We start from the raw sequence: 93,442 nt of genomic DNA, 5'->3' as shown, positions 1-93,442 counted from the left end.
AAACCACTTCGCTGCGCCCCTGCCGTCTCTCCAGGCGTCCAAAGCCTAATAACGCAACAGGCCCACAAGGGGAGAAGGCAAGAGAGGTGGCGCTCGCAAAAATTCGATCACCATCGCCGCCGTCCAGGTGAAGCGGCCGCCGCCGAGCGGTTCGCCGGTGAGCGGATCGTAGTACTCGGCAAAGCCGCTCTCGCCGATCAGGTCGAGGCTGGACCGGGTGATGCGCCGGGCGGCTTCGGCGTGGCCGGCAACAGCGAGGCCGTCAGCGATCATGTAGTTGACCACCAGCCAGACCGGGCCGCGCCAGTAGCGCTTGGCGTCGAGCCGCGGATCATCGGGATCGTGTGACGGCACGACGTAGCGCGCTCTGCCGGCAAGACGCTCGACGCGTGCCGCGAGCGCCGCCGCGCGAGGTTCTGGAATTGCCGCAAAGGCGGCCAAAATGCCGCCAACCGAGGCGCTGTCGATCAGCTTGCCGGTGACGCGGTCGAGACAGAGATATTGGCCGTGCGCCTCGCTCCACAGCCGCTCCATTGCCGCCAGACCCTTTTTGGCGCGCGCGCGGTTGGCTTCCGCTATCTTCGATTCGCCGACCGCCTCGGCGAGATCGGCAAGATCGGCGCAGGCACGGATCAGGATGGCGTTGAAGCCAGGGTCGACGACCTGGAACGGCGAGGCGTCATGCAGCCTGGCATTGTCCCAGCCGAGTGCGCGAAAATGCTGTAGCAGCCAGAGATAGCGGTCGTACTGATCTTTCGTCGGGCGATGCGCCGGATCGGCGTGCAGCGTGTCACGGCGTGTATAGGGCTCGACGCCTTCGGTCGGCACGCGCTCGAAGGCATCGTCCCAGTCGATCGAATTGTCGCGGCCGGACTCCCAGGGATGGATGATGGCGACCAGTCCTTCGCCCTTGGGGTCGCGGTTTGCGTAGAACCAGCGGTGCCAGGCATCGATCTTCGGCAGCAACGCGCGGGCCCGCTCAGCCGCCAGCTTCCCGTCCCTGGCGCGGTCGAACAGGCGGCGCACGGCAAAGCCGGCGACGGCGGGCTGGGTGATGCCGGAGGTGGCGGTCGGGCGGTTGGTTTGCCAGACATCGGGCCCGGGAAAATAGCCGTCGTTCCAGACATGGAAGATGATGTGCGGCACCATGCCGTCCGGCCATTGATGGGCGAACAAAGTGTCGATCTCGGTCCAGGCGCGCGCCTCGTCGTAATGAGCGAGACCAAGCGCGGTCAGGCAGGAATCCCAGTTCCACTGGAAGGGATAGAGGCCCTTGGTCGGGATGGTGTAGGCGCCTTGGTCGTTTTCCCTGAGCACCTCGACGGCGCGGGCGATGGTTTCGTCGACGACTAGTGAAGTCATGCCAGCAAGTGAAGTCATGGAAGGCATTGGTCTTTCTGGTTCAAACGGCGTTGGTGGTTTCGGGATCGAACCAGCGGATGCGGTCGGGTTTGGGCGCCAGGCGCAGTTGCTCGCCGACCTTGACGCTGGCATTCGATTCCAGGATGGCGCGGAACAGGCCGCCCTCGACATCGCAAGTGACCAGCGTGTGCGGCCCAAGCGGCTCGATGACGCGCACGGTGGCGAGCAGGCCCTCGCTGCCGGCGTCGACGTCTTCGGGGCGGATGGCGAATTCGATTTTCTGCCTGTCCGATTTCGGACCGGGCAATGTCAGCCCGGCGACGATCCAGCTGCCGTTTGCGGCCTTGGTCGCCGGGATGAAGTTCATCGGCGGGTTGCCGATGAAGGAGCCGACAAAGCGGGCGGCCGGGTTGCGGTAAACCTCGACCGGTGAAGCCGCCTGGACGATACGGCCCTGATGCATGACGGCGATGCGGTCGGCGAGGCTCATCGCCTCGACCTGGTCGTGGGTGACATAGATGGTCGTGGTCTTCGACGCCGCCAGCACGCCCTTGAGCTCGGCGCGCATTTCGAGCCTGAGCAGCGCGTCGAGGTTCGACAGCGGCTCATCCATCAGGATGACGTCGGGCTCCATGGCGAGCGCGCGGGCGACCGCGACGCGCTGGCGCTGGCCGCCGGACAGTTGGCCTGAGTAACGCTTCAACAGTTGGTCGATATGCATGAGCTCGGCGGTGCGGTTGACGCGGCGCTCGACATCGGCCTGCTGCAGCTTCTTCATTCGCAGGCCGAAGGCGATGTTTTCGAACACGGTCAGATGCGGGAACACGGCGTAATTCTGGAACACCATGGCGATGCCGCGCTCGCGCGGCGGCAGGTGGTCGACGCGGCGGCCACCGATCCAGACCTCGCCCTGGCTCGGTGTCTCCAGTCCGGCGACGATGCGCAGCAGCGTGGTCTTGCCGCAGCCGGAGGCGCCGAGCAGCACCATGAATTCCTGGTCGGCGATGCTGAGATCGACCTGATGCAAAGCGGTGAAGCCACCGAAGCGCTTGGCCACGCCCTTGATCGCGATTTCAGCCATGAGCCTTCTCCGTGTCGCATGTCATCGGTTGGCGATCCCCCACATGGCGAACAGATATTTGCGGACGGCGAAGATGAAGATCAGCGCCGGCACGACCAGAGCCGCGCCACCGGCGAATTTGAGATAGAGCGGCGACTCGCCGAGGCTCTGCAAAAGGAACGCGGTCAGCGTGCGGTTCTCGATGGTGAGCACGGCGGCCGCGAACACCTCGTTCCAGGAGATGGTGAAGGCGAATACGGCCGACGCCGCGATGCCGGGCAAGGCCAGCGGCAGGATCACTTTGCGAAAGGCCTGCAGCCTGGTGCAGCCGAGCGTCCAGGCGGCCTCCTCCAGTTCGACCGGAATGCCGGAAAACAGCGAGAAGGTGATCAGCACGGCGAAAGGCAGCGCCAGCGTGGTGTGGACCAGCGCCAGGCCGATCGCGGTGTCGTCGAGGCCGGTGCGGATGAACATCACCGCCAGCGGCAATGCCAGCAGCGGCAGCGGGAAAGCCCGCGTCATCAGCACCAGGAAACGGAACGTGCCCTTGCCCGGAAAGTCGAAGCGCGACAGCGCGTAGCCGGCCGGCGCGCCGAAGCCGATCGACAGGATCATCGTCAGCGTGGCGACGAGAACCGAGTTCCACAACGCTTTGGCGACACCGGCGAAATTGACGAAGAAGGACAGACTGCCGAGATCGAAGGCGGGGAAGAAACGCTTGGGGAAAGCGGTCACCTGATCCGGCGACGACAGAGCGTTGACGATCAGGAGATAGATCGGCAGCAGCACCCAGACGCTAAGCAGAATGGCCGTGGCGACAAGCAGCCAGTCGCCGGCTTTGCGGGCATCGGTGTTCGCGGCTGTTGGGGTTTGCGTGACCGCACTCATATGCGCGCCTCTTTGGGCACACGCAGCACCCTGAGGAAGAACAGCGTGAAGCCGATCGAGATGGCGAGGATGAGCAGCGCCGAGGCTGCGGCGACATTGCGATCCTGCAAGGTGAATTGCCAGTTGTAGGTCTCGCCCATCAGCACCGGCAGGTTGGTGCCGCCAAGGGCTGCGACAACGGCGAAGACCTCGAAGGCGAGGATGACGCGCAGGATGATCGCCGTCTGCAGGCTGGGGCGCAGCAGCGGCAGCGTGATGCGCACGAAGCGCTTCCATGGGCCGGCGCCGAACACTTCCGCCGCCTCGTAATACTCCTTCGGGATCAGCCCCATACCGGCGACGAGGATGACCATCATGATGGCCGTGGCGCGCCAGATCTCGGCCAGCGCCACGGCAATGAAGATGGTGAGCTTGCTCTGGTAGCCGAGGAACATGATGGGACGGTCGACGACGCCGAGATGGGAGAGCAAAGTGTTGAGGAAGCCGGACTGGTCGAAGATGGCAAGCCAGATCAGGCCGGCGGCGAGATCGGAAATGCCGAGCGGAATGGCAAAGATATAAAGCGCTGCACTGCGCCCGGTCTCCAGCCGCGACACCACTGACGCCATCAGCAGCGCCATGACGAGCTGGATCGGCACGACGATGGATGCCAGCAGCAGTGTGTTGCGTACAGTGACCGGGAACTTCCAACTGCCGGCCATGGTGCGAAAATTGTCGAGGGTGAAGGTGCCGTCGCGAGTTATCGCCTCGAAGGCGACCAGCACGAACGGGTAGAGGAAGAAGACGCACAGGAACAGGGTCGCCGGCATCAGCAGCAGATAGGGCAGAGCCTTCCCATGCATGGTGTTGTCCTTACGATGCTGCGGTCAGGGCGCCCGGAGTGCAACAAACTCCGGACGCCCCCTTGGGAGGATTCTAGTCGACAGGGCAGGCGCCCGTGGATGGCTTGTCCGGCGCCCAGCAGGGCGCCTTGGCCTGGTCGATGATCGCCTTGAGTGCCGCCGCCTGCTCTTCGAGCACGCCATGCACGTCCTCGCCGCCGAGCACGATGCGCTCGAAGGAGTCAGTGTAGACCTGGTTGAACTTGCCGCCGAGATCGCCAAGCCCCATCGGCAGCAGCGCCGGCAGCGCGTCGGGCGCGCCGGTCATGGTGGCGATCGCCGGGCCGAAAGCCTTGACCGAGGCCGGCATGTCGTCGGGCAGCTTGACCTCGATGACCGGGAAGAAATTGGTCGCTTTCAGCGTCGCGATCTGCGTCTCCGGCTTCAGCATATAGGCTACCAGCGCCTTGGCCTTATCGACGTCAGGCGAGGTTTTTGGAATGGCGACACCGGCGACCACCGGCATGAAGCCGCGGCCGGCCGGACCCGCAGGCGCCGGGAAGGCGACGAACTCGTCCGGCTTCTGGTTGAAGGCATCGGCGAGCCGCGCGACATGGTCGAACGCCACCCAGACTTCACCCGACAGCAGTGGCTCCTGCATGAAGGCATAGTTGGTCGAATTCGGGTTGGTGTACTGCCATAGCTCCTTGAACTTGTTCCAGGCGGTCTCGGCCTCCGGCGAGCGGAACTTGGTCACCATCGAACCGGTGTAGGACGGGTAGAGAAACCCTTCGAAGAAGCGGTGCTTCAGCCCTTTCGGACCAGCGGGAAAACCGAATTTCGGCGAACCGGTTTTCTCGGCAATGTTCTTGGACCATTCGATCAGCTGATCATAAGTGATGGTGTTGAGGTCGGTGCCGGCGGGCAAATATTGCAGCGCCTGCTTGTTGGCGGCCATCAGATAGGTGGCCTGCATCCAGGGCAAGTATTTCTGCTCGCCGGTGCCGAGCATGCCGAGCTTCTTGTAGGCCTCGTTGACCTTGATCCCGCCGACATCGACAGCTGAGAGATCGACAAGGTTGGCGCCGACGGTGGAGAAGTCGCCGTGCAAGCCGCCAAGCAGGCCGATGGTGCCGGTGCCGGCCTGCAGTTCGGCCTGCAGGCGGGTGAGCCAGGGACCGTCCTCGGCGACCTGGTAGTCGACGGCGCCATCAAAGCCTTTCAGCACCTCGTCGCGCATCTTCTGGGTTTCTTCGACCGGACGCGCCTGCGTCGACCAGAACAGTACCTGCTGCGCCCGCGCGCCGCCCGCGGCGAGCGACAGCGCCAGCGCGGCGCCCGCCAATGTCCTCAACATCTTCATCATCTTCCTCCCTGGATGTGCGCCGTCGTTGCGGCGTCAGCTTCTTGTCTTTGTTTCGTGCATGTCGTCGTCCCAAAACCGAGGTCACTTTTGGGCGACATGCACTGGTGCAGGTCCGTGGCTCGCCCGCGGCACCAGCGTCGGCCGGATCAGCCGCGTCAGCGGCGCGGCCGGCTTTTCGGCGATAACGGTGAGCAGCATGTCGGCGATCTCGCGTGCGCACTGGCGGATCGAGGCGTCGAAAGTGGTGAGGCCTGGCGGCGCATAGGCCGAGGCGACGACATTGTCGAAGCCGATGACCGAGAGATCGCGCGGCACGCTGAGGCCGGCGCGCGCCGCCTCCTCCATCACTGTCAGCGCCAGTTCGTCGAACAAGGCGATGATAGCGGTTGGCCGCTCGGGCTGCTGCAGCATGCGATTGACCGCCTGGATGCGGGCGCCGCGGTCGAAGCGCGGCGCCGTCGCCACGTCAAGGCGCACGGATGGGTCGCCGCGCCGGCCGATGGCGGCAGCAAGGCCGTCCTGCCGCAGATGCCGGAAGGTCATCGGCTCGGAAATCGTCACCAAGCCGAAATGGCGGTGGCCGAGTTCGTAGAGCATGTCGAAGGCCTCGCCGAAGGCATGCGCGCCATCGGTGTCGAGCCAGTTGTAGGCAAAATCGCCATCGAGCAGCCGGCCATGGGCGACGAAGGGAAAGCCACGCTCGCGCAGATAGGCAAGCCGCTCGTCGACCTCGGCGATGCGGGTGACGACGACGCCGTCGGCGCGTCCGGACTCGACGACATGCCGCAACACCGACAGTTCCGAATGGCCAAGCGCGGCGGTAGCAAGGATGAGGTCGGCGCCATGCGACACCAGCCCTTCGCCAAGCCCGGTGACGAACTCGCCGAGGAAGGAATCGACCAGGTTCGGGCCTCTGACCGGCAGCACCAGACCGACAAAGCCGCTGCGGCCGGAGACAAGCGTTCGCGCCGCGGTGTTGGGGACGTAGCCGGCCTGGCGCGCGGCGTGCGCGACACGCTCGCGTGTCTTCAGCGCGATCTGCTCATGCCCCGCAAGCGCCCGCGACACCGTCGTGATCGACAGGTCGAGGCTCGCCGCAAGCTCCTTCAGCGTGGTGACGCGCGTTGACAATCGTTCCTCCCGGACGAGCAGTTGAAACGTTTGTAATACCCTCCGAGAAAATTGCAAACGTTTTAAATCATGCCTGAGACGGAACGACGGCTATCTCGTGAATCGGCGGAACCCTTGGATAAAGAAAGGCCGGGCGCGAAAGCGGCCCGGCCAAAAAAGAAGGTCAAGAACCTTCAGAGGGGAACACCGTCCAGCGGAATGGGAGGAAACCGCCGAACGATATTTGTTATATGGGCGTCTCAATTGCGGTTTGCGACGAACGGCGTTCTAAAAAGAGCCCTGAATCCAGAAATTCCGTTCCTCCCTTCGACAGACTTAAGCCGACGCGCCGGTCTCCAACAGATCGGCATAGTGCCGGCGCGCCACGTCGGGATGAGAGCGCAGCCGGCTTTTCAGCACATTGGTGCCGACATTGCGAAACAGCGGATTGTCAGGATCGCTGGCTGGCCCGCGCGCCTCGGCCGCCAGCTCCTCGGGCAGGTCGAGCAACGGTATCGTGGCGTCGAGGCGGGCGCTGAAGAAGAACGGCACCGAAATCCGCTCGACACCGGCCGGCGGTGTCAGCACGCGGTGGACGGTTGCCCTGAGATACCCGTTTGACGCCAGTTCGAGCAGTTCGCCGATGTTGACCACCAGCGTGTCTGGCAACGGATCGACATTGACCCAGCTGCCATCATATTCGACCTGCAGCCCCTTGTTTTCGTCCTGCAGCAAAAGGGTCAGGAAGCCGCCATCCTTGTGCGCGCCGACGCCCTGGTCGTCGCCGGTGGCATCGCGGCCGGGGTAGCGCACGATCTTCATGCGATGGTTGGGCTCGGTCCGGTAGATCGGATCGAAGGCGTCCTCGGCCTGGTCCAACGACAAGGCGAAAGCCCTGAGCAGCCGGATCGCCACGGCGGTTGCCTTGGTCTGCCAGGCCAGCAGCGCCGGCTTCAGCTCGGGCAGTGCTGCCGGCCACTGGTTCGGCCCTTGCAGCCGCGTCCAGGCGGGCACGCCGGGGCCTTGCGCGATGGCGGGGCGTTCGACGCCGATGTCGAGCTGCTCGCGCCAGTCGGCCTTGCCTTTGGTCAGTTCGCCGCCGGCGCGCGTATAGCCACGGAACTGCGAGGATTTGACCATTTCGATGGCCAGCTTGTCGGCTTCCGGCAGGGCAAAGAACCGGCGCGAGGCGTCGAGCACCTCCGCCGTATCGGCGGCCGATATGCCGTGGCCGGTCAAATAGAAGAAGCCGACGTCGCGCGCGGCCGTGCGCAGGTCGAACAGAAACGTTCGTCGCTCGGAAGCGCCCTGTTCGAGGCGGCTGAGATCGAGCACGGGTACGATTCTGGGCATGGTCAAGCTCCTTGTTTGCCGGCCCCGCTGTCACGGTGGCACGCAGACTGGTCCAATCAAAGCAATGCGCAATCCAATCTCGAGGCGAATGAAGAACGCCGGCGCTGATTTTTGCAGCCTGCAGGCAAATAATGTTCGGGGATGCTCATGCGCGGCGGTCCAGCCTGGCAACCAGACGGTCGCCGACCCACTGGATGCCGCAGACGAGGATGATCAGCACGATGACCACGGCGACCATGACGCTGGTCTCAAAACGCTGGTAGCCATAGCGGATAGCGAGATCGCCAAGCCCGCCGGCACCGATGGCGCCGGCCATGGCCGAGGCGCCGATCAGCGTCACCAGCGTCACGGTGAAACCGGCAACGATGCCGGGCAGCGCTTCCGGCACCAGCACCTCGCGGATGATCGTCCAGCGGTTGCCGCCCATGGCGCGCGCCGCCTCGATCAGCCCGCGATCGACTTCGCGCAGCGACACTTCGGCGATGCGGGCATAGTAGGGCGTGGCAGCGATCGACAGCGGCACGATGGCCGCCCAGGTGCCGATCGAAGTGCCGACGATCAGCCGCGTTACCGGGATCAGCGCCACCAGCAAGATGATGAAGGGCACCGAGCGGAAGCCGTTGATGACCGCGCCGAGCGCGCGGTTCACCCACAGGCTTTCGGCGATGCCGCCGCGTTCGGTGGCAATCAGTGCCAGGCCGAGCGGCAGGCCGAAGACCAGCGAGATGAGGCCCGACGCCGCCGTCATCAGGATCGTTTCCCAGATCGAACGCAGCAGAAGCTCAAACAGAACAGGCGACATGGCCAAGCACCTCCACCCGCGCGTCACGGGACTTCAGGAATGCGAGCACTTTGCTCAGATGATTTTCATCGCTGCCCGCCACCGCCACAAACAGCGTGCCGACAGGCTGCTGCTGGACATGGTCGATGCCGCCATGCACCAGACGGAACGGACCCGGCACCGCAACCGCGAGGTCAGAGAGCAGCGGTGCCCGTGCGGCCTCGCCGGCGACGTCGATCCTGAGAATAAGTTCGGCACCGGAGCCCGGGACAAGCCGGCCGGCAATCTCGGCCGGCAGTTGCGGGCGGATGGCGCCGAGCAGGCTTATGGTGATTTCGGAGCGCGGCTCGGCAAAGACCGACCACACAGGCCCCTGTTCGACAATGCGTCCGGCATCGATCACCGCGACGCGGTCGGCGATCGAGCGGATCACCTCCATCTCGTGGGTGATGAGCAGGATGGTCAGGCCGAGCTGCCGGTTGATGTCTTTCAGCAGAGCCAGGATCGAGCGCGTCGTCTCGGGGTCGAGTGCCGAGGTCGCTTCGTCGGACAGCAAGAGCGCCGGGCGCGCCGCCAGTGCCCGGGCAATGCCGACACGCTGCTTCTGACCGCCCGACAGGGAGGACGGGTAGGCCTTCGCTTTCTCCGAGAGGCCGACGAGGTCGAGCAGTTCGGCGGCGCGAGCCAGCCGCTCGGCCCTGGGGCGGCCCTCGATCTTCAGCGGCAGCGCGACATTGTCCTCGACGGTCTTGGCCGACAGCAGATTGAAGTGCTGGAAGATCATGCCGATGCGCCGTCGCAACGGTTGCAATTCACGCTCGCCGAGCCGGCCGATCTCGCGGCCCTCGATGAAGACCTCGCCGGAATCGGGCCGCTCCAGCCCGTTGAGGCAGCGGATCAGCGTCGACTTGCCGGCGCCGCTGCGGCCGATGATGCCGAGGATCTCGCCCTTGCGCACCGTCAGCGACACGCCGTCGAGCGCAGGCGTCACGCCGAAGCGGCGCCTGAGATCGACAAGGCGGACCACATCATCCTGCCCGGCCGATATGTCGACCGGATGGTGTAGTTCGGCCGTGACGTGCTGGTTCATTTCACTGTCCGTTTTCGAGCGTTTCGCCGTTTTCATGAAAACGGCGAAGCGCTCTATCTCTTTGTTTTTACGCAATTCCGTACGGAAAACCGCGCACACTTTTCCTGGAATTGCTCTAGCGGTGCACAAATGCGACGGCGGCCCGCTCAAAAGCGGACCGCCTGCTCCCGATAGCCAGGCGCCGATCAATAGGCGCTGATCCCGGTGCCTTTGTAGACCTTGTCGAACTCGGCCTTGACCGCCTCGTTCTGGTAGGAGGCGACCAGCGTCTTCACCCAGGCCTCGTTCTCACTGCCGGATTTGACGGCGATGAAGTTGCGGTAGGGATTGTCGGCCACCGGCTCCTGCGCGATGCGGTTGTCGGGACCGAGACCGCTCTTCAGAGCCCAGTCGGTGTTGACGACGGCCGCATCGAGATCCTCGACCGAGCGCCCGACAATGCCGGCGTCGAGCTCCTTGATGACGACCTTCTTCGGGTTCTCGGCAATGTCGGCGGTCGTCGCCAGGATACCGGTGCCGTCCTTCAGCTTGATCACGCCTTCATTCTGCAGCACGCGCAGCGCGCGGCCTTCATTGGAGGGGTCGTTGGGCAGGCCGATGACGGCGCCTTCAGGTAGGTCGGCAACCTTGGTGTATTTCTTGGAGTAGAGGCCGATCGGCCAGACGCCGGTGTAGCCGACGCGCACGATATGATACCCTTGAGTCTTGATCTGGTTATCGAGATAGGGCTGGTGCTGGAAGGCGTTGGCGTCGATCTCGCCGCGCTCGAGTGCCTCGTTGGGCTGGGTGTAGTCGTTGAACACGACTGTCTCGACGGTCAGGCCTTTTTCAGCGGCTTGGGCGACGACGACGCGCCAGACATCCTCATCCTCGCCGCTGATGATGCCGACCTTGATCGCCTTCTTGTCTTCGGCGAAAGACGGCGTCGGCCCCGCTAAGCCGACAAGCGTGACAGCCGATGCGAAAAGTGCCGCAAGGGCAGCTCGCCGGCTGAGTGCTGATAAAAGAACAGATTTGGAAGCGTTTTCGCGTTCGGACATTGTCGATCCCTCGTAATCCTGAAGTCATTGCGGCCTAGTGGAATACCAAGCCTTGACTACATCATCGGCAATGCTGCCTGCCGGATCAAAGAACCGCATTTCTTCTCAAACACGAAGCCGGGAATATTCTCTCAAAGATTTCGCACTTGCGAGAACGGCCCTGCCTAACCGATCAGAATGTCTCCACAAAGGGCCGTAGCTCGACCTCGAAGCTCCAGGCGCTGCGATGCTGGCGGTGGACCGCGAAATAGGTCTCGGCGATCGCATCGGGCGACAGCTGGCTATCGGGCCGTTCCGGCTTCTTCCCAACCGGCTCGATCTGGCCGTCGATGATGAAATGCGCGACATGGATGTTCTTCGGACCAAGTTCGCGCGCCATCGACTGCGCCAGGCCGCGCAGGCCGAATTTCGGCATGGCAAAGCCGGCGGAGCCGGGAAAACCCTTGATGCTGGCGGACGCGCCGGTGAACAGGATCGAGCCGGAGCCGCGCGCAAGCAGCCGCCGCGCCGCCTGCTGGCCGACCAGGAAGCCGCCATAGGCGCCGACCAGCAGCGCCTGCTTGACGGCATCGGGGTCGACCTCGGCGATCGGGCCGCGCGTGCGGCCGCTGGCGTTGAACACCGCCAGCGCGAGCGGCCCTTGTTTGTCGGCCGCCTCGAACAGGCTTGCGACGGAAGCGGGATCGGCAACGTCGGTTTCGACGGCCAGCGCACCGGTCTCCTCGACCAGCGCCGCCAACTTGGCCGTGTTGCGGGCGGCCAGCACGACGCGATAGCCCTCTTTGGTAAGTAGACGCGCCAACGAGGCGCTCAGGCCTGCGCCCGCGCCGGCGATCACTGCAACTTCGGATGCCATCTCATTCTCCCTGACGATTCTGCGTATAGACGTTCGGCCCGATGCCGGTGTCGCTTGTCACATAGCTGGCGTCTTGAGCGGCAAGAGACAAGAACAGCGTTGCTCGATTTTCGCCGTTCGGTGAAAAACGCTGCCGGCAAGTTCGAAGCATCGGCGTCGGCCAAGGTCTTGCCTGGCGGGCCAATCCGTCCGACACGTGATTCCTGTTGGAATCGCAAACGGTGTCGCAAGGGAATCGACCATGGAACCAATCTGGGCCGTCGGCCTGATGACCGGCACCGTGCTTGACGGCAATATCGACGTCGCGCTGATCAAGACCGATGGCGAGCGCATAGCCGATTTCGGCACCTATACGCTGGCCCCCTACCCCGCAGCGATCCGCGCCTTGCTGGAGGAGACGCTGCACCAGGCCCGGGTGTGGAATTTCGACGGGCCGGAGCCGGCGATCTTTGCCGAAGCCGAGGCGGCGCTGACGCGAGCGCAGTCGGCTGCGGTGAAAGATCTCGTCGAAAGCTACGGGCTGACCATGGCCGATATCGGCGTCGTCGGCTTCCACGGCCAGACGGTGCTGCATCGCGCCCCGCAGCCAGGACGGCGCGGCGATACACGCCAGCTGGGCGACGGCGAGCTGATGCATGCCATCCTGGGCGCAAAGGTCGCCTACGACTTCCGCTCGGCCGATGTACGCGCCGGCGGCCAAGGTGCGCCGCTGGCGGCCGCCTATCACGCCGCGCTGTTGAAGGAGGCCGATGCCAGTGGCGATACCGCCGTGCTCAATCTCGGCGGTGTCGGCAACATCACCTGGTGGGACGGCAAGGACACCATCATCGCCTTCGATACTGGCCCGGCCAACGCGCCGCTCAATGATTTCATCAAGGCGAAGGGTCTCGGTGAGATGGACCGTGACGGCGCGCTGGGTGCGGCCGGGACGGTCGATGAGGCGAGATTGGCCAGATTGCTTGAGCACCCTTATCTGACCAAGCCCTACCCGAAATCGCTCGACCGTTTCGACTTCACCGCTGATATGGCTGAAGGGCTTGGCGTCGAGGATGGCGCGGCGACGCTGACGGCCTTCACCGTCTCGGCGGTCGGCAAGGCGCTGGACCTGTTGCCGCGCCGGCCGAAGCGGCTGGCGGTCAGCGGCGGCGGCCGGCACAATCCGACGATGATGGCGATGCTTGGCCGCCGCGCCGGCGTCGAGGTGGTGCAAGCCGAAACGCTGGGCTGGAAGGGCGATGCGGTCGAAGCCGAGTGCTTTGCCTTCCTCGCGGTGCGCGTTTTGCGCGGCTTGCCGATCAGCTTTCCCAGCACCACCGGCGCGCCGCGGCCGCTGCAAGGCGGAAGGCTCGCCGGCTAGACGACCAACGTCTTCTGCAGGAAGACGCGGCTGCGTCCCATCGGAAAATCCGGCAGCGTGCCGAAGGGCCGATAACCCTGCCGCTCATAGACCTTGGCCGCGATGGGATTGAATGTGTCGATCCAGGCGTTCCGGCACCCGCGCGCCACTGCCTCGCGCTCGGCCGCGCCCAGCATGTCGCTGGCTATATGCCGGCCGCGCAGGCGTTCATCGACCCAAAGCCACTGCACATAGAGCCAGCCCCAGGCGGTGTAGCCCGAAATGCCGGCGACGACGGCGCCCTCCTCGTCGCGCACGAAGACGGCGAGCTGCTTGCGGCCGGACGCGCCGACATCGCTGTCATTGAACGCCGCCAGCCGTTCGGCCAGGAAGGCGAGGTCCTCGGCCAAGGGCTCGGCGGTGGTCTCAAGGGTCGTTTTCACTGCTTTGTCCATCTTGATGCCAGTCCACGTATCCTTTTCCCGTCGCCATACGTCTTGGATGTTGGCCGGCAATAGTGCCGGCCGGCAAACAGCGGAGAACGCGGGCAATGCTGAAAACCTATGCTGGAAGCTGCCATTGCGGCAAAGTCCGTTTCGAGGCGGATATCGACGTTAGCCAGGGAACCGTCAAATGCAATTGCTCTATATGCACCAAGACGCGTTCCTGGGTGGGTTTCGTCGGCCCCCAGCACTATCGCCTGATGTCGGGAGCGGATGCGCAGACAGAATATCAGTGGACGCCACCAGGCAGGGAGCGGCCCAGCGTCGAGTATCATTTCTGCGCGACCTGCGGCACGCGCCTGCCGGCACGAGGCGATATTCCAGAGCTTGGCGGCATCGTCTTCGCCATTCCGATGGCCGCTCTCGACGGCATCGATCCGCAGGAGCTTGCGGCAGCGCCGGTGATGTATGTCGACGGCAGGCACGATCGCTTCGACCGGCCTCCCGATGACATCAGGCTGATGTAAGATGGCCAGATCTCTCAACGCCTGCTTCGGCGACGCAGCTGACCGGGACGGCATGACGATGACGCCAAGACTTGACCCCGCAGGGCTCTTCGACATGCGCTATGCCGCATTCCTGGAAACGGTGGTGCATCTGCGTGAACGGCTGCATCGCTATTGCGCGCGCATGACGGGATCCGTGATCGATGCCGAAGACGTCATGCAGGAAGCGCTGTTCGAGGCCTATCGCAAGATCGAGACACTCGACGACCACGCTGCGCTTCGGCCATGGCTGTTTCGCATCGCGCACAACCGCTGTATCGATTTTCTGCGCAGCCGGCAGGCGCGCAGGCGCGCTGAAGCCGGTTTCGCGGAAGACGAGATCATCCTGCCGGCCGAGCCGGCAGGCCACGGCGCCGGTCGCGCGATCGAACGGCTGGTGATCCACCTGCCGCCAAAGGAACGCGCCTGCGTCCTGCTGAAGGATGTCTTTGACCATTCGCTGGAAGAGATTGCCGATCTCGTCGGTTCGACGGTGGGCGGCGTCAAAGCGGCGTTGAGCCGTGGCCGTGCCAAGCTGGCCGTGTTGCCGACGGAGCCGGCTGTCCGTTCAGAACCCCGGCCAGATCCGCAGCTTGCAAGATTGCTGAGCCGCTATGTCGAACTCTTCAACCGCCGTGACTGGGATGGCGTGCGGGCATTGACCAGCGCCGACGCGCAGCTGCAGGTTTCGGATTGCTTCAGGGGCAGATTGTCGCAATCGCCCTATTTCATCGAATATGAGAAGGGCCGGATGAACTGGACGATGGCGATCGGCGCGGTTGATGTCGAGACCGTGCTACTCGTGCTCCATCGAGGCGAAAGCGGCTGGCAACCGGCCTATCCGGTTCGGGTAGAAGCGACCGACGGGGTCATCAACCACATCAGCGACTACTATGCCTGTCCTTGGCTGATCCCGATGGCGGACACGGTTGTCGTGCTGCCCCAATCTACCTGAGCAACGCCGTCAACCCGGCGAACGCCAGTTCCCCGCTGCTGCAGCGATCAGCATCAGCAAGGCGGCGACGATGGCGCAGGCGGCAAAGCCGAATGTCGAATAAAGCGGCCCGAAGCTGGTGGTGCCGATAAAGACGGCGAGATAGGTCACCGAGCTGTTCAGGCCCATGATGGTGCCACGGCGCGACGGATCGAGCGCGGTGAGGCGCATCACCAGCACGTTCAGGCCGAAGTGATTGGCAAGGCCCCATATGGCGATCATGGCCAGAATCAACGCGAAATTGCTGCTTGCCAGCGCAATCGCAACATAGACGACGGCGACCAGCAGATAGGCGAAAGGCATGACGCGCCGGGCGCCGATGCGGTCGATGACGCCATCGAGAAAGGCTGCCGTGCCGAAGCCGGCGCCATAGGCGAGCGCGGCGAGCGCGTTGGCGCTGACAGGCTCACCGAGATCCTGATGCAGATGATCGCCGAGATAGCCGTAGACGCCGTAAAAAGCAGTCATGAAGGCGGTGCAGGCGATGAGCAGCGGCACGATGCCGGGAATGGCCAGCGCACCGAACGGCGTCGGCGCCGGGCCGCTCTTCCTGACGTCACTGAGCGAGGTCATCGACAAGGCAGCGAGCGCAATGCCTGAAAGCACCGCGACGGCGGCGAAGACGGCGCGCCAGTGCACAAGGTCGGCAAGCACGGCCGACAGCGAGACGCCGGCCACCATGGACACTGTCCAGCCGGTCAGCACGACGCCGATCGTGCCGCTTTCGCGGCCGGGCGGCGCGATCGCCGCCGCACTGGCATAGATTGCCGGCATGGCAACGCCGGCGGCGATGCCGGCGATCGCCTGCGCCACGACCAGCGCCATCACCGTCGGCGCCAGGGCGCTGGCGAGAAGCGCCGCCGCCAGCAACAGCAGCGCGCCCTGCAGCATGCGGCGGGCGCCGACGCCGTCGATGTAGCGGGCAAGAAACAGCGCGCTGGCCGAGGTGCCGAGACCAAAGGCAGCCGACGCGGCCATCACCGCCGGCACGCTGGTGCCGAAGGAAGCCGCCACCGCCGGGGCGATCGGACCCAGGACCAGCGAGTTCGAGCCGATGACGGCAATGCAGCCGGTCAGGAGATAGGCCAGCGCGGGGATCGGCTGGTGAAGGGATGCTGCTTGATGCGTGTTCGTCATCAAGGCATAATGACCGAACTAAGTTCCGCGACAATAAGGAATTCCAGTATGGATGAAGAAACAGATGGCATTCCGCTGAACAAGCCTGCGGCCCGGGAGCTGGATGCTACCGACCGAAAAATATTAGGCGTTCTGGTCGACGACGCCACGATCAGCTACGCCGAACTCGGCGAGCGGGTCTGCCTGTCGCCGCCGGCGGCGCATGAGCGGGTGAAGCGGCTGCGGCGCAGCGGCGCCATCCGCGGCACGGCTGTCATCATCGACCCCAACGCGGTCAAGAAGCCGCTGCTCGCCTTCGTTCATGTCGACACCACGGGCTGGGGCAAGACGCCGGAGCTGATGGCGGTTTCTCAATATCCGGAAGTCGAGGAGATCCATTCGGTGGCCGGCGACACCTGCATGCTTCTCAAGGTCCGCACCGAGGACACAAGGGCGCTCGAAGGGCTGCTGGCGCGGCTCTACGAGACGCCCGGCGTCACCTCGACGCGGAGCTATGTGGTGCTGTCGACCTATCTCGAACGGCCGGTGCAACCCGAGATCACCACGCAATGGCCGACGCCCCGGCACATGGCCAGACCGCTGTACTGAGCGACGCTTTTGAACTCTTGCCGGGGCCGCAACAATCCTTCACAAACGGCATCCTATACTGATGCCAGGCATGATTGGGGTACGAGAGGCGCGGCTTGGAATTCGACCTGAAAACCATCGAGGCGCTGGCCCCCGATCAGGCGTCGCTGAGCGCCGCCTCCAAGCTGACCAAGCGCTCGAACTGGCCGCGGCTGGAAAAGAACGAGCAGCAGGCGCTGATCTGGGGGGAATGCCAGGGTTCCGGCTCCAACCCTTATCGCACCGTGGTCGACACTGGCGACCACGGCTACAAATGCACCTGCCCGTCGCGAAAATTTCCGTGCAAGCACACGCTGGCGCTGATGTGGATCGCCGCCACCGCGCCGGCCAGTTTTACATCAGCCGAATCGACGCCGGACTGGGTGAATGACTGGCTTGGCCGGCGTCGAAAGACGACGCCACAGTCGGCTGGCGCAAAGCCGGGCGCCGCAGCCGGCGCGTCCGGCAAGAGCATCGGCGAGGCCTCGCAGCCCGACGAAGACACTGTAATCGAGGACGCTGCCGCAGCGGAGCGCCGCGAGGCGGCGCAGCGCAAGCGGGCGGAAGACACGCGGACGGCGGTGGCGGGAGCGCTGGACGAACTCGACCAGTGGATCGCCGATCAGTTGCGGCTCGGCCTCTCCGCCTTTGCCGATGCCAGCAGCGAGCGCTGCCGCCGGATCGCCGCGCGGCTGGTCGACATGAAGGCAACAGCGCTTGCCGGACGCATCGACGAAATCCCGGCGCGGTTGTTGGCATTACGCAGCGAGGAACGGCCCGATGCGGCGATCCGCGAATTCGGCAAGCTGGTGCTGCTGGCCAAGGCCTGGCGCTCGGCGCCCGACGATCCCGAAATGAAGCGACTGGTGTCGGCATCCGAGACCCGCGACCAGGTGCTGGCCAATCCCGATGCAAAACAGGTCGACAGCCAGTGGGAAGTCATCGGCGAGAAGATCGAGACCCGCCGCGACGGCCTTGTCAGCCATTCGACATGGTTGCTCGATCTGAAAAGCCCAACGCCGCAGTTTGCGCTGCTGCTCGATTTCTTTCCGGCCTCGGCCGGCCGCCGCTCCGCCGCGTTCACGCCCGGCGACCGGTTCGATGCAAGGCTGGTGTTCTATCCGGCGCGCCAGCCGCTGCGCGCGCTGGTGGCGGAGCGCAAGGGCGATGTCATGTCCGGGGCCTGGCCGGATTTCGGCCTACGCGCCATGAAAGATCCGCTGGCGGCGCATGCGTCGCAGCAGGACGTCGCGCCATGGTCCACCGACTTCCCGCTGCTGCTGCCGGCAGGCGCAATCCTGCTCGATGAGCGCGGCGCTGCCTGGTGGCAAGCGGCGCACGATCCGCAAGGGATCGCCCTGCCGGTCGCCGGAACCGTCGATCAGACGGTGCTTGGTCTCGATCTTGCGGCCACGGCAGCACTATGGAACGGCGCGCGGCTCGATCTGCTGGCGGCGCAAAGCGATTTCGGGAGGCTCGATCTGTCATGAACGAGCTCGAACTGACCGGCCTGGCGACGATGCGCGATTGCTGGATCACCGGCGGAACGACATTCGATCTGGCGCCAGCCGCGTGGAAGGAAATCGCCGGCGGCGCAAGCCCGGACGAGCGGGAGCGGCGGCTGTTGGTGATCGCCGCGCAGGCGCTCGATGTCGGCCTGCGGCCGGCCGCGCCGAAGACGCTCAAGCGCCGTCCGCCGCTGCCGAGGCTTGGCCTGCCGCTGCTGCCGGAGCGGCTGCGGCCACTGTTGCGGGCTGCCCTGAAGAACGCCGCCGATGCGCGGCGCAAGTCGCGCGTCGCGACACTTGTCGCCAGCCGAGGCTACGTGCTCCACCCGATGGACTGGATGCCTTCGGCATCAGACCAGAACAGCCCCGACATCTATGCGCCCTGGATCGATTGGCAGGCCAGCTTGGAGGGGCTGAAGATTGCGCCGCAGGAGCAGCTGACGGTGCGGAACTGGGATGACTTTTACCCCGCCGCGCGTCGTAGCGCACTGGCCGAGATGCGCCGCCGCGACCCGGCTGCGGCCCGCGACCTGATCGAAGCCAAGGCGCCGGGCGAACCGGCGGAAGTTCGGCTTGCGCTGATCGAACTCATGCATTTCGGCCTTTCGTCCGAGGACGCGCCCTTCCTGAAAAGCCTGGCCACCGACCGATCCGGCAAGGTGCAGGAGCTGGCGGGCCGGCTGCTGGCAAGGCTGGGCGAGCACACCGGCGATGGCGGAGCCGACGATCCCGTTGCCGAACTCGCCGCCTTCATCGCAGAAGGCAAATCCGGCTTCATCCGCCGCCGCACCACCTACACGCCGGCAAAGTTGAAGTCGCCGGCGCAAGAAAACCGTCGCGTCGAGCTTTTTGCAAGCTGTTACCTGGTCGATCTTGCCGCGCGCTTCGGCAGGACGGAGGCCGATTTCATCGAGGCATGGCAATTCGGTGTCGACGACAAAGCGGATTTGTCTCTCGTCCGGATGGTTGCGGTGTCCGGCAGCGATGCCACGGTGGCGCAGATGGCAGATGCGCTGGCCGACGAGGGCGGCAAGCCGGCGCTTTTCCTCTGCCACCTCATGTTGCGTCTGGACAGCGGCAGGAAGCGCACCCTGGTCAGGCAGATCCTGAAGGACGCGCAAAACCTTGAAGCGCTCAACCTGGTCGAAGCAGCCGAAGCAAGCTGGGTGGAGTGGGGCGATCTGACGAATGGCAAGGCGCTGTCGGTACTGCGTGCCAAGGTCGCGGGGAATGACGAACCCGCGAAGCGAAGCGCGGACCATGCCCTGGAAACGATAGGCTTCCTTGCCACAGCGGCGACGGCGGAACGATTGATCGGCGACATTGTCGCGGCCGGCATGCCGCCGGCGGCGGCTTCACTCGCTTTGCTGCGCCTCAACGCGGCCCTCACCAACACATGACAATCCGGAGTACAGCACAATGAACGCAGTCATCCGTCTCCCCGTCGAGCAGGCTTATTCGTCCGAACTGCAAGCGCTGGCACGCAATGATGATCGGCAAAAACCTGCAGGCTGGACCCTATCGCCAAAGGCCGTGCTGACCTATCTCTTGGGTGGCAAGGCAAGCGACGGCACCGTGATATCGCCGAAATATGTCGGCCGCCGCCGACTGATAGAAACGGCAGTGGCAACACTCGCCACCGATCGCGCACTGCTTTTGCTCGGCGTTCCCGGCACCGCGAAATCCTGGGTGTCGGAACATCTCGCCGCCGCCATCATGGGCAATTCGACGCTGATCGTGCAGTGCACGGCCGGCACCGACGAAAACCAGATCCGCTATGGGTGGAACTATGCGCAGCTGTTGGCCAAGGGGCCGAGCCAGGAAGCCCTGGTGCCGACGCCGCTTTACCGCGCAATGGAGAGCGGCAAGCTGTGCCGACTTGAGGAACTGACACGCATGGGCTCCGACGTGCAGGACACGCTGATCACCGTGCTGTCGGAAAAGATGATGCCGATCCCCGAACTCAACACCTCGATCTACGCCCAGCGCGGCTTCAACATCATCGCCACGGCAAACAACCGCGACAAGGGCGTCAACGAACTGTCCTCGGCGCTGAAGCGCCGCTTCAATGTGGTGGTGCTGCCGCTGCCCGAGGACATGGCCGAAGAGGTGGCGATCGTTGCCAAGCGGGTCGACGAGATGGCCGGCGGGCTCGACCTGCCGGTGCCGAAGAATGTCGGCGAGGAGATCGCCCGCGTGCTGACCATCTTCCGCGAGCTGCGCTCGGGCGCTACATCAGACGGCAAGGTGACGCTGAAGACGCCTTCAGGTTCGCTGTCGACCGCCGAGGCGATCGCCACCATGGTCGGCGGCCTCAGCCAGGCGGCGTGGTTTGACAATGGCAAACTTGGCGCCGAAGGCCTGGCGGCCAGCCTTGTCGGCGCCATCGTCAAGGACCCGGTGCAGGACAAGGTGGTGCTGGAGGAATATCTCGAAACGGTGCTCAAGAAGCGGCCCGACTATGCCGGCTATTACGCGGCGTTGAACGCGGCGATCTGACACCATGGGCGACGTCGCCTTTTTCGGCATCCGCCATCACGGGCCGGGCTCCGCCGACAGCCTGGTGCAGGCGCTGCGGGATTTGCGGCCGGTCGCGGTGCTGATCGAAGGGCCGAGCGACGCGTCCGCCCTGCTGCCGCTGCTGGCGCGTCCGGAAATGCAGCCGCCGGTGGCGCTGCTCTGCTATCCCGAAGACGATCCGGCCGCGACAAGCTTCTGGCCGTTCGCCGAATTCTCGCCGGAATACCAGGCGGCGGTGTGGGCGGTGGAGAACAAGGCGGCGCTCAGGTTCATCGACCTGCCATCGTCGGCGCGGTTCGCGACGGCGACGGATAGCGCCGACAGGACCGATGAGGCCGAAAATACTGAGCCAAAGGATGAAACCGGTGAGGATGGCGAGACCGCATCGCACCGCGATCCGATCGGCACGCTGGCTGCGGCCGCCGGCTATGAGGACGGTGAAAGCTGGTGGGCCGACATCATCGAGCAGAACCCACAGCCGGGGCCTATCTTCGCGGCCATCGCCGATGCGATGACGACACTGCGCGACGGTGAAGGCACAATCGCGCCGTTCGAAGCCAAGCGTGAGGCGCATATGCGGCTGGAAATCGCTGCGGCGCGCAAGGAGTTCGACGGACCGATCGCCGTCGTCTGCGGCGCATGGCACGTGCCGGCTTTGCAGGCCGCACACACACAGAAGAACGACCAGGCGCTCATCAAGGGAATTGCCCGGCGCAAGAGCATCATGACATGGGCGCCATGGACGGGACCGCGCCTGGCGCTGGGCTATGGCTATGGCGCCGGCGTCGTCGCGCCTGGCTGGTGCAAACATCTGTGGCGCACGCGCGATCGGCGCGATGCCGCGACGCTATGGCTGGCGATGATTGCGGCGGTGCTGCGGGCGAAGGGCCATCTGGTCTCGACGGCGTCGCTGATCGAGGCCGAGCGGCTTGCCCGCACACTGGCCGCCATTCGCGAGCGGCCGAAACCCGGCTTCGAGGAATTGCGCGACGCGGCAATCGCGGCGCTGTTCAACGGCGAAGCGGTGCTGTGGGCGCTGGTCGAGGCCGAGCTGCTGCTGGGTGCCGATGTCGGCGAGATTCCGCCCGACACGCCGCTGGCGCCGCTGATCGAGGATTTGCAGCGCAACCAGAAGGCGGCGCGGCTGAAGCCGGAGGCGCTGGAGCGCGAACTGTCCGTCGATTTGCGCAGCGAAAGTGGGCTGTTTCGCTCGACCTTGCTGCACCGGCTGAACGTGCTCGGTGTGCAGTGGGGCAGGCTGGCTGATGCCGGCCGCAGCCGTGGCACGTTTCGCGAAAAATGGACGCTGGCCTGGGAGCCGGAATATGCCGTGCGCCTGGTCGAAAATCTGATCTATGGCCCGACCATCGAAAAGGCCGCCAATAGCCGCCTGATCCAGATGCTCGGCGCGGCCGCCAGCCTCGACACGCTGGCAGCACTTGTCCAGAGCGCCATCACGGCGGATTTGTCGGAAGCCTCGAGCGCCGGCCTTGCGGCGCTCGAGGCGCGCGCGGCGCACAGCAGCGAATGCCTGGAGATGCTGGCCTCGGTGCCGCCGCTTGCCGACATCATCCGCTATGGCGAAGCGCGCAAGACCGAAACCAACCGGCTGTCCGGTTTGTTGGAACGGCTGATCGTCGAGGGCGCGATCGCGCTGCCCTATGCGGTGCGCGACCTGGACGAGCAGGCCGCCACGACGCTGGTCGGCGCGGTGCGCAAGGCCGACGCGGCGATCCGCCTGGTCGAGCCTGGCGAAGGTGTGCTCGACGCCTGGCGCAACGGGCTGACGGGCGTGCTGGAGGGGCAGCGTTCGACAGCGCTGCTCGCCGGCTGCGCCGCGCATCTACTCTACGAAGCCGGCCAGCTGTCGGCGGAGGATGCCGCCGGACTACTTGGGCGCCGGCTGTCGCCGGGGACTCCGGTGGCACAGGCGGCGGGTTTCTTCGAAGGTTTCTTCAGCACCGCTGGCCAGCGGCTAATCTATGATGAGGGCCTGCGCGGCGCTGTCGATGCGTGGCTGAAATCCCTCGACGAGGATGCCTTCATCGCGCATCTGCCGCTGCTGCGCCGCGTCTTCTCCAATTTGGACAGCATGGAGCGTCGCCGGCTGATCGAAGCCGTGCTCGGCCGCACCGCCAGGCTGCCGGCCGGGCTGATGCCGGCGCCGGATGGTGGCGAGGCCTGGCGCCGGCACCTGGAGAAGCTTGGGCCCTTGCTGGCGGGCGGAGTATGACGATGGACGACGATGAAAACGTGGAAGGCTCGGCCACTGTATCGGCCGATGGCGAACGCGAGCGCCGCTGGCGGCTGGCGATCGGCGCCGATGACGAGGCCTCGTCAGCCCTGTCCAGCGACGACAAAAAACTGTCGTCGGCGCTCGATGCGCTTTACGGCGACGGCGCGAGTGCCGATGCCGACCCGCGCAAGCGGCGCGGCGGGCTCGGCCGCTCGGCGCCGCGCGTCGCGCAATGGATGGGCGATATCCGTTCGTTCTTTCCGGCGCAGGTCGTCCAGATCGTGCAGAAGGATGCCTTCGAACGGCTGAACCTGAAGCAGATGCTGATGGAGCCGGAATTCCTCAAGGCGATCGAGGCGGACGTTAATCTCGTCGCCGACCTGATTTCGCTGCGCTCGGTGATGCCGGCCAAGACCAAGGACATTGCCCGCAGCATCATCGCCGATATCGTCGCCAAGCTGATGCAGCGGCTGGAGCAGAAGACCGCCGAAGCGATCCGTGGCGCGCTCGACCGCTCGCGGCGCACCAACCGCCCGCGTCAGCGCGACATAGACTGGCCGCGCACCATCTCGGCCAATCTTCGCCATTACCAGCCCGAGCACAAAACCATCGTGCCGGAAAAACTCGTCGGCTTCATGCGCAAGCAGCGCCGGCTGGTCGATCTCGACGAGGTGGTTCTGTGCGTCGACCAGTCCGGATCGATGGCGAGTTCGGTGATCTATGCCTCGATCTTCGCCGCCGTGATGGCCTCGCTGCCGGTGGTGCGCACCAAGCTCGTCTGTTTCGACACCGCCATCGTCGACCTGACCGACGAGCTCAGCGACCCCGTTGAAGTGCTCTTCGGCGTGCAGCTTGGCGGCGGCACCGACATCAACCAGGCGGTTGCCTATTGCGCAGACCGGATCGAGCGGCCGACCAAGTCCCACTTCGTGCTGATCACCGACCTCTATGAGGGCGGGAACGGCCAGGAATTGCTGCGGCGGCTGGCGGCGCTGGTGCGGTCCGGCGTCAATGTCGTCGTGTTGCTGGCGCTGACCGATCAGGGCCGGCCGGGCTACGATCCGGCGATGTCGGCCTCGGTCGCGGCGCTTGGCATTCCGGTCTTCGCCTGCACGCCGGACCTGTTCCCGGACATGATGGCGGCGGCGTTGCGGCGCGAGGATATCGGCGCATGGGCGGCGGGCGCCGACATCAAGCTGATCCGAGCCGAGACGGAGACGCCGCAATAAGACCGGTCGCGCCTTTTAAAGCCGGTTACTCGAACGAATAGGCAAAGCCGTCGGCGGAAGCGCTGACCGTCACCTTGGTCATCTTTTCGCCGTCGAGCGATCGGTTCAGCACGCCGCGGCTGAGTTCCGGCAGCAGCGTGTTGGTGAGGATGGCGTCGATCATGCGGCCGCCGGACTCGATTTCGGTGCAGCGCGCCTTGACCAGATCCATGACGCCGTCGCCGATCACCAGTTCGGCATCGTGGCTGGCGCGCAGCCGCCGGGCGATTTTGCCGAACTGATGGCGGGTGATGGCCTCGATCATCGAATCCGACAGCGGATAGTAAGGGATGGTCACCACGCGGCCGAGGAAGGCTGCCGGAAAGACCTTCAGCAGCGGGGCGCGCAGGGCTGCGTCGAGGCCGTCGAGCCCTGCCCTGACCGTGCCGTTGCCGGTCCGCTCCATGATCACTTCCGAACCGACATTGGACGTCAGCAGGATCAGCGTGTTCTTGAAGTCGATGCGCCGGCCTTCGCTGTCGTCCATCATGCCCTTGTCGAAGACCTGGAAGAAGATTTCGTGCACGTCCGGATGCGCCTTCTCGACCTCGTCGAGCAGGATCACCGAATAGGGTTTTCTGCGCACCGCCTCGGTCAAGATGCCGCCCTTGCCGTAGCCGACATAGCCGGGCGGTGCGCCCTTCAGCGTCGAGACCGTGTGCGCCTCCTGGAATTCGGACATGTTGATCGAGATCAGGTTCTGCTCGCCGCCATAAAGCGTCTCGGCTAGCGCCAGCGCCGTCTCGGTCTTGCCGACGCCGGAGGGGCCGCAGAGCAGGAACACCCCGACCGGCTTTTCCGGCGCGCCGAGCCCGGCGCGGCTGGTCTGCACGCGCTTGGCGATCATCTCCATCGCGTGGTCCTGGCCGACGACGCGTTCGGACAACGTTTCGGCGAGCTTGAGCGCCTTTTCGGTCTGGCTGGACAGCATCCGTCCCGTCGGAATGCCGGTCCAGTCCTGGACCACGGCTGCGACCGCATTGCGGTCGACGGACGGCAGGATCAGCGGCGTCTCGCCTTGTGCGGTGGCAAGCTCGGCCATGAGCTCGCGCAGCCTTGCGAGATCGGCGGCCGGATCCATGGCTGCCGCTTCAGCGCCCGCGGTCGCCCCAGCCTTGGCTTTGGCCGCCTTGGCTTTGGGCTTTTCCGTCCTCGCCGTTTCAGCCTTGGGCGGCTCGGTCTTCGGCCCCTTGGTCTTTTCCGCGTCCGGCGCTGCCGTTTCGGCGTCGTCCTCAGTGGTCGCTACCTCATCGAGCGGCACGCCGCCGCCGCGCAACCTGGCGCGCAATTCGAGGATTTCGGCAACCAGCGCCTTTTCGCGCTCCCAGCGCTCCTCGGCGGCGGCGAGCGTCGTCTCGGTCTCCGCTAGTCCGGCATCGACCCGCGCCTGGCGCTCGGCCACTTCGATGCCGATCGCGGCCTCGCGGCCGATGATGCCGCTTTCGACCTCCAGTGCCTGGCGGCGGCGCAATATGTCCTCGACCTCGGCCGGCGTCGCATGCTGCGAGACCGCGACCCTGGCGCAAGCGGTGTCGAGCAGGCTCACAGCCTTGTCGGGCAATTGGCGCGCCGGGATGTAGCGATGCGAGAGGCCGACCGCGGCTTCGATCGCCTCGTCGAGTATCTGCACCTCATGGTGCTGTTCGAGAACGCCGGCGACGCCGCGCAGCATAAGCACGGCCACCGCTTCCGACGGCTCGTCGATCTTGACCACCTGGAAACGGCGGGTAAGCGCCGGATCCTTTTCGATGTGCTGCTTGTATTCGGCCCAGGTGGTTGCGGCGATGGTGCGCAGTTCGCCGCGCGCCAGAGCCGGCTTCAGGAGATTGGCCGCGTCGCCGGTTCCGGCCGCACCGCCGGCGCCGATCAAGGTGTGCGCCTCGTCAATGAACAGGATCACCGGCGTTTCGGAGGATTGAACCTCGTCGATGACCGCCTTCAAGCGCTTTTCGAACTCGCCCTTGACGCTGGCGCCGGCCTGCATCAGGCCGACATCGAGCATGCGCACGCTGATGCCTTGCAGCGGTGGCGGCACATCGCCCTGGGCGATGCGCAGGGCAAACCCCTCGACCACGGCGGTCTTGCCGACGCCGGCCTCGCCGGTCAGGATCGGGTTGTTCTGCCGGCGCCGCATCAGGATATCGATGATCTGCCGGATTTCCGGGTCGCGGCCGACGACCGGATCGATCTTGCCGTCATGGGCGCGCTGGGTCAGGTCGGTGGCGTATTTGGCCAGTGCGGAGTCCCCGCCCGGAGCCCGCCGTGGCGCCTCGGCGGCGGGAGTTGCCGCAGCCGCAGCGCCGGCTTCGAGCGAACCCTCCACCACTTCGGCAAAGCGGGCGATGACTGCGTCGGCGTCGATCTTGTCGAACTCGGCGCTGATCTTCGACACCAGGCCTTCCAGCACCGGCGTCTTCAGGCAGGCGAGTAGGATGTGGGCGCTGCGTACCTCTTCCACGCCGAACTCCAGCGTCGCCAGACTCCAAGCATCGTGAATGGCTTGAAAGATATGCTCGGACATTTCCTCCACAGAGGTGGCACCGTAAGGCAACTTGTCGACGGCGCGGGTCATATCCGCCGTTAGCCGGCTGACATCGATCCCGGCGTCGGCGACGATCATCTGCACATCCGAGCGGTCGGAAAGCACCAACTGTTCGATGAAGTGGACGAGTTCGACGTAAGGATTGCCGCGTAATTTTGCGGCGTCGGCCGCGGCCTTGAAGGCGCGCACACAGACATGATTGAGCTTGCCGACCAATTCCTTGCGTTTGAAACTCTGCGACGACCGGCGCTGTTCCATCGAACCTGCTCCTGCAATCTGCCTGTCGACAGCCTGCCACATAAGCAGCCGCTTGACAAAGCGCGTCATTCAGCCGGCCGCTTCCCTTTGTGGAAAGTCCCGCGCCGCCAAATGCAGACAACCACGAATTTTTCCAATTCTGTGCGATGCGCTTCACATACGGGGTTGGACAAGCAAGCCATAAATTGCGCCATTCGAGATGCAGTTGCACTGGCTCGCATCAGCGCCCGTTAACTTTTGAGCGGTTTGCCGAATTGTGGTAGGGTGCAACCGTGTGCTAACGTTGGGTCAGGTACGGTTTTAGAGCCGGTCGCTGGGGGTAGCTGTGATCGATCTCGCACTCTGGCTTGCTCCGTTGGACGGTGAAAATCCGTCGGGCGAAGACTTGCGCAACGACCCGGCTTTTCACGAGCTCGAGCGGCTTACCGAGCCGCAGGTCAAGGTTGTCCATGACGGACGCAACAAGCCAGCCGCGCAATCGACCATTCCCGTCGATTGGGCAGCCGTGCTTGGCAAGGCGGAGGAGCTGCGTGCGCATGGCCGCGACCTGCGCCTGCTTGTCACCGTCACGCGCGCACTCGCCAATGAAGAAGGGCTCGCCGGGCTGGCGCAGGGCCTGACGCTGATAGCGCGGACCTTGGAGACGCATTGGGAGACGATGCACCCGGCGCTGCGGCCCGGCGGTCAACCGCGTGAGGCCGCCTTGCGCCGTCTCAACGCACTGGCCGATTTGCAGAATGGCCAGGACGGCCTGCTGGGGAATCTCAGGGAGATGGTTTTCTTCGCCCCGCGCCCCTTCGGGCCGATCAGCGGACGCGATCTCGAACAGGGGGCGCTCGACGATCGTGTCATGCTTCAGGAAGCGGCGTCGGGATTGAATGCCGCCGAGAAGGCAGCGCTGGTGAACGCGCATGGGCAGCTCCTGAACCGGGTGAGCAACGGTTGTGCCGCACAACTGGATCAGGCCGGTGAAGAGATGACGGCGCTTGTCGCCGGGGCGCACGCCGCCATCGAGGCGCTCGACGCTGTCGACACGGCGCTGAATGCCCGTCTTGAAGGCAGCGGCGCCGCTGTCCCGGAATTAAAGCGGTTTCTGCAGCGTTTGCTTACGACGCTGGAGCGCAATGCGGCGGACGAGCCGGCGACGCCGGCCGCCACGAACGACGCAGCCAGCCCGGCGCCCGCCTCGGCGAGCCCGGCAAAACCGGCCAGAAACGGTCATGGAGCCGAGACGATGGCAAGCTACGCGGAGCCAGGTGCGGGCCTCCCCGACAGGATTTCCTCGCGCGACGATGTGGTGAAGTGCCTCGATCTTGTGGTGGCGTTCTACGACCGCACCGAGCCGTCGAGCCCGATCCCGCATCTCGCCCGCCGGGTGCGCCGGATGGTGCACATGGATTTTGTTGAACTGATGGAAGATCTCGCCCCGTCGGGGCTGAAGGAATTCCGGCTGCTCGCCGGCGTTCCCGACGCCAAGAAGACTGCCCAGAAGGATGAAAGGTAGCAACACATGCCAGCCGAAAGCAAAGCGAAGGTCATCGAGCGAAATCGCGCCCCGCGCGTGCAGATCGCCTACGATGTCGAAACCTACGGCAGCCCGACGACGATCGAACTGCCGTTCGTCATGGGCGTGATGGCCGACCTGTCGGGCGCATCGCAGACCAGGGAAGCTGCAAAGTCGGTGCTCGACCGTTCCTTTGTCGAGACCGATGCCAACCGCTTCCCCAAATTTATGGAAGCGCTAGGTCCCAGGGTCAAGGCGAGGGTGAAGAACACCCTGCCGCAGGCCGAAGGCCAGGAGCGCGACGAAGAGCTCGCGCTCGACCTGACCTTCACCAAGATGGGCGATTTCGCCCCTGACAAGATCGCCGAACAGGTTCCGCAGCTGGCCGAGATTCTCAAGATGCGGCGCCAACTCGAGGAGTTGCTCGGCTTCATGGACGGTCGCGTCGATGCCGAAAAGCGCATCGCCCAGCTGCTGAACAATCAGCCGCTGCTTCAACAGATCGCCAGCCAGGCGATGTCTGACGACGACAAGGGCGAGGAATAGATCATGGCCGAACAGCAAAAGACCGCAGCATCCGTCGCCGAGGCCGAGGCCGTCGATCTCGGCGAATTCAGCCAACTGCTGGAAAAGGACTTCAAGGTCAAGAAGGACGACAGCGAGAAGCTGCAGCAGCTGGTGCGCAACCTGGCGCTGGCGGCGCAGTCGCGCTCCGAGACGACGACGATTTCGTCGAACTCGATCAAGTCGATCAAGTCGCTGATCGCCGGCATCGACAAGATGCTGACGACGCAGGTCAACGAAATCCTTCACGCGCCGGAAGTGCGGGAGATGGAAGGCACGTGGCGCGGCCTTTGGTACCTCATCAACAACACCGAGACGGATGCGAAGCATCTCAAGATCCGGGTGATGAACATCTCCAAGGAGCAACTGGCCGACACGCTTGAAGACTATGAAGGCCAGATGTGGGACCAGAGCCCGATCTTCAAGAAAGTCTACACGGACGAGTATTCGATGCTCGGCGGCGAGCCGATCGGCTGCATCGTTGGCGCCTACGAGTTTTCGAATCATCCGCGCGACGTCGGCCTGCTGCGCAACATCTCCGGGGTCTGCGCTTCGGCGCACACGCCGTTCATCGCCGCCGCCTCGCCGCGGCTGTTCCGCATGGACAGCTGGCAGGAACTGCCCAACCCGCAGGACCTGCAGATGATCGTCAACAATCCGGCCTATGCCTCGTGGCAGTCCCTGCGCGAGAGCGAGGACGCCCGCTATATTGGCCTCACCATGCCGCGCGTGTTGGCGCGGCTGCCCTATGGATCCGAGACCGTTCCGGTCAAGGGCTTCTCCTTCGAGGAGGAAGTGCAGGGCGACCACAACAAATATGTCTGGATGAATGCCGCCTTCCCGATGGGCGTCAACATCAACCGCAGCCATAAGCTCTATGGCTGGGGCACCCAGATCCGCGGCGTCGAGAATGGCGGCACGGTGCTCAACCTGCCGGTGCATGCTTTCCCCACCGACGACGGGTCGATCGCGATGAAATGCCCGACAGAGGTCGCCATCGACGACCGGCGCGAGGCTGAACTGGCCAAGCTTGGCCTGATGCCGATCCTGCACCGCAAAAACACCGATCTCGCGGCCTTCATCGGCGCCCATTCGCTGCAGGATGACGAGACGCGAGCCGGACGCCTGGTCGATCCCGACGCCCAGTCCAACGAGCGGCTGAGTGCCAACCTGCCCTATCTGTTCCCGGTTTCCCGTTTCGCGCACTACCTCAAGGCCATTGCGCGCGACAAGATCGGCTCGTTCAAGGAACGCTCCGACATGCAGATCTGGTTGACCGAATGGATCAACCGGTACGTGCTGGCCAATCCGGCCTTCGCCGACGACAAGGCGCGCGCCAAGCGTCCGCTTGCCGCCGCCGAGGTGCAGGTCGACAGCGTGGAGGGCCGGCCGGGCTACTACAACGCCCGCTTCTATCTGCGCCCGCACTACCAGCTGGAAGGCATCAATGCTTCGCTCAGGCTGGTGTCGGAATTGCCGTCCGTGAAGACCTGATTACAGCAACCAAACCTTTTGAAAGCGGTGGAGAACGACAATGCCCACAATGAAAATCGACGGTTTTCTGAAAGTTCCGGACATCAAAGGCCCCAGCACACGCGACGGCCACGACGACGAGATCGAAATCCATGGCGTCGACTACAAGATGGTCGCGCCGTATGACCCGAATTCGCTCTCGCGCCGCGGCCGGGTGTCGATGGGCATGATCAAGTTCACCAAGCACTATGACAAGGCTTCGCCCTACCTGGCGAAGGCCCTGTTCGAGAACAAGGCGTTGGATGAAGTGAAGTTCTCGGCCCGGCGGACCATCGACGGCGAGAGCAAGGACTATCTGGTGGTGACGCTCACCGATGCCTCGATCATGGAATACGACATGTCGCAGGCAGACGATGAGGCCGACCTGATCCAGGAGGAGGTCTCCTTCGCCTACAAGAAGATCAAGTTTGTCTATGACGACAATGACGAAGCCGAAATGGATGTCTATGTCGGCAAGTGAGGGGCGGGCAAAGCGCCCTGCCGCGGACAAGGCACAGGCGGGCGGTTCACGGGCCAAGCGCGAGGCGGTCCAGCCTTCGCTATGGGACCGCCTGGTCAACGACCTGCCGGGCCTGAGCTCGGAAATAGACGGGCTCAGGCAGGCTCTCAACGACGAGCTCGGCGGGGAGCGTCTGGACGAGCTTTTGGCGGACGGTGCAAGGCGCATCGACGCCGACGAGACGCTGAACCCGGACCAGAAGCGCCGGCTGCATCGGCTGGCGTTTCAGAACCGGCATCGCGGCGAACTGGAAAGCCGCGGCATCGTGGTATCGCCCGATGTGCTGCGCGAGGCCGTGCGGCGCGACATCGAAGCGCTGTTCAACACTGAGCGCTTCGAGTCCGCGCCGCTCTTGTCCGATCTCGAGGCCGAGCAGATGACCGACAGTCCGACGTCGCTGGCCGACTTTCCGGAGGTGCGCCGCAGCGTCGTCAATTATGGCGTGCCGTCCTTCTCCGGCCGTTCGTCGCGCGATTTCGATCGCGATGTTCTGGCACGCGAGATCCGCGCCGTGCTCGCCACCTTCGAGCCGCGGCTGAAGGAGAGCGCGACGAAAGTGTCGGTCAACCTCGGCGACAAGACCGGCCTGAAGATCGAGATCGACGCCGTGCTGATCATGACGCCGACGCCTGAGCGCATGCGCCTGCGCACGACGATCAATCTCGACAACGGCCTGGCGCGCACCGAGTTCAGGGAAGCCTGAGATGGACCGGGTCTTCGTAGAATATTACGAGGAGGAGCTGTCCCACATACGCGGGCTGGCGGCGGAGTTCGCCGACATGCATCCGGCGGTCGCCCGCAATCTGTCGCTGGATACGGTGCCGTGTCCGGACCCCTATGTCGAGCGCCTGCTCGACGGCGTCGCCTTCCTCGCCGCGCGCACGCGGCTGAAGGTGGATGCCGAGCGCTCGCGGTTTTCACGCAGCATCCTCGATGTGCTTTATCCCGATCTCGTCACGCCGGCGCCGGCGACCGCCATGGTGGTGCTGAAGCCCGGCCAGCAGGTGCAGACGATGCTTGCCGGCCATGTCGTCAAGCGCGGCACGCGGCTGGTCTCCAGCCTGCAGGCCGGCCTGTCGACACGCTGCACCTTCACCACCGCGCAGGACATGACGCTGTTTCCGATCGCGATCAGTTCGGTCGGCTATTTCCAGGATCGCAGCGCATTGGCGGCCGCAGGTATCGGCCCGATCGGCGGCAAGGGCGGCGAAGCCGCACTGCGCATTACGCTGGCACGGACCGGAAAGGGCAAGCTTGATGAACTGGCGCTCGACCGGCTCGACTTCTATTTCGCCAACCGCACCAAGGCGCCGTTGATCTTCGACGCCATTTTCGGCGTCTGCTCCGGTCTCGGCGCGCGCGCCGAGGGCAAGTCCAATCCATTGTCACCGCTACCGGCGCCGGAGATGGTGGGCATCGCCGACGCCGAAGCGCTGATGCCGCGCACGCGGCCGACCTTCGAAGGCTACCGCCTGCTGCGCGAATATTTCATGATGCCCGAGCGCTTCCACTATGCGCGCGTCACTGGCCTGCTTCCGGTCGTGCGCAAATGCCAGGCCGGGCTCGAAATCGTCTTCCTGTTCCGCCGCCCCGTGCCCGAGCTTGCCGATTTGACGCCGGCGGATTTCGACCTTTTCGCAACGCCGATCATCAATCTCTTCGAGCGCGAGTGCAACGTCATCGAGCTCGACCAGCGCAAGACGCGGCAGGTGCTGCATGCCGACCGTACGCGGGCGCGCGACTTTGAAATCTACCGCGTCATCCGCGTCGAGGACGCCGATGCGGAAGGGCCGGATGCCGAGATACCGGAGCTTTTCAGCCTCGGGCAAAACCGCGGCAGCGGCTGGGTGTACTCGACCGAACGACGTCCCCGCCGGCCGACCGAGGACGAACGGCGCCAGGGCGTGACGCGGACCTCCTATGCCGGCGACGACGTCTTCCTGGCGATCTCGCGCCCGGTCCACAGCCAAGCCAACCGGCCGCTCAAGCGCGTCGACATCATGGCGCTTTGCACCAATCGCGACCTGGCCATCCTCGACGACACGCCGACGCTGACGCTGGAAGCCGGTGATCCAGTGGAATCGGTCAGGCTGCTCGGCGCGCTGCGTTCGCCGCAGCCGGCGATCCCGGCAGCGCTGCCGGCCGGCGCCGACGGCGAGTCGCGCGCTGACGACCTGGCCTGGCGACTGGTGTCACAGCTGGCGCTCAACTTCCTCAGCCTGGCCAAGGAAGGTCGCGGCGTCGATCCGCTGCATGCGCTGCTCGATCTCTATGCCGAACGCGGCGATCCCGGGCTCGCCCGCAATGTGCGCTCGATCGTGCGCATCGACTCGCGCGCGGTGATCGAAAGGCTGGCGATCGAAGGGCCGATGTGTTTTGGGCGCGGCACCGAGGTGACGCTGCATGTCGACCAGTCGGTACTGGCTGGCCAGAGCACGCTGCTGCTGTCGGGCCTGCTGTCGCGGCTGTTTGCCCGCCATGCCGGGATTAACGGGTTCGTGCGGACCCGCACGCGGTTGCTCCAGAAACAGGAGGATGTGCCATGGCCGATGACGCCCGGCAATCGCTACCTGATCTAGAGCGCGCCGCAACCCTGTCCGAGAGTTTCGACTTCTTCGAACTGCTGCGCCGGCTGGAACGGCAAGGCGGACTGTTCGGCCATTCCGGCCGGCCGGACCGCGAACCGGCAAGGCTCGGCCAGAATGTGCGGCTCTCCTTCGCGGTGCAGGATGTGGTCGATTTCCGCGAGCCGACCGACAAGTCGCCGGCACGGGTCACGGTCAACAATCTCGGCCTGCTCGGGCCCGAAGGACCGATGCCGCTGCATCTGACGCGCTGGGTGCTCGATCGCCTGTCGCAACGCTGGTATGCGGGTGCTGAGGCGCGGCAGACGAGCGACACGACCTTCGTCGATTTCGTCAACATCCTGCAGCACCGGATGATCGCGCTCTACTACCGCGCCTGGGCGGATGCGCATCCGGCAGTGCAGGTCGAACGCGGCGTCGGCGGCCGCGTCCGCTCGATGCTGGAAGCGATGGCCGGCATCGGGCTGCCGGGCACGCAGGACGCCGAACTCGACGCGGTCAAGCTTCGCCAGGCCGCCGCGCTCGCCAGCCAGGTCGACGGCCCCGAACGTCTGACCCTGTTCCTGGCCGAAGCCTTCAAGGTGCCGGTGGTGCTGAAGGAGTTCGTGGCCGCCTGGATGACCATTCCCAAGGCGCTGCAGACGCGGCTTGCCGGCAGCTATGCCACGCTGGGTCGCAGCGCCACCATCGGCCCGCGCAGCTTCAGCCGGCAAAGCCGGATCGAGCTGCGCATCGGCGCGCTCAGCTATGTCGACTACAAGTCCTTCCTGCCGGGCGGCGAGCGGTTGAAGCTGTTGAAGCAGGCGGTGCGCGACCTGATCGGCGAGACCATCGATGTCGATCTCAGGATCGTGCTTGCGGCGAAGGCAGTGCCGCCGGCGAAGCTCGGAACCGTCCAGCTTGCCCGCACCACCTGGCTGGCGCGGCCGGTCGAAAAGGGGGATGCCGATGACATGCGGCTGCGGACCATCGTCGGCTGGCGGGAAGAGGTGGCGGCATGAGCCTACTGCTGACACTCGAACAGGGACCACGCGCGCAAGTCACGCGGCAGGCGCGGCTGGACGAGGGTGAGCTGGTGATCGGCCGCAGCGCCGACGCCGACTGGCAGATCAACGATCCCGACATGTTCGTCTCGCGCGCCCACTGCAAGATCACCAGCAAGCCGGGTGGCTATTTCGTCACCGACACCTCCAGCAGCGGGTTGTTCATCGACGATGCCGCCAGCCCGCTCGGCGCGGGAAATACCGCGCGTCTGCAGAGCGGCATGCGGCTGCGGCTGGGCGACTATGTGGTGTGGGTCGATTTGCAGACAGCGAAGACCGAGGCGCCTGCCTCCAGGCCTTCGATGCCGGATGCCAGACCGGCAGCGTCGCGGGCACCGGTCAGCCTCGGCGGCGACGATTTCTTTTCGTCCACGACGGAAGAAGAGCCGGGCCGGCCACGACCTGCCGGCCTGCCCGATCCGTTCGAAAAGCCGGTGCCCGGCGCGTTCGCGCGTGCGCGGTCCGATGAACGCAGCTCGCAGGCTTTCGACGATCCATTCAGCCTCGACCCGGTGGCGACGCCGGCGCCAGAGCCCACGGACAGAAACGGCGCCAAGTCATCGTTCGACGATCCCTTCGGCCTCGACGCCGCGCCGCTGTCGAGAGAGCCGAGCAGATCCAGTTCCGAGAAGCCGCCGGCCTTTGATGACGGCTTTGGTTTTGGCCCTGCCGAGTCCACCGGCCTTGACGTCGGCGTGACGGATAAAAGCGCGATCGATACGCCCTCGCCTGCTCCCTCCCGGGCGCCCTGGGATCTGCCGGTCCTTGCGGCCGAGCCATCGCCGCCGCAGCCGCCCCCAGCGCCGTCTCCACCGCCACAACGCGCTCCTGTCCGGCAAGCTGCAGCGCGGTCGGCCGGACAGTCGGACGCGGAATTGCGCGCCGCCTTCCTGCGCGGGATGGGCATGGACGAGGCCGATTTTCGCGGCAGCGATCCGGTGGCCGATATGGAGAAATTCGGCCGCGAATACCGGCTGATGATGGAAGGGCTGATGCAGCTTTTGCGCAAGCGCGCCGAAGAGAAGGGCAACGCCCGCGTCGCTCAAACCGTGGTTGGCGCATCCGAGGTCAACCCGCTCAAATTCCTGCCCTCGATCGACGATGCGCTGGTGACCATCCTGGCCGAACGCAGCCCCGGTTTCCTCGGCGCCGAGGCGGCGATCAAGGATGCGGTGCGCGATCTGGCGCAACATCACGTTCGCGCCTGGCGCGGCGTGCAGGGCGCGCTCAAGCGCATGATCGACCGCTTCGATCCGGCGGCGATCGAGCAGGAACTCAAGTCGAGTTCGCCGATCGGCAATTTGCTGACCGGCGGGCGCGGCGCCAAGCTGTGGGAACTGTACCAGAAACGCCACCGTGAAATCGCTCACAGCGCCGAGACGCGTTTTCTGGGCGAAATCGGCGCTGATTTTAGGGACGCATATGAGGAGGACTGAGACATGATCGACAGACGCGAATTCATTCTGGCCATCGGGGCTACGGGACTGCTGACGGCTTGCCAGAGCGGCCCGCCGAAACCTTCCGTCATAACGGTCAACCTCGCCGGCGGCGCCGGCATGAACCCGGGACCGGGCGGCGGCGACAGGCCGGTGACCGTAATGATCCTGCGCCTGAAGAGCACTGGCGCCTTCAATTCAGCCGATTACTTCGCCCTGCAGGGCGGTGCGGGCTCCGCCCTTGGCGGCGATCTCATCGGCTCCGACACGATTTCGGTTGGGCCGGGCAAGACCGCGTCGAAGACGATTACGGTCGAACCGGAAGTGGCCGCACTCGGCTTCGTCGCGCTGATCCGGGAACCCGGCGGACGCAACTGGCGCACGACCAAGTCGGTGTCACCGGGATCGAAGTTCACCGTTAATGTGACGCTCGGCAGCGGCGGCATTTCCGCCTAGCGGCGAAAAGTCCGCCAAGCCGCGCCAGGGTGATGAGCAGCAAGCAGAGAGTGCCGGCATGAGCGATGCAAACAGGGTGCTGTGGTCAGAGGGGCTTTTCCTTCGCACCCAGCATTTCCAGCAACAGGACCGCTTCTTCGAGGCGACGGTGCGCGGCGCGTTGCAGGCCGGGCATCTGCATACGTTCGGCTTTCGAACGCTGACGCTCGACCAGGCACTGCTCGATGCCGGCCAGATCTCGGTGCTTTCGGCGCGCGGCATCTTTCCCGACGGGACGCCGTTTTCGATCCCCGAGACGATGGATGCGCCACGGCCGCTGGCGGTGACGCCGGAGATGGGTGCCGGACCGGTGCTGATCGCGCTGCCGCTCGAACCGCCCGGCGGCGTCGGGTTCGACCCGGCGCACGCCGAACCATCGGGGGCGCGCTATCGAGGCCGGATCGTGTCGGTGCGCGATGCCGTGCATGGCGGTTCCGACCCCGAGGAAATCGAGATCGCACGACCGCAGGCGCTGTTGCTGGCGCCGGGCACGGCCGTCGGCGGCTACACCGCGCTGCCGGTGGGTGAACTCAAGGGCGTGCGCGCCGATGGCGGTGTGGCGCTCGACGACACCTTCCTGCCGCCGACCTTGGTCATCGGTGCGGCCTCCTGGTACAGCCGCCTGCTGCAGGAAGTGGTCACCGGCCTCGACCAGATCGCCGAGGCGCATGGCAAGATGGTGCTGGGCGGTCCGGGGCGCAGCGTCGAGGATCTTCTGATCCTCAACCTGGTCAACGCCGCCCGACCGCGGCTTGCGCATATGCTGGCGCAGGACGTTTTTCATCCGGCCGAGGTCTATATGGAGCTTGCCGGTCTTGCCGGTTCGATGGCGACCTACGGATCGAGTGCGCGGCGGCTGGGCGAATTGCCGGTCTATGACCACATGGCGCCTGGCCCCGCCTATTCGGCGCTGGCCGATGCGCTGCGCTCGCTGATCCTCAGCCTGCGCTATATCGAGCCGAAATCCCGCGCCCTGCCCGTTATGCGCCATGCCACCAATGTCTGGAAGATCCGCATCGACAACCCGAAACTTCTGGTGGCGAGCCGGATCGTGGTGCGGATCGGCTCCGAATTGTCGGAGGATGCCTTGCGCAAGATTTTCGTCAACCAGGCGACCGTCGGCTCGGCCAGCGAATTCGAAGGGCTTTGGAAGTCGCGCCTGCCCGGCATTCCGCTGAAGCCACTGCATTCGCAGCCGCGCGAAATTCCCTATGACGGCGACCGGCTTTGCCTCGAACTCGACCAGAAAAGCGAGCACTGGGCCTCGCTGCTCGAAGCGCCCGGCTTTGTGATCGGCGTTTCGGGCGTGCTGCCCAGCGAACCGCAGGTCGACTGCTACTCGGTCAACAGGTGAGATGATGAGCAGGGACGATCCATTCGGACTGTCCGAGGATCGGGAGCGCACGCGCATCCGCCTGAGCGGCGCGCCGACGCCGCGCGCCATGCCGCTGCCGGCGTCGGGTGTGACCGCGAAGCGCTCGGCGCGCGCACACCCGAACGTGCTCGTCAACGCGTTCTCGCCGCTGCTCGAATTTGCGCCCGAACTGGAAAACGCTCAGCCGCCGGAGAACCCGGAAGCGCTGCGCACAAGGCTTCTCGACGAACTCGTGCGCTGCCGCGACGCCACCATGGCGCAAGGCTCGTCGCTGGAGCGCGCCGACCAGGCCGCCTGGCTGGTTGCTGCCCTTCTCGACGATCTGGCGCTGAACACGCCGTGGGGCGGGGCCAGCGCATGGCCGCGCCAGCCTTTGGTGGTGATGTTGCGCGGCGACGTCGACGCCGGCGCGCAATTCTTCGCCCGCCTCGAGGATCTCGAGCGCCATCCCAACCGCGACCGCGAAATGCTGGAGCTGCAGTATCACTGCATGGCGCTCGGCTTCCGCGGCAAATACCGCGTGCCCGGCCGCTCCGGCGACCGTTCGCTCAATGCCGTTCGCGTGGCGGCGGCGCGCTTTCTGCGTGACAGCGATGCCGAAGGCGCGCCGCTGTCGCCGAACTGGAAGGGCGTGATCGCGTCCGACGAACCGCAGCGCTTCATCGTGCCGATCTGGGTGATGGCGGTGGCCGCCGCGGTCATCGCGACCGCCATCCATGTCGGCCTGTCGATGGGGCTGAGCAGCCAGGCGGTCGAGCTTTCGGCGCTGGTGCGCGCGCTGCCGCCGCCGACGCGGGCTGATGTCACGCGCGCTGCCCCCAAGGCCGACGCGCCGCCACCCCTGCCGGTTGCCGTCGACTACGCGCTGCTGCCGGAATTCCAGAAGGCCGCGCCGGCGGAAACGAGCAGGGCGCTGAGCGGCACGGAGAGCGTCTCGCTGGCCAAGCTCGTTATCCAGGCTTCCAGTCCCGAACTCTTCCAATCGTCGCGTCCAACCCTCACCCAGGGCTACGAGCCTTTGATCGCGTCCATCGCCAAGGTGATCCTGGACAACAAGGACCTGATCGGGAAGATCACCGTCGTCGGCCATACCGACAATGTGCGCCTGCAACGATCCAACCCGCTTGCCAGCAATCAGCGCCTGTCGGAAGCGCGCGCCGAAACCATAGCCGAGCTTCTGGTGGAGGCCGGCGTGCCGAAGGAGAGCATATCTTCCGAGGGCCGCGCCGAGAGCGATCCGGTGGCCGACAATTCCACGCGGGAAGGCCGTGCGCTCAACCGCCGCGTCGAAGTGCTGGTCGAGAAGAGGCTGTGACATGTTCATCCTGCGCTTCCTCTGGGCGGTCCTGACTTCGCGTTTCCTGTGGACGCTGATCGGCCTGGCGCTGCTGTCGCTGATCATCTGGGTGTTCGGGCCGATCGTGCGGGTCGGCGACTATGTGCCGATGGCGTCGGAGACGGTGCGCATCGTCATCATCGCGCTGCTGGTGATCGTCTGGCTGATCTGGCTGATCGTCGCGCAGCGCCGGGCGATCCGCGCCAACCGCATGTTCGTTGCCGAGATTGCAGCACCCGTCGAGGAGAGGCGGCTTACCCCCGGCGAGGAGAATGTCGCCGCCGTCGGCGCCAAATTCCAGGACGTCATGGTCGAGCTGAAGCGGCGCAAACTTGGCGGCCGCAAATTCCTGCGCGAGATGCCGTGGTATGTGATCGTCGGCCCGCCGGCGACCGGCAAGACGACGGCCTTGCGCCAGTCCGGCCTCAACTTTCCGATCGACCTCACCGACGATCTGCAAGGCATCGGCGGTACGCGCAACTGCGACTGGTTCTTCTCCGAAAACGCGGTGATGATCGACACCGCCGGGCGCTATGTTCAGCAGGAGAGCCAGCCCGACGTCGACGCCGCAGAATGGCTGGGCTTCCTCGACCTTTTGAAGAAACATCGCGGCCGCCGTGCGCTCAATGGCGTCATCGTCGCGCTTGGGATAGATGCGCTTTCGGAAGGCGACGAAGCCGTCAAGGCGCATGGCCGCAAGATCCGCAGGCGACTGGCCGAGCTCGAGGAGCGGCTGGAAATCCGCCTGCCGGTCTATCTCATGCTGACCAAGGCCGATCTCATCAGAGGCTTCGAGGCCTTCTTCGGCGGCCTGTCGACACAGGCGCGCGAACAGGTGTGGGGGACGACCTTCCCGCTCGACGCGCGCGTCGACGCCAAGACGATCGCGGGCGAAATCTCGACGCTTTCGAGGGAGCTCGAGAAGCGGCTGGTGCCACGGCTGGAAGATGAGGACAAGCTCGCCGAACGGGCTGAGATCTTCCGCTTCCCGGCGCAGTTGCAAAGCCTGTCCGAGCCGATCCAGGTGCTGGTCGAGGCGATGTTCGGCGAGAGCCGCTACGAGGAAGCCGCCTGGCTGCGCGGCCTCTATCTGACGTCGGCGACACAGGAAGGCGCGCCGATCGACCGGCTGACCGCAGCGCTCGCTTCGTCCTTCGGCCTGCCGGCGCGGCGTTCGATGCCGGCGCAGCGCTTTGAGAAGCGCAGCTTCTTCCTGAAGAACCTTCTGACCGAGGTGATCTTCAAGGAGGCCGGGCTCGGCACGTTCGATCCGCTGGCACAGCGCCGCCGCAGCTGGATCTGGCGCGGCGCCGCAGCCGCCTGCGCGGCGGCCGCCATCCTGGCCGGCTCGCTGTTCACCTGGTCCTACTATGACAACCGCAATGCGATTGCCGCGCAGGCCGGCCAGTTCGAGGCACTGCAGGCGCCGCTGACCTCGGCCGCCGCGACGCCCGCCTCGGTGCAGCAGCCGGCGATGGACGTTGCCCTCAACGCCATGGATGAGGTCGCCTATGCCAAGACCCCGCCTCCCGACAAGGCGCAAGATCTGCTCGGGCCATCGGCTTCCGCCGAGATGATGCGGGCGCAGACCGACACCTACGATCACGCTTTGCGCAATGTGCTGGAGCCGCGCATGGTGGCGCTGCTTGAAGCAACCATGTGGCGGCAGATCCGCGATCCGGACTTCATGCTGGGCGCGCTGAAGACCTATCGCATGATGACCGGCCTGTCGCAGATGGATTCGGATTTCGTGCAGAATTGGTGGGTGAACGACCTGCCCGAATTCGCGCCGGCCGCTCCCTTCCCGACCGCCGATGCCGAAGAGCATCAGCTGGCCGCGATCCGCCGCATGGCGGTCGACGACAGCTACATTGCGCCCGACCAGGCGCTGGTTGCCGAAGCGCTGAAAACGGTGTGCACCATCTCGCTGCCGGCGCGCGCCTACAAGCAGCTGCTGGCCGACCCGGCGGTGGCCGGATTGAAGGAATGGATCCCCGCCAATTTCGCCGGCCCGAACGGCGCCAAGGTGTTCTCGCGACGCTCCGACAAGACGCTGCGCGTCGGCATATCGGGTGCCTTCACCTATGACGGTTTCCATGACGCGATCCTCGACCGGGTCGAGGATGTCGCCGCCCAGGCCGCACTCGATCGCGCGGTGTTTGCCGGCGGCTGCTCGGAGAATTCCGAGACGTCGGTGTCGGCGCTGTCGGAGGACATCCTCAAGCTCTACTACGACGACTATATCGCGCAGTGGGACAGCTTCCTGCGCGACATGCGGCTGGCGCCGCTCAGCGACCTCAACATTGCCAGCGAGAACCTGAAGGACCTTTCCAGCGCCGATTCCGCTTTGAAGCGGCTGCTGACGGCAGTGGTCCAGGAGGTCGACCTCACCCGCTCGGACGAGGCGCCTGCGACCGACGACAAGGCGGCGGCGAAAGGCGGTTCGAAACTGCTGGGCAAGCTCGGCAAGCTGGGCAAGATCGTCAAGACCGGCGCCAAGCTGCTGCCGCGCGCCGGCTCAGCCAGCGAAGTCGACCTGACCGGCACGCTGGTGGCCGAACACTTCAAGCCGCTCAAGAGCACGATTGCCGAGGTCGACGGCCAGCCGCCGGCGCTCGATGCCGCGGTGGTGGCGCTGACGGCGCTGTCGAATGTGCTGCAGACGGTCACCGCCAATCCCGACCCGCAGGACGCGATCAAGAAACAGGGCGGCCTGGCCGAGCTGACCGGCGCCGTCGCGCGCCAGGCGCAGATCCTGCCCGACCCGGTCAACACCTGGCTCTCCGGCATTGCCGGCGACACCAGCGGGCTGACGCAGAAGGCCGTGGCCTCGGAGCTCAACGCCATCTGGCGCGCCGACATCCTGCCCTTCTGCCAGGCCGCGCTCAACGACCGCTATCCGTTCAGCCCCGACAGCGCGGTCGATGTGAATGTCAAGGATTTCGCCCGCCTGTTCGGGCCGGCCGGAATGATCGACGCGTTCATAAACGATCACCTGATCGGCTATGTCGACACCTCGGCGCAGCCGTGGAAATGGCGCGCCGATTTCGGCCTCGACCCGTCCGCACTTGCCGCCTTCGAGCAGGCGCGGCGCATTCGCGACGATCTCTTCCCGGGTGGTCAAGGTCCGGTGATGGCGTTCACACTCGAGCCGACGGATTTGTCGCCCAACGTCACCCGCGTCACGCTCAATCTCGACGGCCAGAACCTGGTCTATTTCAACAATGCGACGCGGCCGCAGCCGATGACGTGGCCCGGCAAGGACGGCACCGGCGTCATCTCGCTCGCCTTCCAGCCGATCGACGGCTCGCCCGAAATCATGCTCAACGAGACCGGCAGTTGGGCATGGCTGAGGATGCTGCGGGGCGGCCGCTTCACCGGCACCTCGCTGTCCGACGTCTACAGCCTGCGGCTGGGGACGAAAGGCGTGTACGCCGACTTCAAGCTCAAGGCGGCGAGCGTCGAAAATCCCTACAACCTCCAGATGTTCAAGAAATTCTCATGTCCGCCGCAGATCTGATCCTGCCCGGCTTCTACGGCAAAATGCCCGCCACCGGCGACTTCGTAACACGGCGGCTGACGGGCGACTTCGTGCGCCTGTGGGACCGCTGGCTGGCGCAGCACATCGTTCCGCTGTTCGGCCAGGACATCTGGCCGCCCGCCACGGCGCTGCGGTTCCTCGCCGGCCCGAATTCCTTCGGCGCATCAGCGGGCATCATCCTGCAAAGCGCCGACAAGGTCGGCCGGAAATTCCCCTTGAGCGTCGTTGCACAGCTACCCGAAGTGCCTGTCGCGCTGACGCATGCCGAGGCATGGTTTGCCGGGATCGAGGAGGCCGCCACCGCCGGCCAGCACGGCGAACTGACACCCGACGAACTGGACGCAGCTTTGGCGGCACTGCCGATGCCGCCGGTCGAGCCGGGTGAGGAACTGATCGCCGACATGGTGATCTGGACCCGGTATTCCGACATTTTCGACATCGACCCGCAATCGCCGCAAGCGACGCTGGAGACAATCCTCGCCGGCAGCTGGGAGACCAGCTGATGCAGATCTGGAACCAGATGGGCTATCCGCATCAATTCACTGTGGGCACGGACAAGGCCGCCCATGAGTGGATTGTCGTGGTGGTTAAAGGCACGTTCGACTTTCCCGGAACGCCAGGCGGACCGGTGCAGAAATCGGCGGAGCAGGTACCGCTGGTCATGGCCGACACGCAGACCGGTGAGCCCGGCTATTCCGCAACATTATGGGAAACCGATTTCGCTTTCCGCAAGCCACGCTGTGACATCATCGCCAATGGCTGTGCCTACGCCCCAAACGGGAGACCAGCCGAGCGCGTGCCGGTCGGCATCAAGGTTGGAAATTGGTCGAAACTCTTCGAGGTGGTGGGCACGCGCGAGTGGCGTGCCATCGGGCCAATGTTTACCGCTACAGCGCCGCAGCCGTTCCTACGCCTGCCGATTTCCTATGACGTTGCGTGGGGCGGAACTGACCGGCTCGACCCCGAGGACAAGGCGCCGGCAAGTTACAGATACAACCCGGTCGGAACCGGCTGGTCGCGTGCCAGGAACCAGCGGCTGATCCCGGGCCTGCGCCTTCCCAACACCCAGGCCGTCGGCGAGGACATCCGCTCGCCGTTCAGCGACTACAGGCCCATGAGTTTTGGTCCAATGGGCCGTGGCTGGCCTGGCCGGATCGAGTATGGCGGCACCTATGACGACAACTGGGTAGCCAACATCTTTCCATTCCTGCCTCCGGATTTCGATGAGCGCTATTTCCAGATGGCGCCGGCCGACCAGCAGATCGACCAGCCGAAAGGTGGCGAGGAAGTACATCTGGTCAACCTGACCCCTGAGGGCCGGGTAAGCTTTCGCCTGCCACAGACGGCATTGCCGATGACGCTGTTCAGAGAGCGAGAACTCTCATTTCAAGGAGAAATCCTTCCCGACACCATTTTGTTTGATCCCGAGAACCGCTGCTTCTCGCTGGTCTGGCGCGTGTCTCAGCGCATTCATCGCACGATCCTGGACTTCACCGAATGCTGGATCGGCCCGCCGACGGAGTCGATGTTGCGAGCGCGAGCCACTGGCCGGGACTATGTACGCGCCGTTGGGGTCGCGCCCGAGGATGAAGCCGCATGAACGCGGCGATTAATGTCGTTTCGATCGGCATGGTGACCGCCGTCGGCCTCGACGCGCCCTCGTCATGCGCAGCAATGCGAGCCGGGGTAGACGGATTTCAGGAGACAGGTTTCCTCGCCGCGGGCGGAGAGCGCCTTATCGGCGCGCCCGTTCCCTTGCCCGGTGACTGGGTCGGCGAGAAGCGTATGGCCTACCTTGCCGCGATGGCGATCACCGAAGCTTTTGCCGGCGCGCCGGAGGCGCGAGGTGACGCCGCCCTCATTCTATGCCTTGCCGAAGACGACCGCCCCGGGCGGCCGGCCTCGGACGGACAGCGCATGCTCGCGCGCATAGCCGCGATCACCAAGCTGACCAGTCCCAACAAGGCACGGATCGTGGCGCACGGTCGCCCCTCCGGGCTGGTCGCATTGGAACAGGCCCGCAGAATCTTCTCGGCCGGCGAAGCCCCTTTCGTGATGATCGTCGGCGTCGACAGCTACCTGACGGCGGGCACCGTCACGCACTACTTTGCCGAAAACCGGCTGCTGGTTCCAGACAACCCGGACGGATTCATCCCCGGCGAGGCGGCCGCCGCGATCCTTTGCTCCCCCCGGGTGACCGCCGGCAGCCTTCACCTGCATGGCCTCGGCTTGAGCCGAGAGCCTGCCTTCATCTACAATCCGGATGATCTTGCGTCGCGCGGTGACGGCATGACCGCCGCCTACCGGACCGCACTTGAGGAGGCCGGTATCGCCATGCATCGTGTCGGCTATCGCATCTCCGACCTGATCGGCGAAAAATACTGGTTCAGGCAGAGCGCTCTGGCCACCCTGCGGCTCACCCGTGGCCGCCGCGAGTTCATGGATATCTGGTCGCCCGGTGAAACCCTAGGCAATGTCGGGGCCGCCGTGGTCCCACTCATGCTGGGTTGGGCATTCACAGCTGCCGCCAAGGGCTACGCCATGGGCGAATCCGTGCTCGTTGAAGCCTCCAACGACGCGGGCGCCTGCGGGGCCGCCGTCTTCGCAGGACGGGCCGTCTGATGGGAAACGTCTTCGCCAACGGGCTGGAAATTTCCGGCCAAGGGAGCGACGGTAAGACAATTGCGGCGTTTCCGGACGTCTGCTTCACCCCTCCGGAAAATCCCGCGACTCCTCCCGGCGTACCTATCCCGTACCCCCTGTTCGGGGTGTCCAGCGATACCGAGCAGGGTACTGGAACGGTCAAGATCTCCGGCAAGACCGTCAACATCAAGAACAAGTCCGACCTTTCAAAGACCTCTGGCGACGAGGCCGGGTGTGCGGCCAAGAAGGGCATCATCACCTCGACCAACACCGGCAAGGAATACTTCAATTCCTGGTCCAACGACGTGAAATTCGACGGAGAGCCGGTGATCCGGTTCACCGATCTGTCGACCAACAACCACGCCTCTACAGCCGCAACCGCAGCCGTTCCTTGGGCCCATATCCTGACAGTCAATATGGGCAATGTGACTTGCGGAACCCTTCTGCAAAAGCACAACATGAGACTTCACGCTCACGAGGATAAGAAATGTCCAGCCGGTTATGAATCCGAGCACTTTGTTAGCAACGAATACTTCCAAGGCGACCGCGAGCACAATATCTCATATCCAAAATGGAGAAACTACGATCAAAATACTGCGCCTTGCGTCTGTATTCGATCGTACAAACACAAAAAGGGCGGAGGATATCAGTCAGGAAAGGGGAGCAAGAAGGGATCCCCACACAATCTAAAAACCAACATGATGAGCGACTACAACACTAGGCGGCTCAATCAGGGGCAGCCGCCGAGGTTGAGAGGTGGTGTCGACAAGGCTGTCGAATCTGTCACGGTCAACCACAAAGAGTCTAAGAACGCTAGCCCAAAGACTAGAGAAAACATCCAGAAATGCCTCAAGATGATCTTTATGGCCTATATCCAGAGTGTCGTCGTTCCCGCAAAGACACAAGAAGAACTTGGTAAAATGTACACGATGCGCTAGGAGCGCTTTTCCAATGATCTTGAAAAACCCCTTCGCCAATCTCGAGCCAGATCAGATTGACGTAGAGGTGATGAGCGCGTTTCATCTTGGGGGGAGATATTTCAGTGTATCGGTTCAGCTGAGTGATGAAAACGACGAAATCGGGCATTCATACCTGCTGAAAGTCCTGTTCGACGGAAAGACACTTCGCTACGAGACACTGCTTGAAGTTCCAAATCTTATCCTCGCGCATGTCAGCCCTACTCCAATCGACCATGTCGCATTGGAAATCGGCGGCACGACCCATTTCCTCCACGGCACTGCGCATGCGGCCAGTGGAACCCCCGACCAGTTCTTCAACAAGCTCTACCATCAGGAGGGCGGCGCCGTTTATTTGTATGGCGAACATGGAGCCGTGTGCGTGGCCGAAGGCCATGCGTGGCGGGCAATCAAGCCGATCGCCAAATCCTTCCTGCGGGCCATGCATGGCCCGCGAAACGGTCCGGTTCATGTGGCGGGAGACGACGGCACATTGCTTCGCCTTGCCGGCAACGGTTGGAAGAGAATTCCTCTGAATTTCAACCGCTCTATCAATGCGCTTCAAGTCGCCGAGGATGGAGTTGTAAACATAGGTTGCGAGGACGGTTATTGTTTCCAGTACTTCGAAGACGATCTTGTGGCCATCGAAGCGCCTGAACGGGACTTCTTCTCGATTTGCGAGTTCAAGGGCAAGCGCTATTGGGGCGACGATGAGTACGGCCTCTATGTCCAGAAGCGGTTGAAGCTCGCTCCGCTCAAAGAGTTGGGCTACGGCTATGCGATGCAGGCATCAAGCGAATTCCTGGTTGTGGTTGGTTGGAAGGAAGTCTTCTTGTTCGACGGGTCGACGTGGGTCGGGTTCGAGTTCGGATACAACAAGGGCCTTCATGCCAGCATAATCGATATGTCTCGCAGGTTTTTGTGAAAACCTGCCGGGAGCGAAAAGCCTCAAAGGCCTGCAACTACCGCCGTCCAGCCGCCAGGTAGCCGCGCACCTTTTCGAGGTCGAGTGCTGCAATGCGCGGCGGATCGGGAACAGAGAGCATACGCAGGACAAAGAGTTCGCCAGCTTCCGGAAAGGCCTCGTAAGCTTTTGTGGCGATCGCCAGCCCCTCGGGCCCGGCCACCCTCAAGCCGTCCAAATGTGCCTCGATCCTTGCAACGAGGCGCGCCAGACGCACCTCGTCCATTTCAGGGTTCTCATCTGGATGAAGCAGGTGATAGTCATACACCGTCCACAGGAACGACGCCATCTCGGCGTGCTGACGGACGATTTCCGGGAGGACAGGCACTGGCATCAATTGAGATTCACGGATCCGCCGCGGATACGGTTTGCGGCGCTGGCATGACTGGTCAGATAGGTGCCACGTATCGTGATATGGCCGTCCTTTTCCATGATGATCGTCGCCTTGCCACAGCGCAGTTCAATCCGCTCGTCGCCGACGATTTTCACACTCTCGCCATCGCGAATGACCTGTGCCGGCGCAACCTTGCGCACTGGCTCGACGATCCGGCCGACGATAAGCGGCCGTCCCGGATCGCCCTCCTGAAACAGCAATGCCACCTCAACTCCGATCATCGATGAGTTGAGTTCCGTCAAACTACGGGCCGGAATCGCAGTTTGCTTCGGGTTACCGGGGAAAACTACCAACGGTGCTTCCTCGCCGAAGCCCAGGAAAACGCCGATCACCACGCCTTCGATCTTCTCAATGGTTTTGGTCTTCCCAATGGTATTAGTCATAGCGAGCGAGTCCTAGTTCTGGTTGATCTTGCTGCCCTTCATGGTGATGTCTTTCGAAGCTTTGACGCCAATCTCACCCGAAGCCACGATGGTTATGTCTTTTCCTTCGATCGTGATCGTCCCGTCCTTCTTCAAAGCAATTCCCGCGGAACCGCACTTGATCATTATGGAGTCGCCCGCCTCGATCAGCAGGCTCTTGCCGATCTTCATTGCGCCGTCTTCACCGATTTCGACCGCGCTGCCCTTGGCTATCTTGAGCGCCCGGGAGCCTCCGACATCTGTCGCGTCATCCTTGGCAATCTTGGCAGAGCGCCCAGCCCCGATATCAGTCCCTTGATCCTTTGCAATCTTGAACGTCTGGCCGCCGCCGATCTGCACGCTCTGGTCGGAAGCGACCTGCCAGCTGTCCTTTGCGCCGATACTGTGGCTCTGCCCTGCACCAACCGTCACCGACCGCGACGCGCCGATGGTGTTGGTCTGGACGGCACCCACGGTCCTCGTCTCCGCCGCGCCGACACTGTCGACGCGCGCCGCGCCCACCGTGATGGTCTGGACGATCGCCACGGTCTGCGTGTGATTGGCGCCGATGGTCTCGGTGGAGTTCGAACCGATGTTGATCGTCTCGTCGACACCCACCGTCAGCGACCGGTTCTTGCCAACCGTCTCAGTGTCATTGCTGCCGATATTGGTGGTCTGGTCGACGCCGACCTTGACCGTCTTGTTGTTGCCGACGTCCTCGTCGAGGTTGTGGCCGACGGAATGCTTGGCGTCGTGGTCGATGCGGTCGGACTGGTCGTGCTGCACCGTCTTGTTGCGGTCATTCTTGATCAGAAGGTGATGGTCCTTCTGCGCCTGGAAATTGACCAGTTCGGAGCCGGCCTTGTCCTCGAACATCAGCTCGTTATAGCCGCCACCGCCCTTCGACGAATTGGATTTCCAGCCCGACTGCGTGGCGTTGCCGGGCAGCCCGTAGGGCGGCATCTGCGAAGCATTGTAAACCCGGCCGGTGATGATCGGCAGGTCGGGATTGCCTTCAATGAAATCGACGATCACTTCCTGGCCGATGCGCGGGATCTGGATGAAACCCCAGCCGCTGCCGGCCCAGGTCTGCGACACCCGCACGAAGCAGGAGCTCTTCTGGTCCTTCTTGCCGAGGCGATCCCAGTGGAACTGCACCTTCACCCTGGCATATTTGTCGGTGAAGATCTCCTCGCCGGAGGGGCCAACCACCGTCGCCGTCTGCGGCCCGCGCATGATCGGCCGAGCGGTCATCCTTGGTGGCCGGTAAGGTACCGAGGTCGGCGCCACGCCGAGCACGACCTTGAAATTCTCACCGTCGGTGTCGACGCCGGCGCGATAGCCCGGATCGAAAAGCCGGTATTCGGCGCTGACCACCAGATATTCCTTGTTCTGATCCTTGCGCGGAAAGCCGTCGAGCTTGAACGTACAGCCGGAGAAAAGACCGCGCACCGTGCCGACGGCGGCAATGCGCATGTGCGGCGCCTGGATCTCCTCGCGCCTTATCGCGGCAAGACTGTCGCCGCGGCCGACTTCCAGATGGGCGCCGGGGTGGCGGTAGTTCTCGCCTGCGGCCTGCTTGTGGCCGAAGGGCTGCGCCGACTTGGCCATCAGATCAGCGGCGGGCTTCTCGAAATCGTAGTCGGTGTGGGCATAGGCGCCGGGGCGCACCGCACTGCCTGGAATCCATTCGGTGATGTATTCGACGTCGCGGCGTGAGCCCTGTCCTTCGAACTGATAGAGCACCGTCTCGTAGCCCGGCGCCGGCTTCAGCTTGCTCATGGCGTCGGCCAGGATCAGTTTGTGCTCGCCCTCGGCGTGCTCGAAGAAGTACATTATGCCTTCGTGCTCGAGTAGCCGCTGCACGAAATCGAGGTCGCTCTCATCGTACTGCACGCAATATTCGCGCGGCGGATAGGAGCCCTGCAGGCGCTTCTCGAACTTGGCGATGCCGCCATATTTGGAGAATATCTCCTCGACGATCTCGACGGCGGTCTTGTCCTGGAAGATGCGGCAGTCGGTGGTATTGCCGAGGAACCACAGCCACGGCCTGACGACCGCCTCGTAATAGGCCAGCCGATCCTCGATGCGGGTGAGACGAAACTCGGCGACAAGGCCGCTGAACCAGCGCTTGGGATCGGACTCGCCTTCGATCGAAACGACGCCGCCCAGCATCTTCAGCGGATCGATATCCGCATTGGTGCTGACAAACCCCACGGTGTAGGGAAGACAGCGGCTGATCTCGTCGCGACCGACGAGATGCGTGAAGGTCAACAGTTCGGCGCCGACCGGCGTCTGCACAAGTGCGGAGCGTTGTTCACTCGGCATGGGTCGTGCCCCTCCTGGACGCGGCCGGAGCATGATCCCGAAAAGTGGGTCCGGTTTTCGGAAACGATCATGCTCAAACAAGGAAGTAGAGCCCCATCCCGACCTGTCGGGATGGAACAGGCTCTAGTGTGGCAGGTTCGAAGCCCTTCTTGTGTTAACGACCTCACGTTCAGGGACATTTCGCAACTTGCCACCCCAGGCCGTGTTGAGCCTACCACATGTTCTGTGGCAGACCAAAGAGGACGAGCGGCAGGCAGGACCTGTTTGCGCCGCTGTCGCCAGTGTGAAACGCCGCTCTCCCGCAGTGCCCGCAAGCTGCTAGACTGTGGCGCATCGGATCAATGGGAACGCCAGCGGTCGACAGGCCATATCGCATGTTCATCAGTCTGCAGATCAGCAATGTCGATGTCTTGCCCGCAGGGCTGCCGCCCGGCTACGCATCGCGCGACCGCGGCTTCGAGATCGGGCGCGAGAACTGCACCTGGACCTTGCCCGACCCGGACAAATTCATCTCCGGCCGGCACTGCGAGATCCGCTACCAAGGCGGCGCGTTTTTTCTCTACGACGTCTCGCGCAACGGCACTTTCGTCAATGGGTCGAGCCAGCGGCTGAAAGGCCCACACCGGCTTTCCCAGGGCGACCGGCTCCGGATCGGCCGCTATATCGTGTCGGTGTCGATCGATGAGGGGAACGCAGCCTATAGTGGCCATGGCTCGACGCAGCGGCAGATGCCCCCCGGATCCTTCCCGGACCATGCCGCGGCACCACGGTCGCCGACCGCACCACCCGCTTCGGTCTCCGGCCGGCCACAGCAAGCCGACGAGATTCTGCGCGCGATCGCCGCCGGCGCCGGAATTCCGCCGGAAGTGCTCCTGCTGCGCCAGCCGCATGAGGTGGCCGGCGAAATCGGCGCCGTATTGCGGATCGTCGTTGACGAACTGGTGCTGCTGTTGAAGGCGCGCGCCGCCGCGAAGGTCCTGGCCAAGACCAGCGATCGAACGATGATCAACGCCGCCGACAACAATCCGCTGAAATTCGTGCCCGGGACGGACGAAATCCTCGACATCATGTTTGCCCGCCGCAGGGCCGGCTATCTCGATGCCAGACACAGCATCGAAGACGCCTTCCACGACCTCAAGACGCATGAATTCGCCACCTTCGCCGCCATGCAGGCGGCGCTGGCGCGGCTGCTCGACGATTTGTCGCCCGAGGCGATCGCCAAGAAACTGCCGCCGTCCTCCTTTGCCTCGAAGAAGACTCGCGCCTGGGACGCGCTGGTCGCAACCTGGCGGGCCAAGGAAGAAGCGCACGAGAACGGCCTCCTCGACATATTCCTCACCTATTTCAGCGAAGCCTATGCCAAGGCCGCCAAACAGAAACCGGTAGGCAAGAGCTGACCTCGCCTGCCATGAGGCCGATGCGGGCACCGGCCGGCGACCAAAATTGCGCCGGGTTTCAATCGGAACCTTCTGAGACTACGATCACATACGACAATTGAGCACGCGGGTACGGTTGATCGACCTCGGGGGTCTGCGGCAGATGTCATGTCACGGCGAGATAGCGTCCTGTGGTCCGCGTTCGCGCGGACATGGCGCCGTGCGTCGCGTGACGCGCGCGTAGAGGCAGGGACCGGCGATGGGCTCGAAGGACGATCCTTTCGATCCGGCCGGCAAGACCGTCATCCGCCCAAGCCGTCCCAATCCCGGCCGCCCCAATCCCGACCGCCCCAATACCGGCCGCAAGCAAAAGACGGTTCTGGCGCGCGATGCGCCGGCGCCCGACAGCACCGTGATTGCGCCTGCCGGCATCCCGGAGCCGACGGTTTTCGATCCCAACGCCGGCCGCCAGCCGCCAGCACAGGCCGAGGTCACGGGGACCGTGATCTATCAAGGCGCGCCTTTCACTGAGGCATCTGCCGATCCGTCGTTTCCGGCCGCAGCGGTGGGGAAAACGCCGTGGGATGCGCTGCTCGGCGCCAGCGACGGCATCGACTATGGAACGGCCAACCCGATCGTCGCCGCCGCGGCGCCCCTGCTGATGCTGCTTGGGCACCTGCGGCTGGTGGCCGTTGAAAGACAGGCCGAGCCGCTGGCGGGGCATGTCGCCGACCTGATCGAGGATTTCGACCGCAAGATCGCCCGGACCGATACTTCGGAAGAGGATGCGCGCATCGCCAGCTATGTGCTTTGCGAAACCGCCGACGACATCATCGCCAACCTGCCCGGCTCCAGCCGGGATGGATGGGCGCAGCACGCCATGCTGTCGCGCTTCTTCCAGGTCAAACCCACCGGCGCCGGCTTCTTCCAGGCGCTGAATACGGTGCTGGCGACGCCCGAGCCGCACCGCAACCTCATCGAACTGATGCATGTCTGCATGTCGCTCGGCTTCGAAGGCCAGTATCGCGGCCAGGCGCGCGAGGGCCTGGAGCGTGTCCGCCGCGACGTCTACGAGACGCTGGCCTATTTCCGCGTCCCTGGTGACGACGACATCTCGCCGCGCTGGCGAGGCCTGTCGCTGACGTCAGCGCAAGGCTCCACGCGAATTCCACTCTGGGCCATCGCCGCAGCGACGGCGGCGGTTTTGACAGCAGCCTTTTTCACGCTGCGGGTTCTCATCACCAATGACGGCGAGGCCGTTGCGAGAGAATTGCTGGCGCTCAATCCGGCGACGCCGGTCACCATCGAGCGTGCCGCCTTCGTGCCGCTGACCGAGGAGGTGAAAGTCGTCGCAGCACCAACGACGATTGCGCAAGTCGATCGCATCCGCGCCGCCCTGGGCAAGGAGATCGAAGCTGGCGGCGTCAGCGTCGGCACCAAGGGCGATTTCATCGTCGTGGAAATCAGCAATGCCTTGCTGTTCCAGTCCGGTCGAGCCGACGTCAAAGCCGAATTCGAACCGGTCGCCATCAGCATCGCGGCCGCTCTCAATGCCGAGCGCGGGCCGATCCGGATCGTCGGCCACACCGACAACGTCAAGCCGAAGAAGACCAGTGCCTTCAAGTCGAATTTCGACCTCTCCGTTGCCCGGGCGCAAGCGGTCGAAAAGATGATCGCGGCGCATTTCAGCGATCCGTCGCGGACAAAGGTCGAGGGCAAGGGCGAGGACGAGCCGATTGCCGACAATGCAACACCGGAGGGCCGCGCCAAAAACCGCCGTGTCGATGTGATGATCCCGCGGGAGGAGACGCTGTGACCGGCTGGCTGCTGCGCATCTTCAGCACGCTCGCGCTCGCCGGCTTTGCCGCCGCGGTCTGGTTCGCCGGCCCCTTGATCCGCTTCGACGGCGCCCGGCCTCTGGACCCCGTCTGGCTGCGCGCAGTGATCGTCGGCTTTGTCGGTGGAACGGCGGTGATCATTTATGCAGTCAGGTTCTGGCGAAGGCGCAAGGCACAGAAAGCGCTGGAAGCCGCCATGGCCAGCGCAGAGGATGACGGCAGCGACGCAAAGCTGCTGGAAGCCCGCATGAGCGAAGCGGTTGCCACGCTCAGGCAGTCAAGCGGCAGGCGCAACTTCCTCTACGAAGTGCCCTGGTACATCGTCATCGGCCCGCCGGGTGCCGGCAAGACCACCGCACTGGTCAATTCCGGGTTGAACTTTCCGCTTGCCGGGTCGGGCCAGGCGCAGCCGGTGGCAGGCGTTGGCGGCACGCGCAATTGCGACTGGTGGTTCACCGACGAGGCGGTGCTGATCGACACGGCCGGGCGCTACACCACGCAGGATTCGCATGCCGGGACCGACAGCAAAAGCTGGCTGGCATTCCTGTCGCTGCTCAAGCGGCATCGGACGCGCCAGCCGATCAATGGCGTCATCCTGGCGATCAGCCTTGCCGACCTGATGGTGGACGGCGAGCAGGCCGCCCATGTCGCCGAGATTCGCAGTCGCCTGCAGGAAATCCATGCGGTCCTGAAGGTCCGCTTTCCGGTCTATGTGCTGTTCACCAAGGCGGACCTGGTCTCGGGATTCATGGAGACTTTCGGCGGTTTCGATGAAGCACGCCGGCGCCAGGTCTGGGGCGCAACCTTCCAGACCGCCGAGCGCGGCCTGAACATGGTCGGCGAGGCCCCGGCCGAGTTCGACGCGCTGGTGAAGCGCCTAAGCGAGGAGATGAGCGAGCGCCTGCAGGCTGAGACCGACCCAGTCGCCCGTATCGCCATTTTCGGCTTCGCCGCGCAGCTCGGCGCGCTGAAGGGCCGGATCGTGCATTTCCTCGATGGCGTCTTCGAGCCGACGCGCAAGCAGCTGAACGCACCCTTGCGCGGCCTCTATTTTTCCTCCGGCACGCAAGAAGGCACGCCGATCGACCAGCTGCTCGGCAGCATCGGCCGCAGTTTCGGCAAGAACGCCCAGGCGCATCTTTCCGGCACCGGCAAAAGCTTCTTCCTGCACGATCTGTTGAGCCGCCTCATTTTCGCGGAGTCCGGTTGGGTGTCCTATGACAAGGCAGCCGACAGGCGGGCTACGATCGTCCGCTATGCCGGCCTGGCGGCGATCGCGGCCATAGCGATCGCCGGGCTTTGGGTCCTCGGCCTGAGCTTCGCGGCCAACAAGTCGCTGATTGCCGCCACCAGCCAGGCAGCCGGCCAATATCGCCAGACCGCCGCCCCGCTGCTCGCAAGCACGACGGTCTCCGATGCGGACCTCGAAACCGTCATCGGCGCGCTCGATGCGCTGCGCAGCCTGCCGGCCGGCTATGACGCGAAAGACCAGCCGACGCCGGCCAAGGCGACGTTCGGCCTCAGCCAGCGTGAGCGTATCCTGTCCGCCTCGGAGACCGCCTACCGGCAGGGGCTGGAGCGGATGTTCCGCTCGCGCCTGCTGTTCCAGCTCGAACGCACGATCGAGGCCAGGATGGCCGATCCGATGGCGCTGTACGAGCCGTCGAAGATCTACCTGATGCTGGGCGGCAAGGCGCCAAAAGTGGATGACGAGCTGGTCGTCACCTGGCTGAAGCGGGACTGGGAACAGAACCGCTACCCCGGCGCGCACAATCGTGACGGGCGGGCGCAACTGGAGAAGCATCTGCGCGCCATGCTGGCGCTCGACGACGACCAGGACCCCTCGTTCGAGCTCAACCGTTCGCTGGTCGAATCCGCCCAGCGCTCGCTCGGTCGCATGAGGCTTGCCGACCGCGCCACGGCGCTCATCCAGTCGGCCACCTATGCGGCGGAACTGAGCGACTTTTCGGTGACCTCAAAAGCCGGCCCGGAGGCGCCGGTGCTGTTCGAGCGCAATGACGGAAACGATCTCGCCGGCCTTCGCGTCCCCGGTCTCTACACACATGCCGGCTTCGACTTCTATCTGGCTCAGCTGGCCAAGGTGGCGCAGGCGCTGGTCGATGACCAGTGGGTGATCGGCAGCGGCGGCGAGCAAGGCGGCTTCGACCAGGAATTGCTCAAGCTCGGCCCCGAGCTTCTCGATCGCTATGGCAAGGGTTTTGCCGGGGCGTGGAACGAGGTGCTCGACAGGTTGAAGTTCAAGGCAATGACTGCCGACAAGCCGCAATATCTCGCGCTGTCCGCAGCCGGCTCACCGACCTCGCCGCTGATGCAGCTGTTCGAGGCGATCGCGCGTGAAACAGCTTTGACGCAAGAGCGCAATCCGGCCGCGCCTCAGGACAGCGACCAGGAAGCCGCCGTGCGCGCCAAGAGCCTCGCCCGCATCGGCATCGAGCTTGCGGCGCGCAAGTCGCAGAGCCGGGCCGGGACCGCATTTGTGAGCACGCAGAGCCAGGATCCCGGCGCCAATATCGAAGCCCAGTTCCGGTCTTTCCAGGCTTTGGTGGCCGGTGCGCCCGGCCAACGGCCGCTCGATGCCCTGACCCAGAATTTCCGCGAAATCTATCAGAGCGTGCGGCTGGCGGCCGATGTCCCCGCGCAGACGGACCAGGCCAACGCCAATCTGCAGCTGCAGATCTCGACGCTGCGCGCCAATGCCTCGCGGCTGCCGAAGGCGCTGGCCAGGATGGTGAGTGCGGCGGCGGATGATTTCGAGGGCACCGTCGCCGAAACATCGACCACGCATCTCAACGAAATGCTGGAAGAGACGGTCGGACGTCCGTGCGAAGAGGTGATTGCCGGACGCTTTCCATTCGCCCCTGCCGGCACTGACGATGTCGCCATGGCGGATTTTGCCAGATTGTTCTCTCCGGGCGGTGTTCTGGACCGGTTCTTCGCGCAGAACCTGGCGTCGCTGGTCGACATGAGCGGCCAGGACTGGGACTGGAAACAGGATACCAAGTTCGGCCGCAATCTGGCGAAATCGACGCTCAGGAACTTTCAGCTTGCGGCGCAAATCCGCGCCGCCTTCTTTCCGCTTGGTGGCCCAGTACCGTCGATCAACATCACCTTCACGCCGCTGTCGTTGCATGGCGATGCCGACATGGCGCTGCTCAACATCGATGGCCAGGTGCTGCAGGCAACCCAGGCCGGCAACACGCCGGGCCTGATTCCGTGGCCGGGCAAGACCGGTTCGGCCAGTCTCAGCCTGACGCCGGAGCTGCCGGGGCGCGAGTCCGCAATCAAATTCGACGGCCCCTGGGCGTTGAAACGATTGCTGGACAAGGGACAGGTCACCGCCAATGGCGACAGTCTCGAAGCGCGTTTCGTCATCGGCGGGCGCGATGTCGCCTACACGATCAAGACCGGGGAAGACGGCAACCCATTCACGCTGCCGGCACTTTCCGCCTTCAGCTGTCCGAAGGCTTTCTGATGGGGAATTGCATGGCAGGATCGGTGATTGCGGGGCGCAGAGACAGCCGCGGCACCCCACCGTCCGCCATCAGCGGCTTAGATTTCGATACTCTAATGGATGGGCCTGTGGCAGACTGGCGAGGCACGTCAGCCAAGGCGTTGCGGAGGGTAGGCAAGTGAGCGGTGCCGCCTTTGAGAGCTACGGCGTGAGCCACAAGGGCTGCGTACGCGACCACAATGAAGACAGCTATCTGGTCGAGCCGCAGATCGGCCTCTGGGTGGTTGCCGACGGCATGGGCGGGCATGAGGCCGGAGAGGTGGCCTCGGCAAGCATCGTCGAGCATCTGGCAACGATCGGCATCGCCAGCTCGGCACCGGATCTGCGCGCGCGTTTCGAGGACCGGCTGAACCGGGCCCATGCCGAGATCCGCCGGATTTCGCGCTCGCGCGGCGTGACCATCGGCTCCACCGTTGCGGCACTGCTGGCCATGGACGGCAGGTTCGCCTGCCTGTGGTCGGGCGACAGCCGCGTCTATCTCGTGCGCGACGGGGCGATCTCGCAGATTTCGCGCGACCACACAGAGGTCCAGGAACTTCTCGACAGCGGGGCGATCAGCGCCGCCGAAGCCGAGAACTGGCCGCGGCGCAACGTGATCACGCGCGCCATCGGCGTCAACGACGAGATCGCCATCGACTTCCAGCAAGGAGAGACCCTTGCCGGCGACATTTTCATCCTCAGCACCGATGGGCTGACGGCGCATGTCAGCGACGCGGAGATTGCGGCCGCGGCGCTTTCGGCGGCACCCCAGGCTGCCTGCGAAAAGCTGCTTTCCATGGTGCTTGAGCGCGGCGGCACCGACAACGTCACCATCGTGCTGGTCAAGATCGGAGACAGGGGCAACGGCCTGTCCCGCGCAGGAGGCCACGGCCGATGAGCTCCGACGACAAGACCCGAATCTTGCCCAATATGGCGGATACCAGCGTCGGCACGCAGCTCAGCGGCATCTACGAGCTCGACGAACGCATCGCGTCGGGCGGCATGGGCGAAGTCTATCGCGGCCACAACATCCAGACCGGAGATCACGTCGCGATCAAGATCGTGCTGCCGGAATTCGCCCGGGACCAGACGATCCTGTCGCTGTTTCGCAAGGAAGCCTCGATCCTCAACCATCTGTCGCATGACGCTGTCGTGCGCTATCACGTCTTCACCATCGACCCCGGCATAGGGCGGCCCTATCTGGCGATGGAATTCGTCGACGGCCAATCGCTGTACGACGTCATGCGCGGCGGCGCGATGGCGACGCAGGATGTGCGCAAACTGTGCCACCGGCTGGCGTCGGGCCTAAGCGCGGTGCACCAGGCCGGCGCCATCCACCGCGACCTCTCGCCAGACAACATCATCCTGCCGGGCGGCCGGGTCGAGCGGGCCAAGATCATCGATTTCGGCATTGCGCGATCGGCGGCAGTCGGCGGCGAGACGCTGATCGGCGGCAAGTTCGCCGGAAAATACAACTATGTCTCCCCGGAGCAGCTCGGGCTCTATGGCGGCGAGGTCAGCGAGCAGTCCGACATCTACAGCCTGGGGCTGGTGCTGGCGGCGGCGCTGCTCGGCAAGCCGATCGACATGGGCGGCTCGCAATATGAGATCGTCGAAAAACGGCGGGCCGTGCCCGATCTCTCCGGGATCGATGCCGATTTCCGGGACATCGTCGAAGCGATGCTGCAACCCGACCCGAATGATCGACCGGCCAGCATGGCCGAAATCGCCCGGTTGACGCGCGACGACAGCGACGCGACCTTGCCGCCGGCCTCGCTTGCGCCCCGGCCCGGTCTGCCGCGAACCGGGTCCGCCGGGTCGGTCTCGAAGATCGAGGGTTCGCAGACGCAAGGACTCAGCGCGGCCCCCGCAAGCGGCACGGCATCGCCAGCCTTCGTGCCGCACGTGCGCCCGGCGCATCTGTCGCAACCGAAACCGGTTGCTGAAACGCCCAGGCGAGCAACCGCGCCGCCGAAGCCTGCTGCAGGCCGAAGCCTGACGATCGCGGCGCTAGCGGCGGTTGTCGTGGCATCGCTGGGAGGACTCTATGCATCGGGTATCGTGGGATTCGGGGACCGGCCTCCCGTTACCGATACCGGCAAAACACCGCCGCTCCAACCCGAACTGACAAAGCCGATCGTCGCCGACAAGCCCGCTCCGGACACTGCGCCGGCTGAAGAGCCAAAGCCGCAACCAGCAGAGACTCCGGCTGAAGATCAAGCCAAAGCGCCGGTCCAGCCGCAGCCGACGCCACCAGTCGCGTCCAGCACTGCAGCCCCGCAGCCAGCCGAACCAACCGACAAGACCGTTGCGCTGCAACCGCCATCCCGCCCGTTACAGCCCGATGCCGCGAAGAACGCCGAGCCTGTCAGCCCGCCGGTAGAGCCCAAGGCGACAGCGCCGGAGCCGACCACGCAAATACCTGAAGCAACGGCCGAGGCACCCAAACCCCTAGCACCGACGCCGGAACCCACCGCTCAAGCGCCCGAGCCCACGGCGCCCGAGCCCAAGGCGCAAGTGCCTGAGCCGACCGCACAGGCGCCGGAACCAATCGTGGAGCCCAACAAGGCAAGCCAGCCCGATATTGCCAGCGGTGAGCAGGCCGACAAGCCGGCAGAGCCCGACATTGCCATGAATGTGCCCAAACCGGAGGTGCCGCCGACCACGGATGCGGCTGCGGAGCGGGTCACCTGGGTACGAGGCTTCAATGGTGGTGACTGTTTTTATGCGACGGTGACATCGGCCACCGACAAGGGCGTCGCGATCGAGGGCTTCAGCACGTCGGTGCCGCCGTTCGAACAGTTGCTTGAGGAATTCCAGGCCAAGTTCCAGGTCGAGCCGGACATCAGCGTCCGCCTCATCCAGCCGCCTCAATGCGGGATCACCGACTTCCTGCGTTTCATGGGGGCAAGCACGGCCGACAGACCGCATTTGGTGCTCGACCAGACATCGGTGCCGGACGGTTCGCCGATCGACGGCACGCTGGTGACGCATGGCGGGCTGGTGTCGAGCGTGATTCTGATCGACCACCGGGGCATCGCCTTCAACCTCGACGACCGGGTTGTCGCACAAGCCGACAAGGCGACTTTCAGCATCCCGATCGGGCTCGGCGCCGCCGACAAGGCGGTAGGCAAGGCGCTGCCGCAGATCATCATGGTGATCACCGGTCCCGACGAGATCAAGGCGGCGGATTTCTCGACGCCGACGCCAGCCTCGGTGCTGTTGCCCAGGATCCTCGACGAGATCGGCGCCAGGACCTCGGCATTTTCGGCGACCGCCAAATATTTCCGCCTCGGCGGGTAGCACGGACGCCTATGCAACGCCGTCGCCGTGATCCCGTCCTGCTTGCCCTGAATGCGCGCGCGAAGCTTGCCGCGATTGCGCTTGCGACGCTCTTGCTGGCGCTTTTTTCCACCGGGCAAGCGCGCGCCGAATTCACCGTCTGCAACCAGACGCTCGACGTCGTCAATCTCGCCGTCGGCCAGAAGGTCGACGATGCCGACCAGACCGATGGCTGGTGGACCATCGGCGCCAATCAATGCGTCAACGTCATCCGAGAAGAGCTGACCAACCGCTATATCTATATCTACGCCACGGATGTCTTCGGCCACGCCATCCTGGCAGGCTCCACCGAGATGTGCATCGAGCGGCGGCGGTTCTCGATCCGCGGTATTACTGAATGCTGGCAGCGCGGCCATATCGCCGCGAAGTTTCTCGAAGTCGACACGCAGGAACAGGTGCGCTGGACCTTCTTCCTGACCGGAAGCGCGCCGTGACGCACAGCATCGACACCAGCTTCAAGGCAAAGAAGCAGGCGCGGGCGGCGCTACGCAGGCGCAGGATCTGGCTCGGGCTGGCTGCTGGCCTGGCGACAATTGTCCTTGCCGCGATCGCCACCGGTTTCTATCTCACCGCCGACTACTGGTCGTTTGGCGACGAAGACGAAGAGCTGCACGCCGTCGAAGGCTCGGACGACGTGCCGGCCGATGCATCGGTCTATGTGCCCGCCATCATCGATCTTGCCGGCGACCCGATGTGGATCACGCTAGCGCCCGATGCCAGCGGGGCAACCAAGGGACGGGCGATGCCGCGCCCGGCGGAGCTCGACCAGGCCGGCATCTCGCCGCAAATCGAAGTGCTGTCCGACGTGATGCTCAGCGCCAGCGAAAAATTCATGACGACCATCCCGTCGACGCAGGAGGATTTCGCCTTCTTCCAGGCACAGCGGAAGACCGCGGCGGCGCCACCCGCCGAACCCAACGATCCGCAGAATGATCTGCAGAACGATCTTCAACCCTCGCCTGGCGCGGACGAAGCTCCGGCGGCTCCCGCCCCGGCTCCTGATCCGCAGGCCGCTCCCGGTGCCTCGGCGGCAGCTGATGACCCGGAAGCCGGCTGGGGCGAGACCATCGATGAGGGCGAAGCGGCACTTCCCGCCTTTCAGAAGACAGCGGTCGAGAACAACACCAGCGTTGCCATCGTGACCTCGGAATACCAGCGCTTCGAGGCGACCGAGGACACGTTCGTGAAAATCCTCAACGACCGCAGCCTGGACAGCGTTGCGCTCGATGCGCATTTTTCCGCCGAGGACGCAAAGCTTGCCGGCGAAGCGCTGAAGGCGCTGTTCGACAAGGACAGCCTGCAGCCCGGCTATGTCGTGGCGATGCGTGGCTTCAGGCCGACACGCGAGACCACGACGATGTCGCTGATGCAGGTCTCGATCTATGCCAAGAACGTCTTTGTCGGCACGCTGACGCGCAATGCCGCCGGCGCCTTCGTGTCGGGTGTCGACCCCTGGGTGCGCGAGGACCTGTTCAACTATTCGGGCGCCGAGACCGAAGGCACGCACAAAAGGCAGTACCGCCTGCTCGACGCGATCTATTCGACGGCGGCGCGCAACAATGTGCCGACCGGCATCATCGGCGAAGCCATCATGTATCTGTCGCGCGGGCAGGATCTGGACGCCTTTGCCAGCGAGGATCAGCGCCTGGTGCTGATCTATTCGCAGACGCCGCGCGGCAAGAACGATACCGACGGACGTGTGCTTTATGTCGGCGTGCAGGGCACAGAGAAGAACCTCGACTGTTTCGTCTTCCAGCAGAGCGACGGCCAGTTTGCCTGCGTGTCCGGCGACGATCAGGTGCGCTCGCTGACGGTGACCAATGGCATGGTGACGCCTGTCAGCGGCGTGATGACCTCGACCTTCGGGCCGCGCAAGCACCCGATCCTGGGCGTGGTCCGCATCCACAAAGGCGTCGATTGGGCGGCCCCGGTAGGTACGCCGATCGCCGCGGCCTTCGACGGCGAAATCATCTTCCAAGGCGATGGCGGCGGCTACGGCAATGTGGTCAAGATCGCGCATGCCGGCGGACGCGAGACGCGCTATGCGCATATGTCGAAATTCGCCATTGCCAGCGGCGTCGGCACCAAGGTGAAGGCCGGCGACATCATCGGCTATATCGGCACCACCGGACTGTCGACCGGGCCGCATCTGCATTTCGAGCTCTACCTAAACGGCGCGGCGATTGACCCGCTTGGCACTGTGACTTCCGTGAGCGCCGCGGTGGTGGAGACACGCGGCAGCGGCAGTGGCGACGTCGCCGTCGAAACGCTGACCGACCGTATCGTTCATGTCGAATCGGGCGGCAGCGCGCGAGCGAAGAACCCGCTGTCTTCGGCGACCGGCGCCGGCCAGTTCATCTCCAAGACCTGGATCCGGATGATGAACACCTATCGTCCCGAGCTTGCGCGCTCGCTGTCGACCGCGGACCTTTTGGCGCTGCGCTACGACGCCACCATCTCGCGCGAGATGGTGCGCAATCTGGCAAGAGAAGGCGAAGCCTATCTCAGGGCGCGCGGCCACCAGATCACCGCCGGCCGGCTCTATCTCTGCCATTTCCTCGGCATGGAAGGCGCGCATCAGGTGCTGGCGGCGCCGGGATCGGCGCAGTTGAGCGCGGTGCTCGGCTCGGCCGTCATCCAGGCGAACCCGTTCCTCACCGGCAAGACCGCCAGCTACGTCGTCGACTGGGCGGAACGCAAAATGGGCCGCAAATTGCCCACGCCGGCGACGACCGATGCAGGCCAGCAGACGACGACGGAAGTCCGCCAGACATCGCCGGAGTTCGAAAAATACAAGCAGGCCATCACGGCGCTGGTCGGCCCGCTCCAGAACGGCCTTGAGCCTGGCTAGCCGTAGTTTCAGCAGATGGCCGCCTGGTTTCGCCGCGCCGATTGGTTTTGAGGCCGGCAAATGATATATTAGCGGATATTTGCAAAGGTTTTTTGGGCCCGTTGTGAACCAAAACTGTGGCTGGGATCACATACGCCCAGGAGCCATTTTGGCAGAAGCGACAAAGTCGCTGTTGGAATTAAGCATGCGCAGACATCAATAACGCGCCCCATTGGGGCGGAGGGCTGATCCTATGAAAGCGTTTGCCGTCCTTTTGAGCGGATTTTTTCTGTTAATGCTGACCGCGCTTGGCACCGTCCAGGCTGCAGCGCCGGATGCCGGGGCGCCTGGCGCCAAACGCGTCGCGCTGGTCATCGGCAACAGCAAATACGTCCATGCGGTCGAGTTGCCCAATCCGGCCAATGATGCGCACCTTATCGCATCGACGCTGCGCAATGCAGGCTTCGAGGTGATCGAGGGCGTCGACCAGGACAATGCCGGCATGCACAGCCTGATCAGCAAGTTCACCGAGCAATCCTACGACGCCGACCTGGCCGTCATCTTCTATGCCGGTCACGGCATGCAGGTGGATGGCAAGAACTTCTTGATCCCGGTCGACGCCGAGTTGACATCGCCGGCCTATCTCAAGACCCGCACCGTCCAGATCGACGACTTCATGGCCGCGTTGCCGCCCGACCCGGCGGTCGGCGTCATCATCCTCGATGCCTGCCGCGACAATCCGCTGGCACGGACGCTGGCGGCCGCGATGCCGAAGAGCCGCTCGACCGCGCTGGGCACCGGCCTGGCACCGATCGATCCGAAGTCGGAAGGCGTTGGAACCGGCGGCATCCTGATTGCCTATGCCACCGACCCGGGCGCCATCGCCTTTGACGGCAACGGCGTCGACAGCCCCTACTCGACGGCGCTCGCCAGGCACCTGACCGAACCCGGCGTCGAGATCCAAAGCGCGCTGACCCGGGTGCGCGGCGAAGTGGCCGAGACCACCCAAGGCCGCCAGCGGCCATGGCACAACGCATCGCTGGGCCGCGAGGTTTTCCTCGGCAAAGCCGCAGTGCAAGCCGCGCCGGAGGCAAAGCCTGCCGCCGACGCCGCGAACGCTACGGCAGCGCCCGCCCCTGCCCCCGTCGCCAGCGAACCGCCTGCGTGGGAAGTCGAGCAGCGGCTGTGGGACGAGGCCTCGAAGCGCAACACCGCGCCATTCTACGAAGCCTATCTCGAACAGTTCCCGAATGGCCGCTTCGCCACGGTGGCGCGGCTCAACATCGACGCATTGAAGGATCCGAAGGCACAGGAACGGGAGGTCGCAGCGCTTGATGCTGCCGAAGCGAACCCCGGCTCTGCCGTGCGCACATCGGTCGGCATTTCGGACGACATGAAGAAGGTGCTCGGCACCGAGGCGACGGAGAACGCGATCGGTCTCGATCGCCAGGGCCGCATCGACCTGCAATTGCGCGTCGAAGCGCTGGGCAATGAGCTAGGCCGCGTCGACGGCAACATCGGCGCCAAGACCCGGCAAGCGATCGGCGACTGGCAAGAGGAGAATGGGCTGCCGCCGACCACTTTCCTGACGCGGGAGCAGCTGGCGTTCCTGGAGATCCAGACCGATCCGATGATGGAGGCCGTGCGCGCCAAACATGAGGCCGACCAGGCCGGTGTGAACAAGCCGAAAAAACAGGTGGTGCAGAAGGCACGCACGCTGCAGCCGGTGGCGGAGAAGCCGCGCAAGAAGCAGTACGCCCAGAAGCTACGCCGGCAACAGCAGTTCGTGCAGAAAAGGCGCAACCGCGAGGTCGTGCGCGAGGAAGGTCCGCCGCCGCAGGACAACAATGATTTCCTGACCAAGGCGCTGATTTTCGGCACCGGCGTAGCGGTCGGCGGCGTCCTCAAGAACTGATCGATCACATCAAACAGCAACAACGCCGCGTGTCCGTTGGACGCGCGGTGTTGCCGTTAGAGCAATTCCAAGAAAAGTGTGAGCGGTTTTCCGTCCGGAATTGCGTCAAAACAAGAAGATTGAGCGGTTCTCCGTTTCCGTGAAACGGTGAAACGCTCTAGAGGGAGGTGTGCTGTCGAAGGACGCAGCCAGCGAAGCTACTGCGCCTTGATCCGCATCTCGACCCGGCGATTGACCGGGTCGTACGGGTCAGAATTGCGCGGATTGGCCTCGCCCAGCCCGACCGCCGTGATGCGGGTGGATTCGATGCCGTTGGATTCCAGGAAAGCCGTCACCGATTGGGCTCTGCGCTGCGACAGGCCCTCATTGTAGTTCGCCGAGCCGGACGCATCGGTATAGCCTTCGACGACAAAGGACAGCTTGGCTAACCGGTCGTCCTTCAGCGCCTTGGCGAACTCGTCGAGTTCGCTGCGCGCCTTGGCATCGAGCTCGGAGGAATCCAGGCTGAAATTGATCAGCATATCGAGGCCGGTCTTCTCCGGTGGCTTGTCTTTCTGGCCGGTCTTGCTTTTGCACTCATCCTCGGTGCCGACGCAAATCCCGCGCGCCGCGCCGTGATCGATCGCGCCGGCAAAAAACTTCACGATGTCTTCCGATTTCTGAAGTGGGTCGGCATAAGCGTGCGTCGAAAAAAGCACGGCCGCCAACGCTAAGACTGAAATGCCCCGCTGCATAACGGTTCCTCCTGCTCTGAGCGTCCGATGTCACCAAAGCCCGATCCGCCAAGACGGCCAGGCTCCAGTTTCCGTTTGACCCTGCATCCCTCTCTCCGAAAGCCGGCTTCGCCTTTTTTCGGAGTCGTGGGTCTGATTGTGGAATATACCAAAACGCGGCGCGTTTGTCTGTGAACAACGTCATGGACATGTGGCGGTCGACAGGCTTGACCCGCGGCTCGCAGGCGAGTTGAGTGATAGCTGCTCTTGGGGGAGGACAACAGCAGCGATGGTCAATGGGCTTCGATTCCAGACCGCACGCGATCTCTTCGCCGCAAACAGCGCCGTTGCCCGGGACATGACGGCTGTTCCCACCGACCAGCCCTCGCTCGAGTTCTGCCGCCGGCTGATGGCCGGGCGCATCCCCGAGGAAGCGATCACCTTTTGTGCCTATCTCCTGCCCGACCGGGCAGCGATCTGGTGGGGCCATGAGTGCCTGGGGCATCTGACCGAACTGCTCGAAGAGCAGGATCTCGAAACGCTGGCGCTGGTACAGGACTGGGTCGGCGAACCCAGCAATGCAAGCCGCCGGGCCGCTGTCGCCGGTGCAGCGATGGCGCGGCAACACACGCCGGCCGGCTGGATCGCGCTGGCGGTGCAACGGCATGTCAATGGCGCGGCCGATCAGACCAACGGGTCAAGGCTGCGGCCGCTGCCCGCGGCCCACGCCGTCAACGCCGGAATTCTGGCCGGACTGGCGCGGGTTGCGGTGGCGGATCGGTTCTCGGTGCTCACCGCCTTTGTCGAAATGGGCATCCATCTTGCCGAAACCGAAGCGCTGCGCAAAGCCTGATTGCAAGATTGCAGTCGCAAGCGCCGTCGAGGCCTAACGGCAGGCCCACAACGCCCCGCGCTCGAAGATGGTGCGCATTTGCGGCACGGAAAACTCATCCGCCGTGTGGCCGAGCGAGCTGAAGAAGACGCGGCCCTTGCCGTAGCGGCGCTTCCAGACCACGGGCATGACGACGCCGTCGATGAAGTCGAGATGATCGCCGGAGAACGTCGTCGTGGCCAGCACCTCGTTGCTCGGGTCGACATGCATGTAATACTGCTCGGAACGGTAGGCGAAGCCGTCGATGCCCCGTACGATCGGGTCATCGCTGGTGATGTCGACACGGTAGTCGATGATATCGCCAGGATGGGCGACCCATTGGCCGCCGGTCATGAACTGATAGTTCGGCTCGTTGCGAAAACTGTCGCCCATGGTGCCGTGAAAGCCGGCAAGGCCGGATCCACCGCTGACGGCGGCGACGAGGTTCTGCAGCTCCGGCTTTTCGATCGTCGCCATGGTGATCATTGGGACGATCAGATCGACGGCCGACAGCTGCGGATCGGCGAGCGCGGACGTGCCCTGCTCTATCCGCACGTCGAAGCCATGCCCGGTCAATATCTCGCTGACGACTGAGGCGCTGCGCGCCGGCGTGTGACCTTCCCAGCCGCCCCAGAAAATCAGTGCCGTCTTGCCCATATCAGTCTCTCCTTCGGTCGGCGACATTGATAGGCAAGCGGAACGCCTTTGTCTTCCCTTTCCGGGGGCCATTTGTTGCCGGCAAGCCGAACGATTGGGGATGAATCCGGTGGACGAGGAACGATTGGCCGCGCCTGGCGTCTTGTTTCGATGCAGGACTGCACTCAAATCTGTCTTTGCGGCCGGGTAGATGTCCGCCCGATCCGCCACGACCGACCGGAACACCTCTCCGGAGAGCCTGCCCATGAGCTTCGATCAGACAACTGTCGCCGCCTATCTGGAAGTCATCACCATCAACCTCGTCCTGTCGGGCGACAATGTGGTGGTGATCGGCATGGCGGCCGCGGGCCTGGCAAAGGCTTTGCGCCAGAAGGCGATCATCGCCGGCATTGCCGCAGCTGCGGTGATCCGCGTCGTCTTTGCCGTGATCGCCGTTCAGCTCTTGGAAATCCCCGGGATCATGCTGTTCGGCGGCCTGCTCTTGTTCTGGGTGTGCTGGAACATGTTCCAGGAGTTGCGCTCGGCCGGTGACAGTGAGGACGCCGGCCAGGCCGACGCCAGCCCTGCCGGGTCAGCGCTTGCGGCGGTGCGACCGGCCAAGGCGCTGCGCACGGCGATCCTGCAGATCGTCGTCGCCGACGTCTCGATGTCGCTGGACAATGTGCTGGCCGTGGCGGGCGCTGCCGCCCATGACATGAATGCGCTGGTGTTCGGCCTCATTCTGTCGGTGGTTCTGATGGCTGTCGCCTCGACGCTGGTGGCGGCGCTGCTTGCCAGATACCGCTGGATCGGCTGGCTCGGCCTGGCGATCATCGTCTATGTCGCCGGCAACATGACGCTGGACGGGGTCGAGCAGCTGAGAACGGTCGACTACCACGCGCTGCTTTCGCCAGCTGCGAGCTAAAGCAATTCCAGGAAAAGTGTGCAGCGGTTTTCCGTCCGGAATTGCGGCAAAACATGCCCCGTAGCATTCAAGCGATGTCGAAAATCCGCCCGGGGTTGAGGATGTTGTGCGGATCGAACGCCGCCTTGAGGCGGTGCATCGCCGATATTTCGGCGTCGCTGCGCACGAGGCCCAGCCATTTCTTCTTGTCGAGGCCGATGCCGTGTTCGGCCGAGACAGAGCCGCCGCATGCGGCCACGCCGCGATACATGATCTCATAGGCGGCGGCCGGTTCCCTTGTGTCGACCTGATAGTGCAGATTGCCGTCGCCGAGATGGCCGAAGACGTAGATCTCGGCGCTGCCATCCTTAGCGCGGATCGCCGCTTCGGCGTCGCGCAGGAAAGCCGCCATCGTCGCCAGCGGAATGGAGATATCGACACCGATCAGGCCCTCGATCGCAAACAGGAAGCGGTTGGCCTCTTCCCGTACGTCCCAGAGCGCTCGAAACTCGCGTGGCGACTGCGAGACGACCACGTCGTCGACGATGCCGTCTTCGACGGCCTGCATCAGCACCGAAGCGAAACGCTCGCCGTCCAGCTCGGCTTGATTGCCCTGGATCTCGGTCAGAACATAAACCGGCGCGCCGGCAGGCAGCGGCGCCGGCGCGGCCATGCCGGCTATCATGGCGCCGTAGAGTGGCGAAAAATTCACCTCATAGGCCGAGAGCAAGGGACCGAGCCGCTGCTTGAGCAGCCCGAGCAGCGCGATAGCCGCGTCCAGCGAACCAAGCGCGCAGAAAGCGGCGACCTCGGTGGCGGGCTTCGGATGCAGGCGCAGGCAGGCGCGCGTGACGACGCCCAGCGTGCCTTCGCTGCCGATGAACAGCTGGTTGAGATCGTATCCCGAATTGTTCTTGGCCAAGCCGCGCAGCGAGGTCAGGATCGAGCCATCGGCAAGCACCGCCTCCAGTCCCAGAACCTGGGCGCGGTACATGCCGTAGCGCAGCACGCGGATGCCGCCCGCATTGGTGGCGATGTTGCCGCCGACCGTTGCCGTGCCGCGCGCGCCGATGTCGACGCCGAACATCAGGCCGGCCGCATCGGCTGCTTCCTGCACCATCTGCAGCGGCACGCCAGCCTCTGCGATGATGGTTGCCGCCGCGCGGTCAGGCGCTTCGACCGCGGTCATGCGCTCCAGCGACAGAACCGCTTCGCCCGGCTGCACGCGGGCGGCGCCGGCCAGCCCGGTGCGGCCGCCATGGACGACCAGCTTCTGGCCAAGGCCGCTGCAAACGCGCAGGATTTCGGCCACCTCGGCGGCGCTGCGCGGACGCAAGACCAGTTCGGGCCGGCCCCCGCCCTTGCCGGCGAGATCGTCGCCATAGCGCGGATCGACCGCATCGCCGGTGACAACAGCGGCGGCGTCGAGCCGCTGATAAAGCTGGGAAAGAAGCTTATCCATCTGTTGTGTCATGTTTCCCAGATATTTGGCTTGCTCGCTGCGGTCGAGACTTTGATGCGGGACAATTTTCGCGTCAATTGAATAAATTTACGCACGGTATAATTTGTCATTGCGCGTTGAAACCGCTGAAGTTTCCTGTAATTTTCGTCTTGAAGGTTGCGTGGCGTCGCGCCGGCTGCAGGACCGTGGGCAGCGATGACCAAGGTTCTGGCGCCTGCCAGACGAGGGATCGAATGACGAAGCACAAGACGATGGAGGATTTCGCCCGCTCCTGCGGCGTCTCCAGGCCGACGCTGTCGAAATATTTCGACGACCCGACCAGCGTCAAGCCGGCAACGCGCAAGCGCATCGAGGAGGCGCTGCGCTCGTCCGATTACCAGCCCAATCTGTTTGCCCGCAACCTCAATCGCAAGCGCACCCGCAGCATCGGCATCCTCGTGCCGACGGTGGCCGATCCCTTTTATTCCGAAATGGTCAGCCGCATCGAGCTCAGGCTGCGCGACGAGGGCTACTGGCCCATCGTCATTTCCTCACACGGTTCGCGCGAGCTCGAAGTCGAGGCGACGCGCACCATCCTGTCGCTGAAAGTCTCAGGCGCGCTGATCGCGCCGCTTGGCTTGCGCTCGGACCGCCGCGCGCTGGAGAAGCTGACGCAGACAATGCCGATCGTCTATTTCGACACCTATCTCGAAGGCGGCGCACCCTTCGTCGGCAACAACAACGCCCAGAGTGTCTCGACCATCGTCGACTATCTCTGCCGCTCCGGCGACGCGCCGGTCTATTTCGATATCCCTCACGTCAACCACAATTCGCCAGAGCGGCTGAACAGCTATGTCGGCGCCATGCAGCGGCTGGGCCAGGAGCCGGTGGTGATCGGCAACACAAGCGACTACACATGGGATTTCGAGCGCATCGGCTACGAGCAGATGGAACAGATGCTTCGGGCTGGCGGCCTGCCGGGCAAGACCGCGGGTCTGCCCGGCAAGACCATACTGTGCGCCAACGACCGCCTGGCCTTCGGCGTGATGGCGGCAGCCTTCGCGCAGGGCAAGAAGGTCGGCCGCAAGGCGGACTGCGACCTGCGCGTGGCCGCCCATGACGACCATCCGCTGAGCCGCTACACCTGCCCCGCTCTGACCACCATCGCGCAGGATTTCGCCGCCATGGCGGGGCGCAGCGTCGAGACGCTGCTCGCTTTGCTCAATGAGGATACAGCGAGCGTCACGCCTAAAGTCAGCCTCGACGCCGCCCTGGTGATGCGTCAGTCAGCTTGAAAATTTCCATCAGGCAAGCAGGCTTGCCGCTTCCTCCTCTCCAAGCAGCGGCGGCTGGTCGACTGTGCCGTTGACGGCTACCGAGCCGCGGCTTTCGCCCGAAGCCAGGATCGCCTCCATGATCTCCAGCACATGCAACGCGAGTTCGCCCGAGGCGCGCGGCTTTCGTCGCATGCTCAGCGCGCGCGACAGATCGGCGACGCCGAGCATGCGGTAATTGGCGCGGTCGGGCGCGGCGTAGGGCCAATTGCGGGCGCCGTACAGTTCGCTTTCGCTGGCGAAATCGGCCCAGTCGGCGCCACGTTCCGACAGCGAGACGGTGCCGCCGAACGTGTCGGGATCGGGCAGCCTGAGGGAACCCTCGGTGCCGTGCAGTTCGATCGGATGGTTGGAGTGTCTGAACACATCCCACGAGGCGCCGAAGGTGACGGTGGCGCCGGAACGGAATTCGAGCAGCGACAATATGTTGGTGGGCGTACCGACCTTGAACGTCGTGTTCTTGAACGGGCCGTCGGCGGTGATCAGCCTCTCCTCCTGGCCGCGCGTCGCCATCGCCATGACGCGGTCGACCGGACCGAGCAGATTGACCAGCATGGTCAGGTAATAGGGGCCCATGTCGAACACCGGACCGCCGCCCGGCTGATAATAGAATTGCGGATTGGGGTGCCAGTGCTCCATGCCGCGTCCCATCATGAAGGCGGTGCCGGTAACTGGTTTACCAATGGCGCCGTCATCCATCAGCCGGCGCGCCCGCCGGCCGGCAGCACCGAGAAACGTGTCCGGCGCCGAGCCGATCAGCAGGCCCCGCTTTGCCGCCTCGGCGACAATACGCCGGCCGTCCGCGGCAGAGGTCGCCAGCGGCTTTTCGGTGAAGACGTGCTTGCCCGCCGAAAGTGCTGAAAACGAAATGTCGAAATGCGCCGCCGGAATGGTCAGGTTCAGCACGAGTTCGATGTCGGGGTCGGCGAGAAGCGCGTCGACACCGAGCGCGCGGATGCCATATTCCCTGGCGCGGAGTTCAGCCATATCGGCCGAAATGTCGGCGCAGGCGCGCAACTCGACGCCGCCGAAGAGCGCTGCATTGCGCAGATAGGTCATCGAGATGTTGCCGCAGCCGATGACGCCGATGCCGAGCCTTGTCTTTGATTTTGCGTGCATTTCCAGCTCTTCCTCCGAGGCCAATAGCATGTTGCGGAGATCGTTCCCACCGCAGCGGTCCACCCCTGAAATCCGTATAGAGCATTTTAAATATTGACGCGCGTAAAATTTTTATAGAGCATGTGGTAACGCTGGCGTGTCGGGAGACTGCCAGCCTGGGAGGAGCAATGTCTGACATGAAAAGACGGCCGACCGCCGGTTCCAGGCTCGTGGGTCATGCGTGCATTGGATTTTGCCGTCGCGGTCAGGGGCCGCGACAGGTTCAGGCATAGATCACCTTGGCGACGGTCCTATCGAGCTGGCTGCGTATCGGGCCGGACAGCCCATCGTCGGTGATCACCACATCGACGCTCGAAAGCGAAAATGCCTTGGACGTTCCGCTGACACCCCATTTGCTCGAATCCGCAAGGAGGACAACGCGCCGGGCCATGCGCACGAGGTTTCGTTTCGTTCGCGCCATGTCTTCGTTCACGTCAACCACATCCAGCGAGGAGTCGATCGCATGCGCTCCAACGAAGACCTGATGCGCCACCAGGCCGCCGAGAGCCGTGTCGGCATCGGTGATCAGCGTGCTCACCGTGTCTGGATAGACCCGGCCTCCGATCATGTGAACGTCGAGCCCGGGCCGATGCATCAGGTGCTGGACGATATTCATTGCCGTGGCCGCGACCACGACATTGCTGAGCGGCGGTAGCTGCATGGCAAGCTGCATCAAGGTCGAGCCGCCGTCGAAGATGACCGACTGGTTGTCCTCGAAGAGATCCACCGCTGCCAGGGCGATGCGTTTCTTTGCCTCGATGTTGGTTTGCATCCGCCGGGCGAACGCAGCCGTGGTCGAATCCGTGGTCCGGGTCACCGCACCGCCACGGGTCTTGGTCAGCAGTCCCTTGCGGTCGAGTATCTCGAGGTCGGAGCGCACCGTGACTTCCGACACGCCAAAACCGTCCGACAGGTCCTTGATGCGAACCTGTCCGCTGCGTTGCACCTCGCCCAGGATCGATTGGCGTCTCTGCTCTGACAACATTGCCCTGTCCTTGCCTCCATGCGCCAGGCGATCGCCCTGGCCTCGGCTCACTCTACCGAAAATACGCAAATTCGAAAGCTTTCGAAAGATTGATTTTGTGATTTCTTTCGCAAACACTGGGTTTGAGATTTTGAAACCAATCGATTGGAGAATTTTGCACTCATGACCCTTGGAACCCAGGTGCGCCTTGCGCGCCTCTTCTCACATCCATCGGGGAATCTTTTTGGCGGCGCGGTCGACCACTTCGTCGGCTATGGCGACGTGCGCAAAGGCGGCCTTGCCGACCTGCCGGGCGCGCTTGCGCGTGTCATGGCGGGCAAACCCGACTATGTCAGCATTCAGCCCGGCACCGCGCGCCATCTGTGGCCGCAATATGCGGGCCAAGCTTCTCTGGTGATCCAGGCGGGCTGCTTCACCCCGGACGATCGCATCAGTGAGCTGATTGCAACGCCCGAGGATGCGGTGCGCGCTGGCGCCGATGCGCTGGCGGTGGCAATTCCGGTGCGCGGCGCGACCGAGGGTAAGTACATACGCTGGCTGACCGATTCCGTGAATGCGGCGGCCCGCTACGGCATGCCGGTGGTGGCGCATATCTACCCTCGCGATTTCACCGACGGAGCAAAAATCGTCTTCACCCCCGACGAGATCGCCTATGCGGCGCGCATCGGCTACGAGTCCGGCGTCGACGTGATCAAGATCGGCTACACGGGCGATTTCGAGTCGTTCCGTGAGACCGTTCGAACCTGCCCGGTGCCGGTCGTGATCGCCGGTGGTCCGAAGACTGACACGCTGCTCGGCGCGCTTCAGCAAACGGCGGACGCCATCCGTGCCGGCGCGCGCGGCGCCGTGGTGGGCCGCAATCTCTGGGGGCATGGCGATCCGGAGAAGGCGGCGCTTGCCTTTCGAGGCGTCATCCACGACGGCCTTTCGGCGCAGGACGCGCTGGCCAGGGCGGGTGCCTGAACGATGCCCACCGTCCCTTCAATCCTCGGCTTCGGAGCTATCGCGATCGACGACATCGTCTATGTCGATCAGCCGTTGTCGGCGGGCAAGGGGAAGGTTGTGCAAAGTGCCCGTGCTTTCGGGGGAAATGTGGCGACGGCGCTGGCCGCCGTCGTGCGGCTCGGCGGAAGCGCCGGGTTCGTCGGATGGCTGGGCAGCGCCGCCGACGACGCCGTGCTGTGCGATCTCGTTGCGAGCGGCGTTGAAACCGCGTTCGCGCCGCGCCACGCCGATGCGCGCCCGGTGCGCTCGCGGATCACCGTCGGCTCGGACGGGGAACGGTTCATCGCGTATGACGACGATGCGATGTTGGGCACCGCGCCGGACTTTCCGGACGAGGTTCTCAGCCGCGCGACCGTCCTGATCGTCGATGGCTACGCGATCCGGTCGCTGGATGTCGTGGCTCGGGCTCGCGATCTCGGCCTTGCTATCCTCGGCGATATCGAATGGAGCAGCGGTCCAGCCACGGAGCGGCTGATCGCGCTCTGCGACCATCTCATTCTTCCCCTCGGCTTTGCGCGGACTGCCACGGGGTGCCGATCGCCCGCCGAGATACTCGATGCATTGTGGTTGCCGTCGCGGTCCGCCGTGGTTCTGACCGATGGCGGCAGGGGCGTCCATTATCGCGGACGCGACGAGACAGGGCTCTGGCACCTGCCTCCGCACCGGGTTGCCGTCGTCGACTCGACCGGCGCCGGTGACTGCTTTCATGGCGCCTATGCCCATGCGTTGACGCATGGAGCCGACACCGCAGGCCGGGTGGCATTCGCGGCCGCGGCCGCGGCTCTTTCGATAACGGGACGGGGCGGGCGCGAGGCGCTTCCGACCGACGACCAGGTCACCGAACTCCTGGCATCGGCGAACGCTCCGTCGGCAGTCGAGCTGAAATATGCGCAGCTCGATACCGGAACATAACCTGAACTGTCCGAGGAAATATCGCAAGTGAACACAGCCGAGAATAGTCAGAAAAAACAGCGGCTTAGACTTGTGGAGGGAGGAAGATGGCAGAAGTCATTCTTGAGAATATATGCAAGACCTACGGGAACAATTTTCGCGCAATCGACCAATTGAACCTATCGGTCGAGGACGGTGAGTTCTTGATTCTCGTCGGGCCGTCCGGCTGCGGTAAATCCACCGCGTTGCGAATGATCGCGGGATTGGAGGACATTTCCAGCGGCAGCCTTCGGATCGGCGGAATCGACGTCGTCGACATGCCGCCCAAGGACCGCGACATCGCGATGGTCTTCCAGAGCTACGCGCTCTACCCGCATATGACGGTGTTCGAAAATATCGCCTTTTCGATGCGGCTGGCAGGCAAGCCGAAGGCCGAGCGCAAGAAGCGGGTGGACGAGATCGCCAAAACTCTTCAGCTGACGTCTTTGCTGGACAGCAAACCCGCAAACCTTTCAGGCGGACAGCGTCAACGGGTTGCCATGGGCCGTGCCATGGTGCGCGAGCCGGCCGCCTTTCTCATGGACGAACCCCTTTCCAACCTGGATGCGAAACTACGCGTTCAAATGCGCGCCGAAATCACCAGCCTGCAAAAGCAGCTCGGTGTCACGACCATATATGTGACCCACGACCAGATCGAAGCGATGACGATGGGGGACAGGGTCGCGGTGTTGAAAGGCGGCGTGCTGCAGCAGGTCGACACACCCAAGAGGCTCTACGCGTCGCCGGTGAACGCCTTCGTTGCCGGCTTCATCGGCTCTCCTTCGATGAACCTTTTTGAGGCGACCCTGAAGGGCGGCGAACTGATGTCCGACACCTTCGCCATCCGGCTGCAGGATGCAGCGTTCGTCGGCAGGCCGGGCTTGCGGTCGTATGAGGGGCGCAAGGTCGTGTTCGGTATCCGACCGGAGGATCTTTATGACAGCAGCCTCGAATCGGGCCGCAAGTATCAGACGATACCGGCAAAGGTGACTTCGATCGAAGAGCTTGGCTCTGAACAGATCGTCCATCTGAACATCGACGCGGTCCGCGTGGACTCCGGCGATCCGGACGCGGTGGACGATTTTGGCCTGGCATCGAACGCGGTGGCGAGGTTCGAGCCGATCAGCGCCGTCCGCTCCGGCTCGGAAATCCGGTTGGCCGTGGATGATGCCAAGTTCCATTTCTTCGATCCCGAGACGCATCTGGCGATCTGAAGATCCGTGGAAGACCGCAGGCGAGAGCGAGGCGCCTGCGAAGAAGACTTCTGAATAACCAGACGATCGGCAGCATTGTGCGGTCGATCTTAAAGAAGGAGGAGAACATGACGTTTCGTATAAAACCCACGATGCTGAAAATGGCCGCAGCCGCATGGTTGCTTGGCGCAACCGGCGCCATGGCGGACACGACGCTGGAATTTACGCAATGGTGGGAGCCAGAATTGCCGGCCGGCTCGCTCAGGGCAATCATGGATGACTTCGAGGCCGCAAACCCCGGAATCAAGGTGACGCTGGTCAGCGGCCCTTACGCGACCACGCGAGACCAGATCTCGGTTGGCGCTGCAACGGGGACGCTCAGCGATGTCGTCGGTCTCGACGGCGCGTGGGTGAACAATCTGAATGCGCAGGGTGCGCTCGCCGACATGAACCCGATGATGGATGCGGGCAAGTTCGATAAAGCCCAAGTCGCCGATATCATCAAGGTGGACGGCAAGGCGGTGATGTTTCCTGTGGCTTCGTTCGTCTATCCGGTCTTCGTGAATTTGGACCTCGCTGCCCAGGCCGGCGTGACCAAGCTACCGTCGACCCGCGCGGAATTTCTCGAAGCCGCCAAGAAGATGACCCATGCCGACAAGAACCAGTATGGCTGGGTGCTGCCCCTGTCGCTGCAGTCTCCCGGCGGAGTCCAGAACGATCTGATGTCGTGGGTCTGGGCATCGGGCCAATCGATGATGGCGAACGGCAAGCCCGACCTCGAAGGCAAACCGGTGGTGGATATGCTCGCCTTCGTCAAATCGCTCAATGACGCCGGCACCATCTCGCCCGGCATCGCCACCAAGACCGAACAGGAAAAGGTCGAGGAATTCGTCAACGACCGCGTCGGGATGATGATCGACTCGCTCGCGCATGTGAACCTCATCCGCAAGCGCAATCCCAAGCTGAACTTCGACCTCATCCCGGTCCCGGTCGTGGAAAACTATACCGGCAAGCGCGGCCTTCCCTATGCCTCGTGGGGCATCGGCATCTCTGCGGGCTCGAAACATCAGGAGGAGGCCTGGAAACTCGTTCAATATTTGATGAGTGAAAAGGTGAACGCCAAGCTCGTATCGCTCGCAAACGCCTTCCCGGGCAACGTCAACGCCAAGCCCGACTTCGTGACGTCGGACAAGGCTTTCGGCAAGGCTTTCGAAATCTTCAAGACCGGCTATCTCGCCAACGAGTTCACGGGCCTGCCTGTGGCCGAAGACCTGATGACCCAGTTCGACGTGCAGGCTCAAAAGATGCTTGCCGGTGAGCAAATGCCGGAGGAGGCGGCCGCAGCCGCGCAAAAGGGCTGGATGGCAAAATTCTGATCGGCCTGTTTACCGTTTGCTATCTTCGGCCGGGTGGCCTGACTTCGGGCAGGCCACCCGGCAACAACGGATCGGCAATTTGAGATGGCCCTGTTTTTGAAGCTCACCTTCTCTTGAAGGCTTATCCATGGTTGGCAACATGACCCGGCAGAAGCGCTCTCACCATAGACTGAAACGAGCGATCGCACCCTATCTCTATTTGTCGCCCTCGCTCGTCATCATCGGCCTTCTGATGTTGCTGCCCATGGTGACGGTGATTGGCTACTCGTTCCAGAACAGCGCGGTTCTGCGTCGTGACCCATCCTTTGCCGGGCTGAAACACTACCAGGCCATCTTCGACGATCCGGTGTTCTGGGCCTCGCTGTGGCACACGCTCTACTTCACATGCATGAGTGTCGTTTTCCACATGACCATTGGCATGGTCTTCGCACTCATGCTGAACAGCGACCGCATCAATCCGACGCTGCGCAACATTCTGCGGGTGCTCTACATACTGCCCTGGCTGTTCACGGCGGTGATCATCGCCGTGATCTGGCGTCTCCTGCTTGAGCCGAACGGTGTCGTGAACAGCATTCTCATGCAGGTGGGCATTATTGGCTCCAAGGTCGAGTGGTTTTCCTCGCCCGAGACCGCGCTGCACGCCGTCACCTTTGCCAATATCTGGGCGGGCTATCCGCTTTTCATGGTCAGCCTGCTCGCAGGCCTGCAGGGCATTCCCAAGGATTTCTACGAGGCCGCCGATATCGACGGGGCGAAGGCCTACCAGAAGCTGATCTTCATCACCGTCCCGCAGCTGATGCCGATCATCATCAGCATCTCGCTGCTCGATTTCATCTGGACCATGCAGGTCTTTCCATTGATCTGGATAACGACAGGCGGCGGCCCGATCTACTCGACCGAGGTCCTCAGCACCTACACCTACAAGCTGGCGTTTTCGAGCTACAACCTGTCGCAGGCGTCGGCGAGCGCCGTGGTCATCCTGCTGATCTCTCTCGGCCTGACGCTGTTCTACATCCGCTATCAAAAGGCCCGGTAGTCAACCATGAGGAAAAGGCACACACCGAAAGACAGGCTGATCACCGTCGCCCTCCATGTCGCGCTTGCCGCAGGGCTCTTTTTCGCGGCCTTCCCGATCTACTGGATGCTCAGCAGCTCGTTCAAGTCGAATACCGAAATCTTTGCCCTGCCGCCAACCATCCTGCCGAAGGCCTTCACGCTGGAAGCGTATGCAGCCATTCTTGGCGACCCGGTAAAGCTGCGCTTCTTCTTCAACAGCTACTTCGTGGCGGGAGCGGTGACCGTGCTGACCGTGCTGATAGCCTTGCTGGCGGCCTATGGGTTCAGCCGCTTCAACTTCCGCGGCAAGGGCAGCCTGAACACACTCATCATCAGCACGCAGACGATACCGCCGATCACGCTTCTGATCCCCTTCTTCGGGCTTGTCGTCTCATATGGCATCTTCGACACCTATGTCGCACTGATCCTGACTTACCTGGTGTTTACGCTGCCCTACGCGATCCTGCTGATGACGGGATATCTGAACACCTTGCCCCGCGATCTCGATGAAGCGGTGGCGGTCGACGGCGGCACCAGTTGGACAGCCCTTTGGCGGGTGATCGTCCCGATTTCACTGCCTGGCATCGTGGCGACCTCGGTCTACACATTCCTGTTGTGCTGGAACGAGTTTCTTTTTGCGCTGACGCTGACGAAGTCGACGTCCATGCGAACCGTCCCGATCGGCATCCAGCTGTTGATGGGGCAGCACGCCTTCGAATGGAACCAGATGATGGCGATGAGCGTGCTCGGCTCGCTACCGCTCTTGGTTATCTACCTCGTTGCCCAGAGGTTCTTCCTCGCCGGCATGACCGCGGGCTCGGTCAAGTAGGATGTTCCACGGAGCAGTATCAAGGAATGAAAGGATGATCGTGAAAGACCTGAAAGTCGGTTGCCAAACCTTTACCTGGGAAATGCTCGGAGACCGTTTTGCCGGCGGTCCCGACGATCTGTTGAAGGCGATCGCCGATGGCGGCTACGCCGGCATCGAGATCACCGACACGATGATCGGCCGCTATGCCGGCAAGCCGGCCGAGTTCGCCGTCGCGCTGAAATCATCCGGGCTGACGCTGGTGTCCTTCGCCTTCGGCTCGAAGAGCGGCTTTACGTTGCAAGATCAGATCGGCACCGACCTCGAAACGGCGCAGCGCTGGATCGACTTCGCCGCCGCATTTCCCGGCGCGCTGGTGTCGATGGGCTCGGCCACCGTCGTCTCCGACGGCCCGCGCGACGACAAATTTGCCATCGCCGCCGAGGTTTACAACAGGGCCGGCGAACTCGGGCGGAAGGCCGGCGTCCAGGTCGCGGTGCATCCGAGCTCGCATCACAACACGCTGCTGTTCGACCGCGCCGACTACGACCGCATCTTTGGCCTGATCGACGCGTCGCTGGCCGGTTGGGTGCCTGATACCGGCCACATCTTGCGCGGCGGTCAGAACATGGCCGACACGCTCACCACCTATCGTGACCGCATCCGCTATGTGCACCTGAAGGATGTCGATGCCAGCGGCACCTGGGCGATGCTCGGCAAGGGCGTCTGCGATACGGCGAAAGTAATCGAGATCGCCAGCGCCGCACCCAACTTCAACGGCTGGCTGGTGCTGGAGGAGGAATCTGAGACCGCGGCCGCCGATCCGGCCAAAGCAGTCAAGACCAACCGCCAGACCATGCGCGGCTACGGAGCCTGAGACGATGACATCGAGCAAATCGCTGTCCGGCCCTGCCGCAATCGCCGCCTTGCCGCGCAACCGGCTGATCGGCGAGTTCTCGCTGTGGTCGGCTGACCTCGCCAATATGGAGCGCGACCTCAAACGCATCGAAGCCCATGCAGACATGCACCATATCGATGTCGCCGACGCCCGCTTCACTCCTGGCTTCCTGTTCTTTCCGGATCTGGTGGCGCGCATCGCAAAGCTGACGGCGAAGCCCATTCATGTGCATCTGATGGTCGAGGCCGAGATCGTCGAGGCACAGACGCGGCAGTTCATCGAGGCCGGCGCCGATCTGATCAGCGTCCATGCCGAAAATGGCGAAGCCGGTCTGCGCGCCGTGCGGCTGGCGCATGAACTCGGCGCCGAAGCCGGTGTCGTGCTGCGGCTGGAAACGCCGGTCGCGGCTGTCGCGCCCTTTCTGCCGAAGGTGGCGTTCGTGACGCTGCTTGGCACCTCGATCGGCGTCAAGGGCCAGAGCCTGTCGGAGCAGGCGTGCCCACGCCTGATCGAGGCGCGCGCGCTGATGCGCAAAGCCGGCCGTGAAGCCGACATCGTGCTTGCCGCCGATGGTGGCATCCGTCACGAGACCGTGCCGCTGCTGCGCGCCGCAGGTGCGGAAACCGTGGTGCTGGGCTCGTTGGCCTTCGGCGACCCCGACCTTGCCCAGCGCATGGCCTGGTTGGGCGGGCTGGAGGTTGCCGCCTGGTGAGCAAGCTTGCACTCGCCTTCGATCTCGGCGGCACGGCGCTGCGCGGCGCGCTGGTCGAAAGCGATGGCCGTATTGTAGCTCATGCCTCGGCGCCGACGCTTGCCGGCGCGGGCTCGGAGGCGGTGATCGGCCAGATCATCGCGCTCGCCGGCGATCTCATGGCGCAGCAGCCGCAGGCCGAAATTGCCGGCATCGGCGTCGGCGCGCCCGGCCCGCTTGACCCCAAGGCGGGGATCGTGATTGCGCCGCCGACGCTGGCCGGCTGGCACGACGTGCCGCTGATCGACATTCTGGGGCAGCATTTCGGCCTGCCGGTGCGGCTGGAGAACGACGCCAATGCGGCAGCGCTCGGCGAATGGCGCTTCGGTGCCGGACGCGGCAGCGGATCGCTAGTGTTCGTCACCGTGTCGACCGGTATCGGCGGCGGCGTCGTGGCGGACGGCCACATCTATCACGGCAGGCGCGGACTGGCGGCCGAGATCGGCCACATGACCATCACCGGCGAAGGCGACCGCTGCTTTTGCGGCGCCATCGGCTGCTTCGAGGCCGTCGCTTCGGGAACCGCGCTCGGACGCCGTGCCACGCGGCTGACCGCGCGGGGCGACGGCTCGCTGCTGCGGCGTCTATCGAATGACGGCGACGTCTCTGCCAGGCATGTCGTCGACGCCGCGCGGGCCGCCGACGCCGACGCTCTCGACCTGATCGAGGCGGAAGCCAAATGGCTGGGCATAGGTTTCACCAATCTTTTGCACCTCTATTCGCCCGATCTGATCGTGATGGGCGGCGGTTTGTCCAACGGCTTCGACCTGCTGGCGCCGTCGATCGCGGCGGTCGTCCAGCAGCGGGCGATGCCGGCCTACCGCGACGTGCCGATCGTGCAGGCCGAGCTTGGCGACCGCGCAGGGCTGATCGGCGCCGCCAGCCTGATCCTGTGGGAAGGCGAACCGGGTTTGCCACTGGCGATGGCCCAGGACGACAGCGGCACGACCGCCGATGCCAGGGAGGCAAGCCATGGCTGAGCTCAAATTGCGCGGCGCGCAAATCCTACGTTAGCGCTTTGCGTTCCCGTGGGCTGGATGCTTACTCTTCTGCGCTCCAGGCAGAGTACTTTCGGATCATCTGCCGCTTGTCTTCCGACAAGCCCACAAGGAGATTCTCTTCGAGATAGCCTTGCCTGATGAGACTGGCGATGACCTCTATAAGCCGGGAGCAGCGATAGTCGAAGAGCTGGTCGAGCTTGCGTCGCTGTTGCCGCAAAAAGTCTTCGACTTCCCACATCTCGGACGGCGTCGTCGCTGCGCCAACCTTGCTTTTCAGATCGGCCATCGTCTTGTCGAGCGCCACCTTCAGTGCCTCATCATAGGCGCTGCGGGCGACCTTCCTTTCGGACGAAGACCAGTGTTGATCGGCGAAAGTCATCGAAATATCCCACCAGGGTAACTAGCGTTGCAGGCCGAAGACGGAAGACACCGCCGTCGTCGCGCCTACTTCCCGCAATGGTGGTCGTTGATCTTGTTCAACGCATTCGCGTCCGGGCCGATCCGGTCATAGGAGCAGGGGCCGGCCGCCGTGGTGATCAGCATTTTGTCATAGTAGCGCGCGCCGCCGAACAGGGCGTAGAGGAGGTCGCGATGGGCGGGAACGTAACGTTCTGGCTCCGGCTGACGATGACGATGCTTTTCCTTGGCGATGGCCGCGCTGGAGAGGCTTAAGCCGACAGCGAGAGCAAGCGCGCAGGTCGCAAGGATCTTGGTGGTCATCGGCAGTGCCCTTCTGACAGTTCGGAATCGCAGCATATCCAAAAGTGCTGGGCGCACAAAGGTTCCCTGATCGCCCAGACCAGCATCGAAATCAGTCCGCAACGACGCTTCGCGCGCGCCGCCTTTCAGCCGCCACCAGCAGGTCGACAAAGGCGCGCACCTTGGCCGGCCTGAAGCGCGCCGGCGGAAAGACGGCATGAATGCCGCCAGACGGCAAGGTCCAATCCGCGAACACCCGCACCAGCCGGCCCCGCGTGATGTCGTCGGCGACGCTGTAGTCGGGGAAGATGCCGAGCCCGATGCCGGCCAGCACGCAGGACAGCACGCCCGGTGTCTTGTCACAGCTGACCACCGGATTGAGCTCGGCCAGCACCGTTTCTTCGCCATTCGAAAACAGCCACTGGCCGACGCCGCGCAATTGCGCATTGGCGACCCAGGGCAGTGACTTCGCCAGCCTGGGGCTGGCATCCTTCGGCAGCCTGGTAGCGAGGTCCGGGCTGGCGACGACGAATTGCTGCAGGCTGCCCAACCGCCGCGCCAGATTGCTGGAATCGGCCAGCCAGCCGACGCGGATGCCGAGGTCGATCTGCTCGTCGACCAGATTGCTGACGGCGTCATCGAAGATCGTCTCGACCCGCATTTTCGGATACTTTCGGAGATAGGCGGCGATGGTCGGCGCCACGACCTTCTCGCCATAGTCCAGCGGCGCCGTCAGCCGCAGCATCCCGGTTGGTTTCGAGGCGCTCTGCGAGATGTCGCCATAGGCGGCTTCGGCCTCGCGCAGGATGATGGCTGCCCGGTCGTAGAACAGGCGCCCCTCCTCCGTCGGCGCAACGCGCCTTGTCGTGCGCCGCAGCAGCGTCGCGCCCAACTCCTGCTCGAGCTTACCGACCTGATGACTGACCACAGCCTTGGCGACATCGAGCCGGTCTGCTGCCGCTGTGAACGAGCCTGTCTCGACCACGGTGGTGAAGTAGACGAGCCGGTTGAGGTTCAGAAGCTCGGTCATGACCTAATTGTCTGATTCTATCAGACAGTCTGTACGATTGATCGCCATTTTTCGCAAGCCGCTTGCCTGCCATTTATCCGGCAACCAATGAGGCTTGCCGTGACCGAAGCAAATGTGACCTATCTTTTCGATCCGCTCTGCGGCTGGTGCTATGGCGCCACACCGATGCTGGACAGGCTGGCCGACAGCGGCATTGCACTCGAGCTTGTGCCGACCGGGCTGTTTTCCGGCGCGGGCGCACGGCCGCTGGATGCAGGCTTTGCCGCCCATGCCTGGTCGAACGACCAGCGCATCGAGAGGCTGAGCGGACAGCGTTTCACCCAGGCCTATCTCGACAAGGTGCTCAATGTCAGCGGCACCTTGCTCGATTCCAGCGCCGCCACGCTCGGCATTGTTGCGGCAGGTCTCGACGAGCCGCGCCGGCGGCTGGCTGCGCTCAAGGCGATCCAGCGCGCCCGCTACGTCGATGGCCGCGATATCGTCACGGTCGAAGGCGTCGCCACGGTGCTGACCGATGCCGGGATGAGCGATGCAGCCGTGATGCTGAAGGCGCCGACCGACGCATTGATGACGGCGTATCGCGATCTTTTAGGGCGCGGCCGGTCGCTGTTCCAGCGGCTCAACGCCAATGGCGTGCCGGCGCTCGCGGTGGTCGGCCCTTCGGCGCCCTGCCTGATCGGCGCCAACGCGCTGTTCGGCAGCTACGACAATCTCGTCGCCCATATCCAGGCGGCGTGATCCGGCAAGACATCCTCCCAACGAAAGGAAAATCGGAATGAAAATCGCACTTATCGGCGCGTCCGGCCAGGTCGGCTCACGCCTGCTGAAGGAACTCTCCAACCGCGGCTACGCCATTACCGCCATTGCCCGCAACCCGGAGAAGATCGCGGCTCTTCCGGGCGTAATCGCCAAGAAGGGTGACGTCTTCGACAAAGACGGCCTTGCCGCCTTGATCAAGGGCCATGACGCGGTGATCTCGTCGGTGCATTTCCTCGACAGCGACCCCGACACGCTGATCGCGGCGGTTCGTGCTTCCGGCGTAAAGCGCTACCTCGTCGTCGGCGGCGCCGGCAGCCTCGAAGTCGCGCCAGGCAAGCGCCTGGTCGATACACCCACCTTCCCCGCGATATACAAGGCCGAGGCGCAGAAGGGCGCCGACTTCCTCGACACGCTGCGGACGGTCAATGATCTCGACTGGACCTTGCTGTCGCCGTCGGCACTGTTCGTTGCCGGCGAGCGGACCGGCAAATACCGGCTGGGCAAGGATACGCTGCTGACGTCAGACAAGGGCAGCAGCATTTCCTTCGAGGATTACGCCATCGTCATGGCCGACGAGATCGAAAAGCCCAAACACATCCGCCAGCGCTTCACGGTCGGCTACTGATCGCACTGGTGCATAGGTAGCCACTCGACGGAGTGGCTCGCGTCCCATCGACGATAGCGCCATCGGAGCTTCCGATGGCGCTATCGTTTTCTTCCGTTTCCGCTCCTGCCGCCGGTCTGCGAAATCTCGCCCGAAACGGTTCAGGATCGGAACGGAACATGGCAGATACGGAAATCGCGAAATCAAAAATCGTCATTGTCGGTGGCAGTTCCGGCATGGGCCTGGCGCTGGCAAGGCGCTCTCTGGACGCCGGTGCCGAAGTCATCATCGTCGGGCGCAACGCGGACAAACTAGAGCGCGCCGGCAAGACGTTGCAGAACCCAGCCAATCTGAACGTCATCGCAGCCGATATTGCACAGGAAGATCAGGTCGCCGACCTGTTCGGGCGCATCGGCCGGCTCGACCATATCGTCAGCACGGCGGCCGATATCGAAGGCGCCTATGAATTGCTGCCCGCAATCGACCTGAGGGCCGCCCAGAGGGTGGTAAAAAGCAAACTCTACGGGCCGCTGCTGCTCGCCAAACATGGCGCGCCGCGGCTTTCAGCCAACGGCTCCATCATTTTCACCTTGGGGATTGCCGCTTACCGGCCGGCGGCGCGCGGCTCGGTCGTCGCCGCTGTCAATGCAGCGCTGGAAGGGCTGGTGCGGGCGCTGGCGGTGAAACTGGCGCCGATCCGGGTCAACGCCGTCTCGCCAGGCTGGGTCGACACGCCGATCTGGCACTTCGTTGCCGGCGACAAGAAGGACGAGACGCTTGATGCAATGGCCAAGCGCCTGCCGGTCGGGCGCGTCGGACAACCGGACGACATCGCCGACGCCATCGCCTTCCTGATGGGCAACGGCTTTACGACAGGGACGGTTCTGCATGTCGAGGGCGGTCACCGGCTGATCTGACCGGCGCGAAAGTCTTGGCCGCCGCCAGCAGCAGTTTCAGCGCCGGCTGCTGCACCCGGCGGCGGCGCCAGATCATGACCAGCGACGCTGTACAGACCGAACCCGGCCACGGCAGTTCGACGATCTCGCCGCGATCGAGCGCATCGGCGACCGCAAGCCGCGGCACAAGGCCCATGCCGACACCGCTCGCCACCAGACCCGCAATGGCCCCGATGCTGCCGACTTCGGCGGCAAGTCTTGGCGCTGCTACACCTGTTTCCGCAAAGGCCGTGTCGAACAGATGCCGGTAGACGCATCCGGTTTCCGTCGCCACGAAACGCAGCGCTGCGAGCGCGGCAAGGTCGTTCTGTAGCGATACAGCCGCATCTTCGGCGGAGGCGACAAGGACCAACGGCTCGGCTGTTAGCGTGCGTCGGGTCAGGCGTTCGTCGAGCCCACCTTTGTCGAAACAGAAGGCCACGTCGATCTCGCCCTCTTCGAGCTGCCGCAGCAGGGCATCGCTGCCGGCGATTTTCAGCCGCAGACCGATCTCCGGATGATCGCCTCGAAAGGCCGCCAGCCATTGCGGAAGTTTTACGGCGGCGATCGTCTCCAGCGCGCCGACCGTCACCGTCGCGGCGGTCGTTCCCGTTATTACCTCGACAGCAATTCGCGCCTCGTCCGCCAGCTGTAGAATCTCTTCGGCATAGGGTTTCAGCACTTCGCCGGCCGCCGTCAGATCGAGGCCTTGGCGTGAGCGGATGAAGAGGGCAACGCCGAGTTCGCTTTCCAGTGACTGGATCTGGTCGCTGACGCTCGACTGCGCCAGATGAACCTCCCGCGCTGTGCGGGTGATGTTGCGGTGCCGCGCCACGGCGAGGAACGTCTTGATCAATCTTGGATGCATGCCGTTTCCGGACCCGTTGTCTCGAACATTTCGGGTCTTGCCCGGCCTTTTGCAACCATTGACGCCGATGCCCATCCGATTGCGCGGACAGAAGGGCCAGAATTTCGCGGCCATTGCGCGGCGAGTTTTTGCTTGTGAACAGGCCGGCGGCTTGTAGCTTGCTCGAAAGCCGGTCCGACGGAGGCAGTTCGGGGGAAATGAGCGTCATCAGGATTGTTCTGATATGCCGCTGAAGGCTGCCGCCCATATCGAGGCGATGTCGGCCTTCGCGCTGGCGAACTTCGGCGGCAATGACCGGCCGACGCTTGCCCAGAACGAGAGCGCCTTCCCGCCAAGCCCCAAAGCGATCGCCGCCGGCCAGGACGCGATCGCGCGCAGCCACCTCTATCCCGATCCGGATTGGACCATGCTGCGCGAAACGATCGCGCAGGTCTATGACGTCGAGCGCGAGCTGATTTTGTGCGGCGCCGGTTCGATGGACCTGATCAGCTGCACCATCGCGGCATTTGCCGGCCCAGGCGACGAAGTGCTCGCCACCGCCTATGCCTATAATTTCGCGGCCTCCGCCGCCTCGCGTGTTGGTGCTGCCTACGTCAAGGCGGCGGAGCGCGACTTCGTCGTGTCCGTCGACAGCATTCTCGCCGCCGTCACGCCGGCGACGCGGATCGTCTTCGTCTGCAATCCCGGCAATCCGACCGGCACCCGAATCCGCAATGCCGAACTATTGCGCCTGCGCGCCGGATTGCGCGGCGACGTGCTGCTGGTGATCGACCAGGCCTATGGCGAGTTCGACGACCAGGATCCGCAGCCCGTCTTTGCGCTCGTCACGCGCGGCGACACCGTCGTGCTGCGCAGCCTTTCCAAGGCCTATGGGCTGGCCGGCGCGCGGGTCGGCTGGGGATTGTTTCCGCCTGACGTCGCAACCGAAATCCGCAAGCTGCAGAACTCCAACCAGGTCACCACGCCAAGCCTCGCAATGGCTGTCGCGGCAATCGACGACCAGGCCTATATGCGCGAGACGGTGGCGCGCACGGCCGCGATCCGCGGCCGCTTTGGGCAGGATCTGAGAGCAGCCGGCTACGGCGTTCCCGAAAGCCGGACGAATTTTGTGCTCATCCGCTTCCCCGACACGGCCACAGCGGTGGCCGCAGACACCGCCTTGCGCGGCGCCGGCATCATCGTGCGCAGCCTCGGCGGCTACGGCCTGAGCGATTGCCTGCGCGCAACGGTTGGCCCGCAGGACATGATGGACAGGGCGCTGCGCATCCTGACCGACCTGCGCGGCGGGTGACTTTGCGATGAGATTCGAGGAGATCTGAGCGATGCCATATCTGCCGGCCCGTGACTTCATCGGCTACGGCGAAAACCCTCCTGCCGCAGCGTGGCCCGGTGGCGCCAAACTGGCGCTCAACATCGTCGTCAACTACGAGGAAGGCGCTGAATACAGCATCGACGAGGGCGACGGTGTTTCCGAGACGATCCTGTCGGATCTTGCCGTATCTCCAGCGGTACCCGGCTTGCGCAACCGCAACATGGAATCGCTCTACGAATATGGCTCGCGCGTTGGTGTCTGGCGGCTGGCCGCGCTGTTCAAGGACAAGGGCATCGTTCCGACTTTCTACGTCGTCGGGCGGGCGCTGGAACTCAACCCGGCCGCCGGCAAGGCGATTGCGGAACTCGGCAGCGACATCGTCTGCCATGGCTGGCGCTGGATCGACTATGCGCCGCTGAGCGAGGAGGAGGAACGCAAGCACATCGCCATGACCGTCGACACGGTGAAGCAGATCACCGGTATCCACCCGCTCGGCTGGTACACCGGCAGGCCCAGCCTCAACACAAGGCGGCTGGTGGTGGAGCATGGCGGCTTCCTGTTCGACTGCGACGACTACAATGACGACCTGCCCTATGTCGTCGACGTCGATGGCAAGCGGCATCTGGTGGTGCCGCATTCGTTCGACAACAATGACAGCCGTTTTTCGCGCGGCTCGGGCCTGGAGACCGGCAGCCAGTTCTACGACTATGTCAGCGACGGAGTGGACTGGCTATTGGCCGAGGGCCAGACGACACCGCGCATGATGACGGTGTCGCTGCACTGCCGGCTGGCCGCACGGCCCGGCCGCATGATCGGGCTCGCCCGCTTCCTCGACAAGATCAAAGCCAATCCCGACATCTGGATCTGCCGCCGTTCCGACCTCGCACAGCATTGGCTCGACCGGTTCGGCGGCTGAGCTTTCACCCCAGCCTAATCGCCTGCTTACGCCCGCAGCCGCTTGCCTTCGGGATCGAAGGGCGGCTCGCTCAACAGCACCGCGTCATGCGGCCTGCCGAGGATCGCGACCGACACCTTGTCGCCTGCCTTGGCGGAACCTGCCTTGACATAGCCGAGCGCCAGCGACTGCTCGACGAAGTAGCCGTAGGCGCCTGACGAGACCTGGCCGATCGGCGTGCCATCGGGCAGGAAGATCGGCTCGCCGCCGGTGGCGTCGGCATCGTTGGCGGCGATCGACAGCATGATCAGTTGATCGCGCGCTGGCTTGTCGGCGATTGCCGCATAGGCGTCGCGGTTGAGGAAGTCGCCCTTGTCCATCTTGACGAGGCGATCGAACTTGACCTCCTGCGGCCAATATTCGGGGGAGTATTCGCGACTCCAGCTGCCATAGCCTTTTTCGACGCGCAGCGACATCAGCGCGCGCGAGCCGACCGGGCCGGCGCCGACCTCTGAGCCAGCCTTGAGCAGCGCGCTGTAGAGTTCGATCTGGTTGGCGGCCGGGCAATAAAGCTCCCAACCGAGATCGCCGGTGAACGAGACCCGCAATGCCACCACGTCGACGCCGCCAACCGTGATCCGGCGCGAGCGCATGAATGGAAATGCCTCCGTCGACAGATCGGCATTGGTCAGCCGCTGCAGCAATTCGCGCGACTTCGGACCGGCGACGTTGAAGCCTGCCAACTCCTCCGTGCGCGACCGGACGGTCGTGCCCTCGGGCAATGGAACCGCCTTGAAGAACCTTTGGTGGAAGCGCTCGGCCATGCCGGAGCCGAACACCATGAACTCGTCTTGGCCAAGCTTCGTCACGGTAAAGTCACCGGCAATGCCGCCGCGCTTGCCGATCAGCGGCGTCAGACAGGAGCGGCCGATTTCGGCCGGCATGCGGTTGGCGAACAGCGAATTCAGCCAGGCCTCGGCGCCTGGCCCTTTGACCTCGTATTTGGCGAAGTTCGAGACGTCGATGATGCCCGCATGCTCGCGCAGCATGCGTGCCTCGCGGCCGACCGGGCCCCACCAGTTCTGCCTGGTAAAGCCGTTCGTCTCCTCGCGCGGCTCGCCCTCGGCGGCGAACCACAGCGGATGCTCCCAGCCGAAGTTGAGGCCGAAGACCGCGCCCATCTGCTTCTGCATCTCGTAGGCAGGGCGCGTGCGGACCGGGCGCCCGGCAGCACGCTCCTCATTGGGGAAATGGATCTTGAAGCGGTGGCTGTACTGGTCCTGCACGCGGGCCTTGGTGAAGGCCTTGCCGGCCCAATGGCCGAAGCGCGCCATGTCCCAGGCGAACATGTCGAGCGACGGTTCACCTTCGATCATCCACTCGGCCGCCAGCTTGCCCATGCCGCCGGATTGCGAGAAGCCGGGAATGATGCCGTTGCAGCAGAAATAGTTCCGCAATTCCGGCGCCGGCCCGAACAGCACCGCGCTGTCGGGCGACCAGATCATCGGGCCGTTGATGACGCGCTTGACGCCCGCCTTGCCGACCGCCGGCACACGCGCAATGGCGCGCATCATATTGTCCTCGATGCGGTCGAGATCGTCGGGAAACAGTTCGTGGCCGAAGTCGAGCGGCGTACCGTCCTCGGCCCAGAACTTCATGTTGCGCTCATAGGCGCCGATCAACAGGCCGAGGCCTTCCTGGCGCAGATAATATTCGCCGTCGCGGTCGGCGACCGAGGGCAGCCGGCGGCCCATGGCAGCGATTTCAGGGATGGTCTCTGTGACGAAATACTGATGCTCGGTCGGGATCAGCGGCAGTTGCAGGCCGGCCATGGCGGCGACCTCGCGGCCCCACAGGCCGGCGGCGTTGACCACCCAGTTGGTGCGGATATCGCCCTTCGGCGTGCGCACGATCCAGCTGCCGTCGGGCTGCGCTTCGGTCGCGGTGACCGGCGTGAAGCGGTGGATTTCGGCGCCACGCTGGCGCGCGCCTGCCGCATAGGCGGCCGTCACCCCGGAGGGATCGACATTGCCGCCTTCCGGTTCGTACATGATGCAGCGTATACCGTCGAAATTGACCAGCGGATGCAGCCGTTCGGCTTCGTCGCGGCCGACCTCGTAGAAATTCATCTTGTAGCGCCGCGCCTTGGCTGCCTGCAGCCTCAGCTGGTGTTCGCGCGCTTCGGTCTGGGCGAGATAGAGCGAGCCTGGCTGGAAGATGCCGCAGCCTTGCCCGGTCTCCGTCTCCAGCTCCTTGTAGAGCGCCATGGTGTAGTGCTGCAGGCGGCTGATGTTGGTGGAGTCATGTAGGCCGTGAATGTTGGCGGCCGCGTGCCAGGTGGAGCCGGAGGTCAGTTCGTCGCGCTCCAGCAGCACAACATCGGACCAGCCGAATTTGGCGAGGTGATAGAGGATCGAGCAACCGATCAGGCCGCCACCGATGACAACGGCTTGTGCATGGGTACGCATATTCGGATTTCTTCCCTTTGTTCGGCGACCGTCTTGTTGTGCTTCCAACCGCGCATTGCGATTGCGCTGTTCCGGTAGATGAATTCGTCTCGTCGCCTTGGCGAAACTCCAAGGGGCGATCAAGCGGCCCCCTGGATATTTCTGCTCAGGCCTTGTCGAGCCAGACCTTCTCCAGCTGCAGTTCGAACGTCTGATGCATCTTGAGGTTTTTCACATAGGTGGCGTGATGGCGGTAGAGCGAACGCCAGAATGACTGAACCAGAACGCCAGAATCCTGCAGGACGAACTCGACGTCCTTCATCAGCTCCTTGCGCTTGGCCGTATCGGCGATGGCGAGTGCTGCATTGAGCTTCTTGTCGAACTCCGGATTGGCGTAGGCCGTCTCATTCCAGGCCTCACCGCTGCGATAGGCAAGCGCCAGCACCTGGACGCCGAGCGGACGCATGCCCCATTCGGTGGTCGACCACGGATATTTCGTCCAGTCGTTCCAGAACGAGGTGCCCGGGATGATCGTCCGCTTGACCTTGAAGCCGGCCTCGCGCATCTGCGCGGCAACGACGTCGGCAGGGTCCTTCACATAGTCCGAATCGTAGGAGATCAGTTCGAACTCATGATCCATCTGGCCGGCCTCGGTCATCAGCGCCTTGGCCTTGGCGAGGTCACGCGGCACTTTCGGCAGTTCATAATATTCGGGATGGATCGGGCAGACATGGTGATTTTCGGCGACCTGGCCAAGGCCACTATAGCCGAGCTTCAGCACCGTTTCGTTGTCGACGGCGAGCTGGATGGCGTTTCGCACCCGTTTGTCGTCATAGGGCTTGTTGCTGACGTTGGTGCGCAGCACGATCGTTCCGGCTGTGACGACGGATTCCTTGACCAGACCCATGCCGTTATAGAGGTCCACCGTGCCGCCGACGGTCTGATAGTTGCAGTCGATCTCGCCGGCTTCGAAGGCGCTGGCAATGGCCGGGTTTGAAGCGTCGGTGCCGTAGTCGGTCCAGTCGACACCGTCGAGATAGGTTTCGCCGCCAAACCAGGTGAAATCCTTGCGGCGCCGCACCGAGGCCGAGTCGCCTACCTTGTAGGAGATGAGTTCATACGGGCCGGTGCCGGGCGTCTTGGTCATGTCGGCGCCGTTCTTGTCGAAGTCGCGGTGGACGATGATGGCGGGATAGTCGGCGAAGCCGGGGATGATGGTGACATCGGACTGGCCGCATTTGAGCTTCACCGTGTGATCGTCGACCTTGGTGATGGCACCGGCGATCGCCTTTTTGGTGGCAGGA

79 protein-coding genes (1 of these 79 running past the window's edge) are annotated in these 93,442 nt (G+C 64.0%); 51 read left to right on the top strand and 28 right to left on the bottom strand.

The window, feature by feature from the left end; all coding sequences use genetic code 11:
- Positions 1-45: 45 nt before the first annotated feature.
- From ACWTU9_RS25390 to ACWTU9_RS25340, 11 genes are all read right to left on the bottom strand, one after another.
- Complete coding sequence (locus ACWTU9_RS25390) at positions 46-1,380, bottom strand: amylo-alpha-1,6-glucosidase (RefSeq protein WP_455860694.1); 1,335 nt, start codon at positions 1,378-1,380, stop codon at positions 46-48.
- 22 nt (positions 1,381-1,402) lie between these two features.
- Positions 1,403-2,443, bottom strand: a complete 1,041-nt coding sequence (locus ACWTU9_RS25385) for an ABC transporter ATP-binding protein (protein ID WP_455860693.1) — start codon at positions 2,441-2,443, stop codon at positions 1,403-1,405.
- Between the two features lie 21 nt (positions 2,444-2,464).
- Positions 2,465-3,310, bottom strand: a complete 846-nt coding sequence (locus tag ACWTU9_RS25380; RefSeq protein ID WP_454573637.1) for a carbohydrate ABC transporter permease — start codon at positions 3,308-3,310, stop codon at positions 2,465-2,467.
- Positions 3,307-4,152: a carbohydrate ABC transporter permease gene (locus ACWTU9_RS25375; protein WP_455860692.1), complete on the bottom strand. Its 846-nt coding sequence runs from the start codon at positions 4,150-4,152 to the stop codon at positions 3,307-3,309. Before ACWTU9_RS25375 ends, ACWTU9_RS25380 begins: the two co-directional genes overlap by 4 nt.
- 73 nt (positions 4,153-4,225) lie before the next feature.
- Positions 4,226-5,494, bottom strand: a complete 1,269-nt coding sequence (locus tag ACWTU9_RS25370; protein WP_455860691.1) for an ABC transporter substrate-binding protein — start codon at positions 5,492-5,494, stop codon at positions 4,226-4,228.
- An 84-nt stretch (positions 5,495-5,578) separates the two neighbouring features.
- Positions 5,579-6,628, bottom strand: coding sequence for a substrate-binding domain-containing protein (locus ACWTU9_RS25365; protein ID WP_455860690.1), 1,050 nt, complete (start codon positions 6,626-6,628; stop codon positions 5,579-5,581).
- 315 nt (positions 6,629-6,943) lie between these two features.
- Positions 6,944-7,960, bottom strand: coding sequence for an isopenicillin N synthase family dioxygenase (locus tag ACWTU9_RS25360; RefSeq protein WP_455860689.1), 1,017 nt, complete (start codon positions 7,958-7,960; stop codon positions 6,944-6,946).
- 145 nt (positions 7,961-8,105) lie between these two features.
- Entirely contained in the window at positions 8,106-8,762 is a 657-nt protein-coding gene (locus ACWTU9_RS25355; RefSeq protein ID WP_455860688.1) for a methionine ABC transporter permease, read from the bottom strand.
- Positions 8,743-9,831 (bottom strand): methionine ABC transporter ATP-binding protein, encoded by a 1,089-nt coding sequence (locus tag ACWTU9_RS25350; protein WP_455860687.1) that lies wholly within the window; start codon positions 9,829-9,831, stop codon positions 8,743-8,745. Before ACWTU9_RS25350 ends, ACWTU9_RS25355 begins: the two co-directional genes overlap by 20 nt.
- 185 nt (positions 9,832-10,016) lie before the next feature.
- Positions 10,017-10,871 carry a MetQ/NlpA family lipoprotein gene (locus ACWTU9_RS25345; RefSeq protein WP_455860686.1) on the bottom strand — a complete coding sequence of 285 codons (855 nt, stop codon included), beginning with the start codon at positions 10,869-10,871 and terminating at the stop codon, positions 10,017-10,019.
- A 172-nt stretch (positions 10,872-11,043) separates the two neighbouring features.
- On the bottom strand, positions 11,044-11,727 hold the full coding sequence (locus ACWTU9_RS25340; RefSeq protein WP_455860685.1) for an SDR family NAD(P)-dependent oxidoreductase: 684 nt from the start codon (positions 11,725-11,727) through the stop codon (positions 11,044-11,046).
- Positions 11,728-11,968: 241 nt separating this feature from the next.
- Between ACWTU9_RS25340 and ACWTU9_RS25335 the strand changes: the two genes are divergently transcribed.
- Positions 11,969-13,084: an anhydro-N-acetylmuramic acid kinase gene (locus ACWTU9_RS25335; RefSeq protein ID WP_455860684.1), complete on the top strand. Its 1,116-nt coding sequence runs from the start codon at positions 11,969-11,971 to the stop codon at positions 13,082-13,084.
- On the opposite strand, the gene ACWTU9_RS25330 is transcribed toward ACWTU9_RS25335, so the two are convergent.
- Complete coding sequence (locus ACWTU9_RS25330; protein ID WP_455860683.1) at positions 13,081-13,506, bottom strand: GNAT family N-acetyltransferase; 426 nt, start codon at positions 13,504-13,506, stop codon at positions 13,081-13,083. The genes ACWTU9_RS25335 and ACWTU9_RS25330 overlap by 4 nt on opposite strands.
- A 107-nt stretch (positions 13,507-13,613) precedes the next feature.
- Here ACWTU9_RS25330 and ACWTU9_RS25325 point away from each other — a divergent pair, with 107 nt between their 5' ends.
- Together ACWTU9_RS25325 and ACWTU9_RS25320 are read left to right on the top strand one after the other, a co-directional pair.
- Entirely contained in the window at positions 13,614-14,033 is a 420-nt protein-coding gene (locus ACWTU9_RS25325; RefSeq protein ID WP_455860682.1) for a GFA family protein, read from the top strand.
- Positions 14,034-14,085: 52 nt separating this feature from the next.
- Positions 14,086-15,006, top strand: coding sequence for a sigma-70 family RNA polymerase sigma factor (locus ACWTU9_RS25320; protein WP_455860700.1), 921 nt, complete (start codon positions 14,086-14,088; stop codon positions 15,004-15,006).
- A 9-nt stretch (positions 15,007-15,015) separates the two neighbouring features.
- On the opposite strand, the gene ACWTU9_RS25315 is transcribed toward ACWTU9_RS25320, so the two are convergent.
- Positions 15,016-16,182: an MFS transporter gene (locus ACWTU9_RS25315; RefSeq protein WP_455860681.1), complete on the bottom strand. Its 1,167-nt coding sequence runs from the start codon at positions 16,180-16,182 to the stop codon at positions 15,016-15,018.
- A gap of 48 nt (positions 16,183-16,230) precedes the next feature.
- Here ACWTU9_RS25315 and ACWTU9_RS25310 point away from each other — a divergent pair, with 48 nt between their 5' ends.
- The 6 genes from ACWTU9_RS25310 (at position 16,231) to ACWTU9_RS25285 (ending at position 24,281) form a co-directional block, all read left to right on the top strand.
- Positions 16,231-16,770: an Lrp/AsnC family transcriptional regulator gene (locus tag ACWTU9_RS25310; protein ID WP_455860680.1), complete on the top strand. Its 540-nt coding sequence runs from the start codon at positions 16,231-16,233 to the stop codon at positions 16,768-16,770.
- Positions 16,771-16,865: 95 nt separating this feature from the next.
- Positions 16,866-18,278: an SWIM zinc finger family protein gene (locus tag ACWTU9_RS25305; RefSeq protein ID WP_455860679.1), complete on the top strand. Its 1,413-nt coding sequence runs from the start codon at positions 16,866-16,868 to the stop codon at positions 18,276-18,278.
- Positions 18,275-19,696 carry a DUF5691 domain-containing protein gene (locus ACWTU9_RS25300; protein WP_455860678.1) on the top strand — a complete coding sequence of 474 codons (1,422 nt, stop codon included), beginning with the start codon at positions 18,275-18,277 and terminating at the stop codon, positions 19,694-19,696. The genes ACWTU9_RS25305 and ACWTU9_RS25300 overlap by 4 nt, the downstream gene beginning before the upstream one ends.
- 19 nt (positions 19,697-19,715) lie before the next feature.
- Positions 19,716-20,795 carry an ATP-binding protein gene (locus ACWTU9_RS25295; RefSeq protein ID WP_455860677.1) on the top strand — a complete coding sequence of 360 codons (1,080 nt, stop codon included), beginning with the start codon at positions 19,716-19,718 and terminating at the stop codon, positions 20,793-20,795.
- Between the two features lie 4 nt (positions 20,796-20,799).
- Positions 20,800-23,049: a DUF5682 family protein gene (locus tag ACWTU9_RS25290; RefSeq protein WP_455860676.1), complete on the top strand. Its 2,250-nt coding sequence runs from the start codon at positions 20,800-20,802 to the stop codon at positions 23,047-23,049.
- Positions 23,050-23,051: 2 nt separating this feature from the next.
- A complete protein-coding gene (locus ACWTU9_RS25285; RefSeq protein WP_455860675.1) occupies positions 23,052-24,281 on the top strand; it encodes a VWA domain-containing protein in 1,230 nt (409 codons plus the stop codon).
- Between the two features lie 25 nt (positions 24,282-24,306).
- Here the strand turns inward: ACWTU9_RS25285 and tssH are convergent, their stop codons facing one another.
- A complete protein-coding gene (gene tssH / locus ACWTU9_RS25280; RefSeq protein ID WP_455860699.1) occupies positions 24,307-27,120 on the bottom strand; it encodes a type VI secretion system ATPase TssH in 2,814 nt (937 codons plus the stop codon).
- A gap of 325 nt (positions 27,121-27,445) precedes the next feature.
- On the opposite strand from tssH, the gene tssA reads away from it, so the two are divergent.
- From tssA to ACWTU9_RS25195, 17 genes are read left to right on the top strand one after another with little or no spacing between them, the layout of a single operon-like run.
- The gene (gene tssA / locus ACWTU9_RS25275; RefSeq protein WP_455860674.1) at positions 27,446-28,624 is read left to right on the top strand and encodes a type VI secretion system protein TssA; all 1,179 of its coding nucleotides are present in this window, start codon (positions 27,446-27,448) and stop codon (positions 28,622-28,624) included.
- A 6-nt stretch (positions 28,625-28,630) separates the two neighbouring features.
- Positions 28,631-29,170 carry a type VI secretion system contractile sheath small subunit gene (gene tssB / locus ACWTU9_RS25270; protein ID WP_454573621.1) on the top strand — a complete coding sequence of 180 codons (540 nt, stop codon included), beginning with the start codon at positions 28,631-28,633 and terminating at the stop codon, positions 29,168-29,170.
- Positions 29,171-29,173: 3 nt separating this feature from the next.
- Entirely contained in the window at positions 29,174-30,682 is a 1,509-nt protein-coding gene (gene tssC, locus ACWTU9_RS25265; protein WP_454573620.1) for a type VI secretion system contractile sheath large subunit, read from the top strand.
- 49 nt (positions 30,683-30,731) lie between these two features.
- Positions 30,732-31,181: an Hcp family type VI secretion system effector gene (locus ACWTU9_RS25260; protein ID WP_023673716.1), complete on the top strand. Its 450-nt coding sequence runs from the start codon at positions 30,732-30,734 to the stop codon at positions 31,179-31,181.
- Positions 31,168-31,923, top strand: a complete 756-nt coding sequence (gene tssE, locus ACWTU9_RS25255; RefSeq protein WP_455860698.1) for a type VI secretion system baseplate subunit TssE — start codon at positions 31,168-31,170, stop codon at positions 31,921-31,923. Before ACWTU9_RS25260 ends, tssE begins: the two co-directional genes overlap by 14 nt.
- Position 31,924: 1 nt before the next feature.
- On the top strand, positions 31,925-33,799 hold the full coding sequence (gene tssF / locus ACWTU9_RS25250; protein ID WP_455860673.1) for a type VI secretion system baseplate subunit TssF: 1,875 nt from the start codon (positions 31,925-31,927) through the stop codon (positions 33,797-33,799).
- The gene (tssG, locus tag ACWTU9_RS25245; RefSeq protein ID WP_455860672.1) at positions 33,763-34,806 is read left to right on the top strand and encodes a type VI secretion system baseplate subunit TssG; all 1,044 of its coding nucleotides are present in this window, start codon (positions 33,763-33,765) and stop codon (positions 34,804-34,806) included. Before tssF ends, tssG begins: the two co-directional genes overlap by 37 nt.
- Positions 34,803-36,284 carry a type VI secretion system-associated FHA domain protein TagH gene (gene tagH / locus ACWTU9_RS25240; RefSeq protein WP_455860671.1) on the top strand — a complete coding sequence of 494 codons (1,482 nt, stop codon included), beginning with the start codon at positions 34,803-34,805 and terminating at the stop codon, positions 36,282-36,284. Before tssG ends, tagH (ACWTU9_RS25240) begins: the two co-directional genes overlap by 4 nt.
- 3 nt (positions 36,285-36,287) lie before the next feature.
- Positions 36,288-36,740: a type VI secretion system lipoprotein TssJ gene (gene tssJ / locus ACWTU9_RS25235; RefSeq protein ID WP_454586814.1), complete on the top strand. Its 453-nt coding sequence runs from the start codon at positions 36,288-36,290 to the stop codon at positions 36,738-36,740.
- Positions 36,741-36,798: 58 nt separating this feature from the next.
- Positions 36,799-38,133 (top strand): type VI secretion system baseplate subunit TssK, encoded by a 1,335-nt coding sequence (tssK, locus tag ACWTU9_RS25230; RefSeq protein WP_192256019.1) that lies wholly within the window; start codon positions 36,799-36,801, stop codon positions 38,131-38,133.
- 4 nt (positions 38,134-38,137) lie between these two features.
- Positions 38,138-39,469: a type IVB secretion system protein IcmH/DotU gene (icmH, locus tag ACWTU9_RS25225; protein WP_455860670.1), complete on the top strand. Its 1,332-nt coding sequence runs from the start codon at positions 38,138-38,140 to the stop codon at positions 39,467-39,469.
- 1 nt (position 39,470) lies between these two features.
- Complete coding sequence (gene tssM, locus ACWTU9_RS25220) at positions 39,471-43,010, top strand: type VI secretion system membrane subunit TssM (RefSeq protein WP_455860669.1); 3,540 nt, start codon at positions 39,471-39,473, stop codon at positions 43,008-43,010.
- The gene (tagF, locus tag ACWTU9_RS25215) at positions 42,992-43,534 is read left to right on the top strand and encodes a type VI secretion system-associated protein TagF (protein WP_455860668.1); all 543 of its coding nucleotides are present in this window, start codon (positions 42,992-42,994) and stop codon (positions 43,532-43,534) included. The genes tssM (ACWTU9_RS25220) and tagF overlap by 19 nt, the downstream gene beginning before the upstream one ends.
- Positions 43,534-44,631, top strand: coding sequence for a DUF2169 family type VI secretion system accessory protein (locus ACWTU9_RS25210; RefSeq protein ID WP_455860667.1), 1,098 nt, complete (start codon positions 43,534-43,536; stop codon positions 44,629-44,631). Before tagF ends, ACWTU9_RS25210 begins: the two co-directional genes overlap by 1 nt.
- Positions 44,628-45,653 (top strand): 3-oxoacyl-ACP synthase, encoded by a 1,026-nt coding sequence (locus ACWTU9_RS25205; RefSeq protein WP_455860666.1) that lies wholly within the window; start codon positions 44,628-44,630, stop codon positions 45,651-45,653. The genes ACWTU9_RS25210 and ACWTU9_RS25205 overlap by 4 nt, the downstream gene beginning before the upstream one ends.
- Positions 45,653-46,612 (top strand): DUF4150 domain-containing protein, encoded by a 960-nt coding sequence (locus ACWTU9_RS25200; RefSeq protein ID WP_023804382.1) that lies wholly within the window; start codon positions 45,653-45,655, stop codon positions 46,610-46,612. Before ACWTU9_RS25205 ends, ACWTU9_RS25200 begins: the two co-directional genes overlap by 1 nt.
- A 13-nt stretch (positions 46,613-46,625) precedes the next feature.
- Positions 46,626-47,555, top strand: coding sequence for a hypothetical protein (locus tag ACWTU9_RS25195; protein ID WP_455860665.1), 930 nt, complete (start codon positions 46,626-46,628; stop codon positions 47,553-47,555).
- Between the two features lie 37 nt (positions 47,556-47,592).
- On the opposite strand, the gene ACWTU9_RS25190 is transcribed toward ACWTU9_RS25195, so the two are convergent.
- Genes ACWTU9_RS25190 through ACWTU9_RS25180 form a run of 3 tightly spaced genes read right to left on the bottom strand, consistent with a single transcriptional unit; the run spans position 47,593 to position 50,717 of the window.
- Entirely contained in the window at positions 47,593-47,928 is a 336-nt protein-coding gene (locus tag ACWTU9_RS25190) for a hypothetical protein (RefSeq protein WP_455860697.1), read from the bottom strand.
- Positions 47,928-48,371 carry a DUF6484 domain-containing protein gene (locus ACWTU9_RS25185; protein WP_455860664.1) on the bottom strand — a complete coding sequence of 148 codons (444 nt, stop codon included), beginning with the start codon at positions 48,369-48,371 and terminating at the stop codon, positions 47,928-47,930. Before ACWTU9_RS25185 ends, ACWTU9_RS25190 begins: the two co-directional genes overlap by 1 nt.
- Positions 48,372-48,383: 12 nt before the next feature.
- A complete protein-coding gene (locus ACWTU9_RS25180; RefSeq protein WP_455860663.1) occupies positions 48,384-50,717 on the bottom strand; it encodes a type VI secretion system Vgr family protein in 2,334 nt (777 codons plus the stop codon).
- Positions 50,718-51,091: 374 nt separating this feature from the next.
- Here ACWTU9_RS25180 and tagH (ACWTU9_RS25175) point away from each other — a divergent pair, with 374 nt between their 5' ends.
- The 8 genes from tagH (ACWTU9_RS25175) to ACWTU9_RS25140 all read left to right on the top strand — a co-directional run bounded on the left by tagH (ACWTU9_RS25175) (position 51,092) and on the right by ACWTU9_RS25140 (position 65,529).
- Entirely contained in the window at positions 51,092-52,114 is a 1,023-nt protein-coding gene (gene tagH / locus ACWTU9_RS25175; protein ID WP_455860662.1) for a type VI secretion system-associated FHA domain protein TagH, read from the top strand.
- 238 nt (positions 52,115-52,352) lie between these two features.
- Entirely contained in the window at positions 52,353-53,909 is a 1,557-nt protein-coding gene (gene tssL, locus ACWTU9_RS25170) for a type VI secretion system protein TssL, long form (RefSeq protein WP_455860661.1), read from the top strand.
- Positions 53,906-57,424, top strand: coding sequence for a type VI secretion system membrane subunit TssM (gene tssM / locus ACWTU9_RS25165; protein ID WP_455860660.1), 3,519 nt, complete (start codon positions 53,906-53,908; stop codon positions 57,422-57,424). The genes tssL and tssM (ACWTU9_RS25165) overlap by 4 nt, the downstream gene beginning before the upstream one ends.
- Positions 57,425-57,581: 157 nt before the next feature.
- Entirely contained in the window at positions 57,582-58,340 is a 759-nt protein-coding gene (locus ACWTU9_RS25160) for a PP2C family protein-serine/threonine phosphatase (RefSeq protein ID WP_455860659.1), read from the top strand.
- The gene (locus ACWTU9_RS25155; RefSeq protein WP_455860658.1) at positions 58,337-60,745 is read left to right on the top strand and encodes a protein kinase domain-containing protein; all 2,409 of its coding nucleotides are present in this window, start codon (positions 58,337-58,339) and stop codon (positions 60,743-60,745) included. The genes ACWTU9_RS25160 and ACWTU9_RS25155 overlap by 4 nt, the downstream gene beginning before the upstream one ends.
- An 11-nt stretch (positions 60,746-60,756) precedes the next feature.
- Positions 60,757-61,218: a DUF1036 domain-containing protein gene (locus ACWTU9_RS25150; RefSeq protein ID WP_455860657.1), complete on the top strand. Its 462-nt coding sequence runs from the start codon at positions 60,757-60,759 to the stop codon at positions 61,216-61,218.
- Positions 61,215-63,635 (top strand): M23 family metallopeptidase, encoded by a 2,421-nt coding sequence (locus tag ACWTU9_RS25145; protein ID WP_455860656.1) that lies wholly within the window; start codon positions 61,215-61,217, stop codon positions 63,633-63,635. Before ACWTU9_RS25150 ends, ACWTU9_RS25145 begins: the two co-directional genes overlap by 4 nt.
- 274 nt (positions 63,636-63,909) lie before the next feature.
- Complete coding sequence (locus tag ACWTU9_RS25140; RefSeq protein ID WP_455860655.1) at positions 63,910-65,529, top strand: caspase family protein; 1,620 nt, start codon at positions 63,910-63,912, stop codon at positions 65,527-65,529.
- Between the two features lie 197 nt (positions 65,530-65,726).
- Here ACWTU9_RS25140 and ACWTU9_RS25135 read toward each other — a convergent pair whose 3' ends face one another.
- The gene (locus ACWTU9_RS25135) at positions 65,727-66,263 is read right to left on the bottom strand and encodes an OmpA family protein (protein ID WP_455860654.1); all 537 of its coding nucleotides are present in this window, start codon (positions 66,261-66,263) and stop codon (positions 65,727-65,729) included.
- Between the two features lie 268 nt (positions 66,264-66,531).
- Between ACWTU9_RS25135 and ACWTU9_RS25130 the strand changes: the two genes are divergently transcribed.
- The gene (locus tag ACWTU9_RS25130; RefSeq protein ID WP_455860653.1) at positions 66,532-67,095 is read left to right on the top strand and encodes a DUF6931 family protein; all 564 of its coding nucleotides are present in this window, start codon (positions 66,532-66,534) and stop codon (positions 67,093-67,095) included.
- Positions 67,096-67,128: 33 nt separating this feature from the next.
- Here the strand turns inward: ACWTU9_RS25130 and ACWTU9_RS25125 are convergent, their stop codons facing one another.
- Positions 67,129-67,770, bottom strand: a complete 642-nt coding sequence (locus tag ACWTU9_RS25125) for a ThuA domain-containing protein (RefSeq protein WP_455860652.1) — start codon at positions 67,768-67,770, stop codon at positions 67,129-67,131.
- Between the two features lie 244 nt (positions 67,771-68,014).
- On the opposite strand from ACWTU9_RS25125, the gene ACWTU9_RS25120 reads away from it, so the two are divergent.
- Positions 68,015-68,674, top strand: coding sequence for a YjbE family putative metal transport protein (locus ACWTU9_RS25120; RefSeq protein ID WP_455860651.1), 660 nt, complete (start codon positions 68,015-68,017; stop codon positions 68,672-68,674).
- Between the two features lie 67 nt (positions 68,675-68,741).
- On the opposite strand, the gene ACWTU9_RS25115 is transcribed toward ACWTU9_RS25120, so the two are convergent.
- Positions 68,742-70,115: an FAD-binding oxidoreductase gene (locus ACWTU9_RS25115; RefSeq protein ID WP_455860650.1), complete on the bottom strand. Its 1,374-nt coding sequence runs from the start codon at positions 70,113-70,115 to the stop codon at positions 68,742-68,744.
- A 233-nt stretch (positions 70,116-70,348) separates the two neighbouring features.
- On the opposite strand from ACWTU9_RS25115, the gene ACWTU9_RS25110 reads away from it, so the two are divergent.
- Complete coding sequence (locus ACWTU9_RS25110; RefSeq protein ID WP_455860649.1) at positions 70,349-71,389, top strand: LacI family DNA-binding transcriptional regulator; 1,041 nt, start codon at positions 70,349-70,351, stop codon at positions 71,387-71,389.
- A gap of 9 nt (positions 71,390-71,398) precedes the next feature.
- On the opposite strand, the gene ACWTU9_RS25105 is transcribed toward ACWTU9_RS25110, so the two are convergent.
- Together ACWTU9_RS25105 and ACWTU9_RS25100 are read right to left on the bottom strand one after the other, a co-directional pair.
- Positions 71,399-72,547 carry a Gfo/Idh/MocA family protein gene (locus tag ACWTU9_RS25105; protein WP_455860648.1) on the bottom strand — a complete coding sequence of 383 codons (1,149 nt, stop codon included), beginning with the start codon at positions 72,545-72,547 and terminating at the stop codon, positions 71,399-71,401.
- Positions 72,548-72,809: 262 nt separating this feature from the next.
- Positions 72,810-73,571, bottom strand: coding sequence for a DeoR/GlpR family DNA-binding transcription regulator (locus ACWTU9_RS25100; protein WP_455860647.1), 762 nt, complete (start codon positions 73,569-73,571; stop codon positions 72,810-72,812).
- Positions 73,572-73,733: 162 nt separating this feature from the next.
- Here ACWTU9_RS25100 and ACWTU9_RS25095 point away from each other — a divergent pair, with 162 nt between their 5' ends.
- The 9 genes from ACWTU9_RS25095 (at position 73,734) to ACWTU9_RS25055 (ending at position 82,568) form a co-directional block, all read left to right on the top strand.
- Positions 73,734-74,534 (top strand): aldolase, encoded by an 801-nt coding sequence (locus tag ACWTU9_RS25095; protein ID WP_455860646.1) that lies wholly within the window; start codon positions 73,734-73,736, stop codon positions 74,532-74,534.
- A gap of 3 nt (positions 74,535-74,537) precedes the next feature.
- Positions 74,538-75,488, top strand: coding sequence for a PfkB family carbohydrate kinase (locus ACWTU9_RS25090; protein ID WP_455860645.1), 951 nt, complete (start codon positions 74,538-74,540; stop codon positions 75,486-75,488).
- Between the two features lie 86 nt (positions 75,489-75,574).
- Positions 75,575-76,720 (top strand): ABC transporter ATP-binding protein, encoded by a 1,146-nt coding sequence (locus ACWTU9_RS25085; protein WP_455860644.1) that lies wholly within the window; start codon positions 75,575-75,577, stop codon positions 76,718-76,720.
- Between the two features lie 107 nt (positions 76,721-76,827).
- On the top strand, positions 76,828-78,075 hold the full coding sequence (locus ACWTU9_RS25080; RefSeq protein ID WP_455860643.1) for an ABC transporter substrate-binding protein: 1,248 nt from the start codon (positions 76,828-76,830) through the stop codon (positions 78,073-78,075).
- A 139-nt stretch (positions 78,076-78,214) separates the two neighbouring features.
- A complete protein-coding gene (locus ACWTU9_RS25075) occupies positions 78,215-79,111 on the top strand; it encodes a carbohydrate ABC transporter permease (RefSeq protein ID WP_455860696.1) in 897 nt (298 codons plus the stop codon).
- Positions 79,112-79,117: 6 nt separating this feature from the next.
- The gene (locus ACWTU9_RS25070; RefSeq protein ID WP_455860642.1) at positions 79,118-79,960 is read left to right on the top strand and encodes a carbohydrate ABC transporter permease; all 843 of its coding nucleotides are present in this window, start codon (positions 79,118-79,120) and stop codon (positions 79,958-79,960) included.
- A gap of 34 nt (positions 79,961-79,994) precedes the next feature.
- The gene (locus ACWTU9_RS25065; RefSeq protein WP_455860641.1) at positions 79,995-80,816 is read left to right on the top strand and encodes a sugar phosphate isomerase/epimerase family protein; all 822 of its coding nucleotides are present in this window, start codon (positions 79,995-79,997) and stop codon (positions 80,814-80,816) included.
- A gap of 4 nt (positions 80,817-80,820) precedes the next feature.
- Positions 80,821-81,549, top strand: a complete 729-nt coding sequence (locus tag ACWTU9_RS25060) for a ribulose-phosphate 3-epimerase (RefSeq protein ID WP_455860640.1) — start codon at positions 80,821-80,823, stop codon at positions 81,547-81,549.
- Complete coding sequence (locus ACWTU9_RS25055) at positions 81,546-82,568, top strand: ROK family protein (protein ID WP_455860639.1); 1,023 nt, start codon at positions 81,546-81,548, stop codon at positions 82,566-82,568. The genes ACWTU9_RS25060 and ACWTU9_RS25055 overlap by 4 nt, the downstream gene beginning before the upstream one ends.
- A gap of 61 nt (positions 82,569-82,629) precedes the next feature.
- On the opposite strand, the gene ACWTU9_RS25050 is transcribed toward ACWTU9_RS25055, so the two are convergent.
- The 3 genes from ACWTU9_RS25050 to ACWTU9_RS25040 form a co-directional block, all read right to left on the bottom strand.
- On the bottom strand, positions 82,630-82,968 hold the full coding sequence (locus ACWTU9_RS25050; RefSeq protein ID WP_455860638.1) for a hypothetical protein: 339 nt from the start codon (positions 82,966-82,968) through the stop codon (positions 82,630-82,632).
- Between the two features lie 65 nt (positions 82,969-83,033).
- Entirely contained in the window at positions 83,034-83,309 is a 276-nt protein-coding gene (locus tag ACWTU9_RS25045; protein ID WP_455860637.1) for a hypothetical protein, read from the bottom strand.
- A gap of 91 nt (positions 83,310-83,400) precedes the next feature.
- Complete coding sequence (locus ACWTU9_RS25040) at positions 83,401-84,318, bottom strand: LysR family transcriptional regulator (RefSeq protein ID WP_455860636.1); 918 nt, start codon at positions 84,316-84,318, stop codon at positions 83,401-83,403.
- Between the two features lie 99 nt (positions 84,319-84,417).
- On the opposite strand from ACWTU9_RS25040, the gene ACWTU9_RS25035 reads away from it, so the two are divergent.
- The 3 genes from ACWTU9_RS25035 (at position 84,418) to ACWTU9_RS25025 (ending at position 86,598) form a co-directional block, all read left to right on the top strand.
- Entirely contained in the window at positions 84,418-85,056 is a 639-nt protein-coding gene (locus ACWTU9_RS25035) for a DsbA family protein (RefSeq protein WP_455860635.1), read from the top strand.
- Positions 85,057-85,093: 37 nt separating this feature from the next.
- A complete protein-coding gene (locus ACWTU9_RS25030) occupies positions 85,094-85,702 on the top strand; it encodes an NAD(P)-dependent oxidoreductase (protein WP_455860634.1) in 609 nt (202 codons plus the stop codon).
- A gap of 158 nt (positions 85,703-85,860) precedes the next feature.
- Positions 85,861-86,598, top strand: coding sequence for an SDR family oxidoreductase (locus tag ACWTU9_RS25025; RefSeq protein ID WP_455860633.1), 738 nt, complete (start codon positions 85,861-85,863; stop codon positions 86,596-86,598).
- On the opposite strand, the gene ACWTU9_RS25020 is transcribed toward ACWTU9_RS25025, so the two are convergent.
- Entirely contained in the window at positions 86,549-87,484 is a 936-nt protein-coding gene (locus tag ACWTU9_RS25020) for a LysR family transcriptional regulator (RefSeq protein WP_455860632.1), read from the bottom strand. The two genes, ACWTU9_RS25025 and ACWTU9_RS25020, sit on opposite strands and share 50 nt — an antisense overlap.
- Positions 87,485-87,707: 223 nt before the next feature.
- Here ACWTU9_RS25020 and ACWTU9_RS25015 point away from each other — a divergent pair, with 223 nt between their 5' ends.
- Both ACWTU9_RS25015 and ACWTU9_RS25010 read left to right on the top strand, forming a co-directional pair.
- Positions 87,708-88,775, top strand: coding sequence for a pyridoxal phosphate-dependent aminotransferase (locus ACWTU9_RS25015; protein WP_455860631.1), 1,068 nt, complete (start codon positions 87,708-87,710; stop codon positions 88,773-88,775).
- Positions 88,776-88,806: 31 nt separating this feature from the next.
- On the top strand, positions 88,807-89,712 hold the full coding sequence (locus ACWTU9_RS25010) for an allantoinase PuuE (RefSeq protein ID WP_455860630.1): 906 nt from the start codon (positions 88,807-88,809) through the stop codon (positions 89,710-89,712).
- Positions 89,713-89,738: 26 nt separating this feature from the next.
- Here ACWTU9_RS25010 and ACWTU9_RS25005 read toward each other — a convergent pair whose 3' ends face one another.
- Both ACWTU9_RS25005 and ACWTU9_RS25000 read right to left on the bottom strand, forming a co-directional pair.
- The gene (locus ACWTU9_RS25005; protein ID WP_455860629.1) at positions 89,739-92,159 is read right to left on the bottom strand and encodes a GcvT family protein; all 2,421 of its coding nucleotides are present in this window, start codon (positions 92,157-92,159) and stop codon (positions 89,739-89,741) included.
- Between the two features lie 145 nt (positions 92,160-92,304).
- Positions 92,305-93,442, bottom strand: partial view of an ABC transporter substrate-binding protein gene (locus ACWTU9_RS25000; protein WP_455860628.1) — the 3' portion only. The gene runs 521 nt beyond the window's last position; only the last 1,138 of its 1,659 coding nucleotides appear in the window; the start codon falls outside the window, past its right edge — the gene reads right to left on this strand; its stop codon occupies positions 92,305-92,307.

The organism is Mesorhizobium sp. 128a, from assembly GCF_053848025.1.
The sequence above is the reverse complement of the archived record's forward strand: the minus strand, read 5'-3'. Positions and strand labels throughout refer to the sequence as shown.

Excerpts from the sequence above, each read along its gene's own strand:
- ACWTU9_RS25390 (WP_455860694.1), bottom strand. The coding sequence starts at position 1,380 with ATGACTTCACTTGCTGGCATGACTTCACTAGTCGTCGACGAAACCATC.
- ACWTU9_RS25385 (WP_455860693.1), bottom strand. The coding sequence starts at position 2,443 with ATGGCTGAAATCGCGATCAAGGGCGTGGCCAAGCGCTTCGGTGGCTTC.
- ACWTU9_RS25380 (WP_454573637.1), bottom strand. The coding sequence starts at position 3,310 with ATGAGTGCGGTCACGCAAACCCCAACAGCCGCGAACACCGATGCCCGC.
- ACWTU9_RS25375 (WP_455860692.1), bottom strand. The coding sequence starts at position 4,152 with ATGCATGGGAAGGCTCTGCCCTATCTGCTGCTGATGCCGGCGACCCTG.
- ACWTU9_RS25370 (WP_455860691.1), bottom strand. The coding sequence starts at position 5,494 with ATGAAGATGTTGAGGACATTGGCGGGCGCCGCGCTGGCGCTGTCGCTC.
- ACWTU9_RS25360 (WP_455860689.1), bottom strand. The coding sequence starts at position 7,960 with ATGCCCAGAATCGTACCCGTGCTCGATCTCAGCCGCCTCGAACAGGGC.
- ACWTU9_RS25355 (WP_455860688.1), bottom strand. The coding sequence starts at position 8,762 with ATGTCGCCTGTTCTGTTTGAGCTTCTGCTGCGTTCGATCTGGGAAACG.
- ACWTU9_RS25350 (WP_455860687.1), bottom strand. The coding sequence starts at position 9,831 with ATGAACCAGCACGTCACGGCCGAACTACACCATCCGGTCGACATATCG.
- ACWTU9_RS25345 (WP_455860686.1), bottom strand. The coding sequence starts at position 10,871 with ATGTCCGAACGCGAAAACGCTTCCAAATCTGTTCTTTTATCAGCACTC.
- ACWTU9_RS25340 (WP_455860685.1), bottom strand. The coding sequence starts at position 11,727 with ATGGCATCCGAAGTTGCAGTGATCGCCGGCGCGGGCGCAGGCCTGAGC.
- ACWTU9_RS25335 (WP_455860684.1), top strand. The coding sequence starts at position 11,969 with ATGGAACCAATCTGGGCCGTCGGCCTGATGACCGGCACCGTGCTTGAC.
- ACWTU9_RS25325 (WP_455860682.1), top strand. The coding sequence starts at position 13,614 with ATGCTGAAAACCTATGCTGGAAGCTGCCATTGCGGCAAAGTCCGTTTC.
- ACWTU9_RS25320 (WP_455860700.1), top strand. The coding sequence starts at position 14,086 with ATGACGATGACGCCAAGACTTGACCCCGCAGGGCTCTTCGACATGCGC.
- ACWTU9_RS25315 (WP_455860681.1), bottom strand. The coding sequence starts at position 16,182 with ATGACGAACACGCATCAAGCAGCATCCCTTCACCAGCCGATCCCCGCG.
- ACWTU9_RS25310 (WP_455860680.1), top strand. The coding sequence starts at position 16,231 with ATGGATGAAGAAACAGATGGCATTCCGCTGAACAAGCCTGCGGCCCGG.
- ACWTU9_RS25300 (WP_455860678.1), top strand. The coding sequence starts at position 18,275 with ATGAACGAGCTCGAACTGACCGGCCTGGCGACGATGCGCGATTGCTGG.
- ACWTU9_RS25295 (WP_455860677.1), top strand. The coding sequence starts at position 19,716 with ATGAACGCAGTCATCCGTCTCCCCGTCGAGCAGGCTTATTCGTCCGAA.
- ACWTU9_RS25290 (WP_455860676.1), top strand. The coding sequence starts at position 20,800 with ATGGGCGACGTCGCCTTTTTCGGCATCCGCCATCACGGGCCGGGCTCC.
- ACWTU9_RS25285 (WP_455860675.1), top strand. The coding sequence starts at position 23,052 with ATGGACGACGATGAAAACGTGGAAGGCTCGGCCACTGTATCGGCCGAT.
- tssH (WP_455860699.1), bottom strand. The coding sequence starts at position 27,120 with ATGGAACAGCGCCGGTCGTCGCAGAGTTTCAAACGCAAGGAATTGGTC.
- tssB (WP_454573621.1), top strand. The coding sequence starts at position 28,631 with ATGCCAGCCGAAAGCAAAGCGAAGGTCATCGAGCGAAATCGCGCCCCG.
- tssC (WP_454573620.1), top strand. The coding sequence starts at position 29,174 with ATGGCCGAACAGCAAAAGACCGCAGCATCCGTCGCCGAGGCCGAGGCC.
- ACWTU9_RS25260 (WP_023673716.1), top strand. The coding sequence starts at position 30,732 with ATGAAAATCGACGGTTTTCTGAAAGTTCCGGACATCAAAGGCCCCAGC.
- tssE (WP_455860698.1), top strand. The coding sequence starts at position 31,168 with ATGTCGGCAAGTGAGGGGCGGGCAAAGCGCCCTGCCGCGGACAAGGCA.
- tssF (WP_455860673.1), top strand. The coding sequence starts at position 31,925 with ATGGACCGGGTCTTCGTAGAATATTACGAGGAGGAGCTGTCCCACATA.
- tssG (WP_455860672.1), top strand. The coding sequence starts at position 33,763 with ATGGCCGATGACGCCCGGCAATCGCTACCTGATCTAGAGCGCGCCGCA.
- tagH (WP_455860671.1), top strand. The coding sequence starts at position 34,803 with ATGAGCCTACTGCTGACACTCGAACAGGGACCACGCGCGCAAGTCACG.
- tssJ (WP_454586814.1), top strand. The coding sequence starts at position 36,288 with ATGATCGACAGACGCGAATTCATTCTGGCCATCGGGGCTACGGGACTG.
- tssK (WP_192256019.1), top strand. The coding sequence starts at position 36,799 with ATGAGCGATGCAAACAGGGTGCTGTGGTCAGAGGGGCTTTTCCTTCGC.
- icmH (WP_455860670.1), top strand. The coding sequence starts at position 38,138 with ATGAGCAGGGACGATCCATTCGGACTGTCCGAGGATCGGGAGCGCACG.
- tssM (WP_455860669.1), top strand. The coding sequence starts at position 39,471 with ATGTTCATCCTGCGCTTCCTCTGGGCGGTCCTGACTTCGCGTTTCCTG.
- tagF (WP_455860668.1), top strand. The coding sequence starts at position 42,992 with ATGTCCGCCGCAGATCTGATCCTGCCCGGCTTCTACGGCAAAATGCCC.
- ACWTU9_RS25210 (WP_455860667.1), top strand. The coding sequence starts at position 43,534 with ATGCAGATCTGGAACCAGATGGGCTATCCGCATCAATTCACTGTGGGC.
- ACWTU9_RS25205 (WP_455860666.1), top strand. The coding sequence starts at position 44,628 with ATGAACGCGGCGATTAATGTCGTTTCGATCGGCATGGTGACCGCCGTC.
- ACWTU9_RS25200 (WP_023804382.1), top strand. The coding sequence starts at position 45,653 with ATGGGAAACGTCTTCGCCAACGGGCTGGAAATTTCCGGCCAAGGGAGC.
- ACWTU9_RS25195 (WP_455860665.1), top strand. The coding sequence starts at position 46,626 with ATGATCTTGAAAAACCCCTTCGCCAATCTCGAGCCAGATCAGATTGAC.
- ACWTU9_RS25190 (WP_455860697.1), bottom strand. The coding sequence starts at position 47,928 with ATGCCAGTGCCTGTCCTCCCGGAAATCGTCCGTCAGCACGCCGAGATG.
- ACWTU9_RS25185 (WP_455860664.1), bottom strand. The coding sequence starts at position 48,371 with ATGACTAATACCATTGGGAAGACCAAAACCATTGAGAAGATCGAAGGC.
- ACWTU9_RS25180 (WP_455860663.1), bottom strand. The coding sequence starts at position 50,717 with ATGCCGAGTGAACAACGCTCCGCACTTGTGCAGACGCCGGTCGGCGCC.
- tagH (WP_455860662.1), top strand. The coding sequence starts at position 51,092 with ATGTTCATCAGTCTGCAGATCAGCAATGTCGATGTCTTGCCCGCAGGG.
- tssL (WP_455860661.1), top strand. The coding sequence starts at position 52,353 with ATGGGCTCGAAGGACGATCCTTTCGATCCGGCCGGCAAGACCGTCATC.
- ACWTU9_RS25155 (WP_455860658.1), top strand. The coding sequence starts at position 58,337 with ATGAGCTCCGACGACAAGACCCGAATCTTGCCCAATATGGCGGATACC.
- ACWTU9_RS25150 (WP_455860657.1), top strand. The coding sequence starts at position 60,757 with ATGCAACGCCGTCGCCGTGATCCCGTCCTGCTTGCCCTGAATGCGCGC.
- ACWTU9_RS25140 (WP_455860655.1), top strand. The coding sequence starts at position 63,910 with ATGCTGACCGCGCTTGGCACCGTCCAGGCTGCAGCGCCGGATGCCGGG.
- ACWTU9_RS25135 (WP_455860654.1), bottom strand. The coding sequence starts at position 66,263 with ATGCAGCGGGGCATTTCAGTCTTAGCGTTGGCGGCCGTGCTTTTTTCG.
- ACWTU9_RS25130 (WP_455860653.1), top strand. The coding sequence starts at position 66,532 with ATGGTCAATGGGCTTCGATTCCAGACCGCACGCGATCTCTTCGCCGCA.
- ACWTU9_RS25125 (WP_455860652.1), bottom strand. The coding sequence starts at position 67,770 with ATGGGCAAGACGGCACTGATTTTCTGGGGCGGCTGGGAAGGTCACACG.
- ACWTU9_RS25120 (WP_455860651.1), top strand. The coding sequence starts at position 68,015 with ATGAGCTTCGATCAGACAACTGTCGCCGCCTATCTGGAAGTCATCACC.
- ACWTU9_RS25115 (WP_455860650.1), bottom strand. The coding sequence starts at position 70,115 with ATGGATAAGCTTCTTTCCCAGCTTTATCAGCGGCTCGACGCCGCCGCT.
- ACWTU9_RS25110 (WP_455860649.1), top strand. The coding sequence starts at position 70,349 with ATGACGAAGCACAAGACGATGGAGGATTTCGCCCGCTCCTGCGGCGTC.
- ACWTU9_RS25105 (WP_455860648.1), bottom strand. The coding sequence starts at position 72,547 with ATGCACGCAAAATCAAAGACAAGGCTCGGCATCGGCGTCATCGGCTGC.
- ACWTU9_RS25100 (WP_455860647.1), bottom strand. The coding sequence starts at position 73,571 with ATGTTGTCAGAGCAGAGACGCCAATCGATCCTGGGCGAGGTGCAACGC.
- ACWTU9_RS25095 (WP_455860646.1), top strand. The coding sequence starts at position 73,734 with ATGACCCTTGGAACCCAGGTGCGCCTTGCGCGCCTCTTCTCACATCCA.
- ACWTU9_RS25090 (WP_455860645.1), top strand. The coding sequence starts at position 74,538 with ATGCCCACCGTCCCTTCAATCCTCGGCTTCGGAGCTATCGCGATCGAC.
- ACWTU9_RS25085 (WP_455860644.1), top strand. The coding sequence starts at position 75,575 with ATGGCAGAAGTCATTCTTGAGAATATATGCAAGACCTACGGGAACAAT.
- ACWTU9_RS25080 (WP_455860643.1), top strand. The coding sequence starts at position 76,828 with ATGACGTTTCGTATAAAACCCACGATGCTGAAAATGGCCGCAGCCGCA.
- ACWTU9_RS25075 (WP_455860696.1), top strand. The coding sequence starts at position 78,215 with ATGACCCGGCAGAAGCGCTCTCACCATAGACTGAAACGAGCGATCGCA.
- ACWTU9_RS25070 (WP_455860642.1), top strand. The coding sequence starts at position 79,118 with ATGAGGAAAAGGCACACACCGAAAGACAGGCTGATCACCGTCGCCCTC.
- ACWTU9_RS25065 (WP_455860641.1), top strand. The coding sequence starts at position 79,995 with ATGATCGTGAAAGACCTGAAAGTCGGTTGCCAAACCTTTACCTGGGAA.
- ACWTU9_RS25060 (WP_455860640.1), top strand. The coding sequence starts at position 80,821 with ATGACATCGAGCAAATCGCTGTCCGGCCCTGCCGCAATCGCCGCCTTG.
- ACWTU9_RS25050 (WP_455860638.1), bottom strand. The coding sequence starts at position 82,968 with ATGACTTTCGCCGATCAACACTGGTCTTCGTCCGAAAGGAAGGTCGCC.
- ACWTU9_RS25045 (WP_455860637.1), bottom strand. The coding sequence starts at position 83,309 with ATGACCACCAAGATCCTTGCGACCTGCGCGCTTGCTCTCGCTGTCGGC.
- ACWTU9_RS25040 (WP_455860636.1), bottom strand. The coding sequence starts at position 84,318 with ATGACCGAGCTTCTGAACCTCAACCGGCTCGTCTACTTCACCACCGTG.
- ACWTU9_RS25030 (WP_455860634.1), top strand. The coding sequence starts at position 85,094 with ATGAAAATCGCACTTATCGGCGCGTCCGGCCAGGTCGGCTCACGCCTG.
- ACWTU9_RS25025 (WP_455860633.1), top strand. The coding sequence starts at position 85,861 with ATGGCAGATACGGAAATCGCGAAATCAAAAATCGTCATTGTCGGTGGC.
- ACWTU9_RS25020 (WP_455860632.1), bottom strand. The coding sequence starts at position 87,484 with ATGCATCCAAGATTGATCAAGACGTTCCTCGCCGTGGCGCGGCACCGC.
- ACWTU9_RS25015 (WP_455860631.1), top strand. The coding sequence starts at position 87,708 with ATGCCGCTGAAGGCTGCCGCCCATATCGAGGCGATGTCGGCCTTCGCG.
- ACWTU9_RS25010 (WP_455860630.1), top strand. The coding sequence starts at position 88,807 with ATGCCATATCTGCCGGCCCGTGACTTCATCGGCTACGGCGAAAACCCT.
- ACWTU9_RS25005 (WP_455860629.1), bottom strand. The coding sequence starts at position 92,159 with ATGCGTACCCATGCACAAGCCGTTGTCATCGGTGGCGGCCTGATCGGT.